This window comes from Metabacillus schmidteae, from assembly GCF_903166545.1.
GTDB lineage: Bacteria > Bacillota > Bacilli > Bacillales > Bacillaceae > Metabacillus > Metabacillus schmidteae.
In genome coordinates, this window is record NZ_CAESCH010000002.1 from 807,401 (window position 1) to 922,743 (window position 115,343).

Below are 115,343 nucleotides of genomic sequence, written 5' to 3' on the forward strand. Positions count from 1 at the left end.
ATTCCAAGTATTGAAATAAATGCGATAGATTCAACTGGAGCTGGTGATGCATTTGTAGGAGCTGTTTTATTTCAAATTTCAAATAAGGAAAATCCTTATGAGATCGTCCATTCTTTTCAAGACTTAAAAAATATCATTTCCTTTAGTAATAAGATTGGGGCATTTACTTGTACTCAAATAGGGGCAATATCTGCTGTGTCTAAATTACAATCCAATATTGTGTATGAGGGCATGAAGTGAATATGAGAGGGATGAAGGAACGTAGCCTTAATCCCTTTTCTATTGTGAATTAATGGAAGCGTTTACTTTATTAGGGGAGCTGTGATGAATGAAGAATTTTAAAAAGACGAAGCTCGTGATTTTGCTTGTATTTGTTTTTTCAATCATTTATATGGATCAGCATTTTCAAGTACAGGCCACAGAACAAAATACAGCAATCTTTGGATATATACCTATAACAGGATCCTGGGTGCAGGAGAAAAATGGTTTAATCAGAGGAAAGAGTGATAAGAAACAACCAGGACTCATCTTATCATCAACAGAGGTCGGAAATTTCTTCGTCTATGAAGCAACGATGAAACTTCAGTCCTCATCCTCCGGCTCACTTGTTTTTAGAGCAAATGAAATGGGGACGGAAGGATATATGTTAAGTTTAAATCCAAAGAAAAACAGAGTTCAATTAGTTGACCTAAAAACAGGTAAGCGTATCGGAAAACAAATAAAAAAGCAGTTAAAAGAAGATGTTACTTATAAGGTGAAAATAGCAGTAGATGGTCCATCAATTAAAGTATTTTTGAACGATAGAATTGTTTTGGATATAAATGATTTTAAACATTCAAAGGGATTTACCGGTTTTAACGTTGATCATGGTTCAGCAGAATTTAGTCAAGTCTTTGTTCATGAGGTGAAAACGAATCTAATTGAATGGGGATTGACAGATCAATGGTCGGCAACAACACAAGGGTTAGCAGGGAATGCAAAATTAAACGAAAACATCTATGCTTTAACAAAAACAAAAGTAACCGATTTTAACTATGAAGCGAACGTGATGATCAATGACAAAAGCGGTATCGGGACATTGCTTTTTAGAACAGATCAAAAAGACTTGAAAGGATATGGCTTGCAAATAGATGCTGAAAAAGATCAAATTCGCCTGGTTGATACAAAACGGAATAAAGTTATTTCACACTATAACGAACCGATTGATATAGGATCGCTATATCACGTTAGAGTAAAAGCAGCAGGAAAATCGTTAAATATATTCTGGCAGAACAACTCAAAGCCTATCATGACGGTTCAAGATCAAATCTATGATCAAGGTCTATTAGGGCTTCAGGTTAATAATGGAAATGTTGTGTTCCAGAATATTCAAGTAAGTCATTTAGGTACGAACTTAGAGGGATGGCAATCACATAATGGAGAATTTCTTCCACATCTTGAAGGGATTATGGGCAATAGTCCTGAAGCAGGAAACTCCTATTATATAGCAGAATCCGAGGAAGCGGATTTTATTCTGGAAGGTGATTTAAAGGTAGATCCTTCGACTCCATATGGTACTACGGGCCTTGTTTTTCGTGCAAATTCAGATGCAACAAAAGGGTATATGATAAAGCTGGATCCTAATTTAAATGAGGTCCGTTTATTAGACCTAAGCGGAGATCGAACAATTGGCCTTGCTGAGAGAAATATTGAAACAGGTAAGACCTATCATTTTGAGATTCATGCAAAAGGTCCAACAATAAAAGTGTATTTAGATGGATATGCGGAGCCTGTGATCGCAGAACAAGATGCAGCATATTCCAGTGGGAAATTTGGTTTAAATGTGTATAATGGTTCAGCATATTTTCAACATGTTTATGCAACCAAATTCGATGAATATTATGAAGAGCTTTATCGGCCTCAGTACCATTATACACAGGCCAGAGGTGCAGCCAGCGATCCGAATGGCTTGGTTTATTATGAAGGAGAATACCATCTTTTTCACCAAGATGGCGGTAAATGGGCACATGCAGTTAGTACAGATTTAGTTCATTGGAAGCGTTTGCCGATTGCTATTCCTTGGAATGAAATGGGTCATGCATGGTCCGGTTCTGCTGTAGTGGATAAAGATAATGTTTCAGGTTTATTTAATGAAGAAGGCTCTGGATTAATCGCTTTCTATACCTCATTTAATCCGGCTAAACATAATGGAGATCAAAAGGTAGGCGTAGCATATAGCCGTGATAAAGGAAGAACATGGGAGTTTTATGATGGAAATCCGATCATACCGAATATAGGTGAATTCTATGGTGGGGAAGGCTGGGACTTCCGTGATCCGAAAGTAGTCTGGGATGAAGACCATAATCAATGGGTGATGGTCATTTCAGGTGGAGATCATATCCGTTTCTTTACGTCTAAGGATTTATTGAATTGGGAGATGATAGAATCATTTGGCTATGGAGATTATGTCAGAGGCGGAGTATGGGAATGTCCGGACTTTTTTCAACTTCCTGTTGATGGTGATAACGGAAAGAAAAAGTGGGTACTCTCAATCAGTACCGGGGCAAATCCAAATACAAACGGCTCTGATTCTGAATACTTTATCGGAACGTTTGATGGAAAACAGTTTGTAAGTGACCATCCAGCTGGTGTTGTCTTAAAAAATGAATTTGGAAAAGAAATGTATGCTGCGATGTCTTTTTCTGATATCCCAGCTTCAGATGGTCGAAGAATTTCTTTAGGATGGATGAGTAACTGGGATTACCCATTTAGCTTCCCGACTTCACCTTGGCAGGGCCAAATGTCAATACCACGTGAAGTGATGTTAAAAACTGTACCTGGTGAAGGTGTTCGTTTAGTTCAACAACCGATAGAAGAATTAAAACAGTTAAGAGGAAGTCAGACATCCTGGAGTAACAAGCTTGTAAAACCTAATACGGCTAACTTACTTTCAGAAATGAGGTCTACAGCATTTGAAATCGTAGCAGAAATTGAAGTACCTGAAAAAAATGGAGCGGAGGAATTTGGTTTTCAGCTAAGAAAATCAGAAACACAACAAACAGATGTTGGCTACAATGTAACAAATTCAAAAGCGTTCTTTGATCGATCAAAATCTGGAGAAATCGATTTTTCTGAGAAATTTTCTACACGACATGAAACGAATGTCAACCCAGATAATAATCGAATAAAAATGCGGATATATGTAGATGAATCATCTGCAGAAGTATTTGTAAATGACGGTCAGGCCGTTTTTTCAAATGTTTTCTTTCCCGACGGTGCCAGTGATGAAATGAGCTTTTATTCAAAAGGCGGAGATGTAAAGATTGTTTCATTAGAAATTTACCCATTAAAAGGAGTTTGGAAGGATGCATCAAATACTAACCAGATTGTTATGGATCATCAAAAGCTTGCACTAAGAGTAGGTGAGACACATAGGCTTTCAGCAGTAAGCATCCCTTATACTGATAATAATCAAGAGTTAAACTGGAGATCAAGCAATCCATCAATCGTTGAAGTAAAAAGAATAGATGATAACAATTCTGAGATTAAGGTTATTGGACATGGAAGATCAACGATAACTGCTTTTACGAAAAATGGAAAAGTAGTTGGAACAACAATAGTTGATAGTAAAGCATCTTTTCATATAGTCAATGCAAAAAGCGGGAAGGTATTATCTGTAAATGGAACATCAAATGGTTCAAAAGTAAATATTCAGCCAAAGAAAGATGTGATAGAACAAATATGGGATATGGAAAGAAATCAATCAGGAAGTTACAAGGTTATGTCTTCCAAAAGCAATAAAGTTCTCGATGCATCTGGAGTTTTAAATGGTGATGATGTGCAAATCTGGGAATACTTTGGTTATGGAAATCAACAGTGGTACCTTACACCAAATGGGGATGGCACATACACCTTCCATGCAGTAAATAGTGGGAAAGTATTAGAAGTTCCCTTAGATAGTAATGAAGAGGGAACAGTGGTTGAGATTAACGAAAAAGATCCAGAAAGATCTCAAAACTGGAGGCTGATTGAAGCAAGTAAACCTCCGAAAGAATAAAATAATGTGGTAAAACCCTTTCTGCTGAAAAGTTATGAAAGGGTTTTTTTGGGTAAGAATATGATATCGACCATATTTTACACTCTATTATTAAAAATTCTAAAAGTAGGTGAAAGGATGAAAAAGAAGGTAACGATAATCGGTGGAGCAGGGACAATTGGTCAAATTTTAGTGAACGGTCTATCTGAAACATATGAATTTGTTATTCTGGATAAAAATTCTGCATCTTTACCTTGCAAGGTCATCCAAGTAGATGCAACAAACTATCAGGAATTACTAGATAATATCCCAAAAGATACAGATGCCATAATAAACCTACTTACGATTAAATCAAAAGATGATTTAGACAATATTGATCAATTTCATAAAATGACAACTATTCATTTTGTATCGTCATTTTATATATTGCACGCAGCTGCCACATTAGGAGTAAAAAAGCTTGTTTATGCAAGCAGTAATCACACAACAGATTACTATGAACAAGATGGAAATTCAACATTGGGGAGAGAGATTACAATTCATGATTACCCGTTTTCGAGAGGACTATATGGAGTATTAAAGCTCGCATCTGAAAATATAGGGCATATTTTTGCTAGAGATAAAGAACATAATCTGTCTGTTATCAACTTACGAATCGGAAGCGTCTTAAAGGATGAAGTTGAATCAGTACAAAAACAACAGAGATTGCATCATACACTATTATCACATGAGGATACCATTCAGCTATTTGATTTGGCCCTGCAATCAACTGTAAAATACGGCACCTATTATGGTGTTTCGGATAATCCCAATAAACCTTGGTCAACAGAAAATACATGGGAGGACCTGGGGTTTTTGTCAAAGGTTAATGCAATTGATGTGCTGAATAGAAATATTGATGGGATGTAAGGGTAGCAAAATAATCCATATAACATGATGAGGAAATCCATTGTTAATTCCTTAAAGAAGGAGTAACCTAACACTACTACAAGGATGAAGGTGGGGTTTGGTGAAAAAGCGGGCTTTATTTACGGAGTATTTTCTCCGACATAAATGGCAGTATTTATTAGGAGCATTGTTGTTAACGATTTCACTGGCTCTTCAACTAATGGTTCCTTCAGTGTTAGAGGAGTTTACGAATGGCATTCAATATTTTTCGATATCAGCAAGTGATCTGGTCGAGTTAGCCTTTTATTTTGTTTGGTTAGGAATAGGAATTTTCTTTTTCCGTTCTTGTGGTCGAATTTATATTTTCCGCTTATCAAGAATGCTTGAACGGGATTTACGTACCAGGTTATTTCAACATTGGGAGAAGCTTCCTGCAGAGTATTATCAAAAGCAAAGAATCGGTAACCTGATGGCTCACGCTGTAAATGATGTAAATGTACTTCGCCAAATTGGGATGCAAGGCGTTTTTCAAATGATTGAAGCATTTGTCTTAATAACAATTGGTATTTTTCTTATGGCAGGTACGATTAATTTGTACCTTACTCTACTCGTGTTCATACCATTGCCGGCCTTAACCTATTTGGCTTATCGTTTTCGGATAAAAATTCGTATGCATTCAACTAAGGTGCAAGAAGCAATTGGGATTTTAACAAGCCGGGTACAAGAGTTTTGTACTGGAATAAGGGTCATTAAAACGTATGTTCAAGAGTCGGAAGAAATGAAAAAGTTTATGAAGGAAAATGATCGTAATATAGTAGCAAATCAACAACTTATCCGTGCAAACTCGCTTTTTAATTCACTAAGTCAAGGGATTGTAGGTTTAAGTTACTTACTCTCTATTGTTTTTGGATCTATTTTGGTCATGAGAGGTACGATTACGCTAGGGGAATTTGTTGCGTTTAATACATACCTTTCTCTGCTCATTTCACCGATAGAAAACCTGGGGAAAGTAATCAATTTGTTTCAACAGGGTAAAGCAGCTGATCAACGATTATGTGATGTGCTTACAACAGAGCCAACTATAAAAGATGAAAAAGATGTCATTCCATTGATTGCTCTGAGTGGAGACATTCACATCAAAAATTTATCCTTTTATTACCCGGGCAGTAATTTGGAAGCTCTTCACAATATTAATCTATCCATAAAAAAAGGAACAAGTTTAGGAATTGTTGGAAAAATAGGCAGCGGGAAATCCACCTTAGTCAATCTTCTGGTACGGCTATATAACCCGCCAAAAAACACAATCTTTATCGACAAATATGACATTTTAAATCTCCCATTACATGTACTTCGATCTTCAATAGGATACGTACCACAAACGAACTTTCTATTTTCTTCTACTATAAAAGACAACATTGCATTTGATCCAAAAGACTATCAAGATAAATATATTTTTAGAGCATCACGGCAGGCGGAAGTTTATGCTGACATTCAAGGATTTACAGAAGGATTCCAAACTGTTTTAGGAGAAAGAGGACTATCATTATCAGGCGGGCAAAGACAACGAGTAAGCATAGCTCGGTCGTTAATAAAAAGCTCACCAATTATGATATTTGATGATAGCTTAAGCGCGGTTGATGCCAAGACAGAGGAAAAGATTCTGCACACATTAAAAACAGAAATGAGGGGGAGAACATCAATCATGATCAGTCACCGTATCTCAACGATACAGCATGCTGATCAAATTATTGTCATGGAGAAAGGACAAATCGTCGAGCAAGGCACTCATGAAACACTGCTTAGAAAAAATGGAATCTATAAAAACATGTACATGCAGCAATCGAATGACATGATCATGGAAGCTTCAAATGAAAGAACCATTCGAATAAAGAAATGGGGGAATGAACATCGATAATATTAATATGAGTGATCGTCAGTTATTAGGAAGGATGCTTGGTTTCGCCAAACCATATTGGAAAAGAATTATACTGTCTATTTTTATAACAGGTTTGATCGTCATTGCCAGCCTCTCTCAACCTTATATTATTAAAGTAGCGATAGATACGTATATTAATGGAGTTTATTCACCAATGGTTGTCGTAAGTCAGAATGAGGTAGCAGATATAAAAAGTAGATTGAATCATCTTGATGTGAAGTTTGAGGAAACGGGGGTTTTACAGGAAAAGGTATATATTCGATTACTAGATTCTATAAATGAACAAGAAATCCAGGACTTAGAGAAGGCAGCAATTGTATCAATTGAGAACATTCATTATCTTGTTCAAGGCTGGAATAAAGGGTTATCAAAATCAGAAGAATATCAAGTCAACTCATCGTCAAATCAAATTAAAATTGATGGAAATCTATATCCGATAGAACGTGTAAGTCAAACGGAAATGAATTCATTTCGAGAGCATGATTATGAAGGGTTAATTGTATTGGGGGCGCTTTATTTTATTCTTATTGCTTGTTCTGCGGTTCTTACCTTTTATCAACAAAATACATTGCAATATACGGGACAGTCTATTATCTATGATATTAGAGAAACTCTGTTTAAACATCTTTCAAAAATGTCTATTTCCTTTTATGGAAAGCATCCAATCGGAAGATTAGTTACAAGGATTACACATGATGTAGAAGCACTTAATCAATTATATTCACAAGTTATTGTTAACTTAGTTAAGGAAATTCTCATTCTTATAGGCATTATCTTGATCATGCTGCACCTTAGTGTGAAGCTGACATTAATTAGTTTGATTGTGATACCAGCTGTGATGATCACAACGCTTTATTTTAAAACGGTTATGAGAAAGGCCCAGCGGAAAATTCGCCTTATTTTATCAAAACTTAATTCGTTTCTAGCAGAAAATTTATCCGGTATGAGTATTATCCAGCTTTTTGTGCGGGAGGAAAAACAGCTTGAGCAGTTTAATGAGTTGAATGAACGTCATTATAAGGCCGGTATGCGACAAACAGTATTAAACTCTATTTTTAATCCCTCCATCGGTTTCTTTGGTAATCTTTCTCTCGCATTACTTGTTTGGTATGGAGGACGGAATGTTTTAGAAGGGGCCATCACCTTTGGAATCGTGTATGCTTTTACTCATTATGTAAGGCAATTCTTTGAACCGTTAAGGGCACTCGCTGATCAGTTCAATCAAATTCAATCTGCCTTAGCATCAGCGGAGCGTATTTTTGATACATTGGATACTGAATCGACGATTTTAAATCCTGTTAAACCGAAGAAACTGGGGAGTCATATAAAAGGAGATATCCTATTTGATCATGTATCATTTGCCTATAAAGATGAAGATTGGGTGCTAAAGGATATTCATCTGCATATACAACCAGGGGAAACGGTTGGCATTGTGGGGGAAACCGGTGCTGGAAAAAGCTCAATTATTCAGCTTATTAATCGTTTTTATGATATTCAAAAAGGAGAAATTCGCCTTGATCATGTGAATATTAAGGATGTTCACTTGTCAGAGTTAAGAAAGCATATCGGAATTATACAACAAGACAGCTTTGTTTTCTCCGGGACTGTTTTTGATAATATCCGTTTAAATCAGCATGAGATAACAAATGAGGAGATTATTAAAGTAGCAAAGTCTGTTAATATTGACGCTTTTTTCCGCACGCTGCCAAATCAATATGAAACAGTGTTAGGTGAGCAAGGGACAGTATTATCTACAGGACAAAATCAACTTTTATCATTTCTGCGAGCAATCATTGCTAATCCTAAAGTGTTAATCCTTGATGAAGCAACAGCAAACATCGATACTGAAACAGAAGCGGTCGTCCAAAAAACGTTAAAGGAAATTTCTAAAAATCGCACCACCATCATTATTGCCCATCGGTTATCAACAATCCAGCATGCCGATAAAATTATCGTATTAAACAAAGGAAAGATTGTCGAAATGGGGAATCATCAAGAGCTTCTTAAATCGAGAAATATCTATTATCAACTATGTAAAAGTCAGAGTAAAGCCGGTCGATCAAGGGTTAGGGCTTAAAAAAATAAAGGTAGAGCTTGAATGTTAAACTCTACCTTTACCCGAATTTTTAGAGACAATTATTTCCTCGCTCACCACCTGTTTGTGATCTTCACAAAATTGAGAAGGAGAAACTCCGACGATCCGTTTAAAGGTCCTGCTAAAATATAATTCATCGCCATAGCCAACATTTTGGCTTACTTCTTTTATTTTTACATCTGATAAGACAAGGAGTTCTTTTGCGCGATCAATACGTAAATGTGTTAAATAATCGATCGGACTTAATCCGATATATTTTTTGAAAAGCCGGGAATAATGACTTGTGCTAAGACCGGCAATTTGAGCCAGCTCTGTCAGGGTGATAGAGTTTTTGTAATGATTGATCATGTATTCAATCGTCCCTTCAATCGCTTTTTTGCTATCACCGCTAAGCATTTGTGAGTGGAAATCTTCAACAATCGTTAATAACAGCTCTTCAAAGACAATTCTTTGTTGCATGTTAATGGTGGAACCCTGTTTTTTTGCTAAAGAACTTAACTGCTCAAGTAAAACGATTACAGCGGAATGATTACTAATCGTATAAACGCCTTTAAGGGGAAAAGAAACATCCTTCGAACGTTTAAATTGCCATACATCTTTATCTTCAAAGGCCATTGCATAAGAAAAGCGCACAAAATAAAATTCCAATGGGTTGGTACGGTACGATTTTTTATCGCATATCATGTGAGGAGTGAAAACAACAAGCTTTCCTGGATGCAGTTTATGTTTCTTTCCGTTAATAACGACTTCTCCTCTGCCTTTTGTTACATACCACATGGAGTAAAAACGTGGTTTTTTTCCCTTCCTAATCCAATCAGGAGGACAAGTTTTATGACCTGCTAATAAAATGGAAAAAATTAGCTTATGTAAGGATATTGAAAGGTTCCTCATGCTGTGACACAAATGAAATTCCCCTCTCCTAATTACTGCGTGATCATATTATCCATACGCAAATTTTTTTAAGAATAGAACAAGCTGGTAACGTTATAAGACTAGAATATATGAGTCGACCACAAAAAGGTATAATCATCAAACCACCCTTTTTACTGGAAAGAATGTTACATCATACTCTTAAACTCACAAAGTAATCATTAAAACATATGATTGGTTATGCCATCAGGAGAGATTAGACATCATATTGCAAATGAATGAAAATGAACATATGAACGAAATAATAGGTGGGGGATGTGAGTATGTGTCAAAACATGAAAAGCTCTATTTTTATAGTAGGTGATTCTACCGCTTCTTCATACCCGGAAGAAAGAGCGCCACAAGCAGGATGGGGGCAGGTGTTAAATCAATTTTTCACTGACGATATCACAATCGTAAATGAAGCTGCACCAGGGAGAAGCTCCAAAAGCTTTATTACAGAAAAAAGATTAGCGGGTGTTGAAGAACAAATTAAGGAAAATGATTACCTCTTTATACAATTTGGACACAATGACGCCAAAAAAGATGAAAGATTTACAGATCCATTTACAGATTTTAAATATTATTTAAAACAGTATATTAATGTTGCTTTAGAGCACAAAGCTACACCTATTTTACTAACACCTGTGCAAAGAAGAAGTTTTAATGAAGATGGGATCTTTTACGAAACGCATGGAGATTATCCGGAAGCAATCCTTCAGTTAGGGAAAGAGGAAAATGTTCCGGTCATTGATTTAGGAAAACGAAGCAAAGAATATCTTAAAAACTTAGGTGCGAAAGAATCAAAACCAATTTTTTTATGGCTTGACGTAGATGAGTATAATAATTACCCGGCTGGTTTACAGGATAACACTCATTTCTCTGAATATGGGGCGAAAGAGATTGCGAGATTAGTTGTCGAAGGTATCCGTGATTTGCAATTACCAATTGAAAGATACATCACATATTAACCGTTATAACTAAAAATCCGATCTATAGAAGGAGGAACTTCAGCTTTGTTAAATACGGATCATTTTCTTGAACAATTATATCATGACACTGTTTCAAAACCGGCATCAAAACTTTATGACACGAATTGGCAAGAACATACGAAAACAAAATTTGAATACTTGATTGGTCATTTTCCATGCCCGGAAGACAATTCACTGAACCCTAAAATAGTGGAGAAAACGGAAAAAGACGAGTATTGGCGTTTAAAAGTAGAAATCACAACCATTGATAATCTCCGGTGTCCAACTTATGTGCTTATTCCAAAGAAGAAAACAACTGCTACTCTGCCTGCGGTCCTTGCGCTTCATGGACATGGCTATGGAAATAAAGAAATTGTCGGGTTGAATCATGATGGAACTGAAATTGAAGGTACTCCCGGTATTCATAATAATTGTGCAATCAATCTTGTGTTAAAAGGGATGGTCGTGGTTGCACCGGAACTAATCGGATTTGGTGACCGAAAGCTAGAGAGAGATGATAAATCGGATGATCCGAGTCAAAATTCATGTTTTTCAATTGCAAGTCAATTGTTATTAATGGGAAAAACGATCGCTGGATTAAGGGTTTTTGAATGTAGAAGAGTGATTGATTACATACAGACAATTGAAACCGTTGATCATGAAAAAATTGGATGTATTGGTTTCTCAGGAGGAGGTCTTGTGGCAGCCTTTACTTCTATTGTTGATGAACGGATAAAGGCTACTGTTCTCACAGGCTATACGAATACATTTAAAGGCAGCATCATGGATCGGAATCATTGCCTTGATAATTATATTCCTGGAATTTTACAGCTGGGAGAAATGCCTGAGCTGTTGGGGGCTATTACACCAAGACCTTTATTTATAGAGTCTGGATTTCATGATACTGTATTTCCTATTAAACATGCAAAAGAAGCGTTGCAAACCATTACCGATATATACAGCAGTTTTAAAGCGGAAAATCAATTAAATCACCACTTTTTTGATGGAAAGCATGAAATATGTGGTGAAAAGTCGTATAACTGGCTTTATCAAAACTTGATGATGTGTGAATAATAGAGGAGAATTCATAAAACATTAAGTGTGCAAAAAAAGTATTCTATGGATAACAGGTTCCGTTTACTTATCGCTCGAAGTTTCACAATAAAACGTATTGTTAAATTGCACTGCGAAACTGTGGTACTTTTAGTTATATAATAATGGTCCAGTTTTGTTTTATAGACTGGATCATTATTTTTGTGCGTGATGGAATATTGCAATAATCTACCATTTCTGTATCGATTTTTTGTGAATAACTGAAAAAAGCATACGTAAAAGAGGAATATGTATTTATTTACATTGGTTGGTAGTATAAAATCATTCGCAGAATCCAAAAAACGGTAAAAGTGATAATAAAAGTGGTAGAAATTTCTATAATTTCCCATTTTTGTATTGTTTCTTTACTAAAAAAGTGATAAAAGCGTACGTAAAGAAGGAGTATGTATTCATTTACATTGTTATGCAGTATAAAACCATTCGCAAAATCCCAAAAAACGGAAAAATTGACATTAAAAGAGGCAAAACTTTCATTAATTTTCCACTTCTGTATGGCTTCTTTAGTAAAAAGTGATAAAAACATACGTAAAGAAGGAGTATGTATTCATTTACATTGTTATGCAGTATAAAACCATTCGCAAAATCCAAAAAACGGAAAAATTGACATTAAAAGAGGTAAAACTTTCAATAATTTTCCACTTCTGTATGGCTTCTTTAGTAAAAAGTGATAAAAACATACGTAAAGAAGGAGTATGCATTCATTTACATTGTTATGCAGTATAAAACCATTCACAAAATCCAAAAAACGGAAAAAGTGACATTAAAAGTGGCGAAACTTTCATGATTTCCATTTCTGTATTGTTTCTTCAATAAAAAGTGATAAAAGCTTACGTAAAAAAAATGCTGTTTTCTTTTAAATTAATTGGCCTCTATTTTTCTTTAGAGCTATTTTAATTAGCCCTTTATATGGGATATCGATTTGTTTGCAGATAATCATTTTGTAATATCATGTTCAATAGATCATTTTTTATCTGAAATTTTGGCTTAAGTGCTTGAAATTCATGTAACTGTTTTGATGATTATAGAATTTTTATTGATTATAAAGTAAGTTTAATTTAAATATGTAAGTGTTATCGATAAATGGAAGATGTTGAAGGAGGTATAAGGATCATGAAAAGCAGCTGTATTTAAGTGTAACGGCATATTGACATGAAAATTAGTAGAATCATATAATATAAAATAATGTAAGCGTTTTATTGGTGGGAAGAGGTGATTAAATTTGAAACAAAAACCAAAATATTTTTATCGCATTTTTTTACCTTTTGTTTTAGTCGGTACTCTTGTGGTCATCTTATTTAATGGGTTTGCTTATTTTTTTACTAAAGCGTCATTTGAAGAGAAGATTATACTGGAGAAGCAAGAAAATGTTGTTCAGATCATGAATACACTTGAACAGAAAATGCAAACATTGGATTATTCACTTAATTCCTATGTTCATGATTCCTCATTTAAACAATATATTAAAGAGCCTTTAACGGTGAAGAATTTTGATGTTTATCAAGCAATTGATAAACAATTGAACTATATATCATCATTCGGTCCAAGTCAGACTTCTATTGAATTAGTTAGCTTGCAAGGGAATTGGAAAATAAATCAATACGGATTAAAAGCAGTTACTGAACAGGAAATGGATTATATTGATTCGCATTATATGTCGCTTCCGCACTCCTCCACATGGTTGAAGGAAGAAAACGAAAAAAATGAGATTAAGCTTATCAAACAGACCCCCTATTATCAGTCAACAAAAAATGGCGTTCTCATAGTACATATCCCTTTAAAGTCACTTTCAAGTCAAATTTATAATCAAGCCGAATCAAATCCTATCTATATTTATAATCAAGATGGAATCTTAATCTATCAAAGTGAAACAGAATCACAGGAAAACGAGATTAAACAAAAGAATATTTCTGACTTAGTAAATCAACACCAAGGACAAGCCGGGATTTATCCAGTTGATTCACAACAAAATGACCAATATAAATTGGTCTATTCAAAATCGGGATATAATGGGTGGCTATATATTACGAAAGTAAAGGATTCAGAGTTTACTGAAGCAATGAAACCAACGATTATTGGAACGGTTTTGATGAGTGTTTTTATGCTATCAGTAACCATTATTATTGCGTATGTAAGTTCTGACTATTTTTCAAAGCCAATTCGTGAACTGCAGAAATTCATTCCAAAAATGCAAAAAAGTGATTATAAAGATGAATTCGAACTTATTGGCAGATCAATTCGTGAGGTCATAAATAAAAATCAATCATTAGAAGATGTTATTACAAGCCAGCATGAACAATTAAAGACTTTGTTTATGTTAAATCTATTTCATGGGCGTATGAATGACCAGGAAATTCAGGAGCAATTGCAGGACTTTAAATTCCCGCAAGAGTGGCAATATTTATATGTGCTGGCCATTCAATTTGATCATATTGAAAACAATAACTATTCGAGAAAAGATAAAGATGTTTTATTATTTTCGATCAATCAGCTTGTTTCTGAAATTATTAGTAAAGATGAACAGCTATCACCAGCTGTTATTGATTCAAAGACTCAAGCAACGATCTTACTTTGCCGAAACGAAGATACCGATCAGCATGTTTTAGTCATAAACAACTATATGGAAAAGATTCAAAAAGTGGTAAAAGAGATATTTAATTTAACGATTAGTGTTGGAATTAGCAGTCCATATAAAGAATTAGGGGACAGTAAAATGGCCCTTCAACAAGGAATTGAAGCACTGAAGTACCGTTTGAAAGTAGGAAAAGAATCAATCATTTTTTATGAAAGTGTTTCAGCTATTTTTAATAGTAATGAGATAAAAACCTATTTTCCTAAAATACTGGAAAACCAGTTATTTGATTCAATTAAATTAGGAGAGAACCAAAAAGCAAAAGAAACCTTACACCATTTACTTGCAGAGCTGTTTAAGAATAATAACAATCCTCATGAACTTGAAGTTAATATTATGCGGTTCATAAATGATTTAGTTAGCTTCATGCATGTATTGGGAATGGATACGTTAATCATAGAAGATCATAAAACACTGTATAATGCGATTTCAGAAATGAAAACTTCCGAAGAAATTGAAATGTTTGTCAAACATAAAATCGTTTATCCAATGATTAATGCGATTGCTGAACGTACTGATTTTCAATATAAAACCATTTCTGATAAAATTGTTCATATTATTCAAAATGAATTTGATACAGAACTGTCTTTAGAAAATATTGCAGCCCGTCTTCATTATAATAAAAATTATTTAAGCAGCATCTTTAAAAAGGAGTTCAATCAATCATTTAGTGAATATCTTGCTTTATATCGATATGATATGGCAAAGAAGTGGCTGAAAGAAACAGATTTGTCAGTGAAAAAAATATCAGAGAGACTGCAATATAATAATTCTCAAAATTTTATCCGCTCCTTCCGTAAGTTTGAAGGAATCACACCGGGAAAATACCGTGAATTGCATGCTGGTGAGACGTTGGTTATTAAGAAAGGTTGATTATTTGCTCCAACCAAAATAATAGTGTTAGTATGGAACATCTCCTTAATGGTAATTTGAACATTAAAGGAGATGTTTTTTGTTTTGAAAAAATGGTGAAGTTTTTTTATAAGCAAATTCTTGTTAAAGAAAATCAATCATTCTTAGGCACTTTTTTAAAGGCTGTTTTCTCAAAGATTGTTGTTTTTGAACACTATTTTAACTTAATAGTGGAATGGAGCGGAAGACACTCGACTCCTGCGGGAAGTGAGGAAAGGCTGAGACTTCGCAGGCGAAGCCGAGGAGGCTTAGCTTCCTCCCCGCGGAAAGCGAGTGTCTGCAGCGCAATGGAACGAACTAATTATTACCCTTAATTACCTTAAAAGCATTAACAGTTTAAATATCCTATTTCAAAGAAAAAGCCTATAAACAAGAAAGACCACCATATCAAAAATATCGATATTGGCAGCCTATGGAGTATTATTTAAAGTGTTGCATAGTAAAGGCGTATTGCTTATCCCTATTATGCCTTTACTGAACCTACAAAAGCCCCTTTTACAAAGTATTTTTGCAGGAATGGATAGACGATAAGCATAGGGATTGTGGCAACGGCTATAACGGCCATTTTGATTGTCTGTGCAGGTGGGACAATGTCTACTGCAGAACTATCTGCCTGCATGCCGCTTGATACAATAACAATTTGGCGCAGTAACACTTGAATCGGCCATTTTCCGGAATCATTTAAGTAAAGAATTGCATTTGTATATTCATTCCAATAGGACACTGCGTAGAATAAGGAAATTGTTGCAATGGAAGGCAGCGATAATGGCAGGATAATTTTAAAGAAAATCATAATATCATTATAACCATCAACCTTTGCTGATTCTTCCAAACTGTCTGGAATGGCTTGGAAGAAGTTCCTCATTATAATTAAGTTAAATGCACTTATTGCAACTGGTAAAATTAAAGCCCAGTACGTATCGATTAACCCTACATTTCTTACGACAAGGTATGTAGGAATCATCCCTCCACTAAAAAGCATCGTAAAGACTACAACAAAATTAATACCCTGTCTTCCATATAAATACTTTCGGGATAATCCGTAAGCCATAAAAGCAGTTAACACCATACTTACGAATGTACCAACACCTGTGACCCCAATTGATACGGCAAAGCTTTTAAAAATAGTTGGTGTTGAAAAGATATAATGGTAAGCATCTAATGTAAAGGATGTTGGAAAGAGAATAAATGATTTTTCAACAACCTCCTGTGTTGAGGCGAACGAACTCGCGATAACGTTTACAAAAGGAAGAAAACAAGCTAACCCAATTAGCAGCAGGATCGTATAGTTAAGGAAATTAAAAATACGGTTGCCTAATGAACTCTCATACTTCAATAGAAACCCTCCATATCTATTTATATTTTTTTGTACCTTTACTATAGCAACAGGAAAATAAGCACGTCTATAATCATTTCCTCAGTAGTTATTTCAAACCATGATTATGGAATTTCTTAAGAATAATCATGGATAGATTGAAGTGATCAATAGATCATACCAAGTACAGAAAACGTTTACAAACATGATGGAGAAGCGGTTTCTGACAGAATGATTGTAGACGTTACGCTGTGTAATGGATTAATTTTGAATTATACAAAACATTCAAGTAGAAAACGAAGGAGGATTTCTGAGTGAGGGAAACAATGATTCCTATAAAAGATCAGCACAGCATTCAACCAGTTCCAGATAAAAAAGCATTAAAGCGTCAAATAAGGAAAAAGAACATTGCAAGTATTGGCAGAAATAAATATTTATATTTTATGATATTGCCGGGTCTGCTATATTTTATTATTTTTAAGTATGTTCCGATGGGAGGACTGATCATTGCCTTTCAGGATTACCAGCCGTTTTTAGGGATATCAGGAAGTCCTTGGGCGGGTCTTAAACATTTTACCCGATTATTTACAGAACCAACCTTTTTTATGTTATTAACAAATACACTGTTTCTGTTTGCATTGAATCTATTTATCTTTTTCCCTATTCCTATCATTCTGGCATTAATGTTAAATGAAGTAAGAGGGAAGTTTTTCAAAAGTACGATCCAAACCGTTATCTATATCCCGCATTTTATGTCATGGGTTATTATCGTATCGATTTCTTACGTCTTCTTAACAGTAGATGGAGGAGTTATAAATGAATTGATTGCGAAAGCCGGCGGGGAGAAAATGGATTTCTTAACAGATGGTGGCTGGACCCGGGCCGTTTATATCCTGCAAATTATATGGAAAGAAATGGGCTGGTCAACTATCATTTATTTGGCTGCTGTGACAGCCGTAGATCCACAACTATATGAAGCTGCAAAAATGGATGGTGCTAACCGACTGCGTCAAATCTGGCATGTTACCTTGCCTGCAATCCGTCCGGTTATTATTATTCTATTAATTTTAAAAATTGGTCAAACGTTAGATTTAGGATTTGAGCATGTGTATCTTCTGCTAAATTCACTAAATAGAGAGTCAATGGAAATTTTTGATACGTATGTCTATACTGCCGGACTTAAAAATGGCCAATTAAGCTATAGTACAGCCGTTGGTTTATTTAAAGGACTTGTGGGATTAATCCTCGTTATTGGAGCGAATAAACTAGCAAAGAAATTTGGAGAGGACGGTCTTTACTAATACATGGAATTGATAACGTTATCATAGAGGGGAGAAAGGAGTATGAATAAATGGATAAAATGGCCGAACGGTTAAATGACATATGTATTCGCATTTTGCAGCTGGTATATCTCAATATCCTATGGATTGCTTTCACGATGCTGGGTTTTGTTTTAGTAGGAATCGGTCCTGCCACATTGGCACTGTTAACAGTCATGAGGCAGTGGATTCGAGGAAATAGTGATGTCCCAATTTTTCGGACATTCTGGCAAACGTATCGTTCTTCCTTTAAAGAAGCGTCTGTCATGGGCATGATTTATCTTGTTATTGGCTGGATTTTATATGTTGATCTTTTGTATGTTCAATCTTTTTACTTACGAGCTTTAGTGATCTTTGTATGTTTTATCTATGTTGTTTCTCTTTGTTATGTGTTTCCCATTATGGCCCACTATGATTGGAAAAGCACTGTTCTAAAAATCAAGTTCTCCGTCATATTTGGGATTTCATATTTACAATATACATTGATTTTGCTTTTGGCATTAGCCTTCATTTATTTGGTTCTCTTTATGTACTCAGGTGCACTTATCTTCTTTGGGGTTAGTATTGGGAATTACATTATTATGTGGATGGCAAATCAAGTGTTTATAAAAATTGAAAACCAGGCAGTGCTGCAGGAAAGTGAGAGCCAAACATAATAGACATTTTAAGGGGGTGGAGAGAAGGAATAGAGAATGAGGGGATTTATGTAAAAATCAGTATGAGAAGGATAAAAAAACTCACCGTCATGAAAGGGGATAATGGTTGATTATGAAAAAGAAAAAACTTGCCAAAATAATTGGGGTAAATGTATTAGTTGCATCACAAATTCTTCTTGCTGCTTGTTCCAATAATAATGAACAAGCAAGTGGAGATTCTGAAAAGTATGATCCTGAATCAAAAGTTGAAGTGAACTGGACAGCGATCCTGCACACGCCATCTCCACCAACAGATGTCGTATTAAAAGAAATTGAAGAAGCGACAAATTCGACGATCAATTTTAATTGGGTACCTGATGCTTCAAAAGAAGAAAGAATTACAGCTGCACTTGCCTCAGGAGAACTATCTGACATTATTTCATTAACAATGCTGACAAATTCTTCAGTAAGACAATCATTAAAAACCGGTATGTTTTGGGATGTGGAAAAGTACTTAGATGATTATGATAATTTGAAACTCATTTCTGAAGATATTAGAACAGCTGCATCTATCGATGGAAAATTATATGGTGTACCATTTCAAAAAGATTTAGCTCGTTCCGGACTATTGCTTCGTAAGGATTGGTTAGACAATTTAGGTTTAGAAGTTCCAAAAACATTAGATGAATTATATGAGGTTGCAAGAGCATTTACAGAAGATGATCCAGACGGTAATGGCAAAGATGATACAGTTGCCTTTGGTGATCGAAGTGAACTTAGATACGGCAGCTTTAAAACGTTAAGCTCCTACTTTGGAACACCAAATGGATGGAAGGTTGAAGAAGATGGTACTTTTACACCGGAATTCGAGACACAAGCATATAAAGATACAATGAACTATTCAAGAAAGTTATACGAGAATGGCTACTTGGATCAGGATTTTGCGGTAACAGCTAAAACAGATCAACAACAAAAATTCGCACAAGGTAAAACAGGGATTTATACCGGTTTGGTTGATATTAAAAATTTAAAAACGATGGCAGAGGGTATCCAGGATGAAATGGAGATCGTGCCAATCAATAAAATGGAAAGCCCTGATGGAGAAAATCATATTTGGTCTGAAAATAGCGGTGTAGGGGGATTAATGGCATTCCCTAAATCAGAAGTGAAAACAGAAGCAGAGTTAAAGCGCTTACTGCAATTTGTTAATGACATGATTGATGAAGAAGTGTTTATGCTCATGACAGGCGGTATTGAAGGAACTCACTATGAAACAGATGAAAATGGTGCATTTACGATTTTAGACACTGACTTATGGCAAAAAGACGTACAACCATTTTCCAGCTCAAGACCAAGTGAAATTACCCACTCTTTAGTTGATGCTGATCCTAATAAGCAATTGGTCAATGAATTAATAAAAGAAAATGCTGAATTTGCCGTTCTGGATCCTACTGTTCCACTTGATTCACAGACAGCAAATGAAAGAGGAACAGAATTAGAGAAAATTATCATTGATGCAACGATTAAATACATCATGGGAGAACTGGATGAAAAAGGCTTTGATGATGCTGTAGAGAAGTGGAAACAGTCCGGCGGAGATTCAATGGCAAAAGAATATGAAGAGGCTTATAAGAAAGCACAAGGATGATGGTGAAATAGTAAAGGTAAGATTCTTTCTCCTTACATGTAAATATAGGAGAAAGAATCTTCTTTCTTGAATTAAGAAAGGAGCTTTTTTATGGAGAAAAAGTCGATGATAAAAAATCCAATTCTAACAGGATTTAATCCCGATCCTTGTATTATTCGGGTGGAGGAGAACTACTATATTGTGACCTCAACTTTTGAATGGTATCCGGGTGTACTAGTCTATCATTCTAGAGATCTACAAAACTGGCAGCATCTAACAAATATTTTGAGTAAAAACACAAACTTTACCGGTAATCCAGATTCAGGCAGCATCTGGGCACCTGCCTTAAGTCATCATGAAGGTGTATTTTATTTGGTTTACACAGATGTAAAAAGAAGCAAGTACCCCTTTAAGGATGCTCATAATTACTTGGTTACAGCAACAGATATCATGGGGCCTTGGTCAGAGCCTGTCTTTTTAAACAGTGGAAGCTTTGATCCCTCACTTTTCCATGATGAGGATGGACGAAAGTGGTTTTTAAATGTTGAGTGGGATTATCGAATTGATGGGAGAAATAAATCTGCAGGAATTGTGATGCAGGAGTATTCTTCAGATGATGAAAAGTTAATCGGTCCAATCTATAAAATATTTAATGGAACAGATTTAAGAAAAACAGAAGCTCCTCATATTTATAAACAGAATGGTTACTATTATTTACTTACTGCAGAAGGTGGTACAGGTACAACTCATGCTGTTACTGTTGCAAGATCCAAGGAACTTACAGGTCCTTATGAAGTAGATCCGTTAAATCCGATGCTAACCTCTGCTCATGACGAAAATCTGCCGTTGCAAAAGGCAGGACATGGAAGCTTAGTTCGTACACAAACAGGAGAATGGTTTATGGCTCATCTATGCAGCAGACCTGTAAAAGGGAAATACTCCATTTTAGGTCGGGAAACAGCTATTCAGCGTGTGGAATGGACAGATGATGGTTGGCTTAGACTTGAGAACGGAGGAAATGAAGCACAAGTAGACGTCATCGCACCTAATCTGCCACAACATCCTTTCCCATCTGATCAAAACGAATATGATGATTTTCAACATGAATCATTACATAAAACCTGGAACACCCTTCGCAAAGCTCCTGATGAATCTTGGTGCTCATTAACAGAACGTAAAGGCTGCTTGCGTGTAAAGGGAGGAGAATCCATTCACTCATTGAATGACCAGCATCTAATTGCAAGAAGACAGCAGCATTTTTCCTGTGAAGTGGAAACAGAAATGGAATTTGAACCAGAAACATTTTTACAGATGGCAGGTTTAGTTCTTTATTACAATACGGACAATTATGTCTATCTCTATCTTTCGCATGATGAAGAAAAAGGAAAATGTCTTAATATCATGAGATGTGTTTGGGGTGAGTTTGAGCAATTGAATCTATGGATTTCTATGAATGAGAATAACAGCATCAAGCTCAAAGCTGAAATAAACGAGGACGAAGCAATTTTCTTTTATAAAACGGATGGTACTAGTTGGGACAAAATTGATGTTCCAATCAGTATTGCCCACCTTTCTGATGAGGGGAACGGATTTACAGGAAATTTTGTTGGAATATGTGTACAGGATCTTCTCGGAACAAACAAACATGCTGATTTTCATTACTTTCGTTATCAAGGAAAACAAGAGGGGGAGGAATGAACGAAGATGGAAACAAAAACACTGAATTGGTCACAAAAAATGATTGACTCTGTAATGGTTCGAAGACCGCTTTTGTGTGAGGGTGTTCAAAATGATAAATGGTCATATGATTATGGGGTTGTATTAAAGGGAACAGAGCTTGTCTGGCGAAAAACCGGTGAGCATAAGTATTTTGATTATATGAAAACAAACATGGATGCGTTTGTAAATGATGAAGGGGAAATCCGTGAATATGACATTAACTTATTCAATATTGATCATATAAACAATGGAAAGGTTTTGCTTACTTTATACAAGGAAACGGGAGAAGAAAAATATAAGAAAGCTGTAGACCTTTTAAGAAAACAGCTGCAATTACATCCGCGTACATCAGAAGGAGTATTTTGGCATAAAAAAGTATATCCTCATCAAATTTGGCTTGATGGTCTGTACATGGGGTCACCGTTTTATGCGGAGTATGTAAAAGAGTTTGGACTAGAGAGAGAATTTGATGATATAACAAAACAATTTTTATTATGTGCAAAAAATACAAAAGATCATGAAACAGGCCTTCTTTTTCACGCATTTGACGAGAAAAAAATACAACCATGGTGCAATCCCGAAACCGGGCATTCAAAGAATTTCTGGGGAAGATCAATGGGGTGGTTTGTGATGGGATTAGTCGATACGCTCACATTCATTCCAGAAAATCATAAAGACCGTGATTCTTTATTGACATTACTAACAGATGTTTTACTTGCTTTGAAAAATGTGCAAGACAAAGAATCAGGAGTTTGGTACCAGGTCCTTGATATGGGAGAACGAAAGGGAAATTATCTTGAAGCATCGGCTTCATGTATGATGTTATATGCTATTGCAAAGGGTGTAAGATTAGGGTTTCTAAACAAGGAATGGAGACAGGTAGCCCACCAGGTTTATGAGGGGATCATAAACGAATTTATTACAGTGACAAGTGAAGGCTTGGTAAATTTAAATAAAAATTGCCAGGTAGCAGGATTAGGTGGGCCTGATAGACGAGACGGAACATTTGAATATTATATTAGCGAACCGATTATCACAAATGATTTGAAAGGTATAGGGGCTTTTATTCTAGCAGCGGCAGAAATGGAAAGTGTTCAATAGAGAAAGGAGAGATGAAAATGATTCCAACAAGTACAACCAACCTGCATGATATTACACAATATGGAGCCATAGGGGATGGAAAGACTGTTAATACGAAGATGATTTCCGCGGCCATTCAAGCATGTGAGGAAGCTGGGGGAGGAACGGTTTATGTCCCTGCTGGTCGATTTCTAACAGGAGCGATTATATTAAAAAGCAATATGAATCTTTATTTAGAAGCAGGATCCACTCTTTTATTTAGTACTGATGTAAATGAATATCCAGTTGTCCACTCTAGGTGGGAAGGGGTTAAAAGGGACGTATATGCATCTTGTATCTATGCAGAGAACGCTGAAAACATATCTGTAACAGGATATGGGACATTGGATGGTAATGGTGCATTTTGGTGGGATCTTTTTAGACGAAAAGAACACAGATACCCTCGTCCAAAACTGGTAAGCTTTGATTCCTGCAGGCATATTCTCATTTCAGGAGTGAAAATGATTCAATCTCCCAGCTGGACGGTAAATCCCATTTGCTGTGAAGATGTCACCATTCATAATCTCACCATTGTAAACCCCAGCGATTCTCCGAATACAGATGGCATTGATCCAGAGTCGTGCCGAAATGTTAGAATATCAGATTGCCATATTGATGTCGGTGATGATTGTATTGCCATTAAAGCGGGAACAGAGGATACAAAAAAGCGTGTACCTTGCGAAAATATTACCATTACAAACTGTACAATGATCCATGGACATGGCGGGGTTGTCCTTGGAAGCGAAATGAGCGGTGATATTCGAAACGTTACAGTGAGTAATTGTGTATTTGAAGGAACAGACCGAGGAATTCGGTTAAAATCAAGACGAGGACGCGGCGGTGTGATTGAAGACATTCGTGTAAGCAACATTGTGATGAAAAATGTTATTTGTCCGTTTATTGCAAACCTCTATTATTTCTGTGGACCACGTGGAAAAGAAAAATATGTATGGGATAAAAACCCCTATCCTGTAACAGATGAAACACCTGCTTTTAGAAGGATTCATTTTTCAAATATAACGGCAAGAGAAGTAAGTGCAGCTGCAGGATTTTTATACGGCTTGCCTGAGATGTATGTAGAAGATGTGACATTTGATCATGTAACAGTCGATATGGCTGAAAATGCAGAACCAGGTATGCCTGCCATGATGTCAGAATTAGAGCCAATGAAACAACGCGGCTTCTACTGCGGCAACGTCAGAGGTGTGAATTTTCATAGAGTAACAGTCAGTAACAATGAAGGTCCCGCATTTTATGTGGAAAACGGGGAAGATATTGAGTTCAATCAATGCAAACAAAAAACAAGCTCTGAAGGTTCGATGATTGAATTGAAGAATGTAACTTGTAAATAAAATAAAAAATCGTCCATATAAATTTTGGACGATTTTTTGTATGAAGGACAAATTTTGTTTCAAGCCCTTGCGAAATGTCCTTCATCCTTGGTATGAAGGACAAATTCTGTTCAAGCCCTTGCGAAATGTCCTTCATCCCTGGTATGAAGGACAAATTCCGTTTCAAGCCCTTGCGAAATGTCCTTCATCCTTGGTATGAAGGACAAATTCTGTTCAAGCCCTTGCGAAATGTCCTTCATCCCTGGTATGAAGGACAAATTCCGTTTCAAGCACTTGCAAAATGTCCTTCATCCCTGGTAAGAACTATTCGGTAAGGAATATAAATATCCTTCATCCCTGGTAAGAACTATTCGGTAAGGAATATATTACTAGAGTAACAAATTTAAGATATTGATCGGAGGCTCAAGAAACTACTTATAGATAGCGAATACCTGCAACCGAAATCAACTCAGGTTAATAGTGCATCTTATTTTAAAAGCATCAAAGTATAGTTTATTAATAGGCGTTTTTTGCAAAGCTTGTTTCTACCGCACTCTTTTTTAAAATCTATAGTGGAATGAAGCTGCAGACACTCCCCGGCGCATCGAGTGTCTGCAGCGCAATGGAACGAACTAATTTTTATCTTTAACTGTATTAAAAAACAACCATTATTTAATAGTAAACCCTTGCTGGTTCAACCAGCTTTCACACAATTCTGTCCATTTCCCCACAACAGGATCATCTCCAGCAAGACCTAACCCATGACGTCCATTCGGAAAAATATGCATTTCAAAGGGAATCTTATTTTTACTTAATGCCTGTGCATAGAGCAAACTGTTTTCAACAGGAACAGGTTCATCATCAGCTGTGTGCCAGAGAAAAGTCGGCGGTGTATCAGCCGTAACATTATTTTCACTAGATAATGATACACGAAGTTGTTCAGATGGTTTATTTCCCAGTAAATTGTTAACAGAGCCCTCGTGATAATCTTGTGTAAAAGAAATGACAGGATAACAGAGGATTGCTAAATTTGGCCTGCAGCTTTCCTTATCAATTACATCAGTAGATTCGTAGCATTCCTCCAAAAGTTGAGTGGAAGCCATTGACGCTAGATGTCCACCTGCCGAAAATCCTAATATTCCAATTTTCTGTGGATCAATAGACCATTTTTCTGCATAATGGCGAACATAGCGAATCGCACGCTTGGCATCTGCTAATGAAGCAGGGTGTCTCGAAGGTGATACGCGATAGTTTAACACAAACGCTGATATACCTAAGGTGTTGAACCATTTTGCGACCGGTTCACCTTCATGATGTGCACGATGCTGATAACCACCACCTGGAAAAATGATAATAGCCCCATGCTTTTCCTTACCATCGATAAGGTAGGGGGTAATTGTTGGAGAAAATGTATCTTCAGAACTAAGAAATGGTACACTTTCTGTCCATAATGAATTTGTCATTTAAAAGACCTCCTAAAAAACCATCCTATTTTTTTAAGGTTGGAACCCAATTGTCAGAGCTCTCAAATATCTTTTCAATCGTCAAATCCGCAAAATCACGTTCTGATAAAAGTGTTGACCACTTTACTCGATGTTCCATTTCACCACCAGGTCCAGTACTCGCTGCTTCATAGTATCTTGAGGTTATTTCGTTTTCTTTGTCGCTCCAGTTGTCCCAGCCTTCGCGTTTAATATGAGACCCCATCCATGTTCGAATAAAGCTGGTTTGCGCATAAGGGCGCCACGGTCTTCCTAAATATACAGTATTGTCATTTGCCCTGCCGGTTAATTTACAATCAAAAAAGATAAAGCCATATGCTGATTCCTTTGGTGCGGAAGAAGCTGTTATGTATCCATCACGTAAACTATGAATTTCACAATGTTGAAAAACGACTGTGCCAGAGCCGAAAATAAAATCAACATGACCTTCAATATAGCAATGTGAAAAATATTGCCGACCGCGACTTGAGTAAAGAGTATCTTGATTACCTAGTAATCGAACATGATGGTAGATACCGCGATCACCGGATACATAAAGCGCTAGTGCTTGCCCAATTTCCTCTCCATAACCTGCTGTATTTTCAATTGTTATGTTTTCAAGTTGAATATTATCTGCCTGTATGGTAACAACTGGTGTACGAAATGTTCCAAGCTTCTTATGATTAGAGTCAGTCATTTCCGCATATAAATGATTTGTAATAATTGTGTTCTCAACATCTTCCCCTATTAAAGAAATATCTGGTTTATTGTCAGGAATTACAACGTTTTCTTCATATTTACCTGCCTTAATAAAAATGGTGACAGGTTCAAGAGGAAGAACACGAACTGAATCGACCGCATCCTGAATACGTAGAAAGTCTCCATTACCTTCTTTACAAACAACTATATTTCTCATCCGATGACGCCACCCCTTTGAACTAAATTAGAGAATCCTTTCCTATCATTTACAATAGCTTAATTTTGGGAAGACTTCTATAATCATTCTCCATATATAAGGATTTCCATCAAAAAAAGTGATCTGTTGAATCTAATATAAGATAATGATTATGTAGGTTTGTATTCCTTATATTTAGTATATGTACTTGTCATTATTGTTGGCAGATATAAATCAAAGCGAACAATCATATATTTGTTGAATTAAATAATGTAAACGCTCAGTTGCAGTATGTATCGCTAAGGTTGCATGGATACGACTCAGCTTTCACACAATATATTTTTATATATAAAAATATCCGGGCCCCCAAGAAGGGGTGACCGGATATTATATTATTAGAAAAGATATAGAATTGTACTTATCTGAGGGAGGAAAAATTAATGCATTATCATTTCATGAGCGATTTCCTCACCGCTAAGGTCAGAAGGGTAATAGGTTGGCCAGTTAATGACTTCCTCTAGCAACGCTTCCCGGTCATCACCCCAATACAAGTGATAGTGATATGAATCGGTTGGGGCAATACTGTGATCACTAAATTGGATATAGCTTGGCATCTTTCCTTCATGCTCGTCAGCAAGTTTGAAGACATAGCGCACACCACGGTTTCCAGCTTCATAGTTTAGAATTTCATAGCCGTCATAGATATAACTTCCAGACGATTTTTCTCCATCTTCAAAGAATGTGAATGTATCTCCTTCAATAATGATACGGTCCACGCCTGTTTTATATCCTATTGTATAGTAATCTTTATATTCTTCTTCAGTCTTGTCTCCGTCTTCTGCTTTGTGAGCAAATACTTCATCGAGGGTACCATCCAGTAAATAAGGGTAAACGGATTGCCAGTCACCTTCCCAGTCAGATAAGTCCCGGTCTTTAATTTGATCATCTTCAAAGTAACCATCATAAATCTTCTGAGCTTCTTCATCTAATTCATGGCTGTGATCATGGTCGTGTACTTCGGGTTCTATAGCAGGTGCATCTTCCAATGCTGTAAGCAGCTGTTTCAGGTTATGTCTCATCAGTGTAAAATAATCTTCATCTTTTTTAATATCTTCATCTGTCAGTACAGACAGGTTATGCAGCCTTAGCGTTTCTGCACCTATTTCATCCCTCACGACTTCAGTTATTTTCGTCGTAATGTTCTGTTCAAAAAAGACGTGTTTTAATCCGTATTCTTTAGCAGTCTCTACAAGTGTCTGTAGTTCTTTCTGAGACGGTTCCTGCGTAGGGCTCAAACCGGTAACAGCAATCTGGTGTATACCGTAAGCTTCTTCCCAATAGCCATATGCCGCATGAGAGACGATAAAATGATTGCCTGTAGCTGCTTTCAATTCAGCGGAAAACTCTTGATCTAGCGCTTCAAGGTCAGTCTTGAGAGTTTCAAAGTTTTCATTAAATAATTTCTCTTTTTCAGGTTTCATTTCTACTAATAAATCTTTAATATCCTCTGATAATTCAATGGAGCGGGTTGGATCCAGCCATACGTGGGGGTCATAATCTCCGTGGTCATGATCATGTCCGTGATCGTGGTCATGGGAACCTTCACTGAGCTCAATCCCTTCAGATGCTTCAACAACTGTCACATCTTCAGCCTCTACAGCTTCAGCGATTTTTTCAGCATAGGCCTCCAGCCCCGCGCCATTCATTATAAACGCATCCGCTTCAGCAATAGCCATTACGTCTTTAGAAGTGGGCTCATATGTATGGGGGTCTGACCCTGGTGGCAGGATTGATTCAACTTCAGCTTCTTCCCCTGCAATCTGTTCTGCAAAAAATTGCAGGGGATAAACCGTAGTGAAAATTTTCGTCGGTTCAGTTGATGCCGATTTCTGTTCTCCACTATTATTCTCATTTTCTACTCCACATGCAGCAAGGGTAAAGACAATTAATAAACCAAATAAAAACATCCATTTTTTCCTCATATGTATCCTCCTTTTCACTTTTCACAAAAAGAGTATATCGTAATAGTTACGATTTGTAAATAGTAATGGTTCTTATTTATAACAAACGGTTATTTGTATAAATATATTCCTTTTGTGTATGTTTACAATAACGATGATAAAAAGGTTAGTAGTCACAGGTGTCCTTAATATCAGTATGTTAAAAGTAAATAATTAACCAATTGAAACATAAATAAGATAAAGTAATAGACAGACATATCATGTATAAAGTATAATGACATAAGATTTAATAGCGAAAGCTTCCAATGTAAAGGGGAGTAGCGTCAGGATTATCCTGAAACAAAGTCGTCATTACATGAACTTTGTTCATCGGCTTTGTTGGCATATCATTGTGCTTAGCGAGACCTTTGCCTTATAGGCAAAGGTCTCTTTTATTTGTGCATAATAGCTATTTATAAATCTAGTAAAAACAGATATCCAGGAGGTAATCTTAATGGAAATGGAATTTCTCACTGCACTTTTATCTATTATTGTGATTGATTTAGTTTTAGCCGGAGATAATGCCATTTTAATCGGGTTAGCGGCAAGAAACTTGCCAAAACAACAACAGAAAAAAGTTATTTTATGGGGTTCAGTAGGAGCAATTATTATTCGTATCGTGGCAACCTTAGCTGTTGTTTGGTTATTGGAAATCCCGGGTCTTCACCTTGTCGGCGGACTATTATTAGTCTATATTGCTTACAAATTGCTCGTTGATAATGATGACCATGGCGATGTAAAAGCCGGGGATAGCTTCTGGGCAGCACTCCGAACAGTTATTATTGCCGATGCTTTAATGGGACTTGATAATGTCTTAGCAGTAGCCGGTGCATCTCACGGAAATATGCTATTAGTTGTTTTAGGTCTATTAATCTCTGTGCCTGTCGTTATGTGGGGGAGTACATTAATTCTAAAATGGATTGATCGTTTCCCGATTATCGTAACAATCGGAGCAGGTATACTTGCTTGGACTGCTTCAAAAATGATTGTAGGCGAGCACTTCTTAAGTGGTATATTTGAAAATGGTTTTGTGAAATATGGATTTGAAATCTTCGTCATTGCAGCAGTTATTATAACAGCTAAATATGTACAATCTAAAACGGCAAAAAATCAAGAAGAAACAGCTCTTTTAAAAACCGGAACACATTAATACTAGATTGGCCAACCTATAATGATGGGTTGGTCTTATTTTTATGGCAGTATACGCAAAGGTTATTGCTTTGGATTACTATTTTAACGCTATAGTGGAATGGAGCGGAAGACACTCGACTCCTGCGGGAAGTGAGGAAAGGCTGAGACCCCACAGGCGAAGCCGAGGAGGCTCAGCTTCCTCCCCGGCGCATGGAGTGACTGGAGCGAGATGGAACGAACTAATTTTAACCTTAACTGTATTTAACCTTTTTAATATAAACATGTATTAGTAATTTCAAGTTTCTTGCCTATTCAATATATTTACACTACAATATGTAATGGAAGGTGAGATCAATATGAATATTAATAATTTCCGATTCGATCAAGTGGGATTAAATCGTTTTTTTGGACCTTTAGAAGCTAAAATTATGGATATTCTTTGGGAAGGCTCTGAGAAAAGCATAAAGCAAGTGCAACAGCAGCTTGAGAAAGAGAAATCAATTAATTTTAATACCGTCATGACGGTAATGAACCGTCTTGTGGAAAAGGGAATTCTTCAAAAAAGAATAGAAGGACGAACCTCCCTTTTTATCCCGGTTAAAACAAAAGCGGAATTTATTGAAGAGCAATCAAAAAAGTTAACAGATAATTTATTAGATGAGTTCGGTGGTTTAGTTGTAAATCATATGCTGGACTCCCTAACAGAAGTAGATCAACAATTGCTAACTCGACTAGAAGAAAAAATTGATCAACTAAAGAAAGGGAAGAAACAATGAAATGGAGATATAAATCATTAATTGTTTTTGGATTAGGCCTGTTCTTAGCGATCGTTCTTTTTACACAGATGGGGTTGTACCTATATCATCATATCTTGGGAACATTCATTCATTTCAATGTATTTCAACTTTGTATTAGTTTATTTAGTGGCAATACTTTGCTTTATCATATCGTATTATTTTTAGTCAACTCGTTTGTAGCTTGGACATTCATTATGGTCTGTATAAAAATCATGAGGCAGATTTTGTTTTTTTCAAAATTAAAAATAAGATTAAAACGGAAATTAAATCGTACTGAAACGAAAAAAATTAATAGACTATTTAATCGTAGTAAAGAGGATATTTATGTTATTCAACATGGAGAGCCTATTGCTTATACAGTAGGATTTTTGGAGCCTATCATTGTCATTTCTACAAATCTTATCGAACTATTGGACAAGACTGAGCTCGAGGCTGTCATTCATCATGAATCAGCACATCAAAAATATAATGATCCTCTCAAAGTCTTTATTTTACAATTGATTTCTGAAGTTATGTGGTATATTCCATTAACAAAATGGTGTTATGAAAATTATAAAATAATGGTGGAACTTGTTGCTGATGAATATGCGGTTAACCGCATGGGTTCACAGGTAGGACTTGGTAGTGCTTTACTTAAACTACTCAAAACTTGTATTCATAATCGAAGCTCTGCTCCAGTTTTAGTCCCATTTTCAGATGGAACTGTAAATTTTCGTATAAAACAATTACTAGAACCTGAGTTTTCTATACCTGTTAAATGTCCGCTCATATCTATTATTGTTTCCATCAATATGATTGTATTTTTAATGTTGTTAATGATTATGCTTTAGTATTTTATTTTTAAGCTTGACCGAAAAGTCCACCTACACTACAATGAGTAGTGTAGGTGGACAGTAGATTTGTATATTGAATTTTTTTACACCGTTACACTACGGTGTGTAGTGTTAAAATGAGAGGAGATTAACAATGAAATTGGAAGTAGGAACATTAATTCTTCGAGTTTACCTGGGCTTTGCTTTTTTTATACATGGACTTGCAAAGTTTCAAGGTGGTGTTGAAAATACAGCCGGTTGGTTTGATAGCATGGGAATACCAGGATTTGCGGCTTACATAGTTGCTATTGTTGAATTAGCTGGAGGATTACTTTTAATTGTTGGTTTGGGTACACGGTACATTTCAGGACTGTTTTTTATCATCATGATTGTTGCAACGTTAATGGTGAAACTATCATCAGGGTTTATGGGAAATGGTCAAGGAACAGGGTTTGAGTTAGATTTGGCTTATGCTGCTATGTCCTTATTTTTTGTTTTATATCCGGCATCAAACTTATCATTGGATTCAAAGGTAGGGAAAAAGAGAAGAGAGTAAGGTGTAATGATGGCTTCTAAAAAGAAAAAAGAAAGTAAACCTCAAAAATTAATTGTTTGGATAGTTAGTACTTTTGTTATTTGCATGGCTGCCTTGATTTTTATATCAAGCTCTTCAAGCACGACTGTGGAGGCATTACAAGTTGAAAATCAACCGTATTTAGGTAAAGATGATGCTCCAGTTCAAATCGTAGAATTTGGAGACTATAAATGCCCTATTTGCAAAAAATTTCATGAACAATTTGTTCCACAAATACAGAAGGATTTTGTAGAAACTGGTGTTGCAAAATTTTACTTTGTAAATTATTCATTTATAAATGTGGATTCTATTCGGTCTGCTAAGTTTGCAGAAGCCGTTTACAAGGAGCTAGGAAATGATGTGTTTTGGAAATTTCATCATTTACTATTTGAGGGTCAGCCGGAAGATAGTAAATATGAAAGGATGGATGTTTATACAGAGGAGTTTCTAGAGAATACATTAAAAGAAATCGTGACTGAAGAAGAAGCTAATAAAGTTGTTGCTTCCTTTCAACAGGAAGAAGCTGAAACAGCCTGGGAAGAGGATATGAAGCAAGCAAACGATTTAAACATAACAGGTACTCCTACAATATATGTGAACGGACAAAAATTCGAAGGAAACAGTTATAATGATCTTAAAGGAATGGTTGAAGAAGCGATTGAAGGAGAATAGGCCGGAATGAATAAATCGTTATTCTTTTCATGGATTGTATCTCTTGTAGCTACTTTAGGAAGCCTGAGTTTCAGCGAGGTTTTTCATTTTGTCCCATGTACTTTATGCTGGTATCAACGAATTCTTATGTACCCGTTAACGATCATTTTAGGTGTCGCGTTTTACTATGGAGATCGAACTGTTTATAAATATGGGATACCGTTAGCGGTAATTGGTATGGTTATTTCACTGTATCATTACTCCCTTCAGAAATTGCCGTTTATGCAAAAACTTGAAATATGTACAAGTGGAATTCCTTGTTCGGGTGAGTATATTAACTTACTAGGTTTTATAACAATTCCCTTATTAGCTTTTATCAGTTTTACTTTAATAGCAATTAATCTTATCATGATGAGAAGAAATAATAGATAAAGGTCTTCGCTCTAGAGGTAGCGAAGACCTTTACTTTTTTGAGGAGGATCCCATGTCCCATAAGATTCCTAACTATTGAAGGTAATGAGGTGAGGGAATGATAATTAGTAGCCTACATAAGCTGCACCTACGATAATTAACAAGATGAACAATACGACAATTAAAGCAAAGCTGCTTCCATTGTTATAACCGCCCATTAGATCCCCTCCTTCCTTTATGTGTTAATGTATTCTATGAAGGGTGAAATCTGTTTGAAAGGGACAGACATGGAGTTATGAGAAAAGTGTGGTTTTGTACTAAATTATCTTTGTTCATTTTTTGAGGATAATATATAATCTTTATTTTGGGCAACTGGTTGATTAAATTTTTGTATACTCAAAACCTAGTAGAACTTGATAAATAACGACTGATGTATAGGGATGCTATGAAGGTCATGAGAGTGCTTTAGTTATAAGTTAAGAATGATGTTTTCTTGAAATAACAGTTGATATTCTCCTAGGTAAATCCTATAATACAAAAGGTGGAAGATCATTCAATTAATTGGGAATTTAAGGGTGATCACCATTTTACATACTATTCCGAAAATTGGAGGAGTTTAAATGAAAAAATTATGGTTTTTATTTTCTGCCCTTGTTTTTGCAATTGGATTAACTGCTTGTGCAGGAGATACTGAAGAAACAACTGAATCACAAAATACAGGAAGTGAAGATGCGAAAACTGAAGAGGGTGCAGATAAAGAACAAAATGCTAAAAGTGCAATGATGCGATTCTACATGGCAACTTCAAAGGCAATAAATGAACATGATGGAGATTTAAATGCATACGAATCTGCAGAGGAAGAGCCAACAGCAGAAATGAAAACATCAGCAGAAGCATCTGCTAAAGCAGTAGTTGAAGAATTAAAAACGATTGAAATTCCTGAAGAATTAGCAGATCATAAAGCAGATCTTGAATCAGCTATTGAGGATTTAACAGCATCTTATCAAACGAAAGCAGAAGAGCTGGAAAAAGATGCCCCTTCTTTAGATGCTGCTAACGAAACATTCACACAAGCTGATGAGAAACTGGGTAAAGTATTTGAAGCTGTAGGATTAATTCCAACAAGTTTAAGTACAGAGGTTACTGATTAACAAATATGAAAGTAAAAACGACTTACCAAAATCGGTAGGTCGTTTTTTAGTTAAGATCGCTGAATGCCGTTTGTGGAGAAGTTTTTAATGAGCTTTTGTAAATTTCTATGTCCTTCTCTTAGTTTTATTGTTTCTTCAATAATATGTTGGAAGCTCTCTATATCTTTATCAGATGCATTTAAAAGTGATTTTGGAACACCTTCTGCAAGTTGTTGTAAGGTCAAATCATCTCTCACGTACAATGTCCACCCTTCTTTTTATTTACTTTTCTTCTTATGTAAATTAATTTTAGAAATCTTTCAAATCTCCTTCAAAAACTTATCTACAATTCTCAACAGGATTTTTTATGTAATAAAAAAAAGAACGGTAATAGTGCAATACCTGACATGATTAGCTATGTTTTTACATCTAATTTCAGATTATCGTATTTTATATAGAAAGGAGCTGCCACAATTGAGACAGCCCTTTGAAACATGATATAGCTAATATGAGTTTTCATCCTCATACGATAACACAACCATTTTACGTTTTTTACTTATCAATTACTTTAATTTTTACTTTTTTTCTACCAAAGTTAACAGCATCTGATTTTGAAGGGATAAAGACATCTATTTTCTGACCTTTAATTGCTCCGCCAGTATCGCCTGCAACAGCAGTTCCATATCCTTCAACTTCAACAGTTGAGCCAAGTGGAATAACTGCGGGATCTACAGCAATTACTTTTTTATCAGGATTTGCATTTAAGTCGATGCCTGTAGCTGTTGTCCCTGAACAGCCTTCACAATTAGCTGTATAAGCGGTTGCCGTAACAGTCATTTCTTTTCCATCTTTTTCTGTTTCGGATGTTTTTGAGCTTTCTGATGTTTCTGTACTTTTAACTTTTTCAACCTTTTTTACTGTTGTAGCAGGTTTAGAAGCTTCTTTAGCTGCATCTTTTTCTGCTTCTGAATGCTTGATAATAAGTTCTTCCCCCGGCTTAATAATGTGGGAGTTAAGGTCATTCCAGTTTTCAAGCTCGTCTATATTTACTTCGTATTGTTCGGCAATATCCCATAGAGTATCACCTAATTTTACTTCGTGAGTTTCATTAAGTACTAATTGTTCATCCGGAAGGATTTTATCACTTGATAGGTTATTCCACTCTTTTATATGTTCAACTTCTACTTCATTTTGCTCGGCAATATCCCATAAAGTATCGCCTTCTTTTACTGTAATTTCCTCTGCAGCAGCTTGTACTGAAAATCCAACTGTCAAAGATGCAAATGTGATGAACGAAATCATTTTTCTTTTCATGGTGTTTACCTCCTTGTTAGCGGTTGTGCTAATCAATGAGTTCATCTTACCACGAAAAAGAAAGTTTAAAAGAACAAGCACTTAACAGTTTGTTTACGTTGTTACAGCTAGATGTTAGCAAGGTTACAAACTGTTCCAACAATATCCAATTCAGCTGGTCTTCGGTAGTTTTACAATAATAATTCCCTTAATTGGTTAATTTTCCCTGACCGAGTCCGCAGTAAAAACCCCACTTTAGAAAGAGGGGTTTTCCAGTTAATTCTAATACTCTCGTGCTGTTAAAGGAAGGCTTAGGAGTTTGTCATCATCTTGCTTAGGTGTTCCTCTGCCATCTCGGTTATTTGTGATTGTGTAAAGGCTATTTTCTTCGATTAACACATCACGCATTCTGCCGCTACCTTCGTGAAAATCCGAAACCTGTTTTGAAGAAATGTCAAAGCGACGGATTTTTTCGCCTCTAAGTGTGGCTATATAAAGACTTCCATTCCAATACTCGATACCTGATGGGGCCCAGGTTTGCTCTCCTGTATGAAAAATTGGCTTCACCATACCGGATTCTTCTTCATCCCCTTGAATAAGAGGCCATCCATAATTTTGTCCGGGCTTTATGGAGTTGATCTCATCATGGGCACTTTGACCATGCTCAGTACTATAAAGGTTGCCTTCCTCATCCCATGCAAGGCCCTGAGGATTTCTATGTCCATAAGAGTACAGGTAAGATGACTTGAGTGGGTTATCATCGGGAACTGTACCATCCAGGTTCATTCGTAATATCTTACCGGCCAAACTCTGCTTATCTTGTGCCAGGTCTGGATTACCTGCATCACCGGTTGTCGCATAAAGCATACTGTCCGGGCCAATCTTTATTCTGCCGCCATTATGAATTCGTCCCCCGGGGATATTCTCTACTAATGTACCTTCTTCACTCCATGTATCTCCCTCTTTTTTAAGAACGATGATACGATTTTTTATTTCATTTTCTTCCTTATAGGTGTGATAGGCATATGCTTTTTGGCTAGTTGAAAAATCTGCTGCTAATACAAAGCCCAATAATCCACCTTCTCCTTCATGATGGACATTCTTTGTAAGTGATAAAGATTGTTCTCTTGTTGTTTCTCCGGATATTTCTATTATTTTTCCTGCTCGTTGAGTAAGGTAAAAGGTTTGATTATCCTTTGCTATGTTCCAAGGAATGTCTAAATTTTTGGCAAGTGTTCCAACTGTACTTCCTGTTGTTTCAACATCTTCTATTTGTTCCGTTTGAGATCCGTACGTACATCCTGAAAGAAATAAAAGTAACACCGTGAAAAGGACAGCTTTTCTCAACACATGATCACTCCATTTGAATTATTGGTAAGTTAATCCAATCATACCAATTTTAAAATGTTGAATCAAAAAAGAGAAGGCTTATAACCCTCTCTAGTCAATTAAATAGTATCATTTTCTCCAGATTCACGAACCTTTTCAATTTTATCCACAAACATTTGAAATACTTTTCTTTTTTCATCTAATATTCTTATGTACTGTTTTAGTTCATCATATTTTTCCACAAATGGAACTTGATAGGTTGTTTTAATTGTTTCGATAATTTCATCATTAATAGTCGACTGAATGACTTGTTTCGTAATTCCGGATTTATAGGAATAAATTTGTAGCTCATTTTTTACTTTTTCATACTCCTCATCAAGTTCAATCTTTTGCTTGAGCATCTCTTCTTTCCATTCTGTTAACGCATCTTTCACATAGGTCTCCATCCTAGCCCTCCTCTGTCTGAAATAAGAAAAAGCATAATGACATATCTTTATACAATATTTCTTACATCTTTGTGTTTTATGGGGGTAAAGTGCCATTATTTGAGATGGAATGTTCATTTTTTAACTAAGCTTTATTGAAGATAGTGCGGTATTCACATCTACTTTTAACAAACCATCCAAATCAGACCATTTGCATTTATATCAATTTTTTGTTTTAATAAGATGTTACGTTTTATAGTTTTGGATAAATGTAACAGCAACAGCAAGTTACCATCTCTGTATGTATATCTTGCAAATATAATATAGAAGGTGAGAGTTAAATGGAAAATAAAGAATATCGAGTTTTATTATATTATCACTATGTTTCAATTGAAAATCCTGAGGAATTTGCTCAAGAGCATTTAGCGTATTGTAAAGAGCTTGGTGTATTAGGAAGAATTTTAATTGCTCATGAAGGAATCAATGGAACACTATCCGGCACTGTTGAACAAACAGAGCAATATATGGCACATATGAAAAAAGACCCTCGTTTTGCCGATATGGTTTATAAAATAGATGAAGAGGATGAACATGCGTTCAAAAAACTCAAAGTCCGTCATCGCCCTGAGCTTGTGACACTTCGTTTAGAGGATGATGTTAATCCATTGGAGTTAACAGGAAAGTATTATAGTCCAAAAGAATTCCAGGAAGCAATGCAGCAAGAAGATACAGTTATTATTGACGCTAGAAATGACTATGAATATGCTGTTGGTCATTTTAAAAATGCGATTTTACCTGATATTAATACATTTAAAGAATTACCAGAGTGGATTCGAGATAACCGCGAAAAATTTGAAGGAAAGAAAATCCTTACGTATTGTACAGGTGGTATTCGTTGTGAAAAGTTCTCCGGATGGTTACGTCAAGAAGGTTTTGAAGATGTTGCACAGCTTCACGGCGGAATTGTCACCTACGGAAAAGACCCGGAAGTACAAGGGAAAGACTGGGATGGACAATGTTATGTGTTCGATGAAAGACTCATCGTCCCTGTAAATAGAGTAGAGCCAACAGTTGTTGGAAAAGACTATTACACAGGTGAACCGTGTGAACGATTCGTTAACTGCGGGAATCCTGAATGTAACAAAAAAATTCTATGCTCAGAAGAAAATGAACACAAATATTTACGAGCATGCAGCCATGAATGCCGTGTCCATGAGCGTAACCGTTATGTAACAGAGCACGGATTAACAGAAGAAGAAGTGAAAGAAAGACTAGCAGTGTTAGTTTAATATATAGTGTTGAGAAAAATCCCTTTCTATAATTGAAAGGGATTTTTTAATTTTGATTTAACGACCTCAAAAATTGACCTATGCCCTTTTCATGTATTGACAGAAAAAGTATGATATGATATTAAAATGTATATGTTAGCACTCTTGTGTTTAGAGTGCTAATTATTGTGTTTGTTAAAAAGTGTACATAACATGAAAGGAGAGGTTAAATTGACAAAAAAACAATTCAAAGCAGAATCCAAACGTCTATTGGAAATGATGATTAACTCTATTTACTCTCAACGTGAGGTATTTCTAAGGGAGTTGATTTCAAATGCTAGTGATGCAATTGATAAAATTTATTACAAAGCTTTAACTGATGATTCACTAACGTTTGATAAAGATAGCTATTATATTAAAATTACAGCTAATAAAGAAAAACGCACATTAACAATTACTGATACTGGAATCGGTATGACAAAAGACGAGCTTGAAAACAATTTGGGTGTAATTGCAAAAAGCGGCTCTTTAGCATTTAAGAAGGAAAATGAATCAAAGGATGGTCACGATATTATTGGGCAATTCGGGGTTGGATTTTATGCTGCGTTTATGGTTGCAGATGTTGTAACTGTTATTAGTAAAGCACTTGGAAGTGATGAAGCATATAAATGGGAATCCGAAGGTGCAGAAGGGTACTCAATTGAACCATTCGAAAAAGATACCGTTGGTACAGAGATTATCCTAAAAATTAAAGAAAGCGCTGAAGAAGAAAGCTATGATGAATTTTTAGAAGAATATTCGTTAAAAACGATTATTAAAAAATACTCTGACTTTATTCGCTATCCAATTAAAATGGATGTATCCGGACAACGTCCAAAAGAGGGAACAGAAGGTGAATTAGAGGAGTATACAGAAGAGCAAGTTATTAACAGCATGGTGCCAATCTGGAGAAAAAATAAAAGTGAATTAACGGATGAAGACTATGAGTCATTCTATCATGAAAAGCACTACGGGTTCGACAAACCAATAAAACATATTCATATCAACGTTGATGGCACCGTCCGTTACAATGCGATTCTATATATTCCTGGTCAAACACCTTTTGACTATTATTCAAAAGAATTTGAAAAAGGACTTGAGCTTTATTCAAACGGTGTTTTGATCATGAATAAATGTGCAGAGCTTTTACCTGATTACTTCAGCTTTGTAAAAGGTATGGTTGACTCTGAAGATTTATCACTAAATATTTCAAGGGAAATTTTACAGCAGGACCGTCAATTAAAATTCATTGCGAAAAATATTAGCAAAAAAATAAAAAATGAATTAAAAAGCCTCATGAAAAATGACCGTGAAAAATATGAGGAGTTCTATAAATCCTTTGGAAGACAGCTGAAATTTGGAGTATACAATGATTTCGGAAGTAACAAAGAAGTTCTACAGGACTTAATCCTATTCTACTCTTCAAAAGAGAAAAAACTTGTTTCACTAGATGACTATGTATCAAGAATGCCTGAGGATCAAAAGTATATTTATTATGCTACTGGAGAATCTGTTGAAAGAATTGAAAAGCTTCCACAAACAGAGATGGTGTCTGAAAAAGGCTATGAAATTCTTTACTTTACTGAGGATATTGATGAATTCGCGATCAAAATGCTTATGACATATAGTGAAAAAGAATTCAAATCTGTTTCAAGCGGTGATTTGGGAATTGAATCAGAAGAAGATCAAAAGCAAACAGAAAATGAACAAACTGAAAATAAAGATCTCTTTGATTTAATGAAAGAAGTATTAGCAGGAAAAGTATCTGATGTAAAGCTCTCAAAACGTTTAAAATCTCATCCTGTATGCTTATCAACTGTTGGTGAAGTAACAATTGAGATGGAAAAAGTTTTAAGTGCGATGCCTGATAACCAAAATGTGAAGGCAGAAAAAGTGTTGGAAATTAACAGCAATCACGAAGTATTCCAATCATTGAAAAATGCTTTTGACCAAGATAAAGATAAGGTGAAATTATATACAAACCTTTTATATAATCAGGCTCTCTTAATTGAAGGCTTACCAATTCAGGATCCAGTAGAATTTACAAATGATATGTGTAAAGTAATGGTATGATAATATGGGACTGTTTCTATTTAAAAATTGAAACAGTCCCTTTATTTTAACCGGCATTTATTACGTCAAGTAATCTTCTAATTCCTTCCCTTATCTGGTTTTCACTTACATAAGAATAACTCAACCGAACGAAAGAAGTTGACTCCTCCAATGGATCACAAACCACACCGGGTACAAAGGAAATGCCAGTTTCAATTGCCTTTGAGTACAATTCCTGTGCTGAAACTCCATCAGGCAGTTCAATCCACAAATTTAATCCACCCTGTGGGCTTAGCCACTTCCAACTCGTTGCCGCTAACTCTTCTTCCATAATTTCCTTTCGAATCTGTAATGCGATTCTTAATTTTTCTAAATGCTGTTGCATTCGTAATGATGAAAAATAATGCAGAAAAATTTTCTGGTTCAGAAGTGGTGAACCGTTATCTATTAGTGATTTTGAAGCTAATAAAGATTTCATTGTAGCTTGTGATTGGCAAATAATTGCTGCGACCCGCAACCCGGGTGATATATATTTACAAAAGCTCCGAACATATATAACAATACCAGCTGTATCATAAGTATAAATGGGTGGTGGAGGGGGTTGATGAAAATATATATCATAATACGCATCATCCTCAACTAGCAGGCATTTATATTTCTCTGCTAGATCCACCAGTTTTTTACGTTGCTCAGGAGGAATTGTCATTCCGGTGGGGTTATGAAAAGTAGGATTCAGGTAAAAGAGGCGAGGCTTGAATAACTTCATCTGCTTTTCAACCTCCTCTAAATTATATCCATTTTGGCCAATGTCAATTGTAACAATATTTGCCCCTCGAGCTCTAAATACATCAATCGCTGCACTGTAGCTTGGTCTCTCAAATAATACGGTGTCTCTTGGCTTTATAAAAGCTTGAGAGATTAAATGAATGGCTTGCTGAGAACCAGATGTAATCAATAAATCATCCTTATGAAGCGGAGTTTTATACTGATTACCAAAATATTGAGTCAATGACTCCCGAAGTTCCTCATCACCTTGTACAGTTGAATATGTTGCAAGTACTTTAGGGTGTAAATCAAATACTTTTTTCACATAATCTGAAAGAAATTGATTTGGTAATAAATTAGGATCAATGAGTGCCTGAGAAAAATTATATGAAACAGTATGTTGATGAATATCAGATAAGTGATTTTTTTGGTTATAAGCTGTAACAATTGGGAGATCGTTATTATTAGTGTCTATAGGTCGTTCTGACATAACGAAATAGCCTGATTTATCCTTCACATAAACTTTGTTATGTTGTTTCAATAGCTGATATGCTCTTAAGACAGTTAGGCGGTGAACATTCAGTTGATCTGCTAAGCTTCTAACAGAAGGGAGTTTATCATCCTTTTTCCATTCATTACGTTCAATGTTGTTTAGGACATATTCATATACTTGTTGGAATAAATACTCCTTTTTATCGTTTGCTTTTTTCACTTTCATTCCCCCCTCATATTAAGATTTTACCATGTTATTTTTCTATCTGTTCTATTTAAAACAAACTGTTCTATTCCAATTCTATTAAGATAAAGCAGAGGAGGAGAATGAGATGATCGTCATTAATTATTTTTTTATGTGTTTTATATTTGGTACCACTTTTTTAGCCATTAAAATTGGAGTGGATTCAGGATTAACACCGTTTTTTTCGGGAGGAGTCCGGTTTTTTCTGGCTGGTTTTCTTATTTTTAGTTTTATGTTGCTGAGAGAGAAGAAATTATTTCACTTATTATTTCGAAAGGAACTTTTTTTCTCAGGTGTGGGTTTGACATTTGGGACGTTTTCTACATTGTATTGGGCTGAGCAATATGTAACCTCAGGAATCGCAGCGGTATTATCAGCTACAGGGCCGATGATGATTATTCTTATTCAAGGTTTTCTGTTAAGAGAAAAAGCAAGAATTAACTCTTTGCTGGGGTGTGTTCTTGGGACAATAGGGGTAGTATTGCTTGTGCAACAGAGCGTCTCAATGGACATTAGCTCTTTATGGTTAGTAGGCTGTGTTGTCATATTAATTGGAGAGGTTTTTTATGCTGCGGGAACCATTTACACAAGAAAAGTGACCAAGATATTTGAGGAAACTTCTCCAATTGCCCTAAATGCTGTACAAATGATGTATGGCGGGATTCTTTTACTTGTATTAGCAAGTTTCACAGAGGATATTCAAATTAGCGCACTATATCAGCCCGCATCATCAGGATCGCTAATCTATTTAATTGTTGCAGGATCAATGATAGGACATAGCTTATACTATTGGCTCATTTCAAAAACAAACCCTGTATTTCCATCAACATGGCTTTATATATCACCGCTCATTGCAATGGCTTTAGGGGTGTTATTTTATGGAGAACATTTTTCAATCGTTACTGGTTTGGGAGCTATTACCATTGTATTTGGTATTATCTTGATCAATTTTCCTACATTACGCAACATTTTTTCATCGAGAAAATCATTGATAAGAAATAATATGTAGAATGGAAAATAGTCCGCCACTCGTTAAGAGACTCGGACTATTTTTTTACCAAAATTTAAGTCAGTTGCTCAATCACTTCACTAGTGGTTAAAATCGTTGCAAATTCTTTATGTAATGCAGCCAGCTCAAATTGATGAATATCTTCAGGAGTATGGCGTTTCCCTGTGTGGTCTGTTATTTCGAAAGCTGCAGTGGCATCTGAAACAAGGAATGTATGGAATCCCAGGTTGCTGCTCATTCTTGTTGTCGTTGAGACACAATGCTGTGTGGACAATCCTGTAATAACGACCGATTTAATTTGGTTGCTTTTTAAATAGCTTTCCAGTTGTGTTCCTATAAAGGCACTGTTTACATTTTTTTGCATAATTACTTCACCAGGCAAGGGGCTTACAATGTCCATAAATTCTGTTTCATTGGCGTTTTTATAATAAAGTGGAGATTGTGGTTCGAGTGACAAATGTTGTGAATAAATAATTGTCCAGTTACGTCTTCTCCATTCAGTAAGTAATGTTTGGATGTTGTTTTCTGCTTGTAAGTTATTTCGCTTTCCCCAATATGGATCATCAAACCCTTTCTGAACATCTAAGACGAATAATGCTGGCTGTGTAAAAAGCTGGCTCAGTTTCCTCATTCCTTTCGAAAAATCTCATATAGACGTAGTGTTAGTTATAAAAGACATACATATCCCTTGAAAATAAAAACGTGTTGCCAAGTGAAAGCTCATTATTCTAAATCAACAAGCAATGGGTGCTTTTGCTGTTGCTGAACAGCTGGGTCTTTCTTTAGGTCAAAAGGAAATTGTGATGATTGCTTTTAAAGTTGTTCATGAGAAAACAATGCACCAATTATTGTTACAGGAATACATGTTAGAAATGGCACCAATTTCAATTCTTTACAAAGAAAACGTTTAAGTGATTGAAGGTATCTACAGAACTGGGGCAAGCTCAAGTATCTGCAGGTCCTTCAATTATTTTTTAAGTGAACAAAAAGGACAAGTGAACTTGAAAGAATTCGGTATATAAACCTTTAGATTCGCATTTACCTAGTAAGGGGGTGTATAAATTGAAATCATTTATAAGACAGGTTTTCCGTGTCTTTTTTTCTCAGGATTTGAGTGGTATAGAGCCACTTTATCAATATTCTTATACAATGAAGTTAATGATTGGGGCTATTATGGCTTCCTTAGCAGCTATTTTACAATCAGCAGGCTTGTTTGTCGGTTTTGGTTATGTCCTAAGTATGTTGGCAACTTTGCCGATTATTCTAACGACATTGATCTCGATAAGAATTGGAATGATGGCATTTATCTCTACTATATTATTAGTAAGTATTATTCAGCCTAGTGAAATCATTATTTTTACATTTACAACAGGTTTATTAGGACTTTGCATTGGAATTGGGTTACGAAGATTTAAACATGTACTTTATGTTATGGTATTCGCAGCATTATCCCTAACAATGGGAATCATTAGTGTGATGACTATCTTTCATTTTCCTATTTTAGGACCATCTGTTTCTACAGCATTAGATAGTAAGATTGTGGGAGCAGTATTTGTTTTTGCTCTATTATATAGTTGGATTTGGATTAAAGTAAGTATTGGTTTTTCAGGAATATTACTAAAAGCTGTTCCCCACCCGCAAAAGGCATCTACCTATCAAAAGAATCAATAAAGTTTTCCTTAGGGTGAGGAAGATATGTGTGTTTGAAAGTTTAGTCAGTTATTCTTTCTTAAATACACCTATAAATTTATGGAAAGGGCACTTTGATATGGTTGTGTCATCATCATGCAAGTAATATTGCTTCCATTCAAAATTATCTGAATTTCCGTACGTATTAAGTTCAGGGTGAACTGAAACAGAGTCATATTTGCTTAATCGTTTTCTGATATTTTCTTTAATTTTCTTTGAGAAAGATGGAGAAGAATTGAATAATTCAAGCACCCATCTAGGAGTTATTGCAAGCATAAAATATGGAAATGACCTACTTAATCGATTTTTATGAGCCGGAGTGGCACAATACATAAAATATTGTTCTCCATGGAAGCAAAACTCCCAAGCAGGTTGAGTTGGATCAGGGGGAATGTGATGTGGCCATTCAACCAAGTCTAACTCAGTTAACTTATTAAGCTGCTTCCAAAATAGCTGTTCGAACTCTTCAACATTATAGGTAGTTGATAAGTCGGGTGGAGTCTCGAAAAAGACAATGAGTGATGTGTATTTTCCAAGCTCTTTGGAATGCAATGTATAAGATGAAAGCAATTCTGCCAGCTCTTGGGAAGAAGAGTCTTCTCTAGGGTCCCCTACAAATCCGTATTGCAAATGATTTAAGGAAAATCCCTGTGTAGCAGGAATGCATGGAAACGGCTTGTCTTTATCCATCATTTTAGCTTCGAACTTATCTAGTGCATCTCTTTTCCAAGAAGGCAATGTATCTTTGATTAGTGAGTCCCTTTTCAGGAGTTCCATTTTAAAACCTCCTATCACAGTACACAATATTCATATGAATTGGGATAGGTGATTGTCTTAATGTATTTGTTTGGATATCCCTTCTATTGGAATTTCCATAGGAAGCATATTATAATTAAGATTGCTAAATGAGAAGTGAAAAGGTGGTTTAAACGTGGCTGGTGACAGACAAGCGATAATAGAAGGATTCGAATTTAACTGGGATATTGAAAAAGGTGTATTTCAATTTGAGGGGCAGGAGGCAGTTCTTTTTTGGATTTCAACTGCCATGAAATCCTTTTTTGATACAATTGAAGAAATTTCAGGTGAAGAAGCTTCAAACTTAGTGTTTGAAACAACTGGTTTTCGTCAAGGTGTAGTGGTTGGGGAATATTTCGAAAGAATGAAGGAATTAAGTGTTGAAGATGCTGCAACAGCCATCACTACTACATATGCATCCGCTGGATGGGGACAAATTAAAGTGAAAGACCTTAACTATCAGACTAAGACCTTGTCTGTTTATCTAAAAGATACCTGGGAGCATAAAATTAATCTTGCACAGATGAAAACGCAAGGAGGAAGCTTTCTTCCAGCTCATTTTGCAGGGATTTTTACAGGACTATTAGGTACGAATATATGGTATAAAACGATCCAACACCAACTGGATGGGAATGAATGTAGTATCATTGAATACTTTCCTTCAGACATCAATATATCTTCTAATATACATGAGCTTGCTAGAAAAAAAGAATCCGAACAAATTCAATATTTAGAGAGATTGGTGGAAGAAAAAACAGGAAAGCTTCAGGATTTAGTAAAGAAACTTTCTTCGCCAATTATTCCAGTACTGGAGGGAATCGTTGTTGTTCCCCTTATCGGATCATATGAGATGGACCGTGCAGAGGATCTGGTCTCAAATACATTAAACAATCTCCCTGCACACAAAGCGAATTATCTCATTCTTGATTTAACTGGTCTTGATCTGGAAATAAGTGATCATACAGCTAGTTTAATAGAAAGTATTGGTGCAGCTTCTTCATTAATAGGAACAAAAACAATTCTGGTTGGGATTACACCTGAGTTAAGCATTGCGATTTCCCGGTCTGCAATTAATTTTTCTCAATATGACTGTTTCCAATCGTTACAACATGGTATCCATTTTGCCTTAGGTCAAATGGGGAGAAAAATAATCTGAATTAGTAGTTTGAAAGAACGGAATTTCTCTTGAGAAACCCGTTCTTTTTTCTATATATATAAAACTAAAAGAATCCCAAATGCAACCGATATATATACTAGAAATTTATCTTAAAATAAGAGGTCATAAAAATGTTTATTCTACCAAATTCAGACACCATGATTATCCTAGAAGGAGAATATACAACTTGGATTGTTTTATTATCTGTTGTAATTGCCTGTTTGGCCTCTTACACAGCTCTTTCTATGAATGAAAGGATTCAGCAGAACAGTTTTTTTAGTCGTAATTTCTGGTTAGCATTAGCTTCCATTGCAATGGGGATGGGAATTTGGTCCATGCATTTTATTGGAATGAGTGCGTTTATGCTTCCTGTATCGATGGAATATGATATCATCCAAACAATTATTTCTATATTTCCTGCTGTTTTTGCATCATATTTAGCTTTTTATATTTCAAATAAAAAAAATAAAAATCAGTGGTCATATATAATTGCAGGAATTACGATGGGACTTGGAATAGCGTCCATGCACTATATCGGAATGTCAGCAATGAAAATGGAGGCAAAATTTGTTTATAAGCCATTGGTTTTTATCGCATCTGTCTTGATTGCGATTATCGTTTCGTATGTAGCACTTTATATTTTTTCAACGATGCGAAGGTTTACTAGAAACCTGGTGATTAAGATTATTACTTCTATTATTATGGGGCTTGCTGTTGCAAGTATGCATTATACGGGAATGTCAGCGGTTGTGTTTTATGGTGAGACAGAATTAATGGAACACACTCAACATGCTCATTCAATGAATATTCCTCTTCTTATTCTATTTGTTACAATAGGAATTAGTATTTTTCTTACCTTTTCAGGGTTATCTAGTATTCTTGATCGATATGTTGATTATCGCTTAAATTATTTCGATGCATTAACTCTACTCCCAAATAGAAGACAGTTTGAAAAAAAGCTGGAAATGCCATTTTCTCATGGAAGCTTAGCTATTATTCACTTACATAGCTTGGAAAAATGGAATAGTGGTTATGGCTATACATTTGGAGACAAAATGATTAAAGAGGTTGGACAAAAGATCATTCAACACAAACCAGAGCTGGCTGATGCTTATAGAATTGAAGGAAATCGCTTTGCTCTTCTGATTACAGGTCAGCATTATTATGAACAGTTTAAGGAGAGTTTAGAAAAAATAATGTTTGAACTTATGCAACCTATTGAAATAGCAAATCATACATTTGTGATTGATATGGTATGTGCGCTTTCAACTGGTGATCGTGAAAGAGAGAAAATGCAGCTTTTTTCAAACGCAACAGCAGTCCTTCAGCACTCATCCATTGAATATAAGCATGAAGTCATTGAATATGATCCAACTGTTCACATATATTCGTTTGAAAGAAGTATTATACAAGATATTGATAAAGCAATGGATGATCGCGAACTGTTTATCGTGTATCAGCCCAAAATCGGCTCGAACAAGGAAATCATTGGAGCGGAAGCCTTGTTACGTTGGCAACATCCTTCCTATGGGTTTATCTCACCAGGTGTTTTTATCCCCGCGTTAGAGGAAAATGGGAGAATTACGGATGTAACAGATTGGATCATTGAACAGGTTTGTCAGGAAATGGCTGTTTGGATTGAAAACCATTACCCGCTAAGAGGAGTATCTATTAATATTCCGGGTCAATATATCACTTCACCTCGCTTAATGGACGTATTAAAGAAATCTGTTTCTAAATATAAAATCGACAGTCATTTTCTGGAATTGGAGATAACCGAAACAAGTGTCATTAACAATATAGAAAATGCGATAAACTCAATAGGTGAATTTAGGAAGTACGGCTTTAAAGTAGCTCTTGATGATTTTGGGACAGGCCTATCATCTTTATCGTATTTAAAAAGGCTTCCCATCACAACAGTGAAAATTGATAAGTCATTTGTTGACGGAGTACCTGAATCGGAAAAAGATTCGGCTATTATTAAAGCGATCATTGTCCTTTGTCATTCATTGAATATGAATGTTATTATCGAAGGGGTTGAAACAGAAGCACAAGTAAATTTCTTGTCTCACATGCCTGAAAAACCAGGTATACAAGGATATTATTATTCCCCTCCGTTAAAGCGTGAGGATTTGGCAAAATGGATTCGGAATTTTAAAGAACAAAAAGAATATGTGTCACAAAATAAGTGAGAAGTTGAGGAAAATGTTTTAGGGTTAATCTAAAAATTTTCCTCTTTTTTAACTTAAAAACGACAAACTTGGGAGAAAAAAATATGAAAACGAACACTCTTAATATCGTTAATGGACAGGTTATGTACAATTTTTTCAAAGAGAAGGGATTCCTGAAGGGGGAAAACATTATTTCTTTTAATGAAGCAATGTGCTATGGAAAGACTTCCTCTTCTATTTTCTCAGCTGAGTTTGTTGAAACACGTTCAAAGGTACATAACGTTTCACTTGATCAGTATAAAAACATCACGATCAAAGCATTACAACCGCTATTAAGTAAAAACTTCGATAAATTAGTATTATGGTTTGATGAAGACATGTTCTGCCAAATTAATATACTGACCATTCTTGCCTGGCTAGATCAAATTGATTATCAAATTTCGGTAACACTCGTGTTGGTTGATGATGAGTTCAACCCTATTGATAAACAAATTATTCATCCTAAGGGATACAAGGGAATTTACAAACAAGTACTAATTCAAAAACAAATTCCAGATCGTACGCTTCCTCACTCTTTACAAAAAGGAATACAATTATATGTAAAGTACCTTGACTATGACAGCGACCTTATGATGTATATTCACAAGCATGGGGAATTACCTGAAGAAGAACTATTATTATTACTTCTTGCAAATTTTAAAGAGTATGGTTTAGGAGACACACAATATATTGAGCTAATTAGAGCGAATGTGAAAGGTGAAAAATAGAAACGCCTTGAAAATAGAATAACATGTAGAAGAATTCACAAAATAACAGAAATACATATTGAGGCGGGAAACTGTATGAATTTTGTGATTCAAAAAACAATTAAGCTCTTTGATCAAATTGATAAATATAAAGGACTCCACAATATTTTAGGAATTGGTGATCCTCATGTTGTGAAAATCCAAAATCAATGGGTGATGTTTGTTGGCGGTTTTCAAACAAATTTTAAAAATAATATATTTACTGCTACACTTCCGGTTGGGGAACCGTTAAGCAGTAATAATTGGAGAATCACAACTTGTGAAAATAATGAAAATAAAGCAAAACCGCTCGGAGAAAACTCGCAAAAAGGAAGCTGGGACTATTATGGATTTCACACTCCATGCTATGTTTGTGGAATAGGGAAAGACGGTACAGAAATTGAGAGAGTTTACTATACTGGAAGAGCCTCTAATAAAGTGGTGGATAATCAAGCGCCGTATTCTATCGGAATGTTTGAAAAAACGATGGATGGTTGGGTACGTCATCCGAATCCAATACTAACAGGTACAAAAGATTCTCCTAATGTCCTCGAACCTAAGATCAGATATATAGAAGGAAAGTGGAGAGCTTGGTATGTCACAACAAAGCAAGAGACCGGGAGAAGTGGGTACCCAAACTATACTATGATGTATGCCGAAAGTGACGATGGAATAGATAACTGGTCTAAACCGATCCCATTGTTTTTGGAAGATGAAAATTTTTATGATGCTTCAGTACATAAATCAAACACATATGGCTATGAAATGGCTGTTTGCAGAAGTACCAATTTATATGGACGTTCTCCTTTTCCTATGCAGGGATTATGGTTATTAAAGGGAGATAAACCTAATGGAGATCGGGCGAATTGGTCTAAAACACCACAAATAATTCTTGATGCTAAAAAAGGTGAAAACTGGTACAAAAATGGAATCGGAAGTCCCTGTGGTCATTACGGGGAATCAGAAGATGACGAAAATACCTTATATATGTTTTTCACAGGATTACATAGCGAACGGAATTGGCTTCAAATAGCCAAAAATAATCTTAAAATGAAAAAGCTGCCTCCATTTCCATCCCCGTTTTATTTTACAATCGGAAAAGTGGAATTAACCAAGATATCAGATTTAACGAGGAATCAATAAAATGAAGGATTTTACTTTTGACTTTTTTGAGAAGAGATTTTATAATGATCACTGTACTTCAAAAAATAGGAGGATTATTAAAAAATGACACATTCGATGAGACTACGATTCCCAACTTTGAACCAGTAATTGAATACGTTCAAAGGCTCTGTTCTGTGAACAGGGTAAACGGGATCAGTCTGTCCTTTTTTAATAATCTTCATTTCATATTTCACATGTGTTTTATACGATCAGGTGATCATTCATCCTTTTGATAGTATGAAATGTGTTAATGATGAGAAAGGCGGATCGTTCTGCCTTTCTTTATTTATGCATGTAGCAACCTTCTTTTGTCATCAAAAAGGAAGGTTTATTGCTGATGCTCTCAGGTTATCTTTAACTTAAATAAGGATTGTTCTATATCCCTTTACCCTAAAATCACAGGCAGATTACCTGTGATTTTTTATTTTTTAATAAAGTGGGGGAATAGAGAGATGGAAAAAGTATGTCTTGAATTAGAAAATATAGAACTTTCATTTTTAGATCGATTGGTGTTACAAATCCCAAGGTTAGCTGTGCATCAGTTTGACCGTATCGGTATTGTTGGCAAGAATGGGGCAGGAAAAACTACACTGCTAAAATTGTTGAATGGTCAAATCAAGCCGGACAAAGGTCATATGAAGCAATATGCAAGCTTCGAGTATTTTGATCAATTATCACTTCCAGTTGAAAAAGATGTAGACTTTGAACTAATAGGAAAATTTTCAATCCCTAAAAGAGGAATTGAGCAATTTAGTGGTGGAGAGAAAACAAGGTTGAAATTAGCGCAACTATTTTCAACCTATCATGAAGGGTTGTTAATTGACGAACCAACAACACATCTTGATGAAGAAGGTAAACAATTTTTTATCGACGAACTGACCTATTATTATGGAGCACTTGTGCTTGTAAGTCATGATCGATATATTTTAAATAAACTTGTAACAAAAATTTGGGAAATTGAAGATGGATATGTGACAGAATACACAGGGAACTACTCAGACTACATTTCACAAAAAGAACTGGAACGAAAACAACAACAAGAGCAACACGAGAACTATGTAAAGGAAAAAACAAGATTATTAAAGGCTGCGGATGAAAAAATGAAAAAGGCCGATAAAATAACACAAGCCAATGGGCATATATCGAAAAAGGAAACGAAAGCAAAAGCAAATAAAATGTTTATGACAAAGTCAAAAGACACGAGCCAAAAAGCGGTTCAGCGTGCAGCAAAAGCAATTGAACAGAGGGTTGAACAATTAAAAAGGTTTGAACCTCCAAAGATTGAACAACCTATTCGCTTTCATCAACCACCAGCTCTTAGCATGCACAATAAATATCCGATTATGGGTGAACGGGTCACAATAAAAGCTGGAGAAAGGACACTTCTTCAGGAAGCCAGCTTCCAATTTTCGTTAGGACAAATTATTGTGATTAAAGGAAAAAATGGCTCAGGAAAAACCACTCTTTTACAACATATCTTAAAGCGGGGAGAGGGGATGGTGATTTCTCCTAAAGCGGTAATCGGTGTGTATGAGCAAATGGCCTATCAATTTAGTAAGAGTGAATCAGTACTAGAATATATGAAACAAAGAAGTGACTATGAAGAAAGTAAAATTCGGTCTGTCTTGCATTCTATGAATTTTTCTGGCAATGATTTGAAAAAGGATGTTCAACACTTAAGTGGTGGTGAAGCAATTCGACTTGAATTGTGTCAGTTATTTTTAGGAAGATATAATGTGCTGGTCTTAGATGAACCAACTAACTTTTTAGATGTTTATTGTATTGAAGCATTGGAGAGGTTTTTAAGAGCATATGAAGGTACGGTCATTCTTGTGTCACATGATCATGTGTTTACTGATCGAGTGGCGGATTGCGTTTACGAGATTGATGACCAGCAGTTAGTGTATAAAAAAAGCTAATAAAATAAGAAAAAAATCCAAAGCACCTATCTATTTTCTTATATGGGTAGGTGCTTATTCTTTGATACCTCATTTAGTCTATATTTCTTAGTTTATACAAAGATAGTCTGATTTTTATAGATTTATATCTGATAAGTGTAAGGAAACAGTCCTTAATAACCCTTTATAATGAAGAATATATCATAAAAGTCTTGAGTTTTTCTTAAAAAGATAGCGATTACATGAATAGGGATGAATCTTACTGACTATAAAACATGCTTTTATGAATATTAAGGGGGAATTATGTTGAAAAGGTTTGCAGTGTGTGGTGTTAGTAATAGGGCTATAGATATGTTCATTAAGCCTATATTTAAAACATTCTCTGAAACTTGTCATTTGGTAGGGATGCTTGATTATGATGATAAGCGATTTGACGTATGTCGAAATTTAGTTCCAGAAACAATGGAGATCCCAACCTTTCATAATGGGGAATTCGAACAGATGATTACAGAAACACGACCAGATGTAATTATCGTTGCAAGTAGAGATGACACACATGTGGAATATATTGTAAAGGCTTTAGAGCACGATTTAGATGTTATTACTGAGAAACCAATGGCAACAACAGCAGCAGATTGCCGAAAAATTATGGATGCAGAAGAAAAAAGTAAAGGAACCGTTACGGTTACCTTTAATTATAGATACAATCCATATCATACGAAAATAAAAGAGATGATATTAGAAGGAAAGCTAGGGAAGATAACGTCCGTTGATTTAAACTGGTACATTGACACATACCATGGTTCAAGTTATTTTCAACGATGGAACCGTCAAAGAGAACTATCAGGAGGACTTTCCATTCATAAAAGCTCACACCACTTTGATCTCGTTAATTGGTGGCTTGATCAGAAGCCTGTGGAAGTTTTTTCCTTCGGCGCCAGAAACTATTATGGTGAAGAAAGTCCATTTAATCCAAAGCAGGAAGATGGACGTCATTGCTTTACTTGTGATGTAAGTCCAAATTGCTCTTATTACATGAGATGGAATACAAGAAGCAACAGTGCCAGTGTACAAGATGACCATATAAGCTCTGATATGAAACGCAAAAATGCTTACACAAATTATCGTACAGACCAATGCATCTTTGATTCAACGATTGAAATAGAAGATACGTACACAGCAACCGTTAAATATGACCAAGGAGCTTTACTAAGCTATTCAATTAATTTCTCGTTACCATATGAAGGCTATAGACTTGCGATAAACGGAACAAAGGGCAGAATTGAAACGATGGAATACCATGCTCCATCAAGAGTGCCATTTCCAACTCCTACTCAAGTTATTGATTATTATCCTCTCTTTGGAGCTAAGGAAACAATCCATGTCGTTGAACGTGCAGGTGGACATGGCGGAGGAGACCCAATCATGCAAGAGGACATCTTTTTAGGTGTGGACCCATTTCGTCCTTACAAGATTTTATCAGGAAGTAAAGATGGGGCATATGCAGTTACGACAGGTGAAGCAGTTTGGAAATCAGTTAAACAAAATCGAGCTATTAAAGTAGATGATTTATTAGCATATCAATCGATGACATAATTTGAAGAAACAAAACTCCGTTAAAGGTTAGATGATTAGGATAAAATCTGAACGATCTTTAGGGGAGTCTTTGTCTTTATAAAAGGCTGTTTTCGCATACTTTGTTGTTTTTAATGCAGTTAAAGGTGGAGATTAGTTCGTTCCATTGCGCTCCAGAAACTCGCTTTCCGCGGGGAGGAAGCTGAGCCTCCCTCTAGAAATGTTGGAATATCAACCTTTAAAGCCACTTTCCTGGCTAATAAAATTTTTTTATCCTTAATTATTTAATAAGATTTTCTAAATGTTCAAGAATCTGTAAGGGGAAGCTTACGCTTCGCTAGAGCTAATTGGAAATCATTAACTCTAAAGTGCTTATATGATGCACATTGGATCTCTGCGAATCTTATGATGACGAACCCTCCCATGTCTCTTGGCGTCTAGCGCATACATTCCTTCGTTTGGTCTATTCATAAGGCAGAGGCTGGCGATGCTCCTCGAGGGACTCTTGGTCTAATGGCTCATATTGTGCCGGCTTCTCCGTGTCATCCTCTTGTTTAGATTTCACAAACTACTAAGAAGTAGCTCAAGCTGCCTCTTGGAGGCAATGGAGGTCTCTTATCATAAGACTTGCATTAAAGTGCACACGTTTCACACACAAAGCGTGTAGAATTTTAAGTAACTTCCCACATAATACAACCATGGCTTCTTTCTTCTTCAGCGGATTAACAGTACGAGTTGTGTAGTATTGGTAAAGGGATTTAAATGCTATGTTATGTTGAATCAAAGGAAGAATAACTCTGTATAATATAGCTCTGAGTTTTCTGCTACCCCTTTTTGAGATTTTCTTTTGACCTTTATGTTTGCCTGAAGAGTTTTCCCTAAGTGTGAGTCCCGCTAATTTAATTAGTTGGCGTGGATGCTCATAATGGCTAAGGGAACCAATCTCAGAGAGTAATTCAACTGCTGTATTTTCACCTAAACCAGGAATAGATAAGATATACTCGTAGTCTGTCAATTGCTGTGCGAGTTCAGATAATCTTGAAGATAAAACTTCTAGTTGTTTTGAAAGAGCCTTGAATTGAGAAAGCAATGTTTTTATCTCAAATCGTCCCATTTCTAATCCCTCTGTAAGTCCGATGGACTTGGTGGCTAGCATTTTTAACTTTTGAATCTTAGAAAAAGAAAGACATTGTAGTCCTTCTACATTTTTGTATAGCTGAATCAGTTCTTTATCACTTTTACCATCAAAATCGATTGGTAATGGTGTCATTTCAAGCACAGCGCAAGCGTTCTTCCCAAAACTTTTGAATATGTGCTGAAACTCAGGGAAATAAAGATCTGTCCAACGTATCATGCGGTTTTTAATAGATGTAATATCTTCTTGTAATTTAGACCGAAGGCTCGCTCCGTTTCGAAGTTCTGCTTCTACTCCAGTTAGTATTCGAGAATAAGTGAACCGTCCGTCACGTATTAAGCTAGCGATAACACGAGCGTCTTTTTGGTCGTTTTTGGTTTGAAGGTTATCATCTAATTCTTTCGTTCTATTGCCGTGCATAGGATTTACCAAGACAAATCGAATTTGCTGATCAACCAGATATGCAGCTAAGTTCATCCAATAGTGCCCAGTGGGTTCAAATCCAACTATAACCTCTGATTTTTGATGGAGAGATTGTAGAGACTTGATTCTTTTAACCAGCTGTTCAAAACCGGCATCTGATTGAAAGAACGGAAATGATTTCTCTAACACACGGCCACGATCGTCCATTGCACATGCAAAGTGTTTCTGCTTGGCAATATCGATTCCAATGACCAAAGTAGTTTCAGAAACTTGATTAATTTTGTGATTGGTATTACTATTCATCATATGTCCTCCTGTATGGTGATTGAGTTTCGATTGGGAAGTTGATACTCAAGCATCTTACAAGAGGACTTTTTATTTTGCAAGAACCCTTTAGGATTATAAACAGGAATGCTCCTCGTCTTCGCCTCCGGGGTCTCAGCCTTTCCTCTACTTCCCGCAGGAGTCGAGTGTCTTCCGATCCATTCCACTACCATGAAAATAAACTTCTGTAATTTATAAAAAAAGGCAATACTTAATAAAACGCAGCTCATTCATTTTTTAAATAAGGAGAGTGCGTCTAATCCGTTGATCTACTGTAGAAAATGGACTGGATTGATTAAGATGCTTCAGATTCTTGTAATGTAACTGTGTAGCCTAGACTTTCGAGTCTCCGCAGGGAATGTCGTACAATGGATTGCTCTCTCTGCTTATCAAAGTAGTCTTCGCCTAAGTCTACATACATTTCTTTACGAGTTAAGAGGTAATAAGCTATTCTCAATATGGCATGAGCCACAACTATTCCTGCTCGTTTTCTGCCTTTTCGTGAAGCTGTACGTCTATACAGTTCACCGAGATAGTTTTTAGATCTTCTTACTGAATGAGCTGCTTCTGTTAATGCTGACCTTAAATACTTATTTCCTTTTTTAGTTTTGGCTGATTTCCTTTTTCCAGCACTTTCATTTTGTCCAGGAACTAAGCCTGCCCAGGAACACATATGAGCTGCACTTGGAAATTGTTTCTTAACATCAGTCCCTATTTCTGATAATATTTGTTCAGCCATTCTTGTAGCTATACCAGGAATAGAGTCTAGTCGTTCGACATCTTCCTGATGTGAACTTACTCTTACAGCTACTTCTTTATCTAACATATCGATTTGCTCAGTCAAAAAATCAATATGCTTTAAAATGGTTTTCAACATAAGACGTTGGTGCGAATTGATATATCCTCTAAGTGCGAGCTCCAATTCATCTTTCTTCTTTTTCATTGTACGTCGAGCGAAGTTTGCTAGTTTTTCAGGATCGTCTTCACCATCGGCAATAGCGTTAAGCATATCCCGAGCTGAAACACCCATAACATCTGAAACCACAGAGCCTAGCTTAATGTTTGCACCCTCTAACACCTTTTGTATGCGATTATGTTGTCTAGCACGTTCTTCAATGATACTCCGACGATACCGAACCAGTTCACGGAGTTCCCGTTGGTTCCGATCTGGAATGTAACTGGCTTTTAAAAGTCCATGACGAAGAAGTTTTGCAATCCATTCTGCATCTTTGACATCTGTTTTACGTCCTGGAACTGCCTTCATATGTTGGGCATTGACAACCAAAAACTCAATATCTTCAGCCTCTAGTAAATTCACAATTGGTTTCCAGTAAACACTCGTGCTCTCCATAGCAACATGGGTACAATTATGCTGTTTAATCCAGTCAACCAACTGTAATAGAAATACAGTTTTAGTAGAAAACGTTTGAATCTCCTTTCCTTCTGGTGTCATAATACATGCAGTAATATTGTCCTTGTGAACATCCATACCACATGCTTTTTCAATGACTACATCCATAAAAAACATCCTTTCTACGGCACAAATAATTATTGGAGGCTGGTGCAGCAACCAGAATGGGATTAATCTACCATGTGTGCTTCCCGTAAAGGAGCGACAGTCAGTGGTGCACCGTGGTCGTTGGAGTCAGACTATAGAATGGGCTCTCACGCACCATAGTTTATCGACCTTCCTCTCCCAGCCGTAGAAACAGTATTGACGGTTTATAATCATTTTCATTCTCTGTGGTGAAGCGCTGATTTTTGCGCTTCATGGATGGCTATAGAGTAAAAATAGTAATTTAAAAGCAACAATCACTGCGAAAACAGCCTTGCAAAATAATGGGAGCGCTTTAAAAATGTTAAGGAGGTGATGCTAGTTAAATGCTTATGTACATTTGGGAGTAATTTAAACGGTTTAAACGAACAAGGGGGATGAAGAATGAAAAAGTGGTTGATGGTCGTTTTGTCTGCATTGATGGTATTCACTCTGGCAGCATGTAGCGGTAGTAGTACAACAGGCAAATCTAGTTCAGATTCAAAAGATAGTAAAGAAGATAAAGTCACACTTCGCATCGCTTGGTGGGGTTCTGAACCACGACATGATTACACACTAAAAATGATTGAATTGTATGAAGAACAAAATCCAAACGTAAAAATTCAACCGGAATACGCTAGCTGGGATGATTATTGGAAAAAGCTAGCGCCTCAAGCATCAGCTAATCAGCTTCCAGATATTATCCAAATGGATCTTTCTTACATTACACAGTATTCTAACAACAATCAATTAGCAGATTTAAAACCATTCTTCGGAAAAGAAATTGACACAACAGATCTCAGTCAGGATTTTCTTGATGGAGGAAAAATCGGTGAAAACTATTACGGGCTTAACGGTGGAGTTAACGCGCTTGCTTTCCAATATGATCCTGAACAACTCAAAAAAATTGGTGTAGATAAAATCTCAGAAGATTGGACTTGGGATGATTATCAAGACATGGCGAAAAAAGCAGCTGATGCTGGTTTGCTTTTTGAAAATGGACCAGGAACCGCTCCTGATGTTTCGTTCAATTATTATTTAAGAACAAATGGAAAGAGACTTTACAGTGAAGATGGCACAACATTGGGATATGAAGATGACAAACTATTTACAGACTTCTTTTCAATGTATGCTGATTTAGTAAAAGCAAAAGCCGTCCAATCACCTGATGCAAGTGCCCAAGTGAAGGGGCTTGAAGATGATCCTGTTGTAAAACAACAATCGATCGGCCTAATTCAATGGTCCAACCAGTTTATCGGTATTCAAGAAGCTGCAAACCGTCCACTTGAAATGGTTGGCTTGCCGGGACCAAATGCAGATCAAGGACTATTCCTAAAACCAGGCTTGTTCTGGTCAGTTGCCAATAGCTCTAAACATAAAGAGGAAGCCGCTAAATTCATTAATTTCTTAACAAACGATATTGAAGCAAATAAATTAATGCTTGGTGACCGTGGTGTTCCAGGATCTCCAAAAGTCCAGGAAGCATTATTACCATTGTTATCACCTGCACAAAAGCAAGTATTCAACTATGTAGCTTGGGCAGGAGAAAATAGTTCACCATATAATGGCCCAGATCCAACCAAAGCAGCAGAAGTAATCAATCTATTAAAGAACACAGCTGATCAAATAGCATATGGAGTTCTAAAGCCGGAGGAAGCAGCCAAACAGTTTAGACAACAGGCGGAGAGTATATTGGCTCAAGGTAAATAACTTTTAGTATACAGATAGCTGATCATTATTGATCAGCTATTTGAGTTTTTAGAGGGGTTTTTGTACCTATTGCTAATTCAGAGTAATGATATAGTAAATAGCCTATAAACACAGCTGAATTTGAGTAGTCCAAACGTTTTAGATCCCTGAAAATGTTGGAAACATAGTGTTTTTTTAATAGATTAGGAACAAGAGAAAAGTGTATTAACACTTCTTGAGGAATGAAACACAAGGTCTCTATTCATATCTCTTTTCTTCCGCAAACGGCCAGATTGTGGAGTAACTTTATTTTGCGTAGTAGACTAGATACTGTGCAGTAAGTTAAAAAAGCAATGGAGTTTGAGAAGAGACATTTCATATAAATCAAATGAAAAATCGCCTTTGTTAACGATGTGTTTAAAAGGCGATTTATTTTATGCAATTTGTTTTATTATTTTAAAAATTAAAAAGGCTATAATAAAACCTGGTATCATAAAGAGTATTGGTGAAAACACTGGTCCAAGTAAAATTTCAAATATTTTAATCTTTGAAGAATAGATTAGTCCTATCGTTACGAAATATGCAGCAGTAACAAAAGGCAGAAAGCTGAAGGGAGGAGTTCTACCTTTAGCATCTTTAATTGCATCCCACATAGCAAAAAAGTATAAGCAAGGATAAAACATAAGCCATTGATAATTGGTTTTTTCAATAGCAGTTAAAATATCTCCATGAAAACTAAACATAATCGCTAGGTTAAAGTTCGATTTAACATTCACAATAACCTCCAATATTATAAGGGTAATCCCTTTTATATATTTTCGGTTTAAGAGTTGAGCAAATCCTGGTAATGCTATTGACCATAGTAACTTTTCTTTTTGATCGTTGTTCATTTAGAAGCATCATCTTTCTTCTAGAGTATAAATGTATACACATTATCCTTTTGCTAACCCTTTATGGTTTGGGATTTGTGGAGGCTGTTCTAACCAAGCTTTTTTTATCATTATTTCGACACCATTTTTTGCAAATTGAGCAACTTCTGTTGTTAGGCGAACATAAGAAGTTGCAATATCTGATCTTAAGGAAGCTGCTGAAGAGGTAGCGTAATTTGATATACTTGATGAAATGATTAAAGAAGTATGAAACATAATTAATTTATCAGAAAATGGTGATACTGTTGAATCGGTTACTTCCAAATCCCATGGCATTGGTGATGGAAGGTCATCATCTGTTAAAAGAGTTGTAAAAACTTGCACATGTTTTGTTGCTATTTCCTTCCCTTCTAGACAATAGTTCCGAACTTTTTTAGACTTAGCAACCTGAGCAAAACCTGCCATAAGAGCTTTACCTAAGGAGTTCGTTTCAACATTCGCTTCTATATGAGTAATTTCTATAACATTTAAAGGTCTATTATTGTTAGTTAAATTTAGTATTCCGCCTAAATAACTTTTTTTGTCAACAAAGTCAACATGATCGGGCGTTGTAACATAAGGTGGTCTTACAAATAATCCTTTTGACAATAATGTTTCTGCTGTTTTATTATATAAATCGGTTGAAACTTGAATTGCTTGACTTAGAAATGTACGGACATCAGAATGTGCACTAGTTGCTATGGCTACGCCATAAATAGATAAACCCACTTTAGACATATTTTTTAGATAATATAGATACAAAGAATCGGAAAATAAGCGAGGGGCATTGGGACTAACATCCTCATCAGTAAATCCTATTGGCAATGGTTGGTTATCATTTTGTAGTATTTCTTTACTATAGTTAAAATTTTGAATGGATATATCGAGTGCAAATTGTAAAACTGACTTTATTTCAGGATCATCAACATTGGCTAAAAAATATTTCAATATACAAATTGAAAAACTGTTGTTTTGAAAGCTACTCCAAACCACTGAAATCTCAGATGAGGTTAGCCTTGGATTTTTTTCTTCTCTCATTTAGTAATCCTCCATAGGTATTATTATTAAATAATATCCTCTTGTTATGGACATTTATTCAGTTTTATTAATAGCTGGTAACTTTGCTATCTTCTAATAGGGTATTGAATACAATTACAAAGAAAAGTAGTCTTTGATAAGATACAAATACATAAAGTAATGGGGATACTTATCTTGAAGGAGAAAAACTAATAAAACAAAGTCATTTACTGCACAGTACAAGGATACTATTCAATATAAAAAGGATATTCCACAAACGGGCGCACTTCTTGAGTAAGTGCGTGATTTGAATTACCCCTAATTATAGAATAAAAATATAGAGCTACCGTTATTAACAAATCAAATTATCTTAAAAGGGGAGAGTTTATGGGGAGGTATATTAGCATTTTCTTTTTAACTGTAATGGTAAGCGTAGTTCTCTTTTTTATTTTTGGCTCTGTATTCTTTGGAGGAGGAGATCCTGCAGAGGATGCAGTTTACACATTTGGAACTATAATTGTTATTCTGCTTTCTTTTGTAATTACGCAAATTTACTGCTTTATAAATTTGATTAAAAAGAAATTGTAATTTTCATTTGTTTACTTAATTCAATTCTAGGGCGCTTATCATGAACATGGATACATTTTGAGTAGCTTTTTGTTTGCAGTAATATCAACTATCGGGCGCTATCCTTGAATACAAGGGGTAGGCTCTTTTACATTTAAAGGGCCATTTTTCAGAAAAAAAGAGGGATTATTTGTAAGTGAATCGAAGATAACTCAGAAGATGTTATTTAGTTTAACATTGGACGTTACTCAACATTATGGAGGAAGAAAATTATAAAGAAAGAGGGAGATCTATTGGATACAAAAGAGATATTGAAGCAGTTCGAACAGGTGGCTACATACTATATTGAAGAATTAAGTAAATATTCGCTAGATGAGTTTACGAGGAAGCCTTCTGAGGATGAATGGTCATTAGGACAAATGTACAATCATTTAATAAAGGGCACTCATTATCTTCATTTGAAAGCTATTGAGCAATGTGCTAATGACACTGCTTCCGATGGCGGTAAAAAAACAGAAATAGGCGAATCGATTTTCAAAGAAGGAACGTTTCCTTCAATCAGAGTAAAAGGTCCGGATACACCGGATTTCACACCGCCAAATCCTAAAGGAAAAGAAGAAGTAAAGGAAGGACTGCTTCAAATCATTGAGAAAATGCGAGAGACAGAAAGAAAGCTCTCTGACATTCCGGTCAGCCAGAAAGTTCAGCACCGGAGAATGGGATATTTAAATGCAGAGGAATATTTTCAGCTAATCGAAATGCATTTCCGGCACCACTTACGGCAAAAAGAGCGTATCGATCAGTTTCTTTTAAAAGTAAGTAAGTAATTTATCTATATTGATGTAGCAACTAATAGAAGTTTTTCAGTTATTCCATTAAAGGGCGCTTATCTAAAATATAGGTAAGTGCTTTTTCATGTTAATGGCCATTTAATGAGGTAACAGTGAATAAAATAGACAAGTAAAAGAAATACCCCCTGAATCTTAATAAATTGACAATACGATTCAGGGCTTTTTTTAAAAAAAGACACCTAGATTACTTATCTAGCGTTTATTTTATTTAATGGATCAATTGGCATACTAAATTTGCTTTATTACATAGAGCATTCATCAAACATAGTCCCCGATTTTAAGTTGCTGAACATTAAAAGTTAATGATGCTTTCAATTTAAGATGTATTCGTCTCGATTTGCTTTCTCAATATTGCACCTTACATAACAATCTTATATTGTTGTATTCAGTGATATCGTTTATCAACTTAAACCATTAAACTGAATTTTGGAGGTATTTTACTGTATGAATAAACAGGACCAACTAAATAGGATCAAAGAGGATTTTATTAATTGTCAAAAAGTACTATTGGCAATTGGTGATGAAACACGTCAATCGATTTTGTTAGTTCTAATGGGGACGGATTGTCAAACAGGGTTGCGTGTGGGGGAAATCACTGAACAAACACATCTTTCTCGACCTGCTGTGTCCCATCATCTAAAGGTTTTACGAGATGCCGGTATTATTTTAATGCGTAAAGAAGGAACTAAAAACTTTTACTATATTAATGTACGTACAGAATTAGGTTTATTAAGAACCCTTGTGTTGGATATTGATCAGTTCATGCAGAACTTTTATTCAAATGATGCAATTTTGGAGGGATAAGCAATGAAAGCAATGGCTATTGATAAGTATGGGAAAGTTCCAATGCGTTTGGCAGATATGCCTACACCTGAAATTGGTGAATATGAGGTACTCGCAGAAATTCATACAGCTAGTATTAATCCTGTTGATTTTAAGATACGAGATGGAAAAGTGAAATTGTTAGTTAAATATAAAATGCCTCTTATCTTAGGGAATGACTTTTCTGGTGTTGTTGCAAAGGTTGGCGTAAAAGTGACTCGTTTTAAAGTTGGTGACGAAATATATGCACGTCCACGTAAGAGTAAAATCGGTACTTTTGCTGAATATATTGCTATTCATGAAGATGACGTCGCCTTAAAGCCTAAAAATTTGAGCTTTGAAGAAGCAGCATCAATTCCACTAGTGGGGTTAACCACCTATCAAGCCCTAACAGACATTTTGCAATTACAAAAGGGACAAAAGATTTTAATTCAAGCTGGGGCTGGTGGTGTCGGTACCTTTGCTATTCAATTGGCCAAATTAATGGGTGCTTTTGTAGCAACGACTGCCAGTGAGGCTGGTGCGAATTTAGTAAAATCTCTTGGTGCAGATGAAATAATCAATTACAAGACAGAAAAATTTGAAGAGATACTAAAAAACTATGATGCCGTATTTGATACACTTGGAGGCGAGACACTCGAAAAATCATTCGAAGTGATAAAAAGCGGAGGAAAAATTGTTTCTGTTTCAGGAATACCGAATGCTCGTTTTGGTAAAGAATATGGGTCCGGATTTTTTAAAACGTTGTTGTTTTCAGCAGCAAGCCATAAACTTACTGCGCTTGAAAAAAAGCATAATGTGGAATATACATTTTTGTTTATGAAGCCAAGTGGAGAGCAATTACGTATAATCGCAAACTTTATTGAGGCTGGTAAAATCAAGCCTGTAATTGATAGAGTTTTCCCTTTTGAAGATGCACAAAAAGCGATGGAATATGCGAAGTCTGGCAGGGCTAAAGGGAAAATAATAGTAAAAATTAAATAGGTATGAAACGAAGGAAAAAAGTATGCTGAATAATGCTCCTTGAAAAAATCACTTAGTAGAACAAGAAACACCATTTTAATCTAACTTTATTTTACATGGAGTTCTGTATTTAAGGTGATATAGATGTTAGTTGTTCCATCAAAGGGCGCATATCTGGAGTAAGAAATGTGTTCTTCTTATGTAATAAATTATTGAGTAAATAATATGTTTTTGAAATAATTGGTATATGTAATCAGGCAGCTATGTTTATTAATATATTCCGAGGGAGAGACAAACATGGACTTTATTTTCAATGATGAGGCGCAATCCGTCGAAGTGGTCAAGGCGATCCATACAGGTGATGTCCTATTATTGAAGCGACAGCTTGCTGAAAATCCAGGTCTGGCCAAGACCAGAATTATCGGAAGAGACTATGATAACAAGTGTAATAACTTGGGAATGTCTCGTACACTTCTACATGTTGTGACCGACTGGCCTGGTCATTTCCCTAATGGTACGACGACAGTGAACGTTTTGATCGATGCCGGTGCTGATGTGAACGCTCGATTTACCGGTCCACACACCGAGACGCCACTTCATTGGGCTGCGAGCAGTGACGACATCGAAGTGCTTGACGCTCTTCTCGATGCAGGTGCAGACATTGAGGCTCCCGGAGCAGTTATCGCAGGTGGCACTCCGTTAGATGATGCGGTGGCATTCGGGCAGTGGCAGGCGGCTCATAGGCTGGTTGAACGTGGAGCGCAGATTGCACTCTGGCATGCTGCTGCGCTAGGATATATGGATGCTATAGAGGCCTACTTCTCCGGTTCCACACTTTCGGAGCGATATCCTTGGGGAGCAAAATGCACTTCATGCCAGGATAAGGTTAACGTAGCATTCTGGTGTGCTTGCCATGGAGGACAGACAAATGCTGCAGATTACCTTTTAGACCAAGGTGCCGATCTTAACTGGATTTCTGATTGGGATGGCTTGACCCCATTGGATGCAGCGCAAAGAAGTGCCTCCACCCCTTTGGTTAAGTGGCTGCTGAGTCAGGGCTCCAAATCTTCCAACGAACTGAAATAATCAATTGATGGAAATAGCGAGTTGTGAACGGGAGAAAAACAGCAAAAATTTCTTTGCTGTTTAATCAGGTATTTTAATTAGATTTGAATTCTTTACTAAACACCTTATTATACCATTTTTAATATCCAAATATTATTGGAGTTAGGCTGATAATTAAAAGAAAAAGTCCTAGGTTATTCATACTTTTCATTTGATATAGTCCTATTTTTTCAAATATAAACGGACTAATAATAAAAGCTTGTATAGCATCTATCAATATATTCGAGGTAAAAAATACCCAAGGGTTTGGATATGTAAAATAAAACACAAGAAGAGTAGTAACCGGTAGAAAACCATATGTAAATGATGAAACATCTGTCAAAAAGAATAAATTGTTTGTAACAGACCACCAATCAAAGTTTTTGGCTATTTGAAAAATAATTGTACTTAGCATAACAATGAAAAGTGATACTGATGCAAATCTTCGTAATCGCAATGGATTTAGTGGAATTAATAAGAACCATGGTGCAATGAATAAAAACCAACTTAACGTAGTAGCCATATACAATCCTCCAACAAGTTTAATGCATAATACATTATCACCTTAAGGAGTTTTGGATAATCATTAACTAATAAAAGAGAACGATAATAAGCAAAATTATTTCGTAGTTCGCTTAAATAGTGTATGAGCGATCTTAAACAAAAGTGCGCATTTCTGGAACAAGGAAAGACGCTTATTTTAGTTAAGGGTGCATAAGTGAAGAATCTGTGAGCTATTCAAACAGCTTTTTTTTATTATGGCCAATAAAGTAAGTGGTGAAAGATGAAGGAAATTAAATTATGTTTATAGAAATTGTATCTTCCAGCGTGTTTGGAGGAATAAAATGAAGTACACATACGCAGAAGACAAATTTAATTTTTTAGGTTTAACAGTTGGTCTTTTAGTTCTATTTCTAATGATAACTTTCGGTATCTTCTTTATAGAAAGAAGAATGAAAAATAAATTTACGTAGAAAGTTTATTCAATTATCGGGAGCTTATCTTGAATAAAGGTAAGTGCTTTTCCATGTTAAGGACCAGATTGTCGAAGATCAAGGTTGATATAGGTTAGAGATTGTAAAGAATTACACTTTACGGTAGGTTTATTTAAGAAGGAGTAAATTCTTCTGTATAGAATATATATCTATTTATACGTTATAGATTTGAAGAATTATGTGTGGTATTAGGCTTTTTATTTTTGCATTAGGTGAGGCGAGGAGGAGTATTTATTATGGGAAAAGTTTTTTCTTCAATACTTCCAAAACATGAAGAATTTATAAGAAAACAACGGATTTTTTTCGTTGGATCAGCACCACTATCAGCAGAAGGACATGTTAATATTTCCCCAAAAGGTCATGACGTACTAAGGCTATTTTCACCAAATGAGGTCGCTTATTTAGATTTAACTGGTAGTGGAAACGAAACAAGTGCCCATTTAACAGATAACGGTAGAATCACATTTATGTTCTTAGCTTTTGAAGGTCCCCCGATGATTTTGCGTCTATACGGAAGAGGTAAGGTAGTTTTACCAGACTCACCAGAGTGGAAGGACATGGCTAAACACTTTGACATCCTTCCTGGTTCTCGCCAAATAATTCATGCAAAGATTGAAACGGTAAAAACGTCATGTGGATTTAGTGTACCATTTTATACATACAATGGTGAACGAGATACTCTTCAACAGTGGGCTACCAATAAAAGTGAAAAAGACTTAGAAGAATATCGTAAAAAGAAAAATGCTATTAGTATGGATGGAATAGTTACACCAATTGGGGAAAAGTTTATTTAACCTAATTAACTTTTAAAAAGTAAAGTCCTTTTTGAACGAACGGGTGTTTAGTTGAACAAGAAAATAATGTTCTTCAACAATATAAGTGCTTTAATGGAGTAAAATAAAATAATAAATTAGATATTTTAAAAGCTAAGTGTCAAACTTAACGAAAGTTGATACTTAGCTTTTATTTTTATCCTCAAACATCTGTGTAGACCTATGTGGAATGTTCGATATCTCTCCTTACACCTTACGAAGCTCTATATGGAGACTTAGTGAGGATGAATGGAAGATGGTCTTTCACCAAGGACAAAGTCAGACCTTTCATCGTGTAAATAGTATAGTAGGATCATCAACGAACAAGCGCTTATCTGGAACAACGTAAAGTGCTTATTTCAGTTTTAGAAATTAAAGAATTGATGGAAATTGCGACACATAATTACTAAGATTATTGTTTGTATTTTACCAACTACTCCAACTTACAACACTTAGACCTAAAAAATAAGTAGAAATTGAAAAGGACATTATTGCAGATTAGAGGGCGTTTTCTTCGCAGCCAACTCTATTGGCTGTGCTGGAGTTTTATTTTTCACTAAATGAGACCGCACAATCTTTTGCTGCTTTTGGGGTTAATCCACGCCTTTTCATTTCCCATTTAATGATTGATAGATACTTTTTAATCTCTATTGTTTTATTTAGATCATAAAAAGATTCTCTTTGTTTATATATTTTTAATTGTTTCTTATACTTTAGGTATATTGAAAATAATTCACTATTTTTAATTGAACTTATTTCCATTAATAATCATCCTATATAAAAATTCTTCTTTATTATTAGAGATTTATTATTTTAATTCAATGTTATTTATTTTTCAATAATTAGGTGAGTATTAACTGTTATTTTTTTGATATCTCAGATTCAAACTCTATTTTTGTGTCATCTTTAGCGTCTATGTCGCATTTCGCATTTATAAAACATCAACCAAAAAAGAGCCGAGATACTCGACTCATGACGTAGGACAAAGCAATCCACTTCTAGATTGGAAACTTTGCATTTATAATATACCTCAATGAATCAATCCATTATAGATTACTTTAGTACCAATTTTCAAAGTTTACCTTTCTGGTGATTTGTTACATGTGTAAAAAATAGCATCAATAGATTAATACTTATAAAGATATGCTCTTCGCACAATTATTAAATAATTATTACCTAAATAGTTATACTCAATAATCGAGCGCAATTCTTGTAAAAGGATGTGCGCTTTTTTACATATTATAAGGCTCCTGATAAGGGCTCACTTATAATGTGAAAGCGGAAATTAATTTATGGGAAATATCTCTTTGAAGTAACAACATGTTTATTAAAGAAGGAACTTCTTAGTGATTAGGAGAAATATTAAGGATATTAATTATTATTTGAAGGATGATAAAATTGAGTAAAGTGCTAAAAATTAAGGCTCTCAAATTCCCTGATATTCCTCACTATGAATGGGAAGGTGAAATACTTCACCAAACCTCTGACTATTTCCTTCTCAGATGTAAACCAGGCCGTAAACTGATTCATCATAGTAAAAATAAGGTTTTCACTTTCAACAATACCTCCATAGAATTTTTTTCATTGAAAGAATGGTACACTGCTGCTATGGAAATTGAAAATGGGGAGGTTGTTTCTGTTTATAGTAATGTAGCGAAACCTTGCGTTTTAATAACGAAGAAAAAATGGATGTTAGAGCAATCTAAGAGTGCTTAAAAATATATAGATCTTAGTTTATTTATTAAGATTGTATTATAATGGATTGTAATGTATTTGTTAAAGCTTATAAATTACTTTTAACGATAAAGGAGATATCTCAATGTCAAATCATGAAAATAACAACGACCAAAATACACAACCAACAGAAAAAAAGAAGGTTAGCTTACAGGAGTTAATGAAACAACAACTTGCAAATAAAAAACAAGCTCAAGAAAATGGAAAACAGGCAAACAAAGGATTAGCTAAAAATCAAAAGATGAAAAGTCAGCAAGCTAAAAAAACGAGTAATACACGTAGGAAAATGGGAAGCTAATAAAAATATATTGGATTAAAAAAACACCGTATTGATTTATTTACAATTTACACGGTGTTTTTTTGTTTGGAAGGAATTAGTAACTTTTCAATAGAATTATTATGAAGATGAATCAGATGGTAAATTATTACACATAAGGAGATAAAACGATGGAAAAAAACAAATTACTAAGAATGGACAATGTAGGCATCGTTGTAGAATCTCTTGATAACGCAATCTCTTTCTTTGAGGAGATTGGCTTGAACCTCGAAGGGCGAGCCACTGTCGAAGGTGAATGGGCTGGTCGAGTAACCGGATTGGGTTCTCAGTGCGTAGAGATTGCTATGATGGTTACCCCAGATGGCCACAGCCGACTTGAACTTTCGAAATTTCTCACCCCACCTATTATATCAGATCACCGGACTGCTCCTGTAAATTCCCTTGGTTATCTACGGGTCATGTTCACCGTTGATGACCTTGACGAAATGGTATCCAGACTCACTAAGCATGGTGCTCAACTCGTTGGCGAAGTGGTTCAGTACGAGGACTCGTATCGGCTCTGCTACATTCGTGGAATCGAAGGACTTCTAATCGGCTTGGCGGAACAACTCGGTAACAAATAAGTAAGTAACGTGTTATAAAAAGCCTTTACTGAAATAAACATTACTGAAGTGAAAATTGAAACAAAAAAGCAGTAAGAATGTTTCATTTTCTAGTCCTTGTTGTTATAATTTAGGAGGTTCTTCAACAAATTTGAGAGGAAGGGATAAAAATGTTTAAAAAAATTGCTGCCGATGCGTTAGGCTTATCTGATATTGGGACAATAATTCAGCCTTCAGACTACGATAAAACGGATGCTGACGATTATGTCATGCATGAAGATCAGGAGAAAATTTACTTTCTAATAAAAACAAAGGCGGACGAATATTGCTTTACAAATCTAGCGATTATCCATGTGGATGGTACTAGTGCTGCTTCCTCTAAAAGAACATTAAAACGTTATCCATATTCTCAGCATAAAATATCAGGAGTAATGCTTGAAACAGCAGGAAAACTCGATATGGATGTCGAGATTAAATTTCATATTGGAAATGAAAAAATTGATATTGATGTGAGAAAAGATCAAATCGAACAATTAAAAGATCTTTACAAAGCACTCCTCCAAATCTCAGAAATTACCTATGAAAATGGAATAATCTTAGACTTTGCATCTCAAAGTTTAGATAAAGCTGTTTCGGTGTTACAAAATGCCAGAACAGATGATAACAATTTAGCAGCTACATACAAAGGGATAACGGATTTCGGTTTTCAATGGTTAACTTCAGCGCGTGAAAAATACCACGAGAAAGATTTTGGTGCAATATTTGAAAAATATATAAATAACTAATTTAGGATCTACAAACGCTTAATTGATAAATAAAGCCATTTCTTAATAATGAGCACTGCAAAACGAATACATTTTATGGGGAAACGCCTGTTTGGCGTTTTTTTTGTTTTATCGAAGAGAAACTCCTAAGCTAGGGTTCTATAAAGCTTCCAGTGAGGTATTAAAAACTCCACCGTAGTGATAAATATTTTTGGTTCGCCAACCAAAATTTCAGCATACGGTGGAGTTTAATTGTCAAAAGGTTTTTGGAAAAGCAAGCGGTGTAAATATAATAAAAAAATAGGTTTTTATCATGATAAATAAGGGAAATAAAACATAAATTTTAGAAAGTGAGGTGGTTAGCTTGAGGCTGGCAACTAAAATAATTATAGGTTTAATAGCAGGTGCCATAGTAGGTCTTGTTTTAAACATTGTATCACCTGATGTTTTTAAAGTCCTTGATACCTATGTATTTACTCCACTAGGACAAATATTTTTAAATTTAATTAATATGCTCGTTGTACCTATAGTCTTTTTTTCCATTACACTCGGTGTTGCAGGTTTAGGTGATCCTAAAAAGCTTGGGAGAATTGGCTTTAAAACGATTTCTTTCTTTTTAGTGACAACAGCATTTGCGATAATTATTGGTTTATCTCTTGCCATGATCATACAGCCTGGCCATGTAGGAAACTTTGATACAGAAGGAGCTTCGTTTGAAGCAGAAGAAGCACCATCTACTGGAGAAACATTACTGAACATCATCCCGTCTAACCCTATTCAAGCCTTTGCTGAAGGCAATATGCTCCAAATCATTGCGTTTTCCATCTTTGTTGGATTTGGTATAGCTATGCTAGGAAAGAAAGCAGAAGCTTTGCTAACTGTAGTGGAGCAGGGAAATAACCTCATGATGTATTTAGTGAACATTGTCATGAAGTTCGCACCCTATGGAACATTCGGTTTAATTGCAACAGCTGTAGGAAGTCAAGGTCTATCGGCAATTAAAGCAATGGGATTATACATGGTTGTCGTCGTTTTAGCGCTAATTATCCATTCTATCGTCACATATGGTTCAGCTGTATTTTTCTTAGCAAAATATAACCCATTCTCTTTCTTTAAGAAGTTTTCTCCTGCCATAAGTGTTGCATTTAGTACTTCCAGTAGTAATGCAACATTACCAGTCTCAATGGAAACAGCACAAAAAGAGTTGAACATTCCTAAATCAATAAGCAGCTTTGTTCAACCCCTTGGAGCTACCATAAATATGGATGGAACAGCCATTATGCAAGGAGTAGCCACCATTTTTATTGCACAGGTTTATGGTGTAAATTTATCAACTATGGAGTTAGTAACGGTTGTATTAACGGCTGTGCTGGCAAGTATCGGTACGGCTGGAGTACCTGGTGTAGGTTTAATTTTATTAGCAATGGTATTTAGTTCTGTAGGTTTACCTGTTGCTGGTATTGGTTTGATTTTAGGAATCGACCGTTTATTAGATATGGCTCGTACGGCAGTTAATATTACTGGGGATGCGGCATGTGCTTTGGTTGTGTCTGAGACTGAGAAGAAGCATATGGGGATGAAGGAAGAAATGAATAAAAGTATGTAGAGGGTGGTGATGGCCATCCTCTTTTATTTATCTTTTGAATAGATTCAGTAGTCCATAGTCCACCATATTTACATAGCTTGGATAAAATACCTAATCTTAAGAAGGAAACTTTTATGTAATAAAGAATATAAATTTTAAAGACTAAAATTATTGGAGGTTTATATGGGAATTTTAGATGGTTTAATGGGGAATGTGTCAGAGGTTGATATTAACTCAGTTGAAAAAGAATTAGAATTAGTCATCATTGATAATGAAAAAGTTGAAAAAGCTTATAAATTAATCAGAGATTTAATTGTGTTCACTAATACCCGTTTAATACTAATTGATAAGCAAGGTGTTACAGGTAAAAAAGTAGAATATCATTCAATCCCTTATAAAAGTATTACACATTTTAGTGTAGAAACTGCTGGAAGCTTTGATTTAGACGCAGAATTAAAGATCTGGATATCTAGTACAGCTAATCCAGTTTCAAAACAATTCAAAAAAGACAAAAGTATATATGATGTGCAACGAGCGTTAGCCATGTATGTAGCGAAATTATAAATAATGTAGGAGCTTGGATATCCAAGCTCTCTTTTCCGGGAGTAAGTTTGCATAGGGAATAATATTCCCATGTGAACCAGGTGTCTAAGTTAAAGTCCTCTATTTTGTTACCGATTGTTACCTGAAAATAAGAAAGGTTGTCTAATTGTTACCGTTTTGTACCACATTAAAGAGAAAAGCCACTTCATTTGAAGTGGCTTTTTGGTTTAAGTGAAAAGTAAAGTGGGAAGCTAAAAAATATATTAGGCTTACTACTGTGTATATCTCTAAAATATTGTTTAAGGATGTGGTTAAAATTTGAATATTAAAAGTCTACTAAATCCAGAAACTCAAATAATAGGTACAGATCATATCATTCAGGATTTTTGGCAATGGGGATTTTCCAACCAACTGACCAATAGTTTGAGAGGGGTCTATGCTGAATTCTTAATTGGGACTGCCCTTGGTTGCTTAAATCAATCACGTGTTGAATGGGACTCATTTGATTTAATTTATAACGACAAAAAAATTGAAGTAAAATCAGCTGCGTTTATTCAGTCTTGGCATAGAGGGATATTTTCTACTATTAGCTTCAATATAGGGCGAAAAAAAGTATATGATTATGGTACGAATAAGTACGGTCCTAGTGCGAAAAGACATGCCGATATATATGTCTTTAGCTTATTAAAAGAGAAAGATGTAGACCTAATTAATCCATTAGACACAAAGCAATGGGAATTTTACGTTGTACTTACCAAAGAACTAGATCAACATTTTCCTCACAAAAAAACAATATCTTTAACTTCACTAAAAAGAATAACTCAACCATATACATATGAGAATTTGAAAAAAGCAATAGATGATCTATATTAATGAATATTTACATCACAGGGTATCTTCGTTGGTACTCTGTTGTTATATAAAAGGAAAAAGGAACATTACTTTTTGTAAGGAAAGAATGGTTAAGGATAATGTGATTTGTTATAGTAAATGGAACAAATTTATATATTAAGGTATGAAATATAGAATGATGTGTTTGCAGAAAATACTATTCGAATTGAATAGGAAGACAGCCATTAAGACTAGTAAGATCAGTAATGAGCACCAATTTCTTGATCCAGAAAGTTCTTCCTTATATTACACGAGAGATCAGTTAGATCTCCCGAATATGGATATTTACAATTTAAACAATTTCTCCATTATGCTGACAGAGAGCATTTTAGTGAAAGATTGGCTAACTCTTTCATCGAGCCGGAAAATTAAGTTATTACAATCGGTATTAAGTAAAATAAAGTTCAATTATAAAAATAATCACAGATGAACATAGTATTAGTGATTTTGTCAGTAAAAAGTTGAGGAAAAGATATTCCTTTTCTCATCTATTATATTTTTCAGCCTTAAATTAATAATTTTTTTGATTTATCATTTTCAATTAGTACAAACTGCAATGGTAAGTACGAGCCCCTGCCTTTTAGAATTACTATTAATTAACTCCCACTAAGAGCTAGAGCAGACATATTTTACATCCATAAATAATTTCAGGAAATCTTAGTAAACAACACGAATATTATCTATTCATGCTTAAAATTTGGACAATTTTCATATTCGCGTTGTTGAGTCATGTCTAGTTAAGAAGTATTTGCAAAGAGTATTAATAAATGATTATTAGGACATACAAGGTTTATAAAACAATAACATGTTACTTCCTAGAGAAAGTTGGGTAAATTACTTAGAAAATATCTAAAAAGAAAGGGTGAAAATCAATGTTTGATTATACTGTAGCAACAAATAAAAATATAAAGGAAGCAATCTCTAGTCTGGAAATAAATTTAAAGGAAGAAAAGTTTGGGGTATTATGGATGTTTGATATTAAAGAAAAGCTTCAAGAGAAAGGACTAGAGTTTGATTCTGACTATCTAGTTTTAGAAGTGTGTAATCCACATGAAGCCCAGAAGGTATTGAAAGAAAATTTATTAGTTGGTTATTTCCTACCATGTAAAATTGTTGTTTATAATGATAATGGCAAAACGAATATTGGAATGCCTAGACCTACTGCTTTAATAAATTTAGTAAACAACGAGGAAGTAAAAAAACTTGCTAGGGATATTGAGGAAAGATTAATGATTTGTATTAATAAAAGCATATAGAGTTAATAAAGGTTGGAACTAGGATGTTATAAAAAGAGGAAGTGGCTGTTACATAAAATTCCATAAGCTATTAAGTTTGTTTAAAATCATGATTGAATAAATACTAGAGCAATGAATAAAAGAAACCCTGTAGAAGCTACAGGGTTTCTTCTTTTAGATGTATACAGAGCTGTACGTTTCCTAGCCACCATCCAAACTCATTACTTTATAACCGCTGTTTATAAGAATTCGTGTAGCCGCGTAACCATAATAAATAAACATATAAATTAATGTGATAAATATCACAAGCAATGATGGATATTAATGGATAAAAGAAAGAGACATATATAAATGTTATAAACAAATTCTAATATTGACTTGTATGTTTATCAAAAGCGTATGTAGGTCAAGCAAAGAAGAAAGTTGGATAGGAGGGACTTGGATGCAAGTAACAGTCAATAAGATTTTGGATGCTAAAGGGTTAGCTTGTCCTATGCCTATTGTAAAAACAAAGAAGGAAATGACCGCACTTAACCCGGGACAGGTTATGGAGATACAAGCTACTGATAAAGGATCTACAGCTGATATTAGGGCTTGGGCAGATAGCACTGGTCACCAATATTTAGGCACAGTTGAAGAAGGGGATGTCCTTAAACATTACCTTAGAAAGGCTAGCGCTGAGGAAGAGAAATCTGAATCGAAACACCCCGATGTGGTCAATCTAGAAGAATTGCTTAATCGCCTTAATGGGAATGAAAAGATAACAGTTTTAGATGTTAGAGAACCAGCTGAATATGCTTTTGGTCATATCCCAGGATCTATTAATATACCTCTTGAAGAACTAGAAGCGCGATTTGAAGAATTAAGTGATGCCGAAGATCTCCATATTATCTGTAGAACTGGTAGCCGTAGTGATTTTGCTGCCCAAAAGCTTACAGAAAAAGGTTTTAAAAATGTGAAAAATGTAGAACCAGGTATGAAGGATTGGCATGGTCCTATTGATAAAACTCATTAAGGGGGAAGAAGAATGAAAGTAGCTATTATTGCAGCAAATGGTGGCATGTTTGATGCATATAAAGTTTTCAATATTGCAACTGCAGCAGCTGCTACAGATGCCGAAGTAGGGATCTTTTTTACATTTGAGGGTTTAAATTTAATTCATAAAGAAGCACATAAAAACTTACCAATGCCAGCTGGCACAGAACATTTTCAAGAAGGTTTTAAAAGAGCAAATGTTCCACCTGTTGAGGAACTTGTTTCAATGGCAAGTGAAATGGGTGTAAAAATGATTGCGTGTCAAATGACAATGGATGTTATGAGCTTAGAGAAAGAACAATTTATTGAAGGTATTGATGTAGGTGGAGCTGTAACATTTTTAACTTTTGCGAAAGATGCAGATGTTACATTAACTTTCTAAATCAATATAAAATCAACAAGTTGTTTTAATAGGTGGGAGGTTAACTATGGCTACTGAAACTGATGTTAAAACGATTACGGTTAAAGAATTAGCAAAAAAGGTCATCAATCATGAGGATGTATTTATTATAGATGCCCGTAATACCGATGATTTTGACGATTGGAAGATCGAAGGGAAAAACGTTGAAATTATGAATGCTCCTTATTTTGAATTATTAGAGGGAGTAGATTCTATTGTAGATAAGTTGCCAAAAAGTAAGGGAATTTATGTTGTATGTGCAAAAGGTGGATCCTCAGAGTTTGTCGCACAACAAATAGCAGAGGCTGGATTTACGGATGTTTATTCCGTAGCGGGTGGTATGAAGGCTTGGAGTGAGCATTTGGAGCCTATAAGAATTGGCGAGCTTAAGAATGGGGGAGAGCTATTCCAATTTGTACGTATAGGTAAAGGATGTTTATCCTATGTTGTTATATCAAACGGAGTGGGTGCAATAATTGATACAAATAGGATGCTAGAGCCTTATGAGATCTTTATAAAAAAACAGGATATTAAACTGACTCATATTCTTGATACACATTTACACGCTGACCATATTTCAGGTGGAAAAAAGCTTGCTGATAAATTAGATGCAAAGTATTATCTTCCTCCAAAAGATGCAAACGAAGTTACATTCAACTATGGAGAAATAAATGATGGGGATGAATACACGGTTGGTCATACAACGATTAAGGCCATCTATTCTCCAGGCCATACGATTGGAAGTACATCTTTCATCATTGATGATCAGTATTTATTGACGGGAGATATCTTATTCATCGATTCAATTGGTCGCCCAGATTTAGCAGGGAAAGCTGAGGATTGGGTTGGTGATTTAAGAACGACATTATATAAGCGTTACAAAGGGCTTGCAGATGACTTATTAGTATTACCGGCACATTACATGGGGATAGAAGAGATGAACAATGATGGAAGTGTTTCCAAAAAACTAGGTGCATTATTTCAACAAAACCATGGACTAAATATTACGGATGAAAATGAATTTAGAAAAACGGTAACTGAGAATCTTCCTCCGCAGCCTAATTCATATCAAGAAATAAGAGAAACAAATATGGGGAAAATTACCCCAGAAGAGGAGCAGCAACGCGAGATGGAGATAGGACCAAATCGCTGTGCAGTACGTTAAGGAGGACCCTGTTAATGGGTGCTAATGTTGGAAAAAATATATGCCAAAATCCTGCAATGGATCTTGGCATTATTAATATTAGGTACATCTATTAAAATTTGGTCAGATATATTATAAAACTAATTCTTATGTTCTATATATGTTTCAAGAGCTGGATGAAACTCTTTTTTGAAATGATTTTCCGGGCATGATTTTATAACAATGCTGCTCAGGAAGTTTGTTTTGCTCGTAATCAACAGTTTTTGACATGTTGGACATTTTTCAGTAAATAATGATTTTATAAAACCCAATAAAAGATCCTCCTATCCTATGTCTTAAATTCCTATTGATATACTTGGTATTATACAAGATTATTTTAAATAACTCAATAAAGTTATAAAATAAGGTAAACAATATTATTAATAAGTTGTTGACAACATACCCTAGGTGGTATATTATGAGTCTTGTAAGTTGTTCCTTGCTATAAATTAGGAAGGAGCCTGTCACATGATTATCTTAAGTATTTGTGTGTTAATAAGTATCATCTATTTCTTATTAGTTAGGTATTATCCTATTTATGGATTACATGATATTGATAAGCAAGAGATTGAGGTAAATAATCATTAAAAACAAATAAGCAAGGAAGGATATTGTTAAAGGGGGTTAGAAGATGGAGTATAATGATCAAATGAAAAATAGAGTAAAGCGAATTGAGGGACAACTTAGAGGTATTTTAAGAATGATGGAAGAAGGAAAAGATTGTAAGGAAGTTATCACGCAGTTGTCTGCAGCAAGAACGGCAATTGATCGAACGATAGGCGTAGTTGTCAGTTCAAATTTAGTAGAATGTGTTCGTAATGCTGAAGAAACTGGAGAACACAGTACAGAAGAGTTAGTGAAAGAAGCAGTAAACTTACTAGTTAAAAGTCGATAATAATGGGTTGACACCCACTTTTATTTACACTAATATATACCCATAGGGGTAATGGTAATAAAAAATTAGGAGGAATAATCAATGAATATAGATAAAGTATTAGATGCGAAAGGTTTAGCATGTCCAATGCCAATTGTAAAAACAAAAAAGGCAATGAATGAGTTAGATTCTGGTCAAGTTTTAGAGATTCATGTAACAGATAAAGGTGCTAAAAATGATTTAACTGCATGGGCTAAATCAGGAGGGCATGAGTTTTTAAAGCATGAGGAAGAAGATCAAGTATTAAAATTTTGGATTAAAAAAGGATAAAAAAATTTTATATAATTAGATACCCATAGGGGTAGAAGAGGAGGAACTACTGTGACAGAAAAGAAAAAGACAACGATTGTATTATTCAGTGGTGATTATGACAAGGCGATGGCAGCTTATATTATCGCGAACGGTGCAGCTGCCTATGATCATGAAGTAACAATTTTTCATACATTTTGGGGATTAAATGCTTTACGTAAAGATGAAAATATACAAGTGAAGAAAGGTTTTATGGAAAAGATGTTTGGCAAGATGATGCCTAGAGGCGCAGAAAAAATGGGATTATCCAAAATGAACTTTGCAGGATTCGGTCCAAAAATGATCAAAGATGTTATGAAGAAGCACAATGCAATGCCTCTTTCAAATTTAATTGAAATGGCACAAGAACAAGATGTGAAACTAGTAGCTTGTACGATGACAATGGATTTATTAGGTCTTCAACAAGAAGAATTATTAGACAACATTGAGTATGCAGGTGTTGCAGCATACCTTGCAGATGCTGAAGATGGAAACGTGAATTTATTCATTTAAGTCAGTAGGGGGATACTCCCCTAAATATGTAGGGAGGAAATACAATGGAATACATGAACTATATCGTCATCGCTCTTTTCGTATTTTTAATCCTGAACAGGATCATCCCTGCTAAAGGAGTGAAACATATCTCAACAACTGAACTGAAGAATGAATTAAAAGATAAAAATAAGCAGTTTGTTGATGTTAGAACCCCAGGTGAATTTAAAGGGTATCGTATTAAAGAATTTAAAAATATTCCACTTCATGAACTTGGTCAGAAAGCTGAGAAGGAATTATCAAAAGACAAAGAAGTCATTGTGATTTGTCAAAGTGGTATGCGAAGTCAAAAGGCTAGTAAAACGTTGAAAAAATTAGGATTCACCAATGTAACAAATGTAAAGGGCGGTATGAGCGCCTGGAGATAAAAGGAGGATATTAAAGTGAAAAAATTTACGGCAAAAGAAGTAGAAAACATGTTAACTCAAGGTCAAAGTGTAAACATCATTGATGTGAGAGAAGTAGAAGAAGTGGAGGCTGGAAAAATCCCGGGTGCCATTCACATTCCATTGGGATTATTAGAATTTCGTATGAATGAACTAGATAAATCAAAAGAATATATCATGGTATGTCGTTCTGGTGCAAGAAGTGGTCGTGCTTATCAATTTCTTGAAAGTCATGGGTACAATGTAATCAATATGACTGGTGGAATGCTTGCTTGGGAAGGCGAAACAAACTAATTTTTTTAATGAATAATATACCCTATTGGGTACCTAGGAGGAGTTATATATGAACATAATAAAAACAGATTTATTAGTAGACGCAAAAGGTTTAGCATGTCCTATGCCAATTGTGAGAACAAAAAAATCGATGAATGAAATCGAAGCAGGGCAAGTCCTAGAGGTTCAAGCAACAGATAAAGGTTCAAAGGCTGATATTCAAGCATGGGCAAAAAGCTCTGGTCATCAATATTTGGGTACAATTGAAGAAGGAGATGTTCTTAAGCACTATCTGCGTAAATCTTCAAATGAAGAAACTGTTGAAAGAAAACACCCACATGTAACAAGCAATGAAGAACTTGAAAAAAAATTAAAAGCAAGAGAAAACATTGTTGTATTAGATGTAAGGGAATCTGCTGAATATGCTTTTAATCATATCCCAAACGCAATCTCTATTCCATTAGGTGAATTAGATGAGCGTGTAAGTGAATTAGATAAAGAGGATGAAATTTATGTTGTGTGTCGAACTGGTAGCCGAAGTGATCTCGCGTCTCAAAAATTAGCTGAAAAAGGTTTTACTAAAATAAATAATGTTGTACCTGGGATGAGTGCATGGTCAGGCATAACATCCACATTAAATAACTAAAAGAAACTTAAGCTATTATTTAATACTAAATTTTTTTAAATAAAAATATACCTATGGGGGTAATTAGGGTGGCTTTTAAAGCGATGAATTCAAAAGAAGTAACAAGAAAGGTATTTGATAAAGAAGCATTATTTATTCTTGATGTTCGTAATGAAGGAGATTTTCAAGATTGGAAAATTGAAGGAGAAAACTTTGATTATCTAAACATCCCATATTTTGAATTGCTAGATGGTGTTGAAGAAATTTTAGAAAAGTTACCTTCTGATAAAGAAGTATTAGTGGTGTGTGCGAAAGAAGGCTCTTCTATCATGGTAGCAGAAATGCTTTCAGAACAAGGTTTAGATGTTTCTTATTTAGAAGGCGGTATGAAGGCTTGGAGTGAACACTTAGAGCCAGTGAAAATTGGCGATCTAAGAGATGGTGGGGAAATTTATCAATTTGTTCGCATTGGAAAAGGTTGCTTATCATATATGGTTGTTTCAAATGGAGAAGCGGCAATTATTGATTCAACTAGAATGACTTCAACTTATCTGAACTTTGCACAAGAAATTGGTGCAACTATTACTCACGTATTTGATACTCATCTTCACGCTGATCATATTTCAGGAGGTAGAGTCATTGCTGAGAACACTGGTGCAACATATTGGTTACCACCAAAAGATGCAACAGAGGTAACATTCGATTATAGTCCACTAGAAGCTGGCAATACAGTGACAATTGGAAACACAGCTATTGATATCCATGCATTATATTCACCAGGTCATACAATTGGCTCAACATCATTTGTTGTTGACTCATCATACTTGTTATCAGGAGATATTCTCTTTATCGATTCCATTGGAAGACCTGATTTAGCAGGAATGGCTGAAGATTGGGTAGCAGATTTAAGAGAGAGTTTATATTCACGTTATCGTGAACTTTCAGAGGACTTAATTGTTTTACCAGCTCACTTTATGATCATTGATGAGTTGAATGAAGATGGAAGTGTAGCAGAAAAATTAGGAACTTTGTTTGCAGAAAATCATGGTTTAAACATTGAAGATGAGAGTGAATTTAGAAAACTTGTTACAGAAAACTTACCAGCACAACCAAATGCTTATCAAGAAATTCGTGAAACGAATATGGGGAAAATCTCTCCAGATGAAGAAAGACAACGTGAAATGGAAATTGGACCTAACCGTTGTGCGGTTCGTTAATTTATATTTAATTTTTTAGGAGGATATTAAGATATGGAATCAACAAAAGTATTAGACGCAAAAGGATTGGCGTGCCCAATGCCAATCGTAAAAACAAAAAAGGCAATGAATGAGTTAGCACCAGGTGAGATTCTTGAAATCCATGCAACTGATAAAGGAGCTAAAAATGATCTAGCTGCTTGGGCAAAATCTGGTGGTCATGAATTAATGAAAAACGAAGAAGCTGGAGATGTACTGAAGTTTTGGATAAAAAAGGGCTAAAAAATAAAGGGAACCTTCTGTAGGTTCCCTTTTCTAAATAGGGGGTAAGAATCATGGAAATAGGGTTTATTATTACAATCTTCTTAATAGGATTTATAGGTTCGTACATCTCAGGTATGTTAGGAATCGGCGGTTCTATTATTAAATATCCAATGTTATTGTATATTCCACCTTTATTTGGGTTAGCAGCATTTAGTGCTCATGAAGTTTCAGGTATCAGTGCTGTTCAAGTGTTTTTTGCGACAATCGGTGGTGTTTGGGCATATCGAAAAGGTGGATATTTAAATAAAACACTTATTACTTATATGGGAGCAAGTATATTAATCGGTAGTTTTATTGGTGGATATGGTTCTAAATTAATGTCTGAAGGAGGCATTAATCTTATTTATGGAATTTTAGCCTTGATTGCTGCAGTGATGATGTTTATTCCAAAAAAGGGAATTGATGATATTCCGCTAGATCAAGTAAAATTTAACAAGTGGCTTGCAGCTATACTTGCCTTAATCGTTGGTGTAGGTGCTGGGATTGTTGGTGCAGCAGGAGCATTTTTACTTGTACCAATAATGTTAGTTGTATTAAAAATTCCAACTCGTATGACAATCGCTTCATCTCTAGCGATCACGTTTATCTCTTCAATTGGAGCAACTGTAGGGAAAATAACAACTGGGCAAGTTGATTACGGGCCAGCAGCTATTATGGTTATTGCGAGTTTAATTGCATCACCATTAGGAGCAATGGCAGGGAAAAAGGTAAATACCAAGATTCTGCAGGTTATTTTAGCATTATTGATTTTTGCAACGGCAATTAAAATATGGGTTGATATCTTATGAGAATAACATAAGATCATAAATGAAAGAAAAATAACCAAATTAGTCTAGTAATATTAAGCTAATTTGGTTATTTTTCTTTTCTATTGTAATGTTTCGTTCAATTTTATTAGTCTATTTCACTTACCAGGTTTATCATGGTACTTTCATCCATAAGTCCAACAATTTTTTTAGTGATAATGCAGTTTGAATCAATAATATAACTTGTGGAAATTGTAAATGCCTGATAGTTGGTGCCTGCATTTATGGTCATGCGTTACAAGAGGCAGATACCTTAGCGGCTGTAAAATTTGAAGTCTACTTAAAACTAATGAGCGACATAGTAGTTAATTAAGTAAAAATATAACTACGTCCCCAATTCGTCCCCAACTAATCTGTACCACATATATTCCATAATTCTGTTATATATAAAAAACCTCGATTTCTCAAGGTTTTAGAGGTTCCTGTATGAATGGAGCATAGGGGGCTCGAACCCCTGACCTCTACGCTGCCAGCGTAGCGCTCTCCCAGCTGAGCTAATGCCCCGTAAAAATGAATATAGCAGTATTGTACACGCCTTCAGGCAAATTGACAAGAAAAAAATAGCGGATTTGATCATCAAATTCCGCTACTTTCTCTGAAGCTTTCAACTTACTCTTTCAATCGTCCCATCCTGTCTATGAACAACAAGTCTACCATTATTCCTTTTTACTAAATCATTCCCTTTTACCAGTGCCTCATTTTTTGTTTGAAACACCTCTGTTACTCTTCTGGAGTTTTCCTTTTTTATTGCCCATTCACCGCTGTGTGGGACTAAATGATAGGTTATGTCATCTTCGGATTTATTTTTAGTGTTCGTCACTTCTTTTGCTTTCGAAATACCAATGCTAATTGCTCTTCCTTCTTCATAGCCTTCTTCTAATAGAGCATTAGCAATTTCAATTGCCTTCCTTCTAGTTGGTTCAGTTAGATTTTTCATAGAGGCAGGATAGTCATTTTTATTCCATGGCATGTTCACCACACCTTTCTCCTTTTTAGTGAAAATCAACTATATTTGTCTATACCACTAAATAACGGTTTTAAACAAGAAAGATAGTGGTCAGTAACTAATGTTTCATTAGGTTAACTATAAAGAACTATATTATAATGTTTGTAGTACATAAATCGTGCAATGAGGTGACTGAATGGTAGAAATGATGAAATATTTAAAGCCTTATCGAAAACAGCTTTTTCTTGTTATTTTGTTTTCGTTAGTGGCCATTTTATTTGAGCTTTATTTGCCAACATTAATGGCAGAGATTGTAGACGTAGGGATAGTAAATTCTGATGTACCTTTCATCCTTCAAACCGGAGGATGGATGTTGTTTTGCTCACTTATGGCCATTGTTTTAATGGTCGGAGTAAGTTATTTTGCTTCAAAGGTATCGCTTGGATTTGGGCGTGATATGAGAAGACATTTATTTGTCCATATTGAGCATTTTTCGCTTGAGGAATATGAAAAGTTTGGATCTGCATCACTTATTACGAGGACAACAAATGATGTAAAAGTTGTTCAGGATGTGATCAATATGATGCAGAGAATGATGACAAGGGCGCCGTTGATGTTAGTTGGTGGTGTGATTTTGGCAGTGTCTCGTGACAGTACATTATCACTTGTCTTTTTGGTTGCTTTGCCTATTTTGGCACTTGTTATTTTTATTGTTGCCAGAAAGGCAGTTCCATTATTTTCGGCATTGCAAAAGAAAACAGACCGACTAACGCTTATTTTAAGGGAAGCGCTAACAGGAGTGCGTGTTGTTCGGGCTTTTAACCGTGTTGACCATGAAAGAACACGATTTAATCATGCGAATGAGGATTTTCGTGATACAGGGATTAAAGTTGGTAAGCTGATGGCGTTCATGTTCCCGATTATGATGATCATCATGAACTTTACGAATATTGCCATCGTTTGGTTTGGTGCAATTCGGATTGATCAGGGAGAAATGCAGGTAGGGAATCTACTCGCGTTTATTCAATATGCAGCCATGATTTTAATGTCACTTATCATGTTATCGATGGCATTTATTATGATTCCGCGTGCCCAAGTTTCTGCAAAACGTTTAAGTGAAGTATTGTCTACAAAACCGATGATCCTGGATCCAGTCCAGGAAACGTTGCCTGAGCAAAATCAAGGGATGATTGAATTTAAAGATGTGACGTTTCGGTATGAAGGAGCAGAAAAGCCTGTTCTCAAAAACATTTCATTTACTGCTATGCCTGGAGAGACAACTGCCATTATAGGGAGCACCGGGTCAGGAAAAACGACCGTTCTTCAATTAATTCCACGTTTTTATGATGTGGAAAGTGGAGAGATTTTACTAGATGGTCAGGATATTCGAAACATGAAGCAAAGTAGTCTTCGAAGCAAAATCGGTTATGTTCCGCAGAAAGCAACATTGTTTAGTGGAACAATACTGGAAAATATTGCTTTTGGAAAAGAAGATGCAACAGAAGAGGACATATATGCAGCATTAAAAACTGCACAAGCACTTGATTTTGTAGAAAAGAGAGAAAAAGGAATACATAGCAATCTTGAACAAGCAGGTGTAAACCTGTCTGGTGGACAAAAGCAAAGATTATCAATTGCTCGTTCGCTCGTCAGAAAACCTCAGATTTATTTGTTTGATGATAGCTTCTCGGCCCTAGATTATAAAACAGATCGCATCCTAAGGCAGGCTTTAAAGACTGAAACAGATGAAGCGACTTTGATTATTGTTGCTCAGCGTGTGAATACGGTAAAAGATGCTGAAAAAATTATTGTGTTAAATGAGGGAGAAGTTGCTGGTATTGGTACTCATGCAGATCTGTTGGAAACCAATAAAATCTATCAGGAAATTGTTACTTCTCAACAGAATGGGGAGGTGAGTGCATGAGCGAGAAAAACCACCGTGGAGGACATCCGATGAGAGGTGGAAGACCTCATGGACCTGGTATGATGGCTGTTGAGAAGCCGAAGGACTTTAAGAAAACCTTTAAAAGATTACTAGGTTACTTAAAGCCTTGGAAAAATCGGATGATCCTTGTCACAATTGCAGCCATTTTTTCAACATTGTTTAATGTTATTAGTCCAAAGCTGTTAGGTGATGCAACTTCATCTATATTTGAAAGCTTTAGCTCAGGAACATCAGTTGATTTTAACTTTATAGCCAGAATATTGTTGCTGCTTATTTGCTTATACATCTTTTCATCTTTATTTTCCTATTTACAGCAATACATTATGGCGTCGATTTCACAAAGAACGGTTGCTCAATTGAGGAAGGAAGTAAATGAGAAATTATCCCGCCTACCTCTGAAGTACTTTGATCAACATTCACATGGTGATTTATTAAGTAGAGCTGTGAATGATATTGATAATATTAATAACTCGTTGCAGCAAGCTCTAACTCAAGTGATTAACTCTGTTATATCCATACTGGGAATTATCATCATGATGCTTGTCATTAGTCCGTTGTTAACATTAGTCGTTTTAGTTACGATTCCTTTGAGTTTATCAGTGGCAGGTTTTATAACGAAATTTTCCCAAAAGCATTTTGTTAAACAGCAAGAGGAGCTTGGAAATATAAATGGTCATATTGAAGAAATGTTCACCGGTCATCAAGTGATTAAAGCATTTGGTCGTGAAGAGAAGTCGATTGAAACCTTTGATAAGATTAATAATCAACTTTACGATTCAAGCTGGAGAGCGCAATTTATTTCTGGTCTCATGATGCCGTTAATGGGGTTTGTCGGGAATTTGGGATTTATTATTGTTGCGATTTCAGGTGGATTACTCGTTTTAAATGGAAGCATCCGTGTTGGAGATGTTCAAGCATTTATACAATACACTCAACAAATTTCACATCCCCTGGCACAGGTAGCAGGTATTGCAAATATGATACAGGTTGCGATTGCCTCTGCTGAACGAGTGTTTATTTTATTAGATGAAGAAGAGGAAAAGGAAGAGAAAGATTCTTCTATTCAAGTATCTTCACTTCGAGGATGTATAGAGTTAGACCATATTCAATTTGGTTATGATAAAAATCATCCAGTTATTCATGATGTAAGCCTGGAGGTAAAAGAAGGCCAAACGGTTGCGATTGTTGGACCAACGGGTGCAGGGAAAACAACAATTGTGAATTTATTGATGAGGTTTTATGAATTAGATAAGGGTGCAATAAAGGTTGATGGTGTAAGCTTAGCAGATTTGAGCAGGGAACAGGTTCGCAGTATGTTTGCCATGGTTTTGCAGGATACGTGGCTTTTTAACGGAACCATACGCGAAAATATTGCCTACGGGAATGAAGGGGCAACGAATCAGGAAGTAGAAGAAGCAGCAAAAAATGCCTATGCAGATGATTTCATTCGTACCCTTCCTGACGGCTATGACACACTGCTTGGTGAGGATGCAACAAATTTATCGCAGGGACAACGTCAGTTGCTTACAATTGCCAGAGCGATCATTGCGAAACCGAAAATTCTTATCCTTGATGAAGCAACAAGCAGTGTTGATACAAGAACAGAAATGAACATCCAAAAAGCAATGAACAATCTATTACAAGGAAGAACAAGTTTTGTCATTGCCCACCGTTTATCAACGATACGAGATGCGGACCTCATTCTTGTGATGAATCAAGGTAATATCATTGAAAAAGGAACACATGATGAGCTTTTAGCTGCAGGTGGCTTCTATTCGGATTTATATGAAAGTCAATTCACCCAAGCTGAGTCAGTTTCTTTATAAGGAAGAAGGAATTCCGTCGTAATGAGGGAATATTGATAGACAGGGAGGGAGAAATATGGCGTATCAAGCAGAAGTAGTTGTAGATGAAAAGGCAATCTTAGGGGAAGGTCCTCATTGGGACGGGCATGTTCTTTATTGGGTCGATATTATAAATAAAAAGCTGCATCGATATGATCCTGAACAAGATATAAATGAAACTTTTCAGTTAGACCAATATATCGGTGCAGTCATACCGGCAGAAAATGGCCAATTGGTAGTAGGTCTTCAAAACGGCATCCATCTCTTTGATTTACAAACGAAAGGGTTAACGTTAATTAATGATCCGGAAAGGGATTTACCACAAAATCGGTTTAATGATGGAAAATGTGATCGTTCAGGACGTTTGTATATCGGGACAATGGATGTTCATGCTGCAAAAGGGAAAGGCTCGTTATATCGTTTAGATCTGAAAGGTCATTTGAAAAAAATCATTTCACCTGTCACCATTTCGAATGGTCTGGCATGGAGTCCTGATGAAAAGTATATGTACTATATCGATACTCCTACAGGAGAAGTTTCAACCTTTCATTATGATAAACAAACGGGAGATGTTACCTTCAAAGAAACAGCTGTACGTATCCCAAAAGACACGGGGGCTCCTGATGGAATGACCATTGATCAAGAAGGAATGATATGGGTCGCACATTATGGAGGCTCCAGAGTAACAAGATGGAATCCCCATAATGGAAAACAGTTGGATGAAGTTCATGTTCCGGCCCCGAATGTAACATCATGTACATTCGGCGGAAAGGATTTAGATGAATTATATATTACAACAGCAAGGCAAGGATTATCTGAAGAAAATTTAGCCAATGCTCCTCATTCCGGTGGTCTGTTTAAAGTGAAAACGAAGGAGAAAGGATTTGTAGGGCAAGCCTATCGAGGAGAAATATAAAAAGTAAGCAGTGTATTCCATAAAGGGTACACTGCTTTTTTCTTAGATCTGTTTGATTATTTTTTCTGCAGTTTGTTTTCCGTTTTTTATACATGCACCAATGCCTACTCCGAAATAAGAGGCGCCGGCAATATATAGGTTAGGGAATTGCTCAGTTAATTTTTCACTAAGAGATGTAACCGCAAGATTATGTTCAAGGTGATAATTTGGCATTAAATTGTTCCAGTTTGTCACTTCAACAGTGATCGGTTGAGCGGTAATTCCAAGGCTTTTTTCGATATCTGTTAACGCTGTTTGAATCATTTCTTTCTCGCTCATGTTCTTTAATGTTTCATAGAAAGGATTAGAGCTTTTATAAAACAGGCGAACGAGAAGTTTTCTCTTAGAGGATGTATGTGTCCATTTCCTGCTCGTCCATGTACAGGCATCACAATGAAGATCACTATTTTCTGTAACAATAAAACCTGTACCATTGGCAGGGAGTTTATGATCTGGAATATCGAAGCCAAGATAAACACTTGTTAGTGATGAGTTTTTTAGTTTATCAAATTCATGATCTAGCTGCTTATTGTTTAAAACCTTTTGTGCTGCATCATGAGGAGTTGCTAAAATAACATAATCCGCTGAAATTGTTTCTTGATTATTGAATGTAACTTCATATTTGCTTTGGACCTGCTTAATGCTAGTTGACTTCATGCCTGTTAGGATTTTCACATCTTCTAATTGCTCTTCAAGTCGATGAATAATAGTAGAAAGTCCACCTTTAAAGGAAATGAATTTTTTGTTACTGGATGACTGGAATTTTGCTTTGTTTTTAGACATTCCACGAATAATACTTCCGTACTGATTTTTATATTCCAGTAGATATGGAAGAGTGGAGGCCATTGTAAGCTTATCCAGTTTACCGGAATAAACCCCGGAAAGAACCGGCGATATTTGATTTTCTACTATTTCTTTTCCTAAAAAAGCCTCTAGAAATTCTCCAACAGAATCCTCATTAGTGAAGCGATTATTCTTTGTTACGAAGTCTTTTAATGCTATTAATTTTCCTTTTGGAGAAATTAAGGTACTGCTAAATAATGATTTTATGCTAGTAGGAATCCCGAAAACGGAATCTGCAGGAATTGGCTTTAGTTCATTTTTTGTATAAATATAGGAAATACCTGTTTCATTGTAAACAAGTTCATCTTCTAATCGTAACTCTTTAATAAGCGGCATAACGCCTTCGTTTCGTGCAACAATCGAATCGGCGCCAGTTTCCATGATAAATTCATCGTTTTGTAGGGACAGAATTTTTCCGCCTAATTGCTTGCCTTGCTCAACAAGAATGAGTTGTAAATCCAAGTTTTGGTCTTTTTTATATTTTTGCAAATAATACATGGCAGTAAGACCGGTAATTCCGCCACCTATAACAAGGGCTGTTTTCACTATTTTCACTCCTAACTACAAGGTCAACAACCGTCTAAAAAACTTAAACATGTTATCTATTTCACATTATATATGTTATGCCCAACAGATACATAAAGTTTTTATCGTAATGTTGAAAAAAAGAAACATAATTTTAACAATTATTTCAAGAATTTTGGGGAGTATAAATGGTGAAGTTCACAGTTGGAAAAAACTAGTGAAGAAAATTGCAGGAGGTAGAATAAAAGTGAAGAGAAAATTTGGTATATATGTGTCCATTGTTGTTCTGACATTAGCATTTATAGGAGCGAACCAAGTATTCGCTGAAAAAGGTCCTGAAGAAGAACCAACATTGATGGAAATGGGACTTGATAAGGAAGAGTTTCATCATAAAAGACATAAAATGAATCCAGAGATCATTAAAAAGCGTGCTGAAGAATTAGGCATTGAAACAGAAGGAAAAGAAACAGAGGTGTTAGCTCGGGAAATTCACGAAGCGAAAATTTTAGAAAAAGCGAAAGAGCTAGGAATTAAAACCGAGGGAAAAAAGATTGAGGAAATCGCAAAGGAAATTAGAGAAACACTTATTATGAAAAAGGCAAAAGAACTCAAGATTGATACAACAGGCAAGTCACTGGATGATTTAAGTAAAGAGATATTTGAAGTCAGTGTTATCAATGCTGCAAAGGAATTAGGAATTAAAACCGATGGCAAGGATATAAAAGAAATAGCTCGTGAAGTCATCGATAAAAAGACGATGCAAACGGCGGAAAAGCTGGGAATTGATGTGAAAAATAAATCAACTCAGGAAATCCTGGAGGATATTTTTACAAACTACAAAGATGAAGCTATAAAACAAAAGCTGTTTCCTTTTGATGACGATATTCGGGAATTACGCTTTATGGGACATAAAGAGGGGCATCATAAAGGAAAACACTCACATGAATAGGGGAAAGAGGATGACTGAATGTATTCAGTCATCCTCTTCTACATATATAAGATTCACCGTGCTCTACAATCTTTCATAAAAATTATATGCTAAAAACGATAACTTTCGTGTTAAAATGTTGAAGGCTTTTTGATTTGTGAAAGATTGGAGGAAAACAAATGGGTACATCACCTCGATTTCTACCATTTGCTGCTCTTATTGTGGGTGTTATTGCGGTATCTACTTCAGCTATATTTGTAAAGTTAGCAACTGCTCCAGCTCCTGTCATTGCTTTCTATAGGCTCTTTTTTTCAACAGTGCTAATTGCCCCGATTTTCTTTCTGAAACATTTCTCTGAAATGAAAAATCTATCAAAAAAGGATTGGACCTATTCAACGATAGCAGGAGTATTTTTAGCTTTTCACTTTATCTTATGGTTTGAATCGTTAAATTACACATCTGTTGCAAGCTCTGTTGTTTTGGTGACACTCCAGCCTTTGTTTGCCTTTATCGGTACTTTTCTGTTTTTTAAAGAAAAAGTGTCAATCGTGGCGATTATCAGCGGATTGATAGCAATAACCGGAAGTGTGATTATTAGCTGGGGAGATTTTAAAGTTAGCGGTATAGCATTACTAGGTGATTTATTAGCATTAGCCGCATGTGCGATGATTACAGCATATCTTTTATTTGGGCAAGGAATTCGAAAGCGGCATTCTTTAACATTGTACACATTTATTGTGTATGGGATAAGCTCCATTACCTTATTAGGGTATTGCCTTTTGTTGCAATATCCACTAGCACCATACCCGCAGGAGGACTGGATTTATTTTCTGTTATTAGCCATCATTCCGACGTTGCTTGGTCATTCGCTATTTAATTGGTCATTAAAGTGGGTAAGTACGAATACAATTTCAATTATGATTCTCTTTGAACCGGTTGGATCCATTATTCTCGCTTATTACCTATTGGGAGAAAAAATGATTCTTTCGCAAATGATCGGCGGTACGGTCATTTTGCTTGGCATCATTTTCTATGTATTTGAGAGAAAGCTATTAAACGTATTACAAAAAGAAATAAAGCCTACCAATTCTTAAGTTGGGGGCTTTATTTTGTATATGTCTGTTTTGCATCTTTAACATACACTTCCTGTAACTCTTCAATTGTCATTCCGGTTGCATTCGAAAACCCCTTATCGAAATCATTTTCTTTAGCTGTTTCAATAATAATCGTTTTAATCATCGATTCTCCAAATTGATCAACAAGATACTTAATGCCATAATAACTTTGTAAATAAACATCATAATCTTCTAAACGATACTTCTCCCAATCCTGGTGGCTATCAAGTTTTTTAAATTCTACTTCTCGAAAAGGATAATATCTATGGGCTACATTGTGCATCCCTATGTATTCCGCAATACCTTCATGAAACCATAAAGGAATTCTATATACATAAAGCCCTTGTTGTTTAATAAATGCCTGCAAGCGATAATGTGTATATTCATGTAAAAGTGTACTTTGAAAATAAAAGGATTCAGGCATTTCGGCAAGTAGGATGTTTGATAAGTCTGTAATCGCTATGCCTATTATGTTATTTGGATCATCAAAATATCCCATTGTTTCAATTAGTGAAGTTTTTTCATATAATTCTTCTGTAGAAGAATGAAGAATTAAATCGATTTGATTATCTTTTACCTCCCCGAACATCACGGTTGTAAGTTCATCCGCTTTATCAATGGATTCCTCAATGATCGGGAGTAACCCGACTTCTTGTGATTCATAGTAAACCTCTACATGACCATAGGTGGTCGTTAATTTATTTTTCTTCATCTCTTTATAGTCAGCTATGGTTACTGTTTTTTTCTGAAACGGAATTATATACAATTGGTATTTTTCTTCAATTGTCAGGTTTTCTCCAAGCTCTGTTGCAATCATATGATTGATGGATAAAAAGTAAATCGATAAAAAAGACGTGCAAATGGTTAGTAAAATAAATGAAAGAATCCCACTTTTCCTGCTAAGAAGTGTGATATTCCTCTTAGGATTAAGAAGAAGATAAAGACAAAAACAAAAAAACAAAAATGAAACCAGTGCCATGATGATACTGTAAACGGTGGATATTTTTATGTTAAAAAATAAATGAACACATACAGAAATAACAAAGAGCACGCAAAAAATAAGCAAATAATGTATGGCATTCTTTAAAAACAGGAATTGTGTTTTCAATGTGACCTCCTACATAGGTGATCTTTTTTTATACTTATGAACAATGTCCTGAAAAAATGCCGTGTTCAAATGCAAAAAAGAGAGACCACATAAGGTGACCTCCTCTTTTTGATTAAGATTATAAGTAGAAAATTGAACATAGATATGCAAAAACAAAACCTAAAGGAAAGCTGACAATTAAGGATAACCCATGAACAGGCCCCTCTTCATTGCTTATTCGAATCGCTTCTTTATATCCATAAGCAAAATGAAATAATGATAGTAATAAAGTTAGTAGAATAATAGCAAAAGATATAGTCATCATCTGTCCTCCGTTTTTTACAATCTAGTCTTTCTATTAATACATGCTAGAAAACAAATGAATATGATAACTTTTTAAAAAAGGTAGGGAGAACTGAAAAGCTAGATAGAAGATATTAGAAGAACTTGGCTAATCGCCAAGTCCTAATGGAGAAAGCCTTAGTTTTTCTTTTACTACTGTCCATAAATTTTTATACTTCCTGATAGTATAAATAAAACCTTGGCCGATGACCAAGGTTGAATAAACTATTTTCTTTTCACTAATCGAGGAGCTGTTAATAACAATAAACTAACAACAATAGCTGAGACAATTATTGTTGGAATCATATAGGATGCATTATATCCAATTGAGTAGATTAATACAGGCGTACCTTCCGGAGCGAAAGAAGCAAAAAAGAAAACTCCTGCAATGATGTGTGCAACTGCTCTAAGTATGCCTCCTAAAATTGTGCCTAATGTAATAAATAATATGGCTGCTTTTCTATTATTATTTGTTAATGCATTTTGTACCGCTTTAAAAAATACCCCACTTGCTCCTACTAATGTAAAAGCTAAATAATAATCAAGAAACCCTTGAACAGGGTGAACAATATAAGGATTAAAAATAGCTTGTAATAAACCTAAAATGAGTCCGGTAAGTAATCCGCCTTTTAATCCCCAGCGATATGCCATAATAAATACTGGAATCATTCCAAGTGAAATGGATCCACCTTGCGGCAATTTGCCGATTACCCCAGATAATAAATCCAATAAAAATGCCAATGCACCTAGCATGGCGACTTCAATTAAAAAAACTAAACGCTGATTTCCTTGCAATCTAATTCCCTCGCTTTTTTTATTAAACCAAAGGGAACCTTTCATATCTGCGTATAAACTAAAAAAGCAATGAATGGAATGATCATAGTAGTCCCAAACATTACTTTTTATAAATGATCATCCACATCCCTACACTAGTATTAACTAACAGGTTCAAAGGGTTAGAATGATCAAAGTCATTCAATCTCAGCTAAAAGGCTCCCCCTGTGGTTTAAGGTATTATATTTTAGTCATAACTATACACCATCATTCATTAATCAACAACTAAAAGAAAGAAGAATTTGAGAGAACCTGCATTATTTTTCGTAATGAATTAATAGGCTGGTACATATAATTCACCAGAATTGTCCATGGGGTGAATGTATGAGTCTAAAAAAAATACTTAGTTTTAAACAACCTTCTATTAGAAAGCAATTGAATGTTTCAAGGAAAGAAAAACAATATGGAGGTATTATTCAACAATTACAACTAGAAGACTTCTGGCATAACTTAGAGATTCATGAAAGATCATTTATACGTAATTGTGTGAAGTGGTCATTTAGTGGACGATTTAATGGAGAAGATATAGATCACCCGGATAGTCATGCTCAAACAAAGAGAGATGATTGTCGTTTTCTAATGGGAAATGCTGCTTGGGCATTTGATTCCAAAGAATATGTATTAACTGAAAAAATACTTAATGAGGTAATTCATCGCTCAAAAAGTACTTATACTCTTCATCGAGCATATCAGAAATTAATATATATATGAGGTTTCAGAAAATAAGTCTTTAATACAAAAGTGGAAAAATTATTGTGAAGAACATATTAAGTTAGCTCCGGCATTATTTTATGAATCGGATAACAAAGAAGAACTGCCTCCAGAAATCAGATCTTTTTCTGTATTGAAAAAAATTTTACTTGATGAAAATGCCTTGGAGGAATATAAAGAGCTATCCTTTATAGAACAGCAGTATAATTACGGATACTTTTCTAATGAAGAAAAGGTTTTAAGAGATATGTGAGGGACTGGAGATTATTCTTTAGTCCTTTTTTGTTGTAAAAGCTATATTTATTAACGCTCTTCACAAAAAACAAAAAATAATTCAAAAAAGTGCTTGCGAACATAAAAATATCATGATATATTATTAAACGTCGCTGCTGCGGTAGTGATGAGCAAAAATACAAACAGTAAGAAACAACGATGAAAAATAAATATTGACAAGCTGTTTGTGAAATGTTATATTGATAAAGTCGCTTCTGATGAGAACGACAAACCAAATGATCTTTGAAAACTAAACAAAACCAAGCGTGCCAACGTTAATTTCGATTAACAAAAAACGTACTATATAGTACAAAATTTTATTATGAGCTACATCAAACACTTTATCGGAGAGTTTGATCCTGGCTCAGGACGAACGCTGGCGGCGTGCCTAATACATGCAAGTCGAGCGAATCTGAGGGAGCTTGCTCCCAACGATTAGCGGCGGACGGGTGAGTAACACGTGGGTAACCTGCCTGTAAGATTGGGATAACTCCGGGAAACCGGAGCTAATACCGGATAACATTTCGAACCGCATGGTTCGAAATTGAAAGACGGCGTCTAGCTGTCACTTACAGATGGACCCGCGGCGCATTAGCTAGTTGGTGAGGTAACGGCTCACCAAGGCAACGATGCGTAGCCGACCTGAGAGGGTGATCGGCCACACTGGGACTGAGACACGGCCCAGACTCCTACGGGAGGCAGCAGTAGGGAATCTTCCGCAATGGACGAAAGTCTGACGGAGCAACGCCGCGTGAACGATGAAGGCCTTCGGGTCGTAAAGTTCTGTTGTTAGGGAAGAACAAGTACCAGAGTAACTGCTGGTACCTTGACGGTACCTAACCAGAAAGCCACGGCTAACTACGTGCCAGCAGCCGCGGTAATACGTAGGTGGCAAGCGTTGTCCGGAATTATTGGGCGTAAAGCGCGCGCAGGCGGTTTCTTAAGTCTGATGTGAAAGCCCACGGCTCAACCGTGGAGGGTCATTGGAAACTGGGAAACTTGAGTGCAGAAGAGGAGAGTGGAATTCCACGTGTAGCGGTGAAATGCGTAGAGATGTGGAGGAACACCAGTGGCGAAGGCGACTCTCTGGTCTGTAACTGACGCTGAGGCGCGAAAGCGTGGGGAGCGAACAGGATTAGATACCCTGGTAGTCCACGCCGTAAACGATGAGTGCTAAGTGTTAGAGGGTTTCCGCCCTTTAGTGCTGCAGCAAACGCATTAAGCACTCCGCCTGGGGAGTACGGTCGCAAGACTGAAACTCAAAGGAATTGACGGGGGCCCGCACAAGCGGTGGAGCATGTGGTTTAATTCGAAGCAACGCGAAGAACCTTACCAGGTCTTGACATCCTTCGCTACTTCTAGAGATAGAAGGTTCCCCTTCGGGGGACGAAGTGACAGGTGGTGCATGGTTGTCGTCAGCTCGTGTCGTGAGATGTTGGGTTAAGTCCCGCAACGAGCGCAACCCTTGATCTTAGTTGCCAGCATTCAGTTGGGCACTCTAAGGTGACTGCCGGTGACAAACCGGAGGAAGGTGGGGATGACGTCAAATCATCATGCCCCTTATGACCTGGGCTACACACGTGCTACAATGGATGGTACAAAGGGCTGCAAGACTGCGAAGTCAAGCCAATCCCATAAAACCATTCTCAGTTCGGATTGCAGGCTGCAACTCGCCTGCATGAAGCCGGAATCGCTAGTAATCGCGGATCAGCATGCCGCGGTGAATACGTTCCCGGGCCTTGTACACACCGCCCGTCACACCACGAGAGTTTGTAACACCCGAAGTCGGTGGGGTAACCGTAAGGAGCCAGCCGCCTAAGGTGGGACAGATGATTGGGGTGAAGTCGTAACAAGGTAGCCGTATCGGAAGGTGCGGCTGGATCACCTCCTTTCTAAGGATATGAGGTACGCTTGGTATTTTGTTTAGTTTTGAGAGATCATTAGATCTTTCAATATATGTTCCTTGAAAACTAGATAACGAAAACAATTCAAGTAATTCACTGAGTTTAAACGCTTAGTTTAGTGATTCTCTTATTAATGAAGTAAATGACATCTTCGATGTCGAAGGTTAAGTTAGTAAGGGCGCACGGTGGATGCCTTGGCACTAGGAGCCGATGAAGGACGGTACTAACACCGATATGCTTCGGGGAGCTGTAAGTAAGCTTTGATCCGGAGATTTCCGAATGGGGAAACCCACTGCTCGTAATGGAGTAGTATTTTTACCTGAATACATAGGGTAATAAAGGCAGACCCGGGGAACTGAAACATCTAAGTACCCGGAGGAAGAGAAAGCAAACGCGATTTCCTGAGTAGCGGCGAGCGAAACGGAATTAGCCCAAACCAAGAGGCTTGCCTCTTGGGGTTGTAGGACACTCTATACGGAGTTACAAAGGAACGGAGTAAATGAAGAGGTCTGGAAAGGCCCGTCAAAGAAGGTAACAACCCTGTAGTTGAAACTTCGTTCCCTCCAGAGTGGATCCTGAGTACGGCGGGACACGTGAAATCCCGTCGGAAGCAGGGAGGACCATCTCCCAAGGCTAAATACTCCCTAGTGACCGATAGTGAACCAGTACCGTGAGGGAAAGGTGAAAAGCACCCCGGAAGGGGAGTGAAAGAGATCCTGAAACCGTGTGCCTACAAGTAGTCAAAGCCCGTTAATGGGTAATGGCGTGCCTTTTGTAGAATGAACCGGCGAGTTACGATCCCGTGCAAGGTTAAGTTGATAAGACGGAGCCGCAGCGAAAGCGAGTCTGAATAGGGCGAAAGAGTACGTGGTCGTAGACCCGAAACCAGGTGATCTACCCATGTCCAGGGTGAAGTTCAGGTAACACTGAATGGAGGCCCGAACCCACGCACGTTGAAAAGTGCGGGGATGAGGTGTGGGTAGCGGAGAAATTCCAATCGAACTTGGAGATAGCTGGTTCTCTCCGAAATAGCTTTAGGGCTAGCCTTGAAATGAGAGTCTTGGAGGTAGAGCACTGATTGGACTAGGGGCCCCCATCGGGTTACCGAATTCAGTCAAACTCCGAATGCCAAAGACTTATGTTCAGGAGTCAGACTGCGAGTGATAAGATCCGTAGTCAAGAGGGAAACAGCCCAGACCACCAGCTAAGGTCCCAAAGTATACGTTAAGTGGAAAAGGATGTGGAGTTGCTTAGACAACCAGGATGTTGGCTTAGAAGCAGCCACCATTTAAAGAGTGCGTAATAGCTCACTGGTCGAGTGACTCTGCGCCGAAAATGTACCGGGGCTAAACGTATCACCGAAGCTGTGGATTGTTCTTACGAACAATGGTAGGAGAGCGTTCTAAGGGCTGTGAAGCGAGACCGGAAGGACTCGTGGAGCGCTTAGAAGTGAGAATGCCGGTATGAGTAGCGAAAGAGGGGTGAGAATCCCCTCCACCGAATGCCTAAGGTTTCCTGAGGAAGGCTCGTCCGCTCAGGGTTAGTCGGGACCTAAGCCGAGGCCGAAAGGCGTAGGCGATGGCCAACAGGTTGAAATTCCTGTACCACCTCCTCACCATTTGAGCAATGGGGGGACGCAGAAGGATAGGGTAAGCGCGCTGTTGGATTAGCGCGTCCAAGCAGTTAGGCTGACAACGAGGCAAATCCCGTTGTCACATAAGCTGAGCTGTGATGGCGAGGGAACTATAGTACCGAAGTTCCTGATTCCACACTGCCAAGAAAAGCCTCTAGCGAGGTGAGAGGTGCCCGTACCGCAAACCGACACAGGTAGGCGAGGAGAGAATCCTAAGGTGAGCGAGAGAACTCTCGTTAAGGAACTCGGCAAAATGACCCCGTAACTTCGGGAGAAGGGGTGCTTTTTAGGGTGAATAGCCCGGAAAAGCCGCAGTGAATAGGCCCAGGCGACTGTTTAGCAAAAACACAGGTCTCTGCGAAGCCGCAAGGCGAAGTATAGGGGCTGACGCCTGCCCGGTGCTGGAAGGTTAAGGGGAGAGGTTAGCGCAAGCGAAGCTTTGAACCGAAGCCCCAGTAAACGGCGGCCGTAACTATAACGGTCCTAAGGTAGCGAAATTCCTTGTCGGGTAAGTTCCGACCCGCACGAAAGGCGTAACGATCTGGGCACTGTCTCAACGAGAGACTCGGTGAAATTATAGTACCTGTGAAGATGCAGGTTACCCGCGACAGGACGGAAAGACCCCGTGGAGCTTTACTGTAGCCTGATATTGAATTTTGGTACAGCTTGTACAGGATAGGTAGGAGCCTGAGAAGCCGGAGCGCTAGCTTCGGTGGAGGCGTCGGTGGGATACTACCCTGGCTGTATTGAAATTCTAACCCACAGCCCTGATCGGGCTGGGAGACAGTGTCAGGTGGGCAGTTTGACTGGGGCGGTCGCCTCCTAAAATGTAACGGAGGCGCCCAAAGGTTCCCTCAGAATGGTTGGAAATCATTCGTAGAGTGTAAAGGCACAAGGGAGCTTGACTGCGAGACCTACAAGTCGAGCAGGGACGAAAGTCGGGCTTAGTGATCCGGTGGTTCCGCATGGAAGGGCCATCGCTCAACGGATAAAAGCTACCCCGGGGATAACAGGCTTATCTCCCCCAAGAGTCCACATCGACGGGGAGGTTTGGCACCTCGATGTCGGCTCATCGCATCCTGGGGCTGTAGTCGGTCCCAAGGGTTGGGCTGTTCGCCCATTAAAGCGGTACGCGAGCTGGGTTCAGAACGTCGTGAGACAGTTCGGTCCCTATCCGTCGTGGGCGTAGGAAATTTGAGAGGAGCTGTCCTTAGTACGAGAGGACCGGGATGGACGCACCGCTGGTGTACCAGTTGTCTTGCCAAAGGCATAGCTGGGTAGCTATGTGCGGAAGGGATAAGTGCTGAAAGCATCTAAGCATGAAGCCCCCCTCAAGATGAGATTTCCCATCACATTAGTGAGTAAGATCCCTGAAAGATGATCAGGTTGATAGGTCAGAGGTGGAAGCGCGGTGACGTGTGGAGCTGACTGATACTAATCGATCGAGGACTTAACCTATTAGAAAAGCGGAAGAAGCTTAGCTTTTATCCATAGGGCATTGGAGCGATCGAGCAGAAGTCGTTCTTTGACTTCGTACGAGAGAGTGAAATGACCGTAGGATTTGGCTTCTGTAGCTGGACAAAGTAAGAGCATAAACTCAGTTAGTGAATTGAATTGTGAATCGTTATCTAGTTTTGAAGGAATATAAAAGTTTTTTAAAAAAAAGACTTGAAAAATTCTTTTAAAATAGTATAATCATTCTTGTCGCACTTATCTGGTGATGAAGGCGAAGAGGTCACACCCGTTCCCATGCCGAACACGGAAGTTAAGCTCTTCAGCGCCGATGGTAGTTGGGGGTTTCCCCCTGTGAGAGTAGGACGTTGCCAGGTTGCAATAGAATGTTATACAATACGGAGGATTAGCTCAGCTGGGAGAGCACCTGCCTTACAAGCAGGGGGTCGGCGGTTCGATCCCGTCATCCTCCACCATATGCCGGTGTAGCTCAACTGGTAGAGCACGATCGAATATGCTTCGAAGCTTTGCTTCAGCACACAAATCGAGCTGCTACTTGAATAATCTCTCTGAGATTTGGGTGACTGGTAAGTACGATAAATTAAATCTTAAACTTATATTATTTAAGCCGGTGTAGCTCAATTGGTAGAGCAACTGACTTGTAATCAGTAGGTTGGGGGTTCAAGTCCTCTCGCCGGCACCACTCATTAATTTATAATAATGAGCCATTAGCTCAGTTGGTAGAGCACGTTCGAATATGCTACAAAGCATTACTTCAGCACACGAATCGAGCTGCTTCTTGAATTATCTCAATGAGATTTGGGTGTCAACTAAGAGTGTTTAGTGAAATAGGAGCCATTAGCTCAGTTGGTAGAGCATCTGACTTTTAATCAGAGGGTCGAAGGTTCGAGTCCTTCATGGCTCACCATTTACACACCGTGCGGGTGTGGCGGAATTGGCAGACGCGCTAGACTTAGGATCTAGTGTCCTTGTGACGTGGGGGTTCAAGTCCCTTCACCCGCACCATTAATAATAAGCGGAAGTAGTTCAGTGGTAGAACACCACCTTGCCAAGGTGGGGGTCGCGGGTTCGAATCCCGTCTTCCGCTCCAGTAAGTGCCGGGGTGGCGGAACTGGCAGACGCACAGGACTTAAAATCCTGCGGTAGGTGACTACCGTACCGGTTCGATTCCGGTCCTCGGCACCACTTATATGCGCCCGTAGCTCAATTGGATAGAGCGTTTGACTACGGATCAAAAGGTTAGGGGTTCGACTCCTCTCGGGCGCGCCATAAATATATAGTAGGAAGTCAGACGTGAGATTGAGATCTTAACCTCACATATCCCTTATCCTATAAAACGGGAAGTAGCTCAGCTTGGTAGAGCACTTGGTTTGGGACCAAGGGGTCGCAGGTTCGAATCCTGTCTTCCCGACCACTTTGATATAATTTGGGGCCTTAGCTCAGCTGGGAGAGCGCCTGCTTTGCACGCAGGAGGTCAGCGGTTCGATCCCGCTAGGCTCCACCAATTAAAATTCTATAATGATTATGGCGGTGTAGCTCAGCTGGCTAGAGCGTACGGTTCATACCCGTGAGGTCGTGGGTTCGATTCCCTCCGCCGCTACCATTTTGATTATATGAATATTAACACCAGATGGACCTTTAGCTCAGCTGGTTAGAGCAGACGGCTCATAACCGTCCGGTCGTAGGTTCGAGTCCTACAAGGTCCACCATTTGCTTATACGGAGGAATACCCAAGTCCGGCTGAAGGGATCGGTCTTGAAAACCGACAGGGGTGTCAAAGCCCGCAGGGGTTCGAATCCCCTTTCCTCCTCCATTTTGTTCTTGGAATTATAAGCAATAGTTATACTTCTTAATTATCGCGGGGTGGAGCAGTCTGGTAGCTCGTCGGGCTCATAACCCGAAGGTCGCAGGTTCAAATCCTGTCCCCGCAACCAAATTGGTCCGGTAGTTCAGTTGGTTAGAATGCCTGCCTGTCACGCAGGAGGTCGCGGGTTCGAGTCCCGTCCGGACCGCCATTTAAATGAAATAAATTATCTACTTATATTTACTCTAGCCTTAATACAGAGTAAGAGGGTTTCAATAAGCGACCGAGCGAACACCGCAGCGTATGTCAATACGTGAGGATGTGAGTGAGAGAGCTGACGAAGAGATTCGAAGCTTAGTGGAAGCCGTAAACCATATTGGCTCGGTAGCTCAGTTGGTAGAGCACGCCCGAATAAGCTACTCTGAATATACTTCAGCGTACTCATCGAGCTGCTTCTTGAATCATCATCCTGAGATGAGGACGATCTTCAAATTGCCAAAGCTCTAATACTTTTAAAGTATAGATTTAAAAGTAGGTACTTGAAAAGCTAATTTGCATCTTTTTTCAAATACACATTAATTATGGCTCGGTAGCTCAGTTGGTAGAGCAATGGACTGAAAATCCATGTGTCGGCGGTTCGATTCCGTCCCGAGCCACCACTTAATAGAATAAAGTAATGGCGGTTGTGGCGAAGTGGTTAACGCATCGGATTGTGGTTCCGACATTCGTGGGTTCGATTCCCATCAGCCGCCCCATGTACGCGGGTGTAGTTTAGTGGTAAAACCTCAGCCTTCCAAGCTGATGATGAGGGTTCGATTCCCTTCACCCGCTCCAATAAATGGGCCTATAGCTCAGCTGGTTAGAGCGCACGCCTGATAAGCGTGAGGTCGATGGTTCGAGTCCATTTAGGCCCACCATTTATTATTCCGCAGTAGCTCAGTGGTAGAGCTATCGGCTGTTAACCGATCGGTCGCAGGTTCGAATCCTGCCTGCGGAGCCATATATGGGGAAGTACTCAAGTGGCTGAAGAGGCGCCCCTGCTAAGGGTGTAGGTCGTGTAAGCGGCGCGAGGGTTCAAATCCCTCCTTCTCCGCCATTTTTATATTTTTATGGCCCGTTGGTCAAGCGGTTAAGACACCGCCCTTTCACGGCGGTAACACGGGTTCGAATCCCGTACGGGTCATCTCAAAAACACTGTTGCTGAACAGTGTTTTTTTGTGCTTTCGAAAAGGTGTAGGTATATTTCACTTTTATCTATCATCCCTCTAATGAAAGGCACTCTGACTAGCTACCAAGCCCGTAATATTCTTCACCCCTAATAAAAGACAAATCAACGGGTTTCCGAGCCTGTAATGTCCTTCACCCCTCTAATGAAAGATAAATGAACTAGCTACCGAGCCCGTTATGTCTTTCATCCCTCTAATGAAAGACAAATGAACTAGCTACCGAGCTCGTAATGTCCTTCACCCCTCTAATGAAAGACACTCTGAATAACTACCAACCCCGAAATGTCCTTCATTCCTCTTACAATAGACATTCCAATAGGATTCAAGACCCCTTTAGTCCTTCATTCTAAATTAAATATTCATATTACTATTCACAGTATAATCTATACGTCTTATTAAATAAAAAATTCCTGTTAATAAACAAATGGTAAAACAAATAATATTGCTTTACTAAAATATTTTACTTTCTTTTGATTTATTGTATAACCTAAGGAGATACCCTTTATAAATTCAGAAAAACCCCAATATTTCACCTCGAAATAATTCAACAAATTCCAACAAAAAGTCGAAAAAACTATTTTATTCATATAATATTTTACCCTTTGATACTATAGGTTTTAAACTAATAAAACGGTTTAGTACAAACATTAGATACTATATCCAATGATTAAATTTTTTCCTATAATGCTGGGATATCTCCTGTTTAGTTCCCTCGGCACTTTTACAACTAAAAAACCTCTTAAATTTTAAAAGAATAATAATAATAATTGTTTGAAAAACTCTTGTTGTTTTATGTCGGAAAAAAGAGCGTTTTCAAAAAAGGGATTCATTTGTAAGTCTTGAATCTTTAGCATAGATAATAATAAGTGAAAGGGTGACTTCAGTGACCATCACGTCTCCAACAGATTATGATATTCATTTATTTCATGAGGGACAGTCTTTTGAAAGTTTTCGTGTTTTTGGAGCGCATCTTACTGAGCAGGGTGGCAGTAAAGGTACGTCCTTTTGTGTTTGGGCTCCACATGCTAAACAAGTTAATGTAGTTGGAAATTTCAACAACTGGAATGGGCAACATCATCGAATGGAAAGGGTGAATGAGGAGGGAATATGGAATTTATTTATTGAAGAACTAGGAGAAGGTGAAATTTATAAATATGAAATCATTACATCTAATGATCAGATTTTATTAAAGGCAGATCCTTATGCATTTCAATCTGAATTAAGACCAAGAACTGCATCAGTTGTTGCCGATTTATCAGGCTTTACTTGGACAGATCAGAAATGGAAAAAAAGAAAACGTCTGAGAAAGCCGTATGATCGTCCTTTAGCCATATATGAAGTTCATTTAGGGTCATGGAAGTTAAAAGAAGATAATGAGCTATACAGTTACCAAGAATTATCTGAGATGCTCATCCCATACGTATTGGAACATGGTTTTACACATATTGAGCTTCTGCCAATCATTGAACATCCTTATGATCGTTCTTGGGGATATCAAGGTACAGGGTATTTTTCTGCAACAAGCCGTTTTGGTAAGCCAAAGGATCTCATGCAGTTTATCAATGCGTGTCATGAAGAAAATATAGGAGTCATTATTGATTGGGTACCTGGCCATTTTTGTAAAGATGCTCATGGGCTTTATATGTTTGATGGTCAACCAACATATGAATATGCAAACGAACATGATCGTGAAAATTACATATGGGGAACTGCAAACTTTGATCTTGGAAAAACAGAAGTACAAAGCTTTTTAATCTCAAATGCTTTGTATTGGATTGAATACTTCCATATTGATGGCTTTAGAGTTGATGCTGTTGCAAATATGCTGTATTGGCCAAATTCCAATGAATTAGTGGAAAATCCTTATGCTACTTCTTTTTTAAAGAAATTAAATGAAGCAGTATTTTCTAAAGATCCAGACATTTTAATGATTGCTGAGGATTCTACTGATTGGCCGATGGTTACCGCTCCTACCTCGTCTGGTGGTCTTGGCTTTAACTACAAATGGAACATGGGTTGGATGAATGACATTCTATCATATATGGAGGCCTCTCCAGAGGATAGGTATGATCTCCACCATAAAGTAACATTCTCCTTAATTTATGCTTTTTCTGAAAACTTCATTTTACCTTTTTCCCATGATGAAGTTGTACATGGAAAAAAATCATTATTAAATAAAATGCCAGGTGATTATTGGCAGAAGTTTGCTCAATTAAGACTCCTATATGGATTTATGTTTACACATCCAGGTAAGAAACTATTATTTATGGGAGGTGAGTTTGGTCAGTATGATGAGTGGAAAGACTTAGAGCAGCTGGATTGGATGCTGGAAGACTATGAAATGCACAACAAAATGAGAGTTTATTTCAAACAACTGCTTTCTATCTATTCAAAACAGAAGCCACTCTTTGAATTGGACCATTCGGATAAAGGGTTTGAGTGGATTGATGTAGATAATCGGGATCAAAGTATTTTTTCTTTTATTCGAAAAAGTAGAAAAGAAAATGATTTACTTGTCGTGATACTGAATTTTAAGCCTGTTGTGTATCATGATTATAAAATTGGAGTCCCATTAGATACAGAATATGTTGAGGTTATGAATAGTGATGCAATAGAGTATGGAGGATCCGGTCAAACGAATCCTAAGAATTTAAAAGCGATTGAAGGAGAATTTCATGGAAGACCTTATCATCTTTCCATGACAATTCCACCATATGGAGCAGTTATTTTACGTGCAGTCAAAAAAAGAGGGGAGAATAAACATGGGAAAAAAACAGTGCGTCGCGATGTTACTAGCAGGGGGTAAGGGGAGCCGATTAAGCTCACTAACAAGAACTTTAGCAAAGCCGGCTGTTCCATTCGGAGGAAAATATAGAATTATCGATTTTACGTTAAGTAATTGTACCAATTCAAGCATTGATACAGTTGGTGTCTTAACACAGTATCAGCCGCTTGTTTTAAATTCATATATTGGTATTGGTAGTGTATGGGATCTAGACCGGAAGAATGGCGGGGTAACAGTACTGCCTCCTTATTCTGAATCCTCAGAAATGAAGTGGTATAAAGGTACGGCAAGCGCAATCTATCAAAATATAAACTATATCAAACAATATGACCCTGAATATGTTTTGATTTTGTCAGGAGATCACATTTATAAGATGGATTATTCAAAAATGCTAGACTATCATATTGAAAAGAACGCTGATGCATCAATATCAGTTATTGAGGTTCCATGGGAAGAGGCTAGTCGCTTTGGCATTATGAATACGAATGAAAACATGCAAGTAGTTGAATTTGATGAAAAGCCGGCAAATCCAAAAAATAATTTAGCTTCTATGGGAATTTACATTTTTAAATGGTCTATATTAAAAGATTATTTAGAGATGGATGAACGTAATCAGTATTCTAGTCATGACTTTGGAAAAGATATTATTCCTTTATTACTAGATGAAAAACGCAATGTCGTTGCATATCCATTTAAAGGCTATTGGAAGGATGTAGGAACTGTAAAAAGCTTATGGGAAGCAAATATGGACTTACTTAATGACGATTCAGAGTTGAATTTATTTGATCGTAATTGGAAGGTATATACAGTTAATTCAAATCATCCGCCACAGTTCATCGCAGAAGATGCAGTTGTTACAGATTCGTTTGTAAACGATGGATGTGTCATTATGGGGAAGGTTAATCATTCCGTTTTATTCCAAGGTGTTACTGTTGGGAAAAATACAGCAGTTAAAAACTCTGTTCTCATGCCGGATTGCGTTATTGGAGAAAATGTTTTTATTGAAAATGCTATTGTACCTAGCGGCATAGAAATCCCAAATGGTACAGTTATTTGTCCGGATACAAACTCAGATGAAATTCTATTAGTAACAGATGAAATTATTGAGGAAATTAAATCGATGGTAGAAGACAAAATAAACTAAGAATAAATATCACAAAATAGCTTGGAATAGGTTGCTTTTTCATTGTGTAGCTTGACTTGCATTTATATTTTTATTTATACCCTGCATGATGGATAAGCAAATCTATTTCTACAAAGGAGAGTTTTAATATGAGTAATAAGTTGTTAGGAATTATTGATGCAACAACACATAAACCTGAGATTGAAGATTTAACCAACCATCGTTCATTAGCTGCTGTACCTTTTGCCAGCAGATATCGTGTAATTGACTTTGTCCTTTCAAACATGGTGAATTCTGAGATTGAGAGTGTTGCAATCTTTCCAAAATATTCTTACCGCTCATTAATGGATCATTTAGGCTCTGGTAAACAGTGGGATCTTAATCGTAAAAAGGATGGACTATTTTTCTTTCCATCACCACATCTTCACAATGAATATGATGAGTTTGGGTCATTTCGACAATTTTCAGACCACATAGATTTCTTTTTAAGAAGTACACAGGAATATGCAGTAATAACAAATAGCTATACAGTTTGTAACATTGACTTCCAAAAAGTGTTAAAACGTCACCTTGATAATGGCTGTGATATTACGGAAGTACGAAAAGATGGCCAGCCTTTACAAATGTATATCATGTCAACAAAACTTCTTATAGATCTTATAAATGATAAAGATAAAACAGGGTGTAAAACACTTGCTGAAGTAATTGAAGAAAATCAAAACCAATGGACGATCTGTGATTATGAATTTCAAGGGTATGCAGCGGTTATTGATTCTATCGAAAACTACTACAAACATAGTATAGATATGCTTAACCCAACTATTTGGAATGAAATTTTCACTAAGAACCGTCCGATTCTAACAAAAGCAAAAGATGAGCCTCCGACTAAATACGGACAAAATGCAGTTGTAAAAAACTCATTAATTGCAAATGGTTGTAAAATTGAAGGACATGTCGAGAATAGTATTATTTTTAGAGGTGTTCATATTGGAAAAGATACAGTTGTAAAGAATAGTGTCATTATGCAGAAGACACAAATTGGGAATCATTGTTTACTAGAAAATATTATTACAGATAAAGATGTGAAAATTTTAGATTATTCACATCTAACAGGGACGAAAAATAATCCAACTATTTTAAGAAAAAGAACCATTCAAGGAGCGATGATGAACTCGTGAACGTATTATTTGCTGTTTCAGAATGTGTACCGTTTGTAAAATCAGGAGGATTAGCTGATGTTGCAGGTGCATTGCCAAAGGAATTAGTCGAGCTGGGCAATGACGTAAGAGTCATCCTTCCAAAATATAGCTTAATACCAGAAACGTACCGAGAAGAAATGACCAAAGTTGATGAAATAAGGGTTCCAGTTGGTTGGAGACAGCAATATTGTGGAATTGAAACTTTGGAATATGAAGGAATTACGTATTATTTTTTAGATAATGAATATTATTTTTATCGTGATTCATTATATGGCCACTATGATGATGCTGAGCGTTTTTCATTTTTTTGTCGTGGAGTTTTAGAAGCTCTTAAGATAATAGATTTCAAGCCTGATATTATCCACTCACATGACTGGCATACGGGCATGATAAGCTATTTGCTAAAAGCAAATTATCTAGAGCAAGAATTATATAAAGAAATTAAAACTGTTTTCACGATCCATAATCTTCAATTTCAAGGTATATTTCCTTATAGTGTACTCGGAGACCTATTGAATTTAAATGATGAGAACTTTTATGATTTAGAGTTTCATGGTGACATTAGTTTTATGAAAGGTGCAATTCAATCTGCAGATTTCATTACAACTGTTAGTCCAACCTATAAAGATGAAATACAAACAGCATATTACGGTGAAAAATTAGATGGACTCTTGCGATCTAAGCATGAGAAATTACAGGGTATTGTAAATGGAATAGATGATAAATTATACAATCCTAAGTTAGATAAAAACATTACAGTGCCATATAGTGTTGATACATTAAGCAAGAAGATGAAAAACAAGGTAGCACTGCAAAAGAGGTTTGGCTTGCCGGAAGATGAAACAACACCAATCATTTCAATGGTGACAAGATTAACAAAGCAAAAGGGCCTTGACTTACTTAAGCGTGTACTTGACGAAGTGTTAAGTCAGGATGTTCAAGTTATTGTGCTTGGAACTGGTGAAAAGGATTTTGAGGATTATTTTAGACATATGGAATGGGTATATCCTTCTAAGTTTAAGGCGTACATAGGTTTTGATGAAGTGCTTGCACATCAAATATATGCAGGTTCTGACCTTTTTCTCATGCCGTCAAAATTTGAGCCATGTGGCCTCGGACAATTAATTGCCTTAAGGTATGGGACAATTCCGATCGTTAGAGAGACAGGTGGCTTAAATGATACTGTGACCTCATATCGAGAAGATACTGAGGAGGGTAATGGGTTTACGTTTAGAAATTTTAATGCTCATGATATGCTTTTCACCATTAAAAGAGCCATTGATTTCTATCAGCAGGATGAGGTGTGGAAAAATATTGTTAAGACAGCTATGACTCAGGATTATAGTTGGGGAAAATCTGCAATAAAGTATGACCAGCTCTATGCTGACTTAATAACTAGGAGTGAAATTCATGTTCTCTAGTAAAGATCGTTTTAAAGAAAGCTTTCTAAAAAGACTTGAAAGTATGTGTGGAAAAGGTTTTGAAGAGGCAACAAAACGAGACCAATACCATACATTAGGGAATATGGTAAGAGAGTATATTAGCTCAAAATGGATTGAGACAAATGAATTGTATCGATCAGAGAATAAAAAACAAGTGTATTACTTATCAATTGAATTTCTACTTGGACGTCTACTGGGTCAAAACCTTTTAAATCTAGGGATAAAAGAAGTAGTGGAAGAAGGCTTAAAAGAGCTAAACATCAGCTTAAAGGATATTGAAGAATGTGAATCAGATCCAGCACTTGGAAATGGTGGATTAGGAAGGCTTGCAGCATGTTTCTTAGACTCTCTTGCAACTTTAAATCTTCCAGGCCATGGGTATGGAATACGTTATAAACATGGTCTATTTGATCAAAAAATTGTTGATGGCTATCAAGTTGAATTGCCTGAGCAATGGTTAAGACATGGAAATGTATGGGAAGTGAGAAAGCCTGATGAGGCGGTAGAAATCTCCTTTTGGGGAAGAATTGAGACTGGTGGTGAAGGGTCTCTAAGCTTTAAGCATGTCCAGGATCAAAAGGTGTTAGCAGTTCCTTATGATATGCCTGTTGTAGGGTATAGAGTTGATACAGTGAATACACTAAGACTTTGGAATGCTGAACCGGCATCATTTGGACCGAATCAGGATGTGCTGTCATATAAACGGGAAACAGAAGCCATTACAGATTTTCTCTATCCGGATGACACTCATGACGAAGGAAAAATACTTCGTCTAAAACAGCAGTATTTTCTTGTTTCTTCAAGTCTCCAAAGTATCATTAAGTCTTATAAAAAGGAAAACGCTAATATTCAGGAACTTCATCAATATGTGGCTATTCATATTAATGATACGCACCCGGCAATGGCAGTACCGGAATTAATGAGGATTCTTATGGATCAAGAAGGCTTATCATGGGAAGACGCCTGGCATATTACAACGAATACAGTATCTTATACAAATCATACCATTTTGGCAGAAGCATTAGAAAAATGGCCTATCTACTTATTTAAACCACTATTGCCGAGAATTTTTATGATCATTGAAGAAATAAATGAAAGATTTTGTGCTGAGCTTTGGGATCGTTACCCTGGAGAGTGGAACCGGATTGAACACATGGCCATCATTGCACATGGGTTAGTAAAGATGGCACACCTTGCCATAGTTGGTAGCAATAGCATCAATGGAGTGGCAAAGATTCATTCTGACATTTTGAAAAACAGAGAAATGAAATCTTTTTATGAAGTTTATCCATCGAAATTTAACAACAAAACAAATGGAATTACTCATCGCAGGTGGTTATTAAAAGCAAACCCTGAGCTAACATCCTTAATAAACGATACAATTGGTGAGGATTGGATTAGACATCCAGAGAAATTAATAGATTTAAAGAGACATGTTTATCATCCAGAACTAAAGGAACGATTTTCACAAGTGAAAAGAAAGCGCAAGGAAATTCTTGCGAAAAAAATAGCTGATAAAAATGGAATTCAAGTTGATATTGATTCTATTTTTGATGTTCAGGTTAAGAGACTGCATGCCTATAAAAGGCAGCTCCTAAATGTCTTGCATATCATGTATTTATACAACCGCTTAAAAGAAGACACAAATTATTCCATACAACCGCGTACATTTATTTTTGGAGCTAAGGCTTCACCTACTTATTATTATGCAAAGAAAATTATTAAGCTCATTCATTCACTCGCTGAAAAGGTGAACAATGATCCAAGAGTCTCACAAACTATTAAGGTTGTATTTATGGAAAATTATCGAGTCTCACTTGCCGAAGATATTTTTCCTGCTGCAGATGTTAGTCAGCAAATATCAACTGCAAGTAAAGAAGCTTCAGGAACAGGAAACATGAAGTTCATGATGAATGGAGCTTTAACGGTCGGTACATTGGATGGAGCAAATATTGAAATTATGGAGGAAGTTGGGGAAGATAATATCTTTACATTTGGATTAACAGCCCCTGAAGTACTCAAATATGAGGAAAATGGACGATATCGTTCAATGGAATATTATCACCATGATTTACGAATTAGACAGGTCATTGATCAATTAACAAATGGCTTCTTTTCTGAGGATGAAGGGGAATTTGAAGCAATCGCAGATTCCTTATTAGTGCAGAATGATCAGTACTTTGTATTACGAGATTTTGCTTCATATATTGATATTCAGGAAAAGGTAGGAATAGCCTATCAAGACAGAGGAAAATGGCTTGAACAGGCCCTTATTAATGTAGCGCATTCGGGATTATTTTCGAGCGATCGAACGATTCAAAATTATGCTGATGGGATTTGGAATATCGATCCGGTCGGAGTAAAAATGTAGAAAGTTTCTTCAAAGATGAATGAGAAAAAAGAAGGTGCTGATCAGCAGCACCTTCTTCACATTTTTATCGATCACCATCTAGTAAACGGCCTAATCCTCCAAGTATGCTTCCTTCACCTCGGGAATCGCCGCCACCAGCAGAAGGTGCACTTGCGATCACACGATCTGCAAGTCGGCTGAATGGAAGTGTTTGAATCCATACAGTACCGGGTCCTTGTACAGTTGCAAAGAACAAGCCTTCTCCACCAAAAAAGGCTGTTTTTACTTTTCCAACAAATTCGATATTATAGTCAACTTCCTTTGTAAGGGCGACTAAACATCCTGTATCAATGCGTAATTTTTCGCCCGGCTGCAGGTCACGGCGCACAATTGTACCACCGGCATGTAAAAATGCTAATCCATCACCCTCGAGCTTTTGCATGATGAAGCCTTCTCCACCAAAGAATCCTGTACCTAGTTTCCTTTGAAAATCAATCCCTACAGAAACACCTTTTGCAGCACACAGGAAGGAGTCTTTTTGACAAATAATTTTTCCACCAAGTTCACTGAGATCAACAGGGATAATTTTTCCTGGATAAGGGGCTGCGAAGGAAACCTTTCTTTTGCCAACTCCTTTGTTTGTAAAAACAGTCATAAAAAGACTTTCACCAGTAAGAACTCGTTTACCGGCACCAACAAGTTTTCCCAGGAAGCCTTTTTGGCTATTATCTCCATCTCCAAAAATGGTTTCCATATCGATGCCATCTTCCATCATCATCATTCCGCCGGCTTCTGCAACAACACTCTCGTTTGGATCCAGCTCAATCTCTACACATTGCATATCATCGCCATGCAGTACATAATCGATTTCATGAGCGTTCAATCAATTCCCCTCCATATGTAAACAAGTTTATTTTTTAACTTCATCTTCTATTTTACTAGGTTAAGAAATTTTTGGAAATCACATTATTGCAAAATTAAAAAGGAGCAAAATTGCTCCTTTTATATTATGCCTTTACAGATGTATCTTTATCTTCTAAGGCCTTTTGTTTAGCAGACCTTTTTCCCCACCAGGTAGCAAGCAGTGGACCTGATATGTTATGCCATACACTGAAAATGGCACTCGGAACTGCTGAAAGTGGTGAAAAATGAGCAACCGCTAAAGCTGCACCGAGACCGGAATTTTGCATCCCTACCTCTATTGAAATTGCCTTTTGATCAGCAAAATTTAATTTTAATGCCTTAGCTAATAAGAAACCAATTAGTAAGCCTAATCCATTGTGTAATACAACGATGGAGAAGATTAATAACCCTGTTTCAGCTATCTTAGCTGAATTCACTGCTACAACTGCTGAGGCAACTGCCACAATTCCGATAACTGAGATAAGCGGTAAAACTGTAATACTTTTCTCAACTTGCTTTTTAAATAATAAATTAACAATAATTCCCAAAATGATTGGTACAAGTACAATTTGAACAATAGATAAAAATAGTGAACCGGCTGACACTGGTAGCCATTTACTTGCAAATAATAATGTTAATGCAGGTGTTAAAATAGGAGCAAGTAAGGTTGAAACAGATGTAACAGCAACTGATAATGCTGTATTTCCTTTAGCTAAAAAAGTCATAACATTTGAAGCAGTACCTCCAGGACAACATCCAACTAATATAACACCTACTGCCACTTCAGGCTGTAACTGAAAAATTGTTGCTAATAAAAATGCTAATAAGGGCATAATTGTGTACTGAGCGAATACTCCTATTATGACACTTTTAGGTGCTTGAAAAACGGCTTTGAAATCTTTTAATGATAATGTAAGGCCCATTCCAAACATGATAATTCCGAGTAGTAATGAAATATGTGGAGCTATCCACGTAAATCCTCCTGGAATAAAAAAGGCCAATATAGCAAAAAGAATGACCCAAATGGCGAATGTATTTCCTGCTGTTTTACTAATTTTCTCTAATAGATGCATATGATCAATCCTCCTTATGGCATTATATATCTATTTATTCTGAAATTTCAATATATAAAAATAATTATAAGGAAAATAGCAAGGGGATTGGAAGAAAGGATTACATGTTTTTTAAATTTTATCGTTATGTTGATTTCAGTTTATATGAAAAATAAACGGTTAAATTCCGGCTAAATTGGGAAATACCCATATTTCCTTAAAAATAAGGGGAGTTTTTCCATTTATATCTTCCAAATGTTTGGTTTTGGTCTTATTCAGAGCAGTTAATCGGAGTATCTCCGCTTATATCTGCTTTTTAGCTTCAACTATATATATTAGCCGGAAATTCTCCGCCTATGAATTCTCATGCCTACATAAAAAGCAATAACGAATATAAGAGAGCTCCTAATAAGAAATGAACATAAAATCAGTAACCAAAATCGCATTGTACAACAGCTAATGTACAGGCTAACTTAATCCTAAATTGGGTGCAATTATTACAGAATGCTATGAACGGCTTAATACCAACAAAAAACACCTACTCAAATAATACGAGTAAGTGTGTGATTTTGTATTCGATTTACTTGTTTTGTCCCTTCAAGAGAATCTGTTAATATTTGCCCAAATCTCTTTCTTTTTACATCATGCTTATACTTCATCTTCCGTATATGGATCTTTTTCATATGGAGGCAGATCACCAAAACTTGTCATCAGACCTTCTTCATCTAACATATCTTCATATTGCTGATGTTGATTTGAT

General features: G+C 36.4%; 99 protein-coding genes, 22 tRNA genes, 3 rRNA genes and 2 riboswitches (2 of these 126 running past the window's edge). Of the genes, 96 read left to right on the forward strand and 28 right to left on the reverse strand.

The window, feature by feature from the left end:
• From HWV59_RS24725 to HWV59_RS24745, 5 genes are all read left to right on the forward strand, one after another.
• Positions 1-240, forward strand: the 3' portion of a protein-coding gene (locus HWV59_RS24725) for a carbohydrate kinase family protein (protein WP_175640621.1). The gene continues 738 nt to the left of window position 1, outside the view; the window shows 240 of its 978 coding nt (coding positions 739-978); its start codon lies beyond the left edge, outside the window; the stop codon is at positions 238-240.
• Positions 241-328: 88 nt separating this feature from the next.
• A complete protein-coding gene (locus HWV59_RS24730) occupies positions 329-4,036 on the forward strand; it encodes a GH32 C-terminal domain-containing protein (RefSeq protein WP_175640622.1) in 3,708 nt (1,235 codons plus the stop codon).
• A 117-nt stretch (positions 4,037-4,153) separates the two neighbouring features.
• Positions 4,154-4,924: an NAD-dependent epimerase/dehydratase family protein gene (locus HWV59_RS24735; RefSeq protein WP_175640623.1), complete on the forward strand. Its 771-nt coding sequence runs from the start codon at positions 4,154-4,156 to the stop codon at positions 4,922-4,924.
• Between the two features lie 100 nt (positions 4,925-5,024).
• On the forward strand, positions 5,025-6,818 hold the full coding sequence (locus HWV59_RS24740) for an ABC transporter ATP-binding protein (protein ID WP_175640624.1): 1,794 nt from the start codon (positions 5,025-5,027) through the stop codon (positions 6,816-6,818).
• The gene (locus HWV59_RS24745; protein WP_175640625.1) at positions 6,805-8,916 is read left to right on the forward strand and encodes an ABC transporter ATP-binding protein; all 2,112 of its coding nucleotides are present in this window, start codon (positions 6,805-6,807) and stop codon (positions 8,914-8,916) included. The genes HWV59_RS24740 and HWV59_RS24745 overlap by 14 nt, the downstream gene beginning before the upstream one ends.
• 24 nt (positions 8,917-8,940) lie before the next feature.
• Here the strand turns inward: HWV59_RS24745 and HWV59_RS24750 are convergent, their stop codons facing one another.
• Positions 8,941-9,837 carry an AraC family transcriptional regulator gene (locus HWV59_RS24750; RefSeq protein WP_235991892.1) on the reverse strand — a complete coding sequence of 299 codons (897 nt, stop codon included), beginning with the start codon at positions 9,835-9,837 and terminating at the stop codon, positions 8,941-8,943.
• A gap of 290 nt (positions 9,838-10,127) precedes the next feature.
• Here HWV59_RS24750 and HWV59_RS24755 point away from each other — a divergent pair, with 290 nt between their 5' ends.
• The 3 genes from HWV59_RS24755 (at position 10,128) to HWV59_RS24765 (ending at position 15,429) form a co-directional block, all read left to right on the forward strand.
• Positions 10,128-10,814 (forward strand): rhamnogalacturonan acetylesterase, encoded by a 687-nt coding sequence (locus tag HWV59_RS24755; protein WP_235991893.1) that lies wholly within the window; start codon positions 10,128-10,130, stop codon positions 10,812-10,814.
• 45 nt (positions 10,815-10,859) lie between these two features.
• A complete protein-coding gene (locus tag HWV59_RS24760) occupies positions 10,860-11,888 on the forward strand; it encodes an alpha/beta hydrolase family protein (RefSeq protein WP_102228717.1) in 1,029 nt (342 codons plus the stop codon).
• A gap of 1,258 nt (positions 11,889-13,146) precedes the next feature.
• The gene (locus tag HWV59_RS24765; RefSeq protein WP_175640626.1) at positions 13,147-15,429 is read left to right on the forward strand and encodes a helix-turn-helix domain-containing protein; all 2,283 of its coding nucleotides are present in this window, start codon (positions 13,147-13,149) and stop codon (positions 15,427-15,429) included.
• Between the two features lie 502 nt (positions 15,430-15,931).
• On the opposite strand, the gene HWV59_RS24770 is transcribed toward HWV59_RS24765, so the two are convergent.
• Positions 15,932-16,804 carry a carbohydrate ABC transporter permease gene (locus tag HWV59_RS24770; protein WP_102228720.1) on the reverse strand — a complete coding sequence of 291 codons (873 nt, stop codon included), beginning with the start codon at positions 16,802-16,804 and terminating at the stop codon, positions 15,932-15,934.
• Positions 16,805-17,226: 422 nt separating this feature from the next.
• Here HWV59_RS24770 and HWV59_RS24775 point away from each other — a divergent pair, with 422 nt between their 5' ends.
• From HWV59_RS24775 to HWV59_RS24800, 6 genes are all read left to right on the forward strand, one after another.
• Positions 17,227-18,084, forward strand: coding sequence for an ABC transporter permease (locus HWV59_RS24775; RefSeq protein WP_407941665.1), 858 nt, complete (start codon positions 17,227-17,229; stop codon positions 18,082-18,084).
• Positions 18,085-18,134: 50 nt separating this feature from the next.
• Positions 18,135-18,758, forward strand: a complete 624-nt coding sequence (locus tag HWV59_RS24780) for a YesL family protein (protein WP_175640627.1) — start codon at positions 18,135-18,137, stop codon at positions 18,756-18,758.
• A 112-nt stretch (positions 18,759-18,870) separates the two neighbouring features.
• The gene (locus HWV59_RS24785) at positions 18,871-20,385 is read left to right on the forward strand and encodes an extracellular solute-binding protein (RefSeq protein ID WP_175640628.1); all 1,515 of its coding nucleotides are present in this window, start codon (positions 18,871-18,873) and stop codon (positions 20,383-20,385) included.
• Between the two features lie 90 nt (positions 20,386-20,475).
• Entirely contained in the window at positions 20,476-22,062 is a 1,587-nt protein-coding gene (locus HWV59_RS24790) for a glycoside hydrolase family 43 protein (protein ID WP_175640629.1), read from the forward strand.
• A 6-nt stretch (positions 22,063-22,068) separates the two neighbouring features.
• Positions 22,069-23,184 (forward strand): glycoside hydrolase family 88/105 protein, encoded by a 1,116-nt coding sequence (locus HWV59_RS24795; protein WP_175640630.1) that lies wholly within the window; start codon positions 22,069-22,071, stop codon positions 23,182-23,184.
• Positions 23,185-23,201: 17 nt separating this feature from the next.
• Entirely contained in the window at positions 23,202-24,554 is a 1,353-nt protein-coding gene (locus HWV59_RS24800; RefSeq protein WP_175640631.1) for a glycoside hydrolase family 28 protein, read from the forward strand.
• 647 nt (positions 24,555-25,201) lie between these two features.
• On the opposite strand, the gene HWV59_RS24805 is transcribed toward HWV59_RS24800, so the two are convergent.
• From HWV59_RS24805 to HWV59_RS24815, 3 genes are all read right to left on the reverse strand, one after another.
• Positions 25,202-25,996 carry an alpha/beta hydrolase gene (locus HWV59_RS24805; protein ID WP_175640632.1) on the reverse strand — a complete coding sequence of 265 codons (795 nt, stop codon included), beginning with the start codon at positions 25,994-25,996 and terminating at the stop codon, positions 25,202-25,204.
• Between the two features lie 25 nt (positions 25,997-26,021).
• Positions 26,022-26,930, reverse strand: coding sequence for a pectinesterase family protein (locus HWV59_RS24810; RefSeq protein WP_175640633.1), 909 nt, complete (start codon positions 26,928-26,930; stop codon positions 26,022-26,024).
• A gap of 416 nt (positions 26,931-27,346) precedes the next feature.
• Complete coding sequence (locus tag HWV59_RS24815) at positions 27,347-28,891, reverse strand: metal ABC transporter solute-binding protein, Zn/Mn family (protein ID WP_175640634.1); 1,545 nt, start codon at positions 28,889-28,891, stop codon at positions 27,347-27,349.
• Positions 28,892-29,170: 279 nt separating this feature from the next.
• Positions 29,171-29,267: riboswitch (yybP-ykoY riboswitch) on the forward strand.
• Positions 29,268-29,369: 102 nt separating this feature from the next.
• Here HWV59_RS24815 and HWV59_RS24820 point away from each other — a divergent pair.
• The 6 genes from HWV59_RS24820 to HWV59_RS24845 all read left to right on the forward strand — a co-directional run bounded on the left by HWV59_RS24820 (position 29,370) and on the right by HWV59_RS24845 (position 33,306).
• Positions 29,370-30,059: a TerC family protein gene (locus HWV59_RS24820; RefSeq protein WP_102228845.1), complete on the forward strand. Its 690-nt coding sequence runs from the start codon at positions 29,370-29,372 to the stop codon at positions 30,057-30,059.
• A gap of 337 nt (positions 30,060-30,396) precedes the next feature.
• On the forward strand, positions 30,397-30,816 hold the full coding sequence (locus HWV59_RS24825) for a BlaI/MecI/CopY family transcriptional regulator (protein WP_102228729.1): 420 nt from the start codon (positions 30,397-30,399) through the stop codon (positions 30,814-30,816).
• A complete protein-coding gene (locus HWV59_RS24830; RefSeq protein WP_102228730.1) occupies positions 30,813-31,667 on the forward strand; it encodes a M56 family metallopeptidase in 855 nt (284 codons plus the stop codon). The genes HWV59_RS24825 and HWV59_RS24830 overlap by 4 nt, the downstream gene beginning before the upstream one ends.
• Positions 31,668-31,803: 136 nt before the next feature.
• The gene (locus HWV59_RS24835) at positions 31,804-32,205 is read left to right on the forward strand and encodes a DoxX family protein (protein ID WP_102228731.1); all 402 of its coding nucleotides are present in this window, start codon (positions 31,804-31,806) and stop codon (positions 32,203-32,205) included.
• Positions 32,206-32,211: 6 nt separating this feature from the next.
• Entirely contained in the window at positions 32,212-32,895 is a 684-nt protein-coding gene (locus HWV59_RS24840) for a DsbA family protein (protein ID WP_175640635.1), read from the forward strand.
• Positions 32,896-32,901: 6 nt separating this feature from the next.
• Entirely contained in the window at positions 32,902-33,306 is a 405-nt protein-coding gene (locus HWV59_RS24845) for a disulfide oxidoreductase (RefSeq protein ID WP_175640636.1), read from the forward strand.
• 104 nt (positions 33,307-33,410) lie between these two features.
• Here the strand turns inward: HWV59_RS24845 and HWV59_RS24850 are convergent, their stop codons facing one another.
• The gene (locus tag HWV59_RS24850) at positions 33,411-33,503 is read right to left on the reverse strand and encodes a YjcZ family sporulation protein (protein WP_102228734.1); all 93 of its coding nucleotides are present in this window, start codon (positions 33,501-33,503) and stop codon (positions 33,411-33,413) included.
• A 402-nt stretch (positions 33,504-33,905) separates the two neighbouring features.
• On the opposite strand from HWV59_RS24850, the gene HWV59_RS24855 reads away from it, so the two are divergent.
• Entirely contained in the window at positions 33,906-34,436 is a 531-nt protein-coding gene (locus HWV59_RS24855) for a hypothetical protein (protein WP_175640637.1), read from the forward strand.
• 50 nt (positions 34,437-34,486) lie between these two features.
• Here HWV59_RS24855 and HWV59_RS24860 read toward each other — a convergent pair whose 3' ends face one another.
• The 4 genes from HWV59_RS24860 to HWV59_RS24875 form a co-directional block, all read right to left on the reverse strand.
• Entirely contained in the window at positions 34,487-34,672 is a 186-nt protein-coding gene (locus HWV59_RS24860; RefSeq protein WP_102228736.1) for a hypothetical protein, read from the reverse strand.
• Positions 34,673-34,967: 295 nt separating this feature from the next.
• Positions 34,968-35,729 (reverse strand): 3D domain-containing protein, encoded by a 762-nt coding sequence (locus HWV59_RS24865; protein WP_175640638.1) that lies wholly within the window; start codon positions 35,727-35,729, stop codon positions 34,968-34,970.
• 261 nt (positions 35,730-35,990) lie between these two features.
• Positions 35,991-37,055 carry a PQQ-dependent sugar dehydrogenase gene (locus tag HWV59_RS24870; RefSeq protein ID WP_175640639.1) on the reverse strand — a complete coding sequence of 355 codons (1,065 nt, stop codon included), beginning with the start codon at positions 37,053-37,055 and terminating at the stop codon, positions 35,991-35,993.
• Positions 37,056-37,156: 101 nt separating this feature from the next.
• On the reverse strand, positions 37,157-37,483 hold the full coding sequence (locus HWV59_RS24875) for a hypothetical protein (protein ID WP_102228740.1): 327 nt from the start codon (positions 37,481-37,483) through the stop codon (positions 37,157-37,159).
• Positions 37,484-37,803: 320 nt separating this feature from the next.
• Between HWV59_RS24875 and trhO the strand changes: the two genes are divergently transcribed.
• Positions 37,804-38,751, forward strand: a complete 948-nt coding sequence (trhO, locus tag HWV59_RS24880; protein WP_102228741.1) for an oxygen-dependent tRNA uridine(34) hydroxylase TrhO — start codon at positions 37,804-37,806, stop codon at positions 38,749-38,751.
• 210 nt (positions 38,752-38,961) lie between these two features.
• Complete coding sequence (htpG, locus tag HWV59_RS24885) at positions 38,962-40,842, forward strand: molecular chaperone HtpG (RefSeq protein ID WP_175640640.1); 1,881 nt, start codon at positions 38,962-38,964, stop codon at positions 40,840-40,842.
• A gap of 46 nt (positions 40,843-40,888) precedes the next feature.
• Here htpG and HWV59_RS24890 read toward each other — a convergent pair whose 3' ends face one another.
• On the reverse strand, positions 40,889-42,304 hold the full coding sequence (locus tag HWV59_RS24890) for an aminotransferase-like domain-containing protein (protein ID WP_175640641.1): 1,416 nt from the start codon (positions 42,302-42,304) through the stop codon (positions 40,889-40,891).
• A gap of 106 nt (positions 42,305-42,410) precedes the next feature.
• On the opposite strand from HWV59_RS24890, the gene HWV59_RS24895 reads away from it, so the two are divergent.
• The gene (locus HWV59_RS24895) at positions 42,411-43,331 is read left to right on the forward strand and encodes a DMT family transporter (protein WP_175640642.1); all 921 of its coding nucleotides are present in this window, start codon (positions 42,411-42,413) and stop codon (positions 43,329-43,331) included.
• A 55-nt stretch (positions 43,332-43,386) separates the two neighbouring features.
• Here the strand turns inward: HWV59_RS24895 and HWV59_RS24900 are convergent, their stop codons facing one another.
• Positions 43,387-43,962, reverse strand: a complete 576-nt coding sequence (locus tag HWV59_RS24900; RefSeq protein ID WP_102228745.1) for a cysteine hydrolase family protein — start codon at positions 43,960-43,962, stop codon at positions 43,387-43,389.
• 112 nt (positions 43,963-44,074) lie between these two features.
• Between HWV59_RS24900 and HWV59_RS24905 the strand changes: the two genes are divergently transcribed.
• Together HWV59_RS24905 and HWV59_RS24910 are read left to right on the forward strand one after the other, a co-directional pair.
• Positions 44,075-44,242 (forward strand): hypothetical protein, encoded by a 168-nt coding sequence (locus HWV59_RS24905; RefSeq protein WP_235991894.1) that lies wholly within the window; start codon positions 44,075-44,077, stop codon positions 44,240-44,242.
• A gap of 151 nt (positions 44,243-44,393) precedes the next feature.
• Positions 44,394-45,002 (forward strand): hypothetical protein, encoded by a 609-nt coding sequence (locus HWV59_RS24910; protein WP_175640643.1) that lies wholly within the window; start codon positions 44,394-44,396, stop codon positions 45,000-45,002.
• Positions 45,003-45,050: 48 nt separating this feature from the next.
• Here the strand turns inward: HWV59_RS24910 and HWV59_RS24915 are convergent, their stop codons facing one another.
• Positions 45,051-45,797, reverse strand: coding sequence for a YqcI/YcgG family protein (locus HWV59_RS24915; RefSeq protein WP_175640644.1), 747 nt, complete (start codon positions 45,795-45,797; stop codon positions 45,051-45,053).
• A gap of 154 nt (positions 45,798-45,951) precedes the next feature.
• Between HWV59_RS24915 and HWV59_RS24920 the strand changes: the two genes are divergently transcribed.
• From HWV59_RS24920 to HWV59_RS24950, 7 genes are all read left to right on the forward strand, one after another.
• Positions 45,952-46,971: an STAS domain-containing protein gene (locus HWV59_RS24920; protein WP_175640645.1), complete on the forward strand. Its 1,020-nt coding sequence runs from the start codon at positions 45,952-45,954 to the stop codon at positions 46,969-46,971.
• Positions 46,972-47,102: 131 nt separating this feature from the next.
• The gene (locus HWV59_RS24925) at positions 47,103-49,163 is read left to right on the forward strand and encodes a bifunctional diguanylate cyclase/phosphodiesterase (RefSeq protein ID WP_175640646.1); all 2,061 of its coding nucleotides are present in this window, start codon (positions 47,103-47,105) and stop codon (positions 49,161-49,163) included.
• An 83-nt stretch (positions 49,164-49,246) separates the two neighbouring features.
• Entirely contained in the window at positions 49,247-49,909 is a 663-nt protein-coding gene (locus tag HWV59_RS24930) for an AraC family transcriptional regulator (RefSeq protein ID WP_175640647.1), read from the forward strand.
• Positions 49,910-49,984: 75 nt separating this feature from the next.
• Positions 49,985-51,070 carry a hypothetical protein gene (locus HWV59_RS24935; RefSeq protein ID WP_175640648.1) on the forward strand — a complete coding sequence of 362 codons (1,086 nt, stop codon included), beginning with the start codon at positions 49,985-49,987 and terminating at the stop codon, positions 51,068-51,070.
• An 84-nt stretch (positions 51,071-51,154) separates the two neighbouring features.
• Positions 51,155-51,199: an erythromycin resistance leader peptide gene (locus HWV59_RS27585; RefSeq protein WP_105980607.1), complete on the forward strand. Its 45-nt coding sequence runs from the start codon at positions 51,155-51,157 to the stop codon at positions 51,197-51,199.
• Positions 51,200-51,543: 344 nt separating this feature from the next.
• Positions 51,544-53,010, forward strand: coding sequence for an Msr family ABC-F type ribosomal protection protein (locus HWV59_RS24945; protein ID WP_175640649.1), 1,467 nt, complete (start codon positions 51,544-51,546; stop codon positions 53,008-53,010).
• A 285-nt stretch (positions 53,011-53,295) separates the two neighbouring features.
• Entirely contained in the window at positions 53,296-54,585 is a 1,290-nt protein-coding gene (locus HWV59_RS24950; RefSeq protein WP_175640650.1) for a Gfo/Idh/MocA family protein, read from the forward strand.
• A 562-nt stretch (positions 54,586-55,147) separates the two neighbouring features.
• Here the strand turns inward: HWV59_RS24950 and HWV59_RS24955 are convergent.
• Positions 55,148-56,425 carry an IS110 family RNA-guided transposase gene (locus HWV59_RS24955; RefSeq protein ID WP_175640651.1) on the reverse strand — a complete coding sequence of 426 codons (1,278 nt, stop codon included), beginning with the start codon at positions 56,423-56,425 and terminating at the stop codon, positions 55,148-55,150.
• Positions 56,426-56,741: 316 nt separating this feature from the next.
• Positions 56,742-57,965, reverse strand: coding sequence for an IS110 family RNA-guided transposase (locus tag HWV59_RS24960; RefSeq protein ID WP_102233240.1), 1,224 nt, complete (start codon positions 57,963-57,965; stop codon positions 56,742-56,744).
• A 420-nt stretch (positions 57,966-58,385) separates the two neighbouring features.
• Here HWV59_RS24960 and HWV59_RS24965 point away from each other — a divergent pair, with 420 nt between their 5' ends.
• Positions 58,386-59,690, forward strand: a complete 1,305-nt coding sequence (locus HWV59_RS24965; protein ID WP_175640652.1) for an ABC transporter substrate-binding protein — start codon at positions 58,386-58,388, stop codon at positions 59,688-59,690.
• Between the two features lie 413 nt (positions 59,691-60,103).
• On the opposite strand, the gene HWV59_RS24970 is transcribed toward HWV59_RS24965, so the two are convergent.
• Both HWV59_RS24970 and HWV59_RS24975 read right to left on the reverse strand, forming a co-directional pair.
• Entirely contained in the window at positions 60,104-60,559 is a 456-nt protein-coding gene (locus HWV59_RS24970; RefSeq protein WP_175640653.1) for a hypothetical protein, read from the reverse strand.
• A 42-nt stretch (positions 60,560-60,601) separates the two neighbouring features.
• Complete coding sequence (locus HWV59_RS24975; RefSeq protein ID WP_175640654.1) at positions 60,602-61,615, reverse strand: DUF3231 family protein; 1,014 nt, start codon at positions 61,613-61,615, stop codon at positions 60,602-60,604.
• Positions 61,616-61,981: 366 nt separating this feature from the next.
• Here HWV59_RS24975 and HWV59_RS24980 point away from each other — a divergent pair, with 366 nt between their 5' ends.
• The 5 genes from HWV59_RS24980 to HWV59_RS25000 all read left to right on the forward strand — a co-directional run bounded on the left by HWV59_RS24980 (position 61,982) and on the right by HWV59_RS25000 (position 65,883).
• Positions 61,982-62,182 carry a hypothetical protein gene (locus tag HWV59_RS24980; RefSeq protein WP_175640655.1) on the forward strand — a complete coding sequence of 67 codons (201 nt, stop codon included), beginning with the start codon at positions 61,982-61,984 and terminating at the stop codon, positions 62,180-62,182.
• Between the two features lie 272 nt (positions 62,183-62,454).
• Positions 62,455-62,988, forward strand: coding sequence for a DinB family protein (locus tag HWV59_RS24985; RefSeq protein ID WP_175640656.1), 534 nt, complete (start codon positions 62,455-62,457; stop codon positions 62,986-62,988).
• A gap of 468 nt (positions 62,989-63,456) precedes the next feature.
• Complete coding sequence (locus HWV59_RS24990) at positions 63,457-63,816, forward strand: ArsR/SmtB family transcription factor (RefSeq protein ID WP_175640657.1); 360 nt, start codon at positions 63,457-63,459, stop codon at positions 63,814-63,816.
• A gap of 3 nt (positions 63,817-63,819) precedes the next feature.
• Positions 63,820-64,818 carry an NADP-dependent oxidoreductase gene (locus tag HWV59_RS24995; protein WP_175640658.1) on the forward strand — a complete coding sequence of 333 codons (999 nt, stop codon included), beginning with the start codon at positions 63,820-63,822 and terminating at the stop codon, positions 64,816-64,818.
• 276 nt (positions 64,819-65,094) lie between these two features.
• Complete coding sequence (locus HWV59_RS25000) at positions 65,095-65,883, forward strand: ankyrin repeat domain-containing protein (RefSeq protein ID WP_175640659.1); 789 nt, start codon at positions 65,095-65,097, stop codon at positions 65,881-65,883.
• 118 nt (positions 65,884-66,001) lie between these two features.
• On the opposite strand, the gene HWV59_RS25005 is transcribed toward HWV59_RS25000, so the two are convergent.
• Positions 66,002-66,424, reverse strand: coding sequence for a hypothetical protein (locus HWV59_RS25005; RefSeq protein ID WP_175640660.1), 423 nt, complete (start codon positions 66,422-66,424; stop codon positions 66,002-66,004).
• 322 nt (positions 66,425-66,746) lie between these two features.
• Here HWV59_RS25005 and HWV59_RS27345 point away from each other — a divergent pair, with 322 nt between their 5' ends.
• Complete coding sequence (locus HWV59_RS27345) at positions 66,747-66,875, forward strand: hypothetical protein (protein ID WP_268921790.1); 129 nt, start codon at positions 66,747-66,749, stop codon at positions 66,873-66,875.
• A 257-nt stretch (positions 66,876-67,132) separates the two neighbouring features.
• The gene (locus HWV59_RS25010) at positions 67,133-67,690 is read left to right on the forward strand and encodes a pyridoxamine 5'-phosphate oxidase family protein (protein ID WP_175640661.1); all 558 of its coding nucleotides are present in this window, start codon (positions 67,133-67,135) and stop codon (positions 67,688-67,690) included.
• Positions 67,691-68,254: 564 nt separating this feature from the next.
• Here the strand turns inward: HWV59_RS25010 and HWV59_RS25015 are convergent.
• Positions 68,255-68,470, reverse strand: coding sequence for a hypothetical protein (locus tag HWV59_RS25015; RefSeq protein WP_175640662.1), 216 nt, complete (start codon positions 68,468-68,470; stop codon positions 68,255-68,257).
• 636 nt (positions 68,471-69,106) lie between these two features.
• On the opposite strand from HWV59_RS25015, the gene HWV59_RS25020 reads away from it, so the two are divergent.
• From HWV59_RS25020 to HWV59_RS25115, 20 genes are all read left to right on the forward strand, one after another.
• Positions 69,107-69,424, forward strand: coding sequence for a hypothetical protein (locus HWV59_RS25020; protein ID WP_175640663.1), 318 nt, complete (start codon positions 69,107-69,109; stop codon positions 69,422-69,424).
• A 103-nt stretch (positions 69,425-69,527) separates the two neighbouring features.
• A complete protein-coding gene (locus HWV59_RS25025; protein ID WP_175640664.1) occupies positions 69,528-69,740 on the forward strand; it encodes a hypothetical protein in 213 nt (70 codons plus the stop codon).
• Positions 69,741-69,889: 149 nt separating this feature from the next.
• Positions 69,890-70,342 (forward strand): VOC family protein, encoded by a 453-nt coding sequence (locus tag HWV59_RS25030; protein WP_175640665.1) that lies wholly within the window; start codon positions 69,890-69,892, stop codon positions 70,340-70,342.
• A 149-nt stretch (positions 70,343-70,491) separates the two neighbouring features.
• The gene (locus HWV59_RS25035; protein WP_175640666.1) at positions 70,492-71,106 is read left to right on the forward strand and encodes a PH domain-containing protein; all 615 of its coding nucleotides are present in this window, start codon (positions 70,492-70,494) and stop codon (positions 71,104-71,106) included.
• A 343-nt stretch (positions 71,107-71,449) separates the two neighbouring features.
• Positions 71,450-72,691: a dicarboxylate/amino acid:cation symporter gene (locus tag HWV59_RS25040; RefSeq protein ID WP_175640667.1), complete on the forward strand. Its 1,242-nt coding sequence runs from the start codon at positions 71,450-71,452 to the stop codon at positions 72,689-72,691.
• 162 nt (positions 72,692-72,853) lie between these two features.
• Positions 72,854-73,234 (forward strand): PH domain-containing protein, encoded by a 381-nt coding sequence (locus HWV59_RS25045; RefSeq protein ID WP_175640668.1) that lies wholly within the window; start codon positions 72,854-72,856, stop codon positions 73,232-73,234.
• Between the two features lie 297 nt (positions 73,235-73,531).
• Positions 73,532-74,086, forward strand: a complete 555-nt coding sequence (locus HWV59_RS25050) for a hypothetical protein (protein WP_175640669.1) — start codon at positions 73,532-73,534, stop codon at positions 74,084-74,086.
• Between the two features lie 890 nt (positions 74,087-74,976).
• Positions 74,977-75,360, forward strand: a complete 384-nt coding sequence (locus tag HWV59_RS25055; RefSeq protein WP_175640670.1) for a DUF302 domain-containing protein — start codon at positions 74,977-74,979, stop codon at positions 75,358-75,360.
• Positions 75,361-75,781: 421 nt separating this feature from the next.
• On the forward strand, positions 75,782-76,354 hold the full coding sequence (locus HWV59_RS25060) for a sulfurtransferase TusA family protein (RefSeq protein WP_175640671.1): 573 nt from the start codon (positions 75,782-75,784) through the stop codon (positions 76,352-76,354).
• Positions 76,355-76,366: 12 nt separating this feature from the next.
• Complete coding sequence (locus HWV59_RS25065; RefSeq protein ID WP_175640672.1) at positions 76,367-76,756, forward strand: DsrE/DsrF/DrsH-like family protein; 390 nt, start codon at positions 76,367-76,369, stop codon at positions 76,754-76,756.
• Between the two features lie 46 nt (positions 76,757-76,802).
• A complete protein-coding gene (locus tag HWV59_RS25070; protein WP_175640673.1) occupies positions 76,803-77,939 on the forward strand; it encodes an MBL fold metallo-hydrolase in 1,137 nt (378 codons plus the stop codon).
• Positions 77,940-78,588: 649 nt separating this feature from the next.
• Positions 78,589-78,852, forward strand: coding sequence for a metal-sensitive transcriptional regulator (locus HWV59_RS25075; RefSeq protein ID WP_102228767.1), 264 nt, complete (start codon positions 78,589-78,591; stop codon positions 78,850-78,852).
• A gap of 81 nt (positions 78,853-78,933) precedes the next feature.
• A complete protein-coding gene (locus HWV59_RS25080) occupies positions 78,934-79,161 on the forward strand; it encodes a sulfurtransferase TusA family protein (RefSeq protein ID WP_102228768.1) in 228 nt (75 codons plus the stop codon).
• 51 nt (positions 79,162-79,212) lie between these two features.
• On the forward strand, positions 79,213-79,692 hold the full coding sequence (locus HWV59_RS25085) for a DsrE/DsrF/DrsH-like family protein (protein ID WP_175640674.1): 480 nt from the start codon (positions 79,213-79,215) through the stop codon (positions 79,690-79,692).
• Positions 79,693-79,736: 44 nt separating this feature from the next.
• Complete coding sequence (locus tag HWV59_RS25090) at positions 79,737-80,099, forward strand: rhodanese-like domain-containing protein (RefSeq protein ID WP_175640675.1); 363 nt, start codon at positions 79,737-79,739, stop codon at positions 80,097-80,099.
• Positions 80,100-80,114: 15 nt separating this feature from the next.
• Complete coding sequence (locus HWV59_RS25095) at positions 80,115-80,411, forward strand: rhodanese-like domain-containing protein (RefSeq protein WP_102228771.1); 297 nt, start codon at positions 80,115-80,117, stop codon at positions 80,409-80,411.
• A gap of 49 nt (positions 80,412-80,460) precedes the next feature.
• Positions 80,461-81,036, forward strand: coding sequence for a sulfurtransferase TusA family protein (locus tag HWV59_RS25100; RefSeq protein WP_102228772.1), 576 nt, complete (start codon positions 80,461-80,463; stop codon positions 81,034-81,036).
• A gap of 83 nt (positions 81,037-81,119) precedes the next feature.
• Positions 81,120-82,232, forward strand: coding sequence for an MBL fold metallo-hydrolase (locus HWV59_RS25105; RefSeq protein WP_175640755.1), 1,113 nt, complete (start codon positions 81,120-81,122; stop codon positions 82,230-82,232).
• Between the two features lie 33 nt (positions 82,233-82,265).
• Positions 82,266-82,493 carry a sulfurtransferase TusA family protein gene (locus tag HWV59_RS25110; protein WP_102228773.1) on the forward strand — a complete coding sequence of 76 codons (228 nt, stop codon included), beginning with the start codon at positions 82,266-82,268 and terminating at the stop codon, positions 82,491-82,493.
• A 53-nt stretch (positions 82,494-82,546) separates the two neighbouring features.
• Entirely contained in the window at positions 82,547-83,323 is a 777-nt protein-coding gene (locus HWV59_RS25115; protein ID WP_175640676.1) for a sulfite exporter TauE/SafE family protein, read from the forward strand.
• 449 nt (positions 83,324-83,772) lie between these two features.
• On the opposite strand, the gene HWV59_RS25120 is transcribed toward HWV59_RS25115, so the two are convergent.
• Both HWV59_RS25120 and HWV59_RS25125 read right to left on the reverse strand, forming a co-directional pair.
• Positions 83,773-83,845 (reverse strand) — tRNA-Ala (locus HWV59_RS25120).
• A gap of 100 nt (positions 83,846-83,945) precedes the next feature.
• Positions 83,946-84,311, reverse strand: a complete 366-nt coding sequence (locus tag HWV59_RS25125) for a DUF2188 domain-containing protein (RefSeq protein WP_102228848.1) — start codon at positions 84,309-84,311, stop codon at positions 83,946-83,948.
• Between the two features lie 172 nt (positions 84,312-84,483).
• Here HWV59_RS25125 and HWV59_RS25130 point away from each other — a divergent pair, with 172 nt between their 5' ends.
• The 3 genes from HWV59_RS25130 to HWV59_RS25140 are packed head-to-tail and all read left to right on the forward strand — an operon-like array spanning position 84,484 to position 88,992.
• Positions 84,484-86,211 carry an ABC transporter ATP-binding protein gene (locus tag HWV59_RS25130; RefSeq protein WP_175640677.1) on the forward strand — a complete coding sequence of 576 codons (1,728 nt, stop codon included), beginning with the start codon at positions 84,484-84,486 and terminating at the stop codon, positions 86,209-86,211.
• The gene (locus HWV59_RS25135; protein ID WP_175640678.1) at positions 86,208-88,058 is read left to right on the forward strand and encodes an ABC transporter ATP-binding protein; all 1,851 of its coding nucleotides are present in this window, start codon (positions 86,208-86,210) and stop codon (positions 88,056-88,058) included. The genes HWV59_RS25130 and HWV59_RS25135 overlap by 4 nt, the downstream gene beginning before the upstream one ends.
• Positions 88,059-88,113: 55 nt before the next feature.
• On the forward strand, positions 88,114-88,992 hold the full coding sequence (locus tag HWV59_RS25140; protein ID WP_175640679.1) for an SMP-30/gluconolactonase/LRE family protein: 879 nt from the start codon (positions 88,114-88,116) through the stop codon (positions 88,990-88,992).
• Between the two features lie 42 nt (positions 88,993-89,034).
• Here HWV59_RS25140 and HWV59_RS25145 read toward each other — a convergent pair whose 3' ends face one another.
• The gene (locus tag HWV59_RS25145) at positions 89,035-90,420 is read right to left on the reverse strand and encodes a protoporphyrinogen oxidase (RefSeq protein ID WP_102228778.1); all 1,386 of its coding nucleotides are present in this window, start codon (positions 90,418-90,420) and stop codon (positions 89,035-89,037) included.
• 226 nt (positions 90,421-90,646) lie between these two features.
• Here HWV59_RS25145 and HWV59_RS25150 point away from each other — a divergent pair, with 226 nt between their 5' ends.
• Both HWV59_RS25150 and HWV59_RS25155 read left to right on the forward strand, forming a co-directional pair.
• Positions 90,647-91,348, forward strand: a complete 702-nt coding sequence (locus HWV59_RS25150) for a hypothetical protein (RefSeq protein WP_175640680.1) — start codon at positions 90,647-90,649, stop codon at positions 91,346-91,348.
• Between the two features lie 158 nt (positions 91,349-91,506).
• Entirely contained in the window at positions 91,507-92,421 is a 915-nt protein-coding gene (locus HWV59_RS25155) for a DMT family transporter (protein WP_175640681.1), read from the forward strand.
• A gap of 10 nt (positions 92,422-92,431) precedes the next feature.
• Here HWV59_RS25155 and HWV59_RS25160 read toward each other — a convergent pair whose 3' ends face one another.
• The 3 genes from HWV59_RS25160 to thiT form a co-directional block, all read right to left on the reverse strand.
• Complete coding sequence (locus tag HWV59_RS25160) at positions 92,432-93,550, reverse strand: hypothetical protein (RefSeq protein WP_175640682.1); 1,119 nt, start codon at positions 93,548-93,550, stop codon at positions 92,432-92,434.
• A 118-nt stretch (positions 93,551-93,668) separates the two neighbouring features.
• Positions 93,669-93,851: a hypothetical protein gene (locus HWV59_RS25165; protein ID WP_102228782.1), complete on the reverse strand. Its 183-nt coding sequence runs from the start codon at positions 93,849-93,851 to the stop codon at positions 93,669-93,671.
• Positions 93,852-94,096: 245 nt separating this feature from the next.
• The gene (gene thiT / locus HWV59_RS25170) at positions 94,097-94,666 is read right to left on the reverse strand and encodes an energy-coupled thiamine transporter ThiT (protein WP_235991895.1); all 570 of its coding nucleotides are present in this window, start codon (positions 94,664-94,666) and stop codon (positions 94,097-94,099) included.
• 109 nt (positions 94,667-94,775) lie between these two features.
• A riboswitch (TPP riboswitch) is annotated at positions 94,776-94,881 on the reverse strand.
• A 148-nt stretch (positions 94,882-95,029) separates the two neighbouring features.
• Between thiT and HWV59_RS25175 the strand changes: the two genes are divergently transcribed.
• The 30 genes from HWV59_RS25175 (at position 95,030) to HWV59_RS25320 (ending at position 112,649) form a co-directional block, all read left to right on the forward strand.
• A complete protein-coding gene (locus tag HWV59_RS25175) occupies positions 95,030-95,416 on the forward strand; it encodes a hypothetical protein (RefSeq protein ID WP_175640683.1) in 387 nt (128 codons plus the stop codon).
• Between the two features lie 614 nt (positions 95,417-96,030).
• A 16S ribosomal RNA gene (locus HWV59_RS25180) occupies positions 96,031-97,581 on the forward strand.
• Positions 97,582-97,755: 174 nt separating this feature from the next.
• Positions 97,756-100,684: ribosomal RNA gene (locus tag HWV59_RS25185) — 23S ribosomal RNA — on the forward strand.
• A 255-nt stretch (positions 100,685-100,939) separates the two neighbouring features.
• A 5S ribosomal RNA gene (gene rrf, locus HWV59_RS25190) occupies positions 100,940-101,055 on the forward strand.
• Together the 16S, 23S and 5S rRNA genes with 21 tRNA genes alongside form the textbook arrangement of a ribosomal RNA operon.
• 23 nt (positions 101,056-101,078) lie before the next feature.
• Positions 101,079-101,154: transfer RNA gene (locus tag HWV59_RS25195), tRNA-Val, on the forward strand.
• Between the two features lie 151 nt (positions 101,155-101,305).
• Positions 101,306-101,381: transfer RNA gene (locus tag HWV59_RS25200), tRNA-Thr, on the forward strand.
• Between the two features lie 149 nt (positions 101,382-101,530).
• Positions 101,531-101,606, forward strand: a tRNA-Lys gene (locus HWV59_RS25205).
• 12 nt (positions 101,607-101,618) lie between these two features.
• A tRNA-Leu gene (locus tag HWV59_RS25210) sits at positions 101,619-101,704 on the forward strand.
• 10 nt (positions 101,705-101,714) lie between these two features.
• Positions 101,715-101,789, forward strand: a tRNA-Gly gene (locus tag HWV59_RS25215).
• A gap of 6 nt (positions 101,790-101,795) precedes the next feature.
• Positions 101,796-101,884: transfer RNA gene (locus HWV59_RS25220), tRNA-Leu, on the forward strand.
• Between the two features lie 7 nt (positions 101,885-101,891).
• A tRNA-Arg gene (locus HWV59_RS25225) sits at positions 101,892-101,968 on the forward strand.
• Between the two features lie 68 nt (positions 101,969-102,036).
• A tRNA-Pro gene (locus HWV59_RS25230) sits at positions 102,037-102,113 on the forward strand.
• A 14-nt stretch (positions 102,114-102,127) separates the two neighbouring features.
• Positions 102,128-102,203 (forward strand) — tRNA-Ala (locus HWV59_RS25235).
• Positions 102,204-102,225: 22 nt separating this feature from the next.
• Positions 102,226-102,302, forward strand: a tRNA-Met gene (locus HWV59_RS25240).
• Positions 102,303-102,331: 29 nt separating this feature from the next.
• Positions 102,332-102,408: transfer RNA gene (locus tag HWV59_RS25245), tRNA-Ile, on the forward strand.
• A gap of 11 nt (positions 102,409-102,419) precedes the next feature.
• Positions 102,420-102,512, forward strand: a tRNA-Ser gene (locus HWV59_RS25250).
• A gap of 44 nt (positions 102,513-102,556) precedes the next feature.
• Positions 102,557-102,633, forward strand: a tRNA-Met gene (locus tag HWV59_RS25255).
• Positions 102,634-102,637: 4 nt separating this feature from the next.
• Positions 102,638-102,714 (forward strand) — tRNA-Asp (locus HWV59_RS25260).
• Positions 102,715-103,086: 372 nt separating this feature from the next.
• Positions 103,087-103,162, forward strand: a tRNA-Phe gene (locus tag HWV59_RS25265).
• Positions 103,163-103,182: 20 nt separating this feature from the next.
• Positions 103,183-103,258, forward strand: a tRNA-His gene (locus tag HWV59_RS25270).
• Between the two features lie 5 nt (positions 103,259-103,263).
• Positions 103,264-103,337 (forward strand) — tRNA-Gly (locus tag HWV59_RS25275).
• Positions 103,338-103,343: 6 nt separating this feature from the next.
• A tRNA-Ile gene (locus HWV59_RS25280) sits at positions 103,344-103,420 on the forward strand.
• A gap of 8 nt (positions 103,421-103,428) precedes the next feature.
• Positions 103,429-103,503 (forward strand) — tRNA-Asn (locus HWV59_RS25285).
• Between the two features lie 5 nt (positions 103,504-103,508).
• A tRNA-Ser gene (locus HWV59_RS25290) sits at positions 103,509-103,599 on the forward strand.
• Between the two features lie 15 nt (positions 103,600-103,614).
• Positions 103,615-103,686 (forward strand) — tRNA-Glu (locus HWV59_RS25295).
• Positions 103,687-104,612: 926 nt separating this feature from the next.
• Positions 104,613-106,535 (forward strand): 1,4-alpha-glucan branching enzyme, encoded by a 1,923-nt coding sequence (glgB, locus tag HWV59_RS25300; RefSeq protein WP_175640684.1) that lies wholly within the window; start codon positions 104,613-104,615, stop codon positions 106,533-106,535.
• Positions 106,492-107,658 (forward strand): glucose-1-phosphate adenylyltransferase, encoded by a 1,167-nt coding sequence (locus tag HWV59_RS25305; protein WP_102230561.1) that lies wholly within the window; start codon positions 106,492-106,494, stop codon positions 107,656-107,658. The genes glgB and HWV59_RS25305 overlap by 44 nt, the downstream gene beginning before the upstream one ends.
• 128 nt (positions 107,659-107,786) lie before the next feature.
• Positions 107,787-108,815: a GlgC family sugar phosphate nucleotidyltransferase gene (locus HWV59_RS25310; protein WP_175640685.1), complete on the forward strand. Its 1,029-nt coding sequence runs from the start codon at positions 107,787-107,789 to the stop codon at positions 108,813-108,815.
• Positions 108,812-110,257 carry a glycogen synthase GlgA gene (gene glgA / locus HWV59_RS25315; protein ID WP_175640686.1) on the forward strand — a complete coding sequence of 482 codons (1,446 nt, stop codon included), beginning with the start codon at positions 108,812-108,814 and terminating at the stop codon, positions 110,255-110,257. Before HWV59_RS25310 ends, glgA begins: the two co-directional genes overlap by 4 nt.
• A complete protein-coding gene (locus tag HWV59_RS25320; RefSeq protein WP_175640687.1) occupies positions 110,247-112,649 on the forward strand; it encodes a glycogen/starch/alpha-glucan phosphorylase in 2,403 nt (800 codons plus the stop codon). Before glgA ends, HWV59_RS25320 begins: the two co-directional genes overlap by 11 nt.
• A gap of 64 nt (positions 112,650-112,713) precedes the next feature.
• Here HWV59_RS25320 and HWV59_RS25325 read toward each other — a convergent pair whose 3' ends face one another.
• From HWV59_RS25325 to HWV59_RS25335, 3 genes are all read right to left on the reverse strand, one after another.
• Positions 112,714-113,511 (reverse strand): TIGR00266 family protein, encoded by a 798-nt coding sequence (locus HWV59_RS25325; protein ID WP_175640688.1) that lies wholly within the window; start codon positions 113,509-113,511, stop codon positions 112,714-112,716.
• A gap of 124 nt (positions 113,512-113,635) precedes the next feature.
• Positions 113,636-114,604: a bile acid:sodium symporter family protein gene (locus HWV59_RS25330; protein ID WP_175640689.1), complete on the reverse strand. Its 969-nt coding sequence runs from the start codon at positions 114,602-114,604 to the stop codon at positions 113,636-113,638.
• Between the two features lie 627 nt (positions 114,605-115,231).
• Positions 115,232-115,343 carry the final stretch of a yteA family sporulation protein gene (locus HWV59_RS25335; protein WP_175640690.1) on the reverse strand. The gene runs 644 nt beyond the window's last position, so the window shows 112 of its 756 coding nt (coding positions 645-756); the start codon falls outside the window, past its right edge; its stop codon occupies positions 115,232-115,234.

What these genes read in the sequence shown, in the direction of transcription:
- HWV59_RS24730 (WP_175640622.1), top strand. Translation starts at nt 329, where the DNA reads ATGAAGAATTTTAAAAAGACGAAGCTCGTGATTTTGCTTGTATTTGTT.
- HWV59_RS24735 (WP_175640623.1), top strand. Translation starts at nt 4,154, where the DNA reads ATGAAAAAGAAGGTAACGATAATCGGTGGAGCAGGGACAATTGGTCAA.
- HWV59_RS24745 (WP_175640625.1), top strand. Translation starts at nt 6,805, where the DNA reads ATGAACATCGATAATATTAATATGAGTGATCGTCAGTTATTAGGAAGG.
- HWV59_RS24755 (WP_235991893.1), top strand. Translation starts at nt 10,128, where the DNA reads ATGTGTCAAAACATGAAAAGCTCTATTTTTATAGTAGGTGATTCTACC.
- HWV59_RS24775 (WP_407941665.1), top strand. Translation starts at nt 17,227, where the DNA reads ATGATATTGCCGGGTCTGCTATATTTTATTATTTTTAAGTATGTTCCG.
- HWV59_RS24780 (WP_175640627.1), top strand. Translation starts at nt 18,135, where the DNA reads ATGGATAAAATGGCCGAACGGTTAAATGACATATGTATTCGCATTTTG.
- HWV59_RS24785 (WP_175640628.1), top strand. Translation starts at nt 18,871, where the DNA reads ATGAAAAAGAAAAAACTTGCCAAAATAATTGGGGTAAATGTATTAGTT.
- HWV59_RS24790 (WP_175640629.1), top strand. Translation starts at nt 20,476, where the DNA reads ATGGAGAAAAAGTCGATGATAAAAAATCCAATTCTAACAGGATTTAAT.
- HWV59_RS24795 (WP_175640630.1), top strand. Translation starts at nt 22,069, where the DNA reads ATGGAAACAAAAACACTGAATTGGTCACAAAAAATGATTGACTCTGTA.
- HWV59_RS24800 (WP_175640631.1), top strand. Translation starts at nt 23,202, where the DNA reads ATGATTCCAACAAGTACAACCAACCTGCATGATATTACACAATATGGA.
- HWV59_RS24805 (WP_175640632.1), bottom strand. Translation starts at nt 25,996, where the DNA reads ATGACAAATTCATTATGGACAGAAAGTGTACCATTTCTTAGTTCTGAA.
- HWV59_RS24810 (WP_175640633.1), bottom strand. Translation starts at nt 26,930, where the DNA reads ATGAGAAATATAGTTGTTTGTAAAGAAGGTAATGGAGACTTTCTACGT.
- HWV59_RS24815 (WP_175640634.1), bottom strand. Translation starts at nt 28,891, where the DNA reads ATGAGGAAAAAATGGATGTTTTTATTTGGTTTATTAATTGTCTTTACC.
- HWV59_RS24820 (WP_102228845.1), top strand. Translation starts at nt 29,370, where the DNA reads ATGGAATTTCTCACTGCACTTTTATCTATTATTGTGATTGATTTAGTT.
- HWV59_RS24825 (WP_102228729.1), top strand. Translation starts at nt 30,397, where the DNA reads ATGAATATTAATAATTTCCGATTCGATCAAGTGGGATTAAATCGTTTT.
- HWV59_RS24830 (WP_102228730.1), top strand. Translation starts at nt 30,813, where the DNA reads ATGAAATGGAGATATAAATCATTAATTGTTTTTGGATTAGGCCTGTTC.
- HWV59_RS24835 (WP_102228731.1), top strand. Translation starts at nt 31,804, where the DNA reads ATGAAATTGGAAGTAGGAACATTAATTCTTCGAGTTTACCTGGGCTTT.
- HWV59_RS24840 (WP_175640635.1), top strand. Translation starts at nt 32,212, where the DNA reads ATGATGGCTTCTAAAAAGAAAAAAGAAAGTAAACCTCAAAAATTAATT.
- HWV59_RS24845 (WP_175640636.1), top strand. Translation starts at nt 32,902, where the DNA reads ATGAATAAATCGTTATTCTTTTCATGGATTGTATCTCTTGTAGCTACT.
- HWV59_RS24850 (WP_102228734.1), bottom strand. Translation starts at nt 33,503, where the DNA reads ATGGGCGGTTATAACAATGGAAGCAGCTTTGCTTTAATTGTCGTATTG.
- HWV59_RS24855 (WP_175640637.1), top strand. Translation starts at nt 33,906, where the DNA reads ATGAAAAAATTATGGTTTTTATTTTCTGCCCTTGTTTTTGCAATTGGA.
- HWV59_RS24865 (WP_175640638.1), bottom strand. Translation starts at nt 35,729, where the DNA reads ATGAAAAGAAAAATGATTTCGTTCATCACATTTGCATCTTTGACAGTT.
- HWV59_RS24875 (WP_102228740.1), bottom strand. Translation starts at nt 37,483, where the DNA reads ATGGAGACCTATGTGAAAGATGCGTTAACAGAATGGAAAGAAGAGATG.
- trhO (WP_102228741.1), top strand. Translation starts at nt 37,804, where the DNA reads ATGGAAAATAAAGAATATCGAGTTTTATTATATTATCACTATGTTTCA.
- HWV59_RS24890 (WP_175640641.1), bottom strand. Translation starts at nt 42,304, where the DNA reads ATGAAAGTGAAAAAAGCAAACGATAAAAAGGAGTATTTATTCCAACAA.
- HWV59_RS24895 (WP_175640642.1), top strand. Translation starts at nt 42,411, where the DNA reads ATGATCGTCATTAATTATTTTTTTATGTGTTTTATATTTGGTACCACT.
- HWV59_RS24900 (WP_102228745.1), bottom strand. Translation starts at nt 43,962, where the DNA reads ATGAGGAAACTGAGCCAGCTTTTTACACAGCCAGCATTATTCGTCTTA.
- HWV59_RS24905 (WP_235991894.1), top strand. Translation starts at nt 44,075, where the DNA reads ATGGGTGCTTTTGCTGTTGCTGAACAGCTGGGTCTTTCTTTAGGTCAA.
- HWV59_RS24915 (WP_175640644.1), bottom strand. Translation starts at nt 45,797, where the DNA reads ATGGAACTCCTGAAAAGGGACTCACTAATCAAAGATACATTGCCTTCT.
- HWV59_RS24925 (WP_175640646.1), top strand. Translation starts at nt 47,103, where the DNA reads ATGTTTATTCTACCAAATTCAGACACCATGATTATCCTAGAAGGAGAA.
- HWV59_RS24930 (WP_175640647.1), top strand. Translation starts at nt 49,247, where the DNA reads ATGAAAACGAACACTCTTAATATCGTTAATGGACAGGTTATGTACAAT.
- HWV59_RS24935 (WP_175640648.1), top strand. Translation starts at nt 49,985, where the DNA reads ATGAATTTTGTGATTCAAAAAACAATTAAGCTCTTTGATCAAATTGAT.
- HWV59_RS24945 (WP_175640649.1), top strand. Translation starts at nt 51,544, where the DNA reads ATGGAAAAAGTATGTCTTGAATTAGAAAATATAGAACTTTCATTTTTA.
- HWV59_RS24955 (WP_175640651.1), bottom strand. Translation starts at nt 56,425, where the DNA reads ATGAATAGTAATACCAATCACAAAATTAATCAAGTTTCTGAAACTACT.
- HWV59_RS24960 (WP_102233240.1), bottom strand. Translation starts at nt 57,965, where the DNA reads ATGGATGTAGTCATTGAAAAAGCATGTGGTATGGATGTTCACAAGGAC.
- HWV59_RS24965 (WP_175640652.1), top strand. Translation starts at nt 58,386, where the DNA reads ATGAAAAAGTGGTTGATGGTCGTTTTGTCTGCATTGATGGTATTCACT.
- HWV59_RS24970 (WP_175640653.1), bottom strand. Translation starts at nt 60,559, where the DNA reads ATGAACAACGATCAAAAAGAAAAGTTACTATGGTCAATAGCATTACCA.
- HWV59_RS24975 (WP_175640654.1), bottom strand. Translation starts at nt 61,615, where the DNA reads ATGAGAGAAGAAAAAAATCCAAGGCTAACCTCATCTGAGATTTCAGTG.
- HWV59_RS24980 (WP_175640655.1), top strand. Translation starts at nt 61,982, where the DNA reads ATGGGGAGGTATATTAGCATTTTCTTTTTAACTGTAATGGTAAGCGTA.
- HWV59_RS24990 (WP_175640657.1), top strand. Translation starts at nt 63,457, where the DNA reads ATGAATAAACAGGACCAACTAAATAGGATCAAAGAGGATTTTATTAAT.
- HWV59_RS24995 (WP_175640658.1), top strand. Translation starts at nt 63,820, where the DNA reads ATGAAAGCAATGGCTATTGATAAGTATGGGAAAGTTCCAATGCGTTTG.
- HWV59_RS25000 (WP_175640659.1), top strand. Translation starts at nt 65,095, where the DNA reads ATGGACTTTATTTTCAATGATGAGGCGCAATCCGTCGAAGTGGTCAAG.
- HWV59_RS25005 (WP_175640660.1), bottom strand. Translation starts at nt 66,424, where the DNA reads ATGGCTACTACGTTAAGTTGGTTTTTATTCATTGCACCATGGTTCTTA.
- HWV59_RS27345 (WP_268921790.1), top strand. Translation starts at nt 66,747, where the DNA reads ATGAAGTACACATACGCAGAAGACAAATTTAATTTTTTAGGTTTAACA.
- HWV59_RS25010 (WP_175640661.1), top strand. Translation starts at nt 67,133, where the DNA reads ATGGGAAAAGTTTTTTCTTCAATACTTCCAAAACATGAAGAATTTATA.
- HWV59_RS25015 (WP_175640662.1), bottom strand. Translation starts at nt 68,470, where the DNA reads ATGGAAATAAGTTCAATTAAAAATAGTGAATTATTTTCAATATACCTA.
- HWV59_RS25025 (WP_175640664.1), top strand. Translation starts at nt 69,528, where the DNA reads ATGTCAAATCATGAAAATAACAACGACCAAAATACACAACCAACAGAA.
- HWV59_RS25030 (WP_175640665.1), top strand. Translation starts at nt 69,890, where the DNA reads ATGGAAAAAAACAAATTACTAAGAATGGACAATGTAGGCATCGTTGTA.
- HWV59_RS25035 (WP_175640666.1), top strand. Translation starts at nt 70,492, where the DNA reads ATGTTTAAAAAAATTGCTGCCGATGCGTTAGGCTTATCTGATATTGGG.
- HWV59_RS25045 (WP_175640668.1), top strand. Translation starts at nt 72,854, where the DNA reads ATGGGAATTTTAGATGGTTTAATGGGGAATGTGTCAGAGGTTGATATT.
- HWV59_RS25055 (WP_175640670.1), top strand. Translation starts at nt 74,977, where the DNA reads ATGTTTGATTATACTGTAGCAACAAATAAAAATATAAAGGAAGCAATC.
- HWV59_RS25060 (WP_175640671.1), top strand. Translation starts at nt 75,782, where the DNA reads ATGCAAGTAACAGTCAATAAGATTTTGGATGCTAAAGGGTTAGCTTGT.
- HWV59_RS25065 (WP_175640672.1), top strand. Translation starts at nt 76,367, where the DNA reads ATGAAAGTAGCTATTATTGCAGCAAATGGTGGCATGTTTGATGCATAT.
- HWV59_RS25070 (WP_175640673.1), top strand. Translation starts at nt 76,803, where the DNA reads ATGGCTACTGAAACTGATGTTAAAACGATTACGGTTAAAGAATTAGCA.
- HWV59_RS25075 (WP_102228767.1), top strand. Translation starts at nt 78,589, where the DNA reads ATGGAGTATAATGATCAAATGAAAAATAGAGTAAAGCGAATTGAGGGA.
- HWV59_RS25080 (WP_102228768.1), top strand. Translation starts at nt 78,934, where the DNA reads ATGAATATAGATAAAGTATTAGATGCGAAAGGTTTAGCATGTCCAATG.
- HWV59_RS25090 (WP_175640675.1), top strand. Translation starts at nt 79,737, where the DNA reads ATGGAATACATGAACTATATCGTCATCGCTCTTTTCGTATTTTTAATC.
- HWV59_RS25100 (WP_102228772.1), top strand. Translation starts at nt 80,461, where the DNA reads ATGAACATAATAAAAACAGATTTATTAGTAGACGCAAAAGGTTTAGCA.
- HWV59_RS25105 (WP_175640755.1), top strand. Translation starts at nt 81,120, where the DNA reads ATGAATTCAAAAGAAGTAACAAGAAAGGTATTTGATAAAGAAGCATTA.
- HWV59_RS25110 (WP_102228773.1), top strand. Translation starts at nt 82,266, where the DNA reads ATGGAATCAACAAAAGTATTAGACGCAAAAGGATTGGCGTGCCCAATG.
- HWV59_RS25115 (WP_175640676.1), top strand. Translation starts at nt 82,547, where the DNA reads ATGGAAATAGGGTTTATTATTACAATCTTCTTAATAGGATTTATAGGT.
- HWV59_RS25125 (WP_102228848.1), bottom strand. Translation starts at nt 84,311, where the DNA reads ATGCCATGGAATAAAAATGACTATCCTGCCTCTATGAAAAATCTAACT.
- HWV59_RS25130 (WP_175640677.1), top strand. Translation starts at nt 84,484, where the DNA reads ATGGTAGAAATGATGAAATATTTAAAGCCTTATCGAAAACAGCTTTTT.
- HWV59_RS25135 (WP_175640678.1), top strand. Translation starts at nt 86,208, where the DNA reads ATGAGCGAGAAAAACCACCGTGGAGGACATCCGATGAGAGGTGGAAGA.
- HWV59_RS25140 (WP_175640679.1), top strand. Translation starts at nt 88,114, where the DNA reads ATGGCGTATCAAGCAGAAGTAGTTGTAGATGAAAAGGCAATCTTAGGG.
- HWV59_RS25155 (WP_175640681.1), top strand. Translation starts at nt 91,507, where the DNA reads ATGGGTACATCACCTCGATTTCTACCATTTGCTGCTCTTATTGTGGGT.
- HWV59_RS25165 (WP_102228782.1), bottom strand. Translation starts at nt 93,851, where the DNA reads ATGACTATATCTTTTGCTATTATTCTACTAACTTTATTACTATCATTA.
- HWV59_RS25175 (WP_175640683.1), top strand. Translation starts at nt 95,030, where the DNA reads ATGAGTCTAAAAAAAATACTTAGTTTTAAACAACCTTCTATTAGAAAG.
- HWV59_RS25305 (WP_102230561.1), top strand. Translation starts at nt 106,492, where the DNA reads ATGGGAAAAAAACAGTGCGTCGCGATGTTACTAGCAGGGGGTAAGGGG.
- HWV59_RS25310 (WP_175640685.1), top strand. Translation starts at nt 107,787, where the DNA reads ATGAGTAATAAGTTGTTAGGAATTATTGATGCAACAACACATAAACCT.
- HWV59_RS25320 (WP_175640687.1), top strand. Translation starts at nt 110,247, where the DNA reads ATGTTCTCTAGTAAAGATCGTTTTAAAGAAAGCTTTCTAAAAAGACTT.
- HWV59_RS25330 (WP_175640689.1), bottom strand. Translation starts at nt 114,604, where the DNA reads ATGCATCTATTAGAGAAAATTAGTAAAACAGCAGGAAATACATTCGCC.